This is a genomic window from Bradyrhizobium sp. USDA 4516 (genome assembly GCF_054055915.1).
The window spans coordinates 7,567,373-7,680,397 of the sequence record NZ_JBSRXT010000001.1 but is presented as its reverse complement, the minus strand read 5'-3'; the positions used below and the strand labels follow the sequence as shown (position 1 = coordinate 7,680,397).

The 113,025-nt window shown below is 65.2% G+C and carries 104 protein-coding genes and 3 tRNA genes (2 of these 107 only partly in view); 67 read left to right on the top strand and 40 right to left on the bottom strand.

The window, feature by feature from the left end:
* From ACVI1L_RS35335 to ACVI1L_RS35305, 7 genes are all read left to right on the top strand, one after another.
* Positions 1-469: the end of an alpha-2-macroglobulin family protein gene (locus tag ACVI1L_RS35335; protein WP_456784993.1), read on the top strand. It extends 4,739 nt beyond the left edge of the window; the window shows 469 of its 5,208 coding nt (coding positions 4,740-5,208); its start codon lies beyond the left edge, outside the window; it ends in the stop codon at positions 467-469.
* A 68-nt stretch (positions 470-537) separates the two neighbouring features.
* Positions 538-2,664: a penicillin-binding protein 1C gene (pbpC, locus tag ACVI1L_RS35330; RefSeq protein ID WP_245311369.1), complete on the top strand. Its 2,127-nt coding sequence runs from the start codon at positions 538-540 to the stop codon at positions 2,662-2,664.
* Positions 2,665-2,746: 82 nt separating this feature from the next.
* On the top strand, positions 2,747-4,492 hold the full coding sequence (locus ACVI1L_RS35325) for an ArnT family glycosyltransferase (RefSeq protein ID WP_375166482.1): 1,746 nt from the start codon (positions 2,747-2,749) through the stop codon (positions 4,490-4,492).
* A gap of 1 nt (position 4,493) precedes the next feature.
* Positions 4,494-5,339 (top strand): phosphatase PAP2 family protein, encoded by an 846-nt coding sequence (locus ACVI1L_RS35320; RefSeq protein WP_229191481.1) that lies wholly within the window; start codon positions 4,494-4,496, stop codon positions 5,337-5,339.
* An 84-nt stretch (positions 5,340-5,423) separates the two neighbouring features.
* Positions 5,424-6,197, top strand: a complete 774-nt coding sequence (locus ACVI1L_RS35315; RefSeq protein ID WP_456785649.1) for a glycosyltransferase family 2 protein — start codon at positions 5,424-5,426, stop codon at positions 6,195-6,197.
* Positions 6,197-6,535 carry a lipid-A-disaccharide synthase N-terminal domain-containing protein gene (locus ACVI1L_RS35310; protein ID WP_016845896.1) on the top strand — a complete coding sequence of 113 codons (339 nt, stop codon included), beginning with the start codon at positions 6,197-6,199 and terminating at the stop codon, positions 6,533-6,535. Before ACVI1L_RS35315 ends, ACVI1L_RS35310 begins: the two co-directional genes overlap by 1 nt.
* Positions 6,536-6,733: 198 nt before the next feature.
* Positions 6,734-8,533, top strand: a complete 1,800-nt coding sequence (locus tag ACVI1L_RS35305; RefSeq protein ID WP_456784992.1) for a M23 family metallopeptidase — start codon at positions 6,734-6,736, stop codon at positions 8,531-8,533.
* Positions 8,534-8,582: 49 nt separating this feature from the next.
* On the opposite strand, the gene ACVI1L_RS35300 is transcribed toward ACVI1L_RS35305, so the two are convergent.
* A complete protein-coding gene (locus ACVI1L_RS35300; protein ID WP_456784991.1) occupies positions 8,583-10,283 on the bottom strand; it encodes a Na/Pi cotransporter family protein in 1,701 nt (566 codons plus the stop codon).
* A gap of 337 nt (positions 10,284-10,620) precedes the next feature.
* On the opposite strand from ACVI1L_RS35300, the gene ACVI1L_RS35295 reads away from it, so the two are divergent.
* Positions 10,621-10,866, top strand: coding sequence for a PilZ domain-containing protein (locus tag ACVI1L_RS35295; RefSeq protein WP_026192789.1), 246 nt, complete (start codon positions 10,621-10,623; stop codon positions 10,864-10,866).
* 150 nt (positions 10,867-11,016) lie between these two features.
* Complete coding sequence (locus tag ACVI1L_RS35290; protein WP_076828747.1) at positions 11,017-11,841, top strand: tetratricopeptide repeat protein; 825 nt, start codon at positions 11,017-11,019, stop codon at positions 11,839-11,841.
* A 19-nt stretch (positions 11,842-11,860) separates the two neighbouring features.
* On the opposite strand, the gene ACVI1L_RS35285 is transcribed toward ACVI1L_RS35290, so the two are convergent.
* From ACVI1L_RS35285 to metC, 5 genes are all read right to left on the bottom strand, one after another.
* A complete protein-coding gene (locus ACVI1L_RS35285; RefSeq protein WP_168858549.1) occupies positions 11,861-13,129 on the bottom strand; it encodes an AAA family ATPase in 1,269 nt (422 codons plus the stop codon).
* Positions 13,126-13,866, bottom strand: coding sequence for a CpaD family pilus assembly protein (locus ACVI1L_RS35280; protein WP_456784990.1), 741 nt, complete (start codon positions 13,864-13,866; stop codon positions 13,126-13,128). The genes ACVI1L_RS35285 and ACVI1L_RS35280 overlap by 4 nt, the downstream gene beginning before the upstream one ends.
* A gap of 33 nt (positions 13,867-13,899) precedes the next feature.
* Entirely contained in the window at positions 13,900-15,348 is a 1,449-nt protein-coding gene (locus tag ACVI1L_RS35275; RefSeq protein ID WP_057016554.1) for a type II and III secretion system protein family protein, read from the bottom strand.
* A gap of 34 nt (positions 15,349-15,382) precedes the next feature.
* Positions 15,383-16,183, bottom strand: coding sequence for a Flp pilus assembly protein CpaB (gene cpaB, locus ACVI1L_RS35270; RefSeq protein ID WP_456784989.1), 801 nt, complete (start codon positions 16,181-16,183; stop codon positions 15,383-15,385).
* 281 nt (positions 16,184-16,464) lie between these two features.
* Positions 16,465-17,661, bottom strand: a complete 1,197-nt coding sequence (metC, locus tag ACVI1L_RS35265) for a cystathionine beta-lyase (RefSeq protein WP_057016556.1) — start codon at positions 17,659-17,661, stop codon at positions 16,465-16,467.
* Between the two features lie 328 nt (positions 17,662-17,989).
* Between metC and ACVI1L_RS35260 the strand changes: the two genes are divergently transcribed.
* From ACVI1L_RS35260 to ACVI1L_RS35245, 4 genes are read left to right on the top strand one after another with little or no spacing between them, the layout of a single operon-like run.
* Positions 17,990-19,006, top strand: coding sequence for an amino acid ABC transporter substrate-binding protein (locus ACVI1L_RS35260; RefSeq protein WP_028339759.1), 1,017 nt, complete (start codon positions 17,990-17,992; stop codon positions 19,004-19,006).
* A gap of 23 nt (positions 19,007-19,029) precedes the next feature.
* The gene (locus ACVI1L_RS35255; RefSeq protein ID WP_253639788.1) at positions 19,030-20,235 is read left to right on the top strand and encodes an amino acid ABC transporter permease; all 1,206 of its coding nucleotides are present in this window, start codon (positions 19,030-19,032) and stop codon (positions 20,233-20,235) included.
* Positions 20,232-21,752 carry an amino acid ABC transporter permease gene (locus tag ACVI1L_RS35250; protein ID WP_456784988.1) on the top strand — a complete coding sequence of 507 codons (1,521 nt, stop codon included), beginning with the start codon at positions 20,232-20,234 and terminating at the stop codon, positions 21,750-21,752. Before ACVI1L_RS35255 ends, ACVI1L_RS35250 begins: the two co-directional genes overlap by 4 nt.
* A gap of 11 nt (positions 21,753-21,763) precedes the next feature.
* Positions 21,764-22,504: an amino acid ABC transporter ATP-binding protein gene (locus ACVI1L_RS35245; RefSeq protein ID WP_028331915.1), complete on the top strand. Its 741-nt coding sequence runs from the start codon at positions 21,764-21,766 to the stop codon at positions 22,502-22,504.
* A gap of 149 nt (positions 22,505-22,653) precedes the next feature.
* Here ACVI1L_RS35245 and ACVI1L_RS35240 read toward each other — a convergent pair whose 3' ends face one another.
* Positions 22,654-23,688: a cysteine synthase A gene (locus ACVI1L_RS35240; RefSeq protein WP_076828754.1), complete on the bottom strand. Its 1,035-nt coding sequence runs from the start codon at positions 23,686-23,688 to the stop codon at positions 22,654-22,656.
* Between the two features lie 614 nt (positions 23,689-24,302).
* Between ACVI1L_RS35240 and ACVI1L_RS35235 the strand changes: the two genes are divergently transcribed.
* The 6 genes from ACVI1L_RS35235 (at position 24,303) to ACVI1L_RS35210 (ending at position 34,444) form a co-directional block, all read left to right on the top strand.
* The gene (locus tag ACVI1L_RS35235) at positions 24,303-25,772 is read left to right on the top strand and encodes an efflux transporter outer membrane subunit (RefSeq protein WP_456785648.1); all 1,470 of its coding nucleotides are present in this window, start codon (positions 24,303-24,305) and stop codon (positions 25,770-25,772) included.
* Positions 25,762-27,210 (top strand): efflux RND transporter periplasmic adaptor subunit, encoded by a 1,449-nt coding sequence (locus tag ACVI1L_RS35230; RefSeq protein WP_456784987.1) that lies wholly within the window; start codon positions 25,762-25,764, stop codon positions 27,208-27,210. Before ACVI1L_RS35235 ends, ACVI1L_RS35230 begins: the two co-directional genes overlap by 11 nt.
* 48 nt (positions 27,211-27,258) lie before the next feature.
* Entirely contained in the window at positions 27,259-30,387 is a 3,129-nt protein-coding gene (locus tag ACVI1L_RS35225) for an efflux RND transporter permease subunit (RefSeq protein WP_456784986.1), read from the top strand.
* Entirely contained in the window at positions 30,384-33,488 is a 3,105-nt protein-coding gene (locus ACVI1L_RS35220) for an efflux RND transporter permease subunit (protein ID WP_456784985.1), read from the top strand. The genes ACVI1L_RS35225 and ACVI1L_RS35220 overlap by 4 nt, the downstream gene beginning before the upstream one ends.
* Before the next feature lie 35 nt (positions 33,489-33,523).
* Positions 33,524-34,249, top strand: a complete 726-nt coding sequence (locus tag ACVI1L_RS35215) for a tRNA-uridine aminocarboxypropyltransferase (protein ID WP_057016563.1) — start codon at positions 33,524-33,526, stop codon at positions 34,247-34,249.
* 121 nt (positions 34,250-34,370) lie between these two features.
* Positions 34,371-34,444 (top strand) — tRNA-Cys (locus tag ACVI1L_RS35210).
* A gap of 43 nt (positions 34,445-34,487) precedes the next feature.
* Here the strand turns inward: ACVI1L_RS35210 and ACVI1L_RS35205 are convergent.
* Both ACVI1L_RS35205 and ACVI1L_RS35200 read right to left on the bottom strand, forming a co-directional pair.
* Entirely contained in the window at positions 34,488-34,670 is a 183-nt protein-coding gene (locus tag ACVI1L_RS35205) for a hypothetical protein (RefSeq protein WP_024584196.1), read from the bottom strand.
* A gap of 396 nt (positions 34,671-35,066) precedes the next feature.
* Positions 35,067-35,711, bottom strand: coding sequence for a TetR family transcriptional regulator (locus ACVI1L_RS35200; protein ID WP_057016564.1), 645 nt, complete (start codon positions 35,709-35,711; stop codon positions 35,067-35,069).
* 94 nt (positions 35,712-35,805) lie between these two features.
* Here ACVI1L_RS35200 and ACVI1L_RS35195 point away from each other — a divergent pair, with 94 nt between their 5' ends.
* The 7 genes from ACVI1L_RS35195 (at position 35,806) to ACVI1L_RS35165 (ending at position 43,484) form a co-directional block, all read left to right on the top strand.
* A complete protein-coding gene (locus ACVI1L_RS35195) occupies positions 35,806-36,291 on the top strand; it encodes an anthrone oxygenase family protein (protein ID WP_057016565.1) in 486 nt (161 codons plus the stop codon).
* Between the two features lie 273 nt (positions 36,292-36,564).
* Positions 36,565-36,639: transfer RNA gene (locus tag ACVI1L_RS35190), tRNA-Asn, on the top strand.
* A 135-nt stretch (positions 36,640-36,774) separates the two neighbouring features.
* Positions 36,775-36,954: a hypothetical protein gene (locus tag ACVI1L_RS35185; protein ID WP_050404540.1), complete on the top strand. Its 180-nt coding sequence runs from the start codon at positions 36,775-36,777 to the stop codon at positions 36,952-36,954.
* 136 nt (positions 36,955-37,090) lie between these two features.
* The gene (locus ACVI1L_RS35180; protein ID WP_057016566.1) at positions 37,091-37,756 is read left to right on the top strand and encodes a protein-L-isoaspartate O-methyltransferase family protein; all 666 of its coding nucleotides are present in this window, start codon (positions 37,091-37,093) and stop codon (positions 37,754-37,756) included.
* Positions 37,757-37,971: 215 nt separating this feature from the next.
* Entirely contained in the window at positions 37,972-39,375 is a 1,404-nt protein-coding gene (locus ACVI1L_RS35175) for a TolC family outer membrane protein (protein ID WP_057016567.1), read from the top strand.
* A gap of 334 nt (positions 39,376-39,709) precedes the next feature.
* Complete coding sequence (locus ACVI1L_RS35170) at positions 39,710-40,444, top strand: PopZ family protein (protein WP_057016568.1); 735 nt, start codon at positions 39,710-39,712, stop codon at positions 40,442-40,444.
* Between the two features lie 172 nt (positions 40,445-40,616).
* Entirely contained in the window at positions 40,617-43,484 is a 2,868-nt protein-coding gene (locus tag ACVI1L_RS35165) for a valine--tRNA ligase (protein WP_456784984.1), read from the top strand.
* Between the two features lie 18 nt (positions 43,485-43,502).
* Here ACVI1L_RS35165 and ACVI1L_RS35160 read toward each other — a convergent pair whose 3' ends face one another.
* Positions 43,503-44,108 (bottom strand): DNA-3-methyladenine glycosylase, encoded by a 606-nt coding sequence (locus tag ACVI1L_RS35160; RefSeq protein ID WP_057016570.1) that lies wholly within the window; start codon positions 44,106-44,108, stop codon positions 43,503-43,505.
* A gap of 165 nt (positions 44,109-44,273) precedes the next feature.
* Between ACVI1L_RS35160 and lipA the strand changes: the two genes are divergently transcribed.
* The 3 genes from lipA (at position 44,274) to ACVI1L_RS35145 (ending at position 46,330) form a co-directional block, all read left to right on the top strand.
* Complete coding sequence (gene lipA, locus ACVI1L_RS35155; protein WP_456784983.1) at positions 44,274-45,233, top strand: lipoyl synthase; 960 nt, start codon at positions 44,274-44,276, stop codon at positions 45,231-45,233.
* Positions 45,234-45,323: 90 nt separating this feature from the next.
* Complete coding sequence (locus tag ACVI1L_RS35150) at positions 45,324-45,863, top strand: DNA topology modulation protein (protein ID WP_456784982.1); 540 nt, start codon at positions 45,324-45,326, stop codon at positions 45,861-45,863.
* Positions 45,863-46,330, top strand: a complete 468-nt coding sequence (locus tag ACVI1L_RS35145) for a type II toxin-antitoxin system RatA family toxin (RefSeq protein ID WP_456784981.1) — start codon at positions 45,863-45,865, stop codon at positions 46,328-46,330. Before ACVI1L_RS35150 ends, ACVI1L_RS35145 begins: the two co-directional genes overlap by 1 nt.
* An 86-nt stretch (positions 46,331-46,416) precedes the next feature.
* On the opposite strand, the gene ACVI1L_RS35140 is transcribed toward ACVI1L_RS35145, so the two are convergent.
* From ACVI1L_RS35140 to ACVI1L_RS35130, 3 genes are all read right to left on the bottom strand, one after another.
* Positions 46,417-46,812 (bottom strand): BA14K family protein, encoded by a 396-nt coding sequence (locus ACVI1L_RS35140; RefSeq protein ID WP_057016574.1) that lies wholly within the window; start codon positions 46,810-46,812, stop codon positions 46,417-46,419.
* 173 nt (positions 46,813-46,985) lie between these two features.
* A complete protein-coding gene (locus ACVI1L_RS35135; protein WP_038386736.1) occupies positions 46,986-47,585 on the bottom strand; it encodes a CinA family protein in 600 nt (199 codons plus the stop codon).
* Between the two features lies 1 nt (position 47,586).
* Entirely contained in the window at positions 47,587-48,798 is a 1,212-nt protein-coding gene (locus ACVI1L_RS35130; RefSeq protein WP_253590211.1) for a bifunctional 2-C-methyl-D-erythritol 4-phosphate cytidylyltransferase/2-C-methyl-D-erythritol 2,4-cyclodiphosphate synthase, read from the bottom strand.
* Positions 48,799-49,083: 285 nt separating this feature from the next.
* Between ACVI1L_RS35130 and dusB the strand changes: the two genes are divergently transcribed.
* The 8 genes from dusB (at position 49,084) to mgtE (ending at position 60,312) form a co-directional block, all read left to right on the top strand.
* Positions 49,084-50,085, top strand: coding sequence for a tRNA dihydrouridine synthase DusB (gene dusB, locus ACVI1L_RS35125; protein WP_456785647.1), 1,002 nt, complete (start codon positions 49,084-49,086; stop codon positions 50,083-50,085).
* The gene (locus tag ACVI1L_RS35120; protein ID WP_026192783.1) at positions 50,082-51,257 is read left to right on the top strand and encodes a two-component system sensor histidine kinase NtrB; all 1,176 of its coding nucleotides are present in this window, start codon (positions 50,082-50,084) and stop codon (positions 51,255-51,257) included. Before dusB ends, ACVI1L_RS35120 begins: the two co-directional genes overlap by 4 nt.
* Positions 51,258-51,266: 9 nt before the next feature.
* Positions 51,267-52,709, top strand: a complete 1,443-nt coding sequence (gene ntrC / locus ACVI1L_RS35115; protein WP_050419700.1) for a nitrogen regulation protein NR(I) — start codon at positions 51,267-51,269, stop codon at positions 52,707-52,709.
* A gap of 189 nt (positions 52,710-52,898) precedes the next feature.
* Entirely contained in the window at positions 52,899-55,382 is a 2,484-nt protein-coding gene (locus tag ACVI1L_RS35110) for an ATP-binding protein (protein WP_253590212.1), read from the top strand.
* 17 nt (positions 55,383-55,399) lie between these two features.
* Positions 55,400-56,770: a nitrogen assimilation response regulator NtrX gene (gene ntrX / locus ACVI1L_RS35105; protein ID WP_028331957.1), complete on the top strand. Its 1,371-nt coding sequence runs from the start codon at positions 55,400-55,402 to the stop codon at positions 56,768-56,770.
* A gap of 374 nt (positions 56,771-57,144) precedes the next feature.
* Entirely contained in the window at positions 57,145-57,393 is a 249-nt protein-coding gene (gene hfq / locus ACVI1L_RS35100) for an RNA chaperone Hfq (RefSeq protein WP_006020546.1), read from the top strand.
* An 11-nt stretch (positions 57,394-57,404) separates the two neighbouring features.
* Positions 57,405-58,787, top strand: a complete 1,383-nt coding sequence (gene hflX, locus ACVI1L_RS35095; protein WP_456784980.1) for a GTPase HflX — start codon at positions 57,405-57,407, stop codon at positions 58,785-58,787.
* Between the two features lie 154 nt (positions 58,788-58,941).
* On the top strand, positions 58,942-60,312 hold the full coding sequence (gene mgtE, locus ACVI1L_RS35090; protein ID WP_057016580.1) for a magnesium transporter: 1,371 nt from the start codon (positions 58,942-58,944) through the stop codon (positions 60,310-60,312).
* A 157-nt stretch (positions 60,313-60,469) separates the two neighbouring features.
* Here the strand turns inward: mgtE and mazG are convergent, their stop codons facing one another.
* On the bottom strand, positions 60,470-61,315 hold the full coding sequence (gene mazG / locus ACVI1L_RS35085; protein WP_057016581.1) for a nucleoside triphosphate pyrophosphohydrolase: 846 nt from the start codon (positions 61,313-61,315) through the stop codon (positions 60,470-60,472).
* Positions 61,316-61,443: 128 nt separating this feature from the next.
* Between mazG and queC the strand changes: the two genes are divergently transcribed.
* Positions 61,444-62,163 (top strand): 7-cyano-7-deazaguanine synthase QueC, encoded by a 720-nt coding sequence (queC, locus tag ACVI1L_RS35080; protein WP_168856406.1) that lies wholly within the window; start codon positions 61,444-61,446, stop codon positions 62,161-62,163.
* 449 nt (positions 62,164-62,612) lie between these two features.
* On the opposite strand, the gene ACVI1L_RS35075 is transcribed toward queC, so the two are convergent.
* From ACVI1L_RS35075 to nthA, 3 genes are read right to left on the bottom strand one after another with little or no spacing between them, the layout of a single operon-like run.
* A complete protein-coding gene (locus tag ACVI1L_RS35075; RefSeq protein ID WP_229192093.1) occupies positions 62,613-62,990 on the bottom strand; it encodes a nitrile hydratase accessory protein in 378 nt (125 codons plus the stop codon).
* Positions 62,990-63,649 carry a nitrile hydratase subunit beta gene (gene nthB / locus ACVI1L_RS35070; protein WP_456784979.1) on the bottom strand — a complete coding sequence of 220 codons (660 nt, stop codon included), beginning with the start codon at positions 63,647-63,649 and terminating at the stop codon, positions 62,990-62,992. The genes ACVI1L_RS35075 and nthB overlap by 1 nt, the downstream gene beginning before the upstream one ends.
* Positions 63,646-64,275: a nitrile hydratase subunit alpha gene (nthA, locus tag ACVI1L_RS35065; protein WP_456784978.1), complete on the bottom strand. Its 630-nt coding sequence runs from the start codon at positions 64,273-64,275 to the stop codon at positions 63,646-63,648. Before nthA ends, nthB begins: the two co-directional genes overlap by 4 nt.
* A 74-nt stretch (positions 64,276-64,349) precedes the next feature.
* Here nthA and ACVI1L_RS35060 point away from each other — a divergent pair, with 74 nt between their 5' ends.
* Positions 64,350-65,156, top strand: coding sequence for an enoyl-CoA hydratase/isomerase family protein (locus tag ACVI1L_RS35060; RefSeq protein WP_253608579.1), 807 nt, complete (start codon positions 64,350-64,352; stop codon positions 65,154-65,156).
* A gap of 227 nt (positions 65,157-65,383) precedes the next feature.
* Here the strand turns inward: ACVI1L_RS35060 and ACVI1L_RS35055 are convergent, their stop codons facing one another.
* Both ACVI1L_RS35055 and ACVI1L_RS35050 read right to left on the bottom strand, forming a co-directional pair.
* Positions 65,384-66,568: an acetate/propionate family kinase gene (locus tag ACVI1L_RS35055; RefSeq protein WP_456784977.1), complete on the bottom strand. Its 1,185-nt coding sequence runs from the start codon at positions 66,566-66,568 to the stop codon at positions 65,384-65,386.
* A gap of 3 nt (positions 66,569-66,571) precedes the next feature.
* The gene (locus tag ACVI1L_RS35050; RefSeq protein WP_456784976.1) at positions 66,572-68,983 is read right to left on the bottom strand and encodes a phosphoketolase family protein; all 2,412 of its coding nucleotides are present in this window, start codon (positions 68,981-68,983) and stop codon (positions 66,572-66,574) included.
* 661 nt (positions 68,984-69,644) lie between these two features.
* Between ACVI1L_RS35050 and ACVI1L_RS35045 the strand changes: the two genes are divergently transcribed.
* The 3 genes from ACVI1L_RS35045 to ACVI1L_RS35035 all read left to right on the top strand — a co-directional run bounded on the left by ACVI1L_RS35045 (position 69,645) and on the right by ACVI1L_RS35035 (position 70,861).
* The gene (locus tag ACVI1L_RS35045; RefSeq protein WP_057018642.1) at positions 69,645-69,992 is read left to right on the top strand and encodes a response regulator; all 348 of its coding nucleotides are present in this window, start codon (positions 69,645-69,647) and stop codon (positions 69,990-69,992) included.
* 274 nt (positions 69,993-70,266) lie between these two features.
* On the top strand, positions 70,267-70,464 hold the full coding sequence (locus tag ACVI1L_RS35040; protein ID WP_057018643.1) for a hypothetical protein: 198 nt from the start codon (positions 70,267-70,269) through the stop codon (positions 70,462-70,464).
* 217 nt (positions 70,465-70,681) lie between these two features.
* On the top strand, positions 70,682-70,861 hold the full coding sequence (locus tag ACVI1L_RS35035) for a hypothetical protein (RefSeq protein WP_057018644.1): 180 nt from the start codon (positions 70,682-70,684) through the stop codon (positions 70,859-70,861).
* A gap of 330 nt (positions 70,862-71,191) precedes the next feature.
* Here the strand turns inward: ACVI1L_RS35035 and ACVI1L_RS35030 are convergent, their stop codons facing one another.
* Both ACVI1L_RS35030 and ACVI1L_RS35025 read right to left on the bottom strand, forming a co-directional pair.
* Complete coding sequence (locus ACVI1L_RS35030; RefSeq protein ID WP_229192086.1) at positions 71,192-71,371, bottom strand: hypothetical protein; 180 nt, start codon at positions 71,369-71,371, stop codon at positions 71,192-71,194.
* 86 nt (positions 71,372-71,457) lie between these two features.
* A complete protein-coding gene (locus ACVI1L_RS35025; protein WP_309143529.1) occupies positions 71,458-71,997 on the bottom strand; it encodes a response regulator in 540 nt (179 codons plus the stop codon).
* Between ACVI1L_RS35025 and ACVI1L_RS35020 the strand changes: the two genes are divergently transcribed.
* The 13 genes from ACVI1L_RS35020 (at position 71,972) to ACVI1L_RS34960 (ending at position 82,762) form a co-directional block, all read left to right on the top strand.
* Complete coding sequence (locus tag ACVI1L_RS35020; protein WP_057018645.1) at positions 71,972-72,982, top strand: chemotaxis protein CheB; 1,011 nt, start codon at positions 71,972-71,974, stop codon at positions 72,980-72,982. The two genes, ACVI1L_RS35025 and ACVI1L_RS35020, sit on opposite strands and share 26 nt — an antisense overlap.
* Positions 72,982-73,251, top strand: coding sequence for a hypothetical protein (locus ACVI1L_RS35015; protein ID WP_057018646.1), 270 nt, complete (start codon positions 72,982-72,984; stop codon positions 73,249-73,251). Before ACVI1L_RS35020 ends, ACVI1L_RS35015 begins: the two co-directional genes overlap by 1 nt.
* 364 nt (positions 73,252-73,615) lie before the next feature.
* Positions 73,616-76,786 carry a CheR family methyltransferase gene (locus ACVI1L_RS35010; RefSeq protein ID WP_456784975.1) on the top strand — a complete coding sequence of 1,057 codons (3,171 nt, stop codon included), beginning with the start codon at positions 73,616-73,618 and terminating at the stop codon, positions 76,784-76,786.
* Positions 76,787-77,533, top strand: a complete 747-nt coding sequence (locus tag ACVI1L_RS35005) for a Crp/Fnr family transcriptional regulator (RefSeq protein ID WP_456784974.1) — start codon at positions 76,787-76,789, stop codon at positions 77,531-77,533. It abuts the gene before it with no gap.
* An 89-nt stretch (positions 77,534-77,622) separates the two neighbouring features.
* Positions 77,623-78,042 carry a hypothetical protein gene (locus ACVI1L_RS35000; protein WP_456784973.1) on the top strand — a complete coding sequence of 140 codons (420 nt, stop codon included), beginning with the start codon at positions 77,623-77,625 and terminating at the stop codon, positions 78,040-78,042.
* A gap of 357 nt (positions 78,043-78,399) precedes the next feature.
* Positions 78,400-78,654, top strand: a complete 255-nt coding sequence (locus ACVI1L_RS34995; RefSeq protein WP_028331979.1) for a hypothetical protein — start codon at positions 78,400-78,402, stop codon at positions 78,652-78,654.
* A 245-nt stretch (positions 78,655-78,899) separates the two neighbouring features.
* Positions 78,900-79,745 carry a hypothetical protein gene (locus ACVI1L_RS34990; protein ID WP_253623873.1) on the top strand — a complete coding sequence of 282 codons (846 nt, stop codon included), beginning with the start codon at positions 78,900-78,902 and terminating at the stop codon, positions 79,743-79,745.
* 33 nt (positions 79,746-79,778) lie between these two features.
* On the top strand, positions 79,779-80,000 hold the full coding sequence (locus ACVI1L_RS34985) for a hypothetical protein (protein WP_050385371.1): 222 nt from the start codon (positions 79,779-79,781) through the stop codon (positions 79,998-80,000).
* 4 nt (positions 80,001-80,004) lie between these two features.
* Positions 80,005-80,448: a hypothetical protein gene (locus ACVI1L_RS34980; RefSeq protein ID WP_456784972.1), complete on the top strand. Its 444-nt coding sequence runs from the start codon at positions 80,005-80,007 to the stop codon at positions 80,446-80,448.
* 96 nt (positions 80,449-80,544) lie between these two features.
* Positions 80,545-81,057, top strand: a complete 513-nt coding sequence (locus tag ACVI1L_RS34975) for a hypothetical protein (RefSeq protein ID WP_456784971.1) — start codon at positions 80,545-80,547, stop codon at positions 81,055-81,057.
* 2 nt (positions 81,058-81,059) lie between these two features.
* The gene (locus ACVI1L_RS34970; protein WP_456784970.1) at positions 81,060-82,145 is read left to right on the top strand and encodes a YihY/virulence factor BrkB family protein; all 1,086 of its coding nucleotides are present in this window, start codon (positions 81,060-81,062) and stop codon (positions 82,143-82,145) included.
* A 53-nt stretch (positions 82,146-82,198) separates the two neighbouring features.
* A complete protein-coding gene (locus ACVI1L_RS34965; RefSeq protein ID WP_028331984.1) occupies positions 82,199-82,423 on the top strand; it encodes a hypothetical protein in 225 nt (74 codons plus the stop codon).
* A 9-nt stretch (positions 82,424-82,432) separates the two neighbouring features.
* The gene (locus tag ACVI1L_RS34960; RefSeq protein ID WP_028331985.1) at positions 82,433-82,762 is read left to right on the top strand and encodes a four-helix bundle copper-binding protein; all 330 of its coding nucleotides are present in this window, start codon (positions 82,433-82,435) and stop codon (positions 82,760-82,762) included.
* 192 nt (positions 82,763-82,954) lie between these two features.
* Here ACVI1L_RS34960 and ACVI1L_RS34955 read toward each other — a convergent pair whose 3' ends face one another.
* The 5 genes from ACVI1L_RS34955 to ACVI1L_RS34935 all read right to left on the bottom strand — a co-directional run bounded on the left by ACVI1L_RS34955 (position 82,955) and on the right by ACVI1L_RS34935 (position 86,348).
* A complete protein-coding gene (locus tag ACVI1L_RS34955) occupies positions 82,955-83,368 on the bottom strand; it encodes a CBS domain-containing protein (RefSeq protein ID WP_456784969.1) in 414 nt (137 codons plus the stop codon).
* A 128-nt stretch (positions 83,369-83,496) separates the two neighbouring features.
* The gene (locus tag ACVI1L_RS34950) at positions 83,497-83,688 is read right to left on the bottom strand and encodes a hypothetical protein (protein WP_456784968.1); all 192 of its coding nucleotides are present in this window, start codon (positions 83,686-83,688) and stop codon (positions 83,497-83,499) included.
* A 50-nt stretch (positions 83,689-83,738) separates the two neighbouring features.
* Positions 83,739-84,491: a DUF72 domain-containing protein gene (locus ACVI1L_RS34945; protein WP_456784967.1), complete on the bottom strand. Its 753-nt coding sequence runs from the start codon at positions 84,489-84,491 to the stop codon at positions 83,739-83,741.
* A gap of 33 nt (positions 84,492-84,524) precedes the next feature.
* Positions 84,525-85,772: a DUF763 domain-containing protein gene (locus tag ACVI1L_RS34940; protein WP_456784966.1), complete on the bottom strand. Its 1,248-nt coding sequence runs from the start codon at positions 85,770-85,772 to the stop codon at positions 84,525-84,527.
* A gap of 87 nt (positions 85,773-85,859) precedes the next feature.
* On the bottom strand, positions 85,860-86,348 hold the full coding sequence (locus ACVI1L_RS34935; RefSeq protein ID WP_456784965.1) for a YciE/YciF ferroxidase family protein: 489 nt from the start codon (positions 86,346-86,348) through the stop codon (positions 85,860-85,862).
* Positions 86,349-86,586: 238 nt separating this feature from the next.
* On the opposite strand from ACVI1L_RS34935, the gene ACVI1L_RS34930 reads away from it, so the two are divergent.
* From ACVI1L_RS34930 to ACVI1L_RS34910, 5 genes are all read left to right on the top strand, one after another.
* Positions 86,587-86,790 carry a CsbD family protein gene (locus tag ACVI1L_RS34930; RefSeq protein WP_028331989.1) on the top strand — a complete coding sequence of 68 codons (204 nt, stop codon included), beginning with the start codon at positions 86,587-86,589 and terminating at the stop codon, positions 86,788-86,790.
* A gap of 101 nt (positions 86,791-86,891) precedes the next feature.
* A complete protein-coding gene (locus ACVI1L_RS34925) occupies positions 86,892-87,500 on the top strand; it encodes a cysteine hydrolase family protein (RefSeq protein WP_456784964.1) in 609 nt (202 codons plus the stop codon).
* Between the two features lie 570 nt (positions 87,501-88,070).
* Positions 88,071-89,090 carry a TRAP transporter substrate-binding protein gene (locus ACVI1L_RS34920; RefSeq protein ID WP_456784963.1) on the top strand — a complete coding sequence of 340 codons (1,020 nt, stop codon included), beginning with the start codon at positions 88,071-88,073 and terminating at the stop codon, positions 89,088-89,090.
* Between the two features lie 27 nt (positions 89,091-89,117).
* Positions 89,118-91,004 carry a TRAP transporter large permease gene (locus ACVI1L_RS34915; RefSeq protein WP_156436347.1) on the top strand — a complete coding sequence of 629 codons (1,887 nt, stop codon included), beginning with the start codon at positions 89,118-89,120 and terminating at the stop codon, positions 91,002-91,004.
* Positions 91,005-91,029: 25 nt separating this feature from the next.
* Positions 91,030-92,679, top strand: a complete 1,650-nt coding sequence (locus ACVI1L_RS34910; RefSeq protein WP_456784962.1) for an acyl-CoA synthetase — start codon at positions 91,030-91,032, stop codon at positions 92,677-92,679.
* A gap of 4 nt (positions 92,680-92,683) precedes the next feature.
* On the opposite strand, the gene ACVI1L_RS34905 is transcribed toward ACVI1L_RS34910, so the two are convergent.
* From ACVI1L_RS34905 to ACVI1L_RS34880, 6 genes are all read right to left on the bottom strand, one after another.
* The gene (locus tag ACVI1L_RS34905; protein ID WP_057018661.1) at positions 92,684-93,490 is read right to left on the bottom strand and encodes an MBL fold metallo-hydrolase; all 807 of its coding nucleotides are present in this window, start codon (positions 93,488-93,490) and stop codon (positions 92,684-92,686) included.
* Complete coding sequence (locus ACVI1L_RS34900) at positions 93,487-94,278, bottom strand: TatD family hydrolase (protein WP_057018720.1); 792 nt, start codon at positions 94,276-94,278, stop codon at positions 93,487-93,489. The genes ACVI1L_RS34905 and ACVI1L_RS34900 overlap by 4 nt, the downstream gene beginning before the upstream one ends.
* A gap of 14 nt (positions 94,279-94,292) precedes the next feature.
* The gene (gene metG, locus ACVI1L_RS34895; RefSeq protein WP_456784961.1) at positions 94,293-96,281 is read right to left on the bottom strand and encodes a methionine--tRNA ligase; all 1,989 of its coding nucleotides are present in this window, start codon (positions 96,279-96,281) and stop codon (positions 94,293-94,295) included.
* 87 nt (positions 96,282-96,368) lie between these two features.
* On the bottom strand, positions 96,369-97,409 hold the full coding sequence (locus ACVI1L_RS34890; protein WP_076828832.1) for a DNA polymerase III subunit delta': 1,041 nt from the start codon (positions 97,407-97,409) through the stop codon (positions 96,369-96,371).
* Positions 97,406-98,092 carry a dTMP kinase gene (gene tmk / locus ACVI1L_RS34885; protein ID WP_253608602.1) on the bottom strand — a complete coding sequence of 229 codons (687 nt, stop codon included), beginning with the start codon at positions 98,090-98,092 and terminating at the stop codon, positions 97,406-97,408. The genes ACVI1L_RS34890 and tmk overlap by 4 nt, the downstream gene beginning before the upstream one ends.
* A gap of 1 nt (position 98,093) precedes the next feature.
* Positions 98,094-99,353: a D-alanyl-D-alanine carboxypeptidase family protein gene (locus ACVI1L_RS34880; RefSeq protein WP_456784960.1), complete on the bottom strand. Its 1,260-nt coding sequence runs from the start codon at positions 99,351-99,353 to the stop codon at positions 98,094-98,096.
* A 162-nt stretch (positions 99,354-99,515) separates the two neighbouring features.
* On the opposite strand from ACVI1L_RS34880, the gene ACVI1L_RS34875 reads away from it, so the two are divergent.
* Positions 99,516-100,451, top strand: a complete 936-nt coding sequence (locus ACVI1L_RS34875; protein ID WP_076828838.1) for an alpha/beta fold hydrolase — start codon at positions 99,516-99,518, stop codon at positions 100,449-100,451.
* Positions 100,452-100,484: 33 nt separating this feature from the next.
* Here ACVI1L_RS34875 and ACVI1L_RS34870 read toward each other — a convergent pair whose 3' ends face one another.
* Positions 100,485-101,417, bottom strand: a complete 933-nt coding sequence (locus tag ACVI1L_RS34870) for a septal ring lytic transglycosylase RlpA family protein (RefSeq protein ID WP_082653899.1) — start codon at positions 101,415-101,417, stop codon at positions 100,485-100,487.
* A 787-nt stretch (positions 101,418-102,204) separates the two neighbouring features.
* Between ACVI1L_RS34870 and ACVI1L_RS34865 the strand changes: the two genes are divergently transcribed.
* Positions 102,205-102,639 carry an NUDIX domain-containing protein gene (locus ACVI1L_RS34865; protein WP_076828839.1) on the top strand — a complete coding sequence of 145 codons (435 nt, stop codon included), beginning with the start codon at positions 102,205-102,207 and terminating at the stop codon, positions 102,637-102,639.
* On the opposite strand, the gene ACVI1L_RS34860 is transcribed toward ACVI1L_RS34865, so the two are convergent.
* Positions 102,593-103,072 carry an arsenate-mycothiol transferase ArsC gene (locus tag ACVI1L_RS34860; protein WP_456785646.1) on the bottom strand — a complete coding sequence of 160 codons (480 nt, stop codon included), beginning with the start codon at positions 103,070-103,072 and terminating at the stop codon, positions 102,593-102,595. The genes ACVI1L_RS34865 and ACVI1L_RS34860 overlap by 47 nt on opposite strands.
* A 149-nt stretch (positions 103,073-103,221) precedes the next feature.
* Between ACVI1L_RS34860 and ACVI1L_RS34855 the strand changes: the two genes are divergently transcribed.
* Positions 103,222-103,311 (top strand) — tRNA-Ser (locus tag ACVI1L_RS34855).
* Positions 103,312-103,609: 298 nt separating this feature from the next.
* Positions 103,610-104,164, top strand: a complete 555-nt coding sequence (locus ACVI1L_RS34850; protein ID WP_456784959.1) for an SGNH/GDSL hydrolase family protein — start codon at positions 103,610-103,612, stop codon at positions 104,162-104,164.
* A 7-nt stretch (positions 104,165-104,171) separates the two neighbouring features.
* On the opposite strand, the gene ACVI1L_RS34845 is transcribed toward ACVI1L_RS34850, so the two are convergent.
* Positions 104,172-105,092, bottom strand: a complete 921-nt coding sequence (locus ACVI1L_RS34845) for an alpha/beta fold hydrolase (protein ID WP_456784958.1) — start codon at positions 105,090-105,092, stop codon at positions 104,172-104,174.
* Positions 105,093-105,242: 150 nt separating this feature from the next.
* On the opposite strand from ACVI1L_RS34845, the gene ACVI1L_RS34840 reads away from it, so the two are divergent.
* Both ACVI1L_RS34840 and ACVI1L_RS34835 read left to right on the top strand, forming a co-directional pair.
* A complete protein-coding gene (locus ACVI1L_RS34840) occupies positions 105,243-105,701 on the top strand; it encodes a winged helix-turn-helix transcriptional regulator (RefSeq protein ID WP_082653901.1) in 459 nt (152 codons plus the stop codon).
* 86 nt (positions 105,702-105,787) lie between these two features.
* On the top strand, positions 105,788-105,955 hold the full coding sequence (locus tag ACVI1L_RS34835) for a hypothetical protein (protein ID WP_016847764.1): 168 nt from the start codon (positions 105,788-105,790) through the stop codon (positions 105,953-105,955).
* A gap of 12 nt (positions 105,956-105,967) precedes the next feature.
* Here the strand turns inward: ACVI1L_RS34835 and ACVI1L_RS34830 are convergent, their stop codons facing one another.
* Positions 105,968-106,786 (bottom strand): aminoglycoside phosphotransferase family protein, encoded by an 819-nt coding sequence (locus ACVI1L_RS34830; RefSeq protein ID WP_057018670.1) that lies wholly within the window; start codon positions 106,784-106,786, stop codon positions 105,968-105,970.
* A 201-nt stretch (positions 106,787-106,987) separates the two neighbouring features.
* Between ACVI1L_RS34830 and ACVI1L_RS34825 the strand changes: the two genes are divergently transcribed.
* Positions 106,988-107,245: a hypothetical protein gene (locus ACVI1L_RS34825; RefSeq protein WP_028340659.1), complete on the top strand. Its 258-nt coding sequence runs from the start codon at positions 106,988-106,990 to the stop codon at positions 107,243-107,245.
* A gap of 18 nt (positions 107,246-107,263) precedes the next feature.
* Here the strand turns inward: ACVI1L_RS34825 and ACVI1L_RS34820 are convergent, their stop codons facing one another.
* The 4 genes from ACVI1L_RS34820 to ACVI1L_RS34805 form a co-directional block, all read right to left on the bottom strand.
* Entirely contained in the window at positions 107,264-108,607 is a 1,344-nt protein-coding gene (locus ACVI1L_RS34820; protein WP_057018723.1) for a PQQ-dependent sugar dehydrogenase, read from the bottom strand.
* A gap of 80 nt (positions 108,608-108,687) precedes the next feature.
* The gene (locus tag ACVI1L_RS34815) at positions 108,688-110,301 is read right to left on the bottom strand and encodes a DHA2 family efflux MFS transporter permease subunit (protein WP_456784957.1); all 1,614 of its coding nucleotides are present in this window, start codon (positions 110,299-110,301) and stop codon (positions 108,688-108,690) included.
* Positions 110,298-111,455 (bottom strand): HlyD family secretion protein, encoded by a 1,158-nt coding sequence (locus tag ACVI1L_RS34810; protein WP_253623888.1) that lies wholly within the window; start codon positions 111,453-111,455, stop codon positions 110,298-110,300. The genes ACVI1L_RS34815 and ACVI1L_RS34810 overlap by 4 nt, the downstream gene beginning before the upstream one ends.
* Positions 111,456-111,538: 83 nt before the next feature.
* Positions 111,539-113,025, bottom strand: the 3' portion of a protein-coding gene (locus ACVI1L_RS34805; protein ID WP_057018673.1) for a sensor histidine kinase. It continues 10 nt past the right edge of the window; only the last 1,487 of its 1,497 coding nucleotides appear in the window; its start codon lies beyond the right edge, outside the window — the gene reads right to left on this strand; the stop codon is at positions 111,539-111,541.

The window sequence follows — 113,025 nt, the reverse complement described above, 5'->3', positions numbered from 1 at the left end:
GGTCACGCCGGAGCCGGCGGCCTCCAACGGCTTCAAGATCGAGCGCAGCTATTTCACGCTCGACGGCAAGCCGGCCGATGTCACCAAGGCGAAACAGAATGACCGCTTCGCGGTTGTCCTGAAGGTGACGGAAGCCAAACCGGAGTTCGGTCACATCATGGTGGCCGACTATCTGCCGGCCGGGCTCGAGATCGACAACCCGAACTTGGTGTCATCGGGGGATTCCGGCACGCTCGCGTGGATCGAGGACGGCGTCGAGCCGAAGAACACCGAGTTCCGCGATGACCGCTTCACGGCGGCGATCGATCGGGGCGCCAACGACAAAGCGGTGTTTACGGTCGCCTATGTCGTGCGCGCGGTGTCGCCGGGCAAATATGTGCTGCCGCAGGCCTATGTCGAGGACATGTACAATCCCTCGCGCTATGGCCGCAGCGGAACCGGTGCGGTTGAGGTGAAGCCGGCGAAATGAACAAGGACGCGCGGCGCAAACTCTTCTCGTCATGGCCGGGCTTGACCCGGCCATTCATAGGCGCGTCCATGCGAACGAAGGATGTGGATGCCCGGGTCAAGCCCGGGCATGACAAGCGCAGCGGGCGGCTGGCGCTCCGCGTCGCGGCCGCAATGGCCGTCGTCCTTATTGCGATCACCGGCGCCTTCGCCGCCTGGATCGTTTCGCTCGGGCCGTTGCCGCTCGACAAGGCGCAGCAGGTCTCGACCACGGTGATCGATCGCAACGGCAAGCTGCTCCGCGCCTATGCGATGACGGACGGGCGCTGGCGGCTGCCGGTCGATGCGAAGACGTCAGTCGATCCCACCTATCTGAAGCTCTTGTTCGCCTATGAGGACAAGCGCTTCTATGAGCATCACGGCATCGATCCGCTGGCGCTGTCGCGCGCCGCATTCCAGCTTCTCACCAGCGGTCATATCGTCTCGGGCGGTTCGACGATCACGATGCAGCTGGCGCGGCTGATCGAGCCGCGCCACCAGCGCTCGGTTTACGCAAAGCTGCGGCAGATGGTGCGGGCGGTCGAACTGGAGCGGCAGCTCTCGAAGGACCAGATCCTCGATCTCTATCTTGCGCTGGCGCCGTTCGGCGGCAATCTCGAGGGCATCCGTGCCGCCTCGATCGCCTATTTCGGCAAGGAGCCGAAGCGGCTGTCGCTCGCCGAAGCCGCGCTGCTGGTGGCGCTGCCGCAATCGCCGGAGCGGCGGCGGCTCGATCGTTACCCGGACGCCGCCCACGCTGCCCGCGACCGCGTGCTCGAGCGCATGGTCGAGGATGGCGTGGTGTCGAAGGACGATGCCGCGCAGGCCACTGCGACGGCGGTGCCGAAGATGCGCAAGCAGATTCCGATCCTGGCGCCGCATTCGTCCGATCAGGCGATCGCGACGATGAAGGATGCGCCCGTCATCAAGCTGACGCTCGACGCCGCGCTACAACGGAACCTGGAGGCGCTGGCGCGCGACCGCGCCATCGCGCAGGGGCCTGACGTCTCGGTTGCGATCGTCGTGGTCGACAATGAGACGGGCGACGTGCTCGCGCGCGTCGGCTCGGCGGATTATTTCGATGAGCGGCGGGCCGGGCAGGTCGACATGACGCGCGCGGTGCGCTCGCCGGGCTCGACCTTGAAGCCGTTCATCTATGGCCTTGCCTTCGAGGATGGCTTTGTCCATCCCGACAGCCTGATCGAGGACCGGCCGATCCGCTTCGGCACCTACGCGCCGGAAAATTTCGACATGACGTTCCAGGGCACGGTGCCGATCCGCAAGGCGCTGCAATTGTCGCTCAACGTGCCGGCGATCGCGCTGCTCGACCGGGTCGGTGCCAGCCGGCTGTCGTCGCGGCTGAAGCAGGCCGGCACCAGTCTCGTGCTGCCGAAGGACGAGGCGCCGGGCCTTGCGATGGGTCTCGGCGGTGTCGGCATCACGTTGCAGGATCTCGCTCAGCTCTATTCCGGCCTGGCACGGCTCGGCGCGACTAAACCGTTGCGCGAGATCATGCAGGAGAATGACAGCCGCGACACGATGCGGCTGATGGATCAGGCTGCGGCCTGGCAGGTCGGCAACGTCCTGCTCGGCACGCCGCCGCCGGAGAACGGCGTGCACAACCGGATCGCGTTCAAGACCGGCACCAGCTATGGCTATCGCGATGCCTGGTCGGTCGGCTTCGACGGCCGCGTCACGATCGGCGTCTGGGTCGGCCGTCCCGACGGCGCGCCGGTGCCGGGTCTGGTGGGCCGCACCGCCGCGGCGCCGATCCTGTTCGACGCCTTTGCACGCACCGGCAAAATCCCGGCGGCATTGCCGAAGCCGCCACGCGGCGTGCTGGTCGCATCCAACGCGAAACTGCCGCCGCCGCTGCGCCGCTTCCGGCCGCTCGGCGAACTGGTCCGTAGCGGCAACGACCAGGCTCCGCACATCCAGTTTCCGCTGAACGGCTCGCGCATCGATGTCGATCAATCCGAGGGCGGCCGCAATGCCGCGCTGCCGGTCAAGGTCGCCGGCGGGGTGCTGCCGCTGACGGTCCTTGTGAATGGTGTCTCAGCCGGGGACATCGACAGCCGGCGCCAGCGCCTGATCGAGCCGCCCGGGCCGGGCTTCGCGCGGCTCACCGTGATCGACGCCACGGGGGCCGCGGATACCGTTGTGATCCGCGTGCAATGATCGCACGGGAAAGCGAAGCGGCACGGTCGGAAAGCGGAACAGCACAGTTGTTTGCGCTGCGGTTTCATCGTATGCGAAACCCATGGTGGATGGCCTCCAACCCCGGCGCTTCGGAGCAGGGCAACAGTCTGTAAAACCTGCGCATTCGAGCCGCAGGCTGTTCATGGCGTTCGAGTTCGCAACGGCCAGCCAATGGCGTTCGATCCTGTTCCTGACGCTGACCTGCCTGGTGCTGTTCCTGCCGGGCTTCTTCACCATCCCGCCGATCGACCGTGACGAGGTCCGCTTTGCCCAGGCGACCAAGCAGATGGTCGAGAGTGGCGATTTCGTCGACATCCGCTTCCAGGACGACGTCCGTTACAAGAAACCGGTTGGCATCTACTGGATGCAGGCGGCTGCGCTGAAGACCGTCTCCGCGCTCGGGGTGCCGCGCGCCCAGGTCCGCATCTGGGTGTACCGCCTGCCGTCCCTGATCGGCGCCATCGGCGCCGTTTTGCTGACCTATTGGACGGCGCTGGCCTTCGTGACGCGGCAGGGGGCGGTGCTGGCCGCCCTGATGATGGCAAGCTGCGTGCTGCTCGGGGTCGAAGCGCGGCTCGCCAAGACCGACGCGATGCTGCTGCTGACCGTCACCGCGGCGATGGGCGCGATGGCGCGAGTCTATCTGTCGTGGCAGCGCGGCGAGGATCCCGCACACCCTTCATGGGGTCCGCCCGCGGTCTTCTGGACGGCACTGGCGGTCGGCATCCTGCTCAAGGGGCCGCTGATCCTGATGTTCGTCGGCCTTGCGATGGCGGGGCTTGCGATTCTCGATCGATCGGCGGCCTGGTTCTGGCGCATGCGCCCGGTCTGGGGGCTGATGTGGACCCTCGTGCTGGTGCTGCCGTGGTTCGTGCTGATCTTCCTGCGCGCCGGCGAGACCTTCTTTGCCGACTCGGTCGGCGGCGACATGCTGAGCAAGCTCGGTGCGCAGGAATCCCATGGCGCGCCGCCTGGACTCTATCTGCTGCTGTTCTGGATCACGTTCTGGCCCGGTGCGCCGCTCGCCGGCATGGCGGCGCCTGCGGTTTGGCGGGCGCGGCGCGAGCCCGGTGCGCAGTTCCTGCTGGCCTGGCTGATCCCGTCCTGGATCGTGTTCGAGGCCGTGCTGACCAAGCTGCCGCATTACGTGCTGCCGCTCTATCCGGCGATCGCGATCCTGACCGTCGGCGCGCTGGAGCGGCGCGTGCTGTCGCGCTCGCCGTGGCTGTTGCGGGGCGCCGCCTGGTGGTTCGCGATCCCCGCCTTCGGCGCGGTGCTGGTGATCGTCGGCGCCATCAAGGCGATCCATCAGCCGGTGTTTCCGGCCTGGCCGTTGTTCGCCGTTGCGATGGTGTTCGGCCTGATCGCGTGGTGGTTGTTCGAGGACAGCCGCGCCGAGCGCTCGCTGCTCAATGCGGTGATTGCCGCGGCGCTGATGGCAGCCGGCACCTATGGTGTGGTGCTGCCGCGGCTTACCACCGTATTTCCGAGCCAGGAGGTCGCACGCGCCTTGCGCAACGTGACCTGCGTCGGCCCGAAGGCGGCAGCCGCCGGCTTCCACGAGCCGAGCCTCGTGTTCATGACCGATACCTCGACGCTGCTCACCGACGGATCGGGCGCCGCGGATTTCCTCGGGCAGGGCTCCTGCCGCTTCGCGCTGGTCGAACAGCGCTCGGAGCGCGCCTTCGTGCAGCGCGCCGAGGCGATCGGCCTGCGCTACAACGCGCCGGTGCGCGTCGAGGGCTACAACATCTCGCAGGGCAAGGCGGTCTCGATCGCGATCTTCCGTTCCGAAGGGACGGAATGACATGCCGGCGCTTCCAGCCACCCCGGAATCCGCCAACTATTTCGGACGATTGCTGACATTGGTTTGGCTGTCCTTTGCCCAGCTCGTGCGGGCACCGTCGCATTCGCGCCGTGCCGAGGCGGCTCGCCGCTCCGCGCGCCACGGACTTTTGCTCGTCGTCATCGTCGGCGCCGTGATCATCACGCTGATGTATGCGTTCGATGTCACCGAGATCAGTCTGATGCCGCCACGCGGCACGCCGGGTCTCTGGTGGGTGAAGACGCTCACCGATTTCGGCAAGGACGAGTATGTGCTGTGCGCGCTTGGCCTGCTGCTGATCGTGGTCGCGCTGGCGGCGCCTGCGCTGCGCGGCGTGCCGCGCGCCACCTTGCTTGGCTTCGGGACAAGGCTGCAATACCTGTTTCTGTCGGTCGTGCTCTCGGTCGCTGTCGGCGAATTGATCAAGTGGATCGTCGGCCGCGGGCGGCCCTTTGTCGGCGGCAAGGCCAATGCCTTCAACTTCCAGCATTTCGCCGGTACCGAGGCCTATTCGAGCTTTCCGTCGGGACATTCGATCACGGCGTTCGCGCTTGCCTTTGCGGTGTCCGCGGTGTGGCCGGGCGCGCGGTTCGCGATGCTGGTCTACGCGCTGGTCATCGCCGCGACCCGGCTCGTGCTGCTGGCGCATCATCCGAGCGACGTGGTGGCCGGCGCGCTGGTCGGGGTGATCGGCGCAATGGTCGTGCGCTACTGGTTCGCCGCCCGCCGCCTTGGTTTTGCCATTCATCGCGACGGCACTGTGGTGGCGCTGTCAGGACCGTCGGACGGGCGTCTCAAAAGGGTTGCGAGGAGCGCCTTCGCCCCATAAAAGCGGTCGCCCGACGGCCGGATCGGGCTGGTTCCATCGCCGACAACACCAACCACGAGTGCCGATTTGCCTGCTCCCGACCAGATGCCGGTCGCCGTTTCCATCGTCGTGCCCGTGCGCAACGAGGCGGACAATATCGCGCCGTTGATCGCCGAGATCGCGGCCGCGCTCGACGGACGCTGGGCCTACGAGATCGTCTACGTCAATGACGGCTCGACGGATGCCACCGGCGAGCGGCTGAGCGCGGTCATGGCCGGGCGGCCCAATCTCCGGCAGCTCCGCCACGCGGTCTCGTCGGGCCAGTCGGCGGCCGTGCGCAGCGGCGTGCGCGCCGCGCGCGGCGCGATCGTGGCCACGCTCGACGGTGACGGGCAGAACAATCCCGCCTTCCTGCCGGACCTGATCGCGGCGGTCGAGAGCGGCAACGGCCGCGTCGGCCTCGCCGCGGGCCAGCGCGTCGGGCGCAAGGACACCGGCTTCAAGAAGCTGCAATCGCGCATCGCCAACACGGTGCGCGGCATCATCCTGCGCGACGGCACCCGCGACACCGGATGCGGCCTGAAGGCGTTTCCGCGCGAGGTGTTTCTGGCGATGCCTTACTTCGACGGGCTGCATCGTTTTCTTCCGGCACTGGTCCGCCGCGAGGGGCTGGCGATTGCCTATGTCGACGTCGTCGACCGGCCGCGCCATTCCGGCGTGTCGAACTATGGATTTTTCGACCGGCTCTGGATCGGGATCATGGATCTCGCCGGCGTGTGGTGGCTGATCCGCCGCAAGAAGCCGACGCCGGTCGTCACTGAAGTGGTCGCTGAAGTGCCCGATGTCGCTGGCGTGCCAGGCGTGACCGAGGTGAAGTGATGCTGATTCAGTACGGTCAGGCGCTGAGCGCCTATCTCTACGACGTGTTCATCGCCAAGTTCGACTTCTGGCTGGCGTTCGGCCTGATCGCGCAACTGTTCTTCACCGCGCGCTTCCTCGTGCAGTGGATTTCCAGCGAACGCGCCGGCCAGAGCGTGGTGCCGATGGCGTTCTGGTTCTTTTCGATGGGTGGCGGCCTGATGACGCTGATCTACGGGCTTGCCAAGCGTGAGCCCGTCATCATCATCGGGCAGGGGCTGGCCACGCTGATCTACATCCGCAACATCATGCTGATCGTGAAGAACCGCGGCCGCGGGTCGAAGACGCTCGATAGCTGATTGCCGTCATCGTCGGAGCGGCGAGCGGTAGGCCTTGTTCGGGAATCTCGATAGATTCCAGCATCGGGCTCAGCCCGGGATCAATTGCGACCGAATCTGAACCAAGGTCAAACATTCGCCCCAAGCGGCATGGCATCTACGGCTTGCCGTGGGCGTGGCGGCATCTCGAGACCGTGCCCCAGGGGATGAGGGGCGTTGATGACCAGCCGTGACGAAGCGACGAAAGCGGGTGGTTATCTATCGAGCGTCCGCGATATTCCGTCGCTTGACGAGCCACCGCTGACCGGCGAGCGCAAATTGCCTGACCGGCGCGCCGTCAGCCTCCGCTGGATGGCGGGGACGATTCTGATCGGATCCGCCGCCGTCGCTCTTCTTGCCGGCGCGCTTCGCGGGGCGTTTGGCGATCACGCGCGATTCGCAGCCGCGCCGGTCGTGTCACTTCCGCGCTTCGCAGGGCAGGTAGTTGACGAGGCGCGACGCGGCGATCGTCTCGACCGGAGGCTCGGCCCGCAGGGCAATTCCGCTGCGCTCAAGATTGAGCAGCTGAGCGATGCCGGCGCGGTCCGTCGATTTACCCGCGTGTCAGCGCGGCTCGCGGAGATCGATCTCGAGCCACACCAGGAAGCGCGGGGAGACGAAAAGGACGACGCGCGAGCGGGCTCGCAACGCGACCTGCTGTCGGAGCTGCCAGCCATCATACGGACAGGTCCAGCGCGGCGCCCACTGCCGGGCGGCACCAGCGCCTATGCTGACGGTGAAGACGTGCCGCGTCCGCCGGCTCCGATCGGCGAGGCTGTCAACGTCACCAACCTTCCGAAGTCGCCTACGTCGTCGCGTCACCGCCGACATGTCATTATCGCGAGAAGCGGCGACACGCTGGCCGCCATTCTGCGGGCGCTGGCGGCGGCCGCGGAGGACGCGCCGGCGATCCTGGCCGCTTTCCCGTCGCCTGGCGCTCTGGAGACGCTGTCCGGTGGCGAGAAAATCACGGTCATCGAACAAGGCGAAGACGCCGGTTCGCCGCGCGGCCATGTCGCGAAGGTGTCGATCGAACGCGCCGGCTCCGATGTGTCCGCCGTCGGTCGCACCGATGGCGGCCAATACCAGCCGATCGCGCCCGAACAGCCCGACATCGCCGCGCGCAGCGAGAGCCCGCTGCGTGAGTCGATCGATACGCATTCCGTTCCGGGCGAAACACTGCGTGACGGCCTTGACGCGCTTGCGCGCTCCAACCACGTCGACCAGGGGATCGTTGCTGAACTGATGCGGCTCTGTGGCCGCGATTTCGATCTCGACGAGCCGCTCGGCGACGCCGATGTGGCCGAGATCATCTACGCGCCGAACGACATCGGTCAGCCGGAGTTGGTCTTCATCGGTTTGACGGCGGGCGGACAGTCCCGCCGGTACTATCGCTTCACGGCGCCGGACGATGGCAGCTCCGATTTCTATGATGAGACCGGCCAGTCCATCACCAAATTCCTGTTGCGCAAGCCGGTCGTGACCGGCCGCCTTGGCGACGGCTTTGGTTGGCGGATTCATCCGATCCTTGGCGACCGCCGTTTCCATGAGGGCGTCGATTATGCGGCGCCCTATGGGTCGCCCATCGCGGCCGCGGGCGCCGGCGTCGTCGAGACCGAAGGGTACGAACGCGGGTACGGGAAATATATCCGCGTGCGGCACGACCGCGGTTATGAGACGACCTATGCCCACGTCGCAAGCTTCCCGCCCGGCCTGAAGATCGGAGACCGCGTTCGTCAGGGCGAGACGATCGCCTTTGTCGGATCGACCGGGCTCTCGACCGGACCGCACCTCTATTACGAGGTACGGATCAACGGCCGCAACGTCGATCCGCTTCGGATGAAGCTGTCGGGCGGCCGGCTGCTGCAAGGCGATCTGCTCGGGGCTTTCGATCGCCAGCGTGACAGCATCGACCAACTCGCTGCCATCTCCGCGCTTCCGCCGCGGCGTTTCGGCTCCGAACATCGGCCGCCGACATAGCGAGCGCAGATCGCATCACGCCATGCCGGCGCGGCGGGCCTTGCCGGGGTCAGAAGCCCGGAGAGCTCGAAGGCACGGGCGCCGCAACGTCGGTCGCTTCCATGGTGGTGCTCTCGCGATCGGCGGCGGTCTCGCCGGCGGCGTCGAGCACGGGATAGGCGACCGAGCAGATGTGCGAATGGATGCGGCGAAGGTCGCGCAGCACGTCGAGATGCAGCGAAGTGGTCTCGATGGTTTCGGGCCGGCCTTCGCGCAGGCGCTCCAGATGGCGCTCGACGGCGGCCAATTCGGCCGCGCGCAGCGCCGCCTTCTCGGTGAGCAGCTTGCGCGCCTCGTTGGCATCGCCCGACATGAACACGCCGAACGCGATCCGCAGCGAGTCGATCGTGCGCTTGTGGAACGCCGACAATTCCTCCGCGCCTTCGGTGGAGAATTGCAGGCGATGCTTGATCTTCTTGGTCGCGAGCTCGCTCAGGTTCTTGTCGATGATGTCGCCGATATGCTCGAGATTGATCGCGAACGCGACGATCTCCATCGCGCGCTGGCCCTCGCGCTCGTCCAGGCTGCCGCGGGTGAGTTTCGTGACGTAAAGCTTGATCGCCTCGTTCAGCCGGTCGACGGTGTTGTCCATCTTCGACACCTGGTCAACCAGGGCGCGATCGTTGGTCAGCATCGCCGCCATCACCTTGCGCAGCATGGCCTCGGTGTGATCGCCCATATGCAGCACCTCGCGGGCCGCATCGGCCAGCGCCAGTGAAGGCGTCTCCAGCGCACTCTCGTCGAGATAGCGCGGCCGTGATGGATCGGTCTCCTGCGCTCGCTTCGGCAGCAGACGCTCGAGCAGCCGCGCCATGTGGTCGAGCACGCCGATGAACAGCAGCGCGGTCGCAACGTTGAAGGCGATGTGGAACAGCGCAGTCGCCTTGGCGAGATCGGGTTGCCAGGCGTAGATGATCTCGGTGATCGGGCGCAGGAACGGCGCCACCAGCAGGATGCCGACGACGCGGTTGACGAGATTGCCGACCGGCAGCCGGTAGCTCGCCGGATTGTCGCGCCGCGCGCCCTCCAGTAGCGGATTGATGGCACTGCCGAGGTTGGCGCCGAGCACCAGCGCAAATGCGGCATAGGGCGAGATGAACTGGGAAAAGGCCAGCGACATCACCAGCAGCACGCTGGCGACACTGGAATGGACCAGCCAGGTGACGACGGCGCCGATCAGGATGCAGAGCACGGGATCGCCGGTGATCGCGCCGAGGAACACGCGCACGCCCGGAGCATTCTCGGCGGGCGCCATCGTATCGAGCAGGATGTGCAGCGCCAGCAGCATCAGGCCGAGGCCGATCGAGACGCGGCCGAGATCCTTGATCCGGGAGCGCGGCCCGCTGCGGAACGCAACGAGGCCGACGATGAACAGGACCGGCGCGATGGCGGCGACGTTGAACGACAGCACCTGCACGATCAGTGTGGTGCCGATATTGGCACCGAGCATGATCGCGAGCGCCGGCACCAGGCTGACGATCTCTTCGGCGGCGAAGGAACTGGTGATCAGGGCAGTCGCGGTCGAACTCTGGAGCAGGGCGGTCAGGCCGAGGCCGGCGCCAAGGGCGGTAAAGCGATTGCGCAGCGCCCGGGCGAGCAGCAGCCGCAAATCCGGTCCGAAGGCGCGCAGAATCCCGCTATGGACCATGTGCAGGCCCCACAGCAGGAGCGCCACGCCCCCCATCAGATCGAGCAGAACAATGCTTCCCATGCTTCCTGGCATCCCGGCGAATTCGAGTCGAATGAACATAGGTATCGTCTATCGACTGGCGATCAACCCCTTTTTGTTCTCATGCGACCACGGCGGGAGCGACGCACGCTATCGAGTGAGGCGGCCTATCGGGTAGACGTCATTCGACCTGCAGCACATATCATTCAACTATTCAATCGTTGATTGATCAAAGCTCGTGTCTCCCGGCGAGGGCGCCCCCGGTAAACGAATCTCGAACGCGACCGCTCAATTGCGATGGGTTCCGCTAGGCAGTTTCCAATCTTTCCCAGCTATGACGATAGGCTAGGAAGTTGCCCAGAAAGGCTTGGGGATCAGAATGTTTATGAATCGCCGCAAGAGCGAACGCCGCCCGTGCCGGAGCGTCGCCAAAATTCAGCTGGGCACAGGGTCGCTGCCACGCGACTGCATGATCACCGATATTTCAGCCGGCGGCGTCAAGGTGATCGCCGAATATCTGGAGATCCCGCCGGAATTCACCATCATCCTGTCGACCGGCAGTCCGCGTCAGTGCCGGCTGGCCTGGCAAATCGGGCACGAGTTCGGCGCCCAGTTCGTCGACTGAAGTCGACTGAAGCTGCCATTTGGCTGCTTTCTCGCCAGGCGTCCGGCACCGCATCTGGGCCGGATGACGGCGACATGATGGCATCCTTAACCGGACCTTAGGGTTAAGCTGTGAGCATCCCGGAACCTTCGCCGTTCCGAGTCTCGCTTTATGTTTGAGAAATTCCCCCGACCCTCAGGCCGCGTGCGCCGTCTCGCGGGCACGGTATCTGCCGCGATCCTGCTGATCGGGTTGTCTGCCTGTCAAACCTCCGGCCCGTCTGACATCACCGGCTCATTGGGAGACACGGCGGAGGCCACGCCGGCCCCGGCCGATCCGCGGCGCGACATCGCGACCTACCACGAGCGCGTCCGCGCCAACCCGAAAGACACCGACGCCGCGCTGAAATACGCCCGGGCGCTGCGCGCCACCGGCCAGCGGGCCCAGGCGGTCGCCGTCATGGAGCAGGCGGTGCTGGCGCAGCCCAGCAACAAGGCGCTGCTCGCGGGTTACGGACGGGCGCTCGCCGACAACGGCAATTTCCAGCAGGCATTCGACGTGCTCGGGCGCGCGCATACCCCGGAAGATCCGGACTGGCGCATCCTGTCGGCGCAGGGCGCCGTGCTCGACCAACTCGATCGCCACGACGAGGCGCGGCAGTATTATGCGAGTGCGCTGAAGATCGTGCCTGACGATCCGTCAGTGCTCTCCAATATCGGGCTGTCCTATCTGCTGTCGAAGGACCTGCCGAAGGCCGAGGAGACGCTGCGCCGCGCGCGGGAGCGCGCCCCCGGCGACATGCGGGTGCGAACCAATCTCGCCGTCGTGGTTGGCTTGCAGGGCCGCCAGTCCGAGGCGGAAACCATCATGAAGGCCGATTTGCCGGCGGAGCAGGGCTCAGCCAACGTCGCCGCGCTGAAGCGACTGTTGGCGCGCAGGGATGCGAGCCGCGCCGACGCCGAGAAGATCCCGGTCGCAGCCAGTCGCCGCGACTAGGGCGCTTTCAGGCGGAACGCTAGCCGGCGACCCGGCGCCCGTCGGTTCGGCGCGACTGCAGCTTCTTGAGGATGGGCGACAGGAACGACTCGCGGGCTTCGGCGAGATCGGGACGGCCGGTGAGGCGCTGCGCGATCTGCAGGAAAGTCCTTGTGGTGCGGTGACGCGCGGAGACTTCCGCGATCATCTGGCCGTTGTTGGCGGCTTCACCGAACAGCCTGCAGTCGAACGGGATCGCCGCGATCGGCTGGCTCTCGATCGTCTTGGCGAAATCCTTGACCTCGATCTCGGGTCGCTTCGACATGCCGACCTGATTCAGGCAGTAGAGCGGCGGGCGGTCGTTCGGACGCGCGGTCCTCAACAGGTTCATCATGTTCTTGGTGTTGCGCATGTTGGCGAGGTCGGGCTCGGCCACGATCAGGATATCGTCGGCACCGACCAGCACGCGTTTGGTCCAGGCGGTCCATTGATGCGGCACGTCGAGCACGATGCAGGACGTCGTCATGCGCATCGTATCGAAGATGGCATCGAACGCCTCGGCGCCGAAATCGTAGACCTGGTCGAGGGTGGCCGGCGCCGCCAGCAGGCTGAGATGATCGCCGCACTTTGCGAGCAGGCGTTCCATGAAGGCAGAGTCCGGACGCTCGGGCGAGAACACGGCGTTGGCGATGCCCTGCACCGGGTCCTGATTGTAGTCCAGGCCGGCGGTACCGAAGGCGAGGTCGAGATCGACGACGACCGAATCCAGCCCGAGGTCGCGTGCGATGGTCCAGGCGACATTGTGGGCAATGGTCGAGGCGCCGACGCCGCCCTTGGCGCCCGCGACCGCGATCAGGCGGCCGACCGAGACCGCTTCGGAGGCCGAGAACAGGCTGCAGATCGAGCGCACGATGTCGAGCACCTTGACCGGCCCGATGACGTAGTCGTTGACGCCGCGCCGGACCAATTCGCGATACGGCGCAGTCTCGCCGGCCGTGCCGAGCACCACGACGCGGGTGCCGGGATCGCAGACCGTGGCGAGCTCGTCGAGACCGGCGAGGAAATCATGATCCGGCTCGGTCTCGAGCATGATGACGTTGGGCGTCGGCGCCTTGTGGTAGGCGTCGATCGCCGCGGCGATGCCGCCCATATGGACCGAGAGATGAGCCTTGGCGAGCCGGCGGTCGTCGGCAGCCGCGCGTGCGTTCGCGGCGGTCGCGACGCTTGCGCAGAACGCCTGCACGGAAATCCGCGGCGCCGGCGCGATGTAATCGTTGGCGTGCTGCGGCTCGTCTTGTTGTTCGGTCATTTCGCGGCGTCGCTCAGCTTGGCTTTCTCGGCTTCGGGGTAGGCGGTCGCGGTCGACTCACCCTTGCGGTATTTATCGAACGCGATCGTACGGCGCGGCGTATAGGCTGCGGTCTCGGTTCGCGGCTGTTCGAGGTCGGACGGATTGGCGACCATCGCGGCAAGGTTACGCTGCGTGGCGCAGCCGAAATTGTCGTACTGCTTGTTCTGGTTGTAGTTCGGATTGTAGATCGAGGGACCGAGGTCGCTCGGCCACACTCCGCAGGGACCGGCGACGGCGGCCATCTTCGGATAGCTCAGCCGAATGGTCGCAAGCGCGCGCGGATCATCGAGATGGTAGGAGCGCTTGGTGATGGCATGGGCGGGTACGCCCATCGACGCCAGCAGGCCGCGGATCTCCTGATACACCGCCTGTGCCGAGCGCGAGTTCGAGCTGTCGGCCGGCACGTCGATCGCAATCGCGCCGGTGCCTTCGCGGCGCCAGGTGCGCGCCAGCCCCATGACGTCGTCGCGCTGCGCTTCGGTGAGGTTGCCGCGGGCGCGGCCGACGAAGACGACGATCGACTGTTCGCCCTCGGTCACCGCGATCGGATGCCGCTGCCGGTAGTCGTCGCCCACGGTGCCGGTGGCAAGATTGTCGCCCGTCAGATTGCAGCCGCCGAGCGCGATCGCGCTGACGACGACGGCGCCCAACAGCGACAGCGTCCTGGCACGACCGGCTTGTGTGTTGCGTGTCATCATAGGATCCCCCAACCCCTTCAGGTCCGCGCCTCAGTCGATGATGAAGCCGAAATTGACCGGCGTGGCGCCGATCGGCTCGCTGCGGGCGGCGACGCCGTAGATGCGATTGACGCGCGCCAGCAGTGCCGACTGCGCGTCGGAAGCCGGGGCAAATCCGTCGTCGGGACGGGACAGCTCCTTCTGCGCAACGGCGCGCACCACGTAGGGCGTCACGATGACCATGAGCTCGGTCTCGTTGTTGACGAAGTCCTGGCTCCGGAAGAGCTGGCCGAGGATCGGGATCTGATCGACGCCGGGCATGCCGTTGATGGCCTGCTTGGTCTGCTCCTGGATCAACCCGGCCATCGCGATCGAGCCGCCGGAGGGTACTTCCAGCGTGGTGTCGGCGCGGCGGGTCTTGATCGAGGGAATGGTCGTGCCGTTCTGGCCGCCGGTCAGGGCGTTCTCCATCGAGACTTCGGAGACCTCGGTCATCACCTTCAGGCTGATCCGTCCCTCGGTCAGCACCACCGGCGTGAAGTTGAGCGAGATGCCGAACTTCTTGAAGCTGACGGTCTGCACGCAATTGCCGATCGTGCCCGACGTCGTCGTCTGGCAGGTGACGCCGGTCGGAATCGGAAACTCGCCGCCCGAGATGAAGGTCGCCGACTCGCCGGAGATCGCGGTGAGGTTGGGCTCGGCCAGCGTCTTGACCACGCCCGCGCTCTCCATCGCGCGCAGCGTCGCCGTGACGGTCGGCACGCCGAGCTTGTTCAGGGCTGCGCCCGTCAGCCCGTTGTTGGGGGCGAGCGCACCGTTATTGGCGGTGAAGGCGTTGGCGTTGTTGAAGACCACCGCGGCGGTGCCGTAGTTCATGTTGGCGCTGAGGTCGACGCCGAGCTGCTTGACGACGTCCCGGCGGACTTCGGCGACGGTGACTTTCAGCATCACTTGGTCGCGGCCGCGGACCACGATGGAATTGACGACCTTGTCGGCGCTGCCGACCAGTTTGGCGGCGATGTCGCCGGCCTGCTGGGCCTCGACCGGGCTTGCCACCGTGCCGGTCAGGACGACGCTGTCGCCGACGCCCTCGATCTGGACGCCGGGCAGCATCTGCTTCAGCGCGGCGCGCATTCCGTTAAGGTCGCGCTTGATCGCGATGTCGTAGGAGGCGACCTGGTTGCCGTCGGCGTCGAAGAACACCACGTTGGTCTGGCCGACTGCCGCGCCGATGATATAGGCGCGCTGCGCCGAGCGGATCACGGCGTTGGCGATCTTGGGATCGGCGACCAGAACGTCCTTGGCCTCGCGCGGCAGATCGACCACGACCGACTTGCCAACGCCGAGCGAGACGGAGCGCGTCTTGGCGGCGATGCTGCTCGTCACCGCGACATCCGCGTTCTTGTCGGGATCGGCCGCGCTGGCAAGGGCAGGGATCAGCATCAGCGCGGTGATCGCCGACAATGACAGCGCGCGGACCAGCGTGGTCGACGTCGCCATTTGTTTCGCACCCGTCGTCATATCGAAGCCCCCATCACTTCTGTGTCGTCAGAGAGCTCGGGATGCCGAAGCGCACCACCTTGATGCTCTCGCCCCGCTTCGGGGCATGGTCGCTGGTCTCGTCGGTCTGCTCGTTGACGTCGGCGATGCTGCGCAGCGCCAGCGCCAGCGTTCCGCTCTGCCGGGCGCGCGCCAGCGTCTCGGCCTGTTCGGGCTTGAGCTCGAGGGTCACGGTCTTGCCGACGAGGGAGTTGTTGCCGTCCTTCTCCTTCGGCGCCTGGTCGATCGCCAGAACGCGGACGTTGGACAGCAGGATTTCAGTGGTGACGATATCGCGGCCGCCTTGCTGATCGGGATTCTTGTCGCGACGCGACAGGATCACATCGACGCGGTCGTTCGGCAGAATGAAGCCGCCGGCGCCCGTCTCCGGCGAGATTTCGGTGGAAATCGCGCGCATGCCGGAGGGCAGGATCGCGGCCATGAAGCCGCTTCCGTTGGCCTTGACCAGCTTTTGCTCGCGGATCGGTTCGCCGACGATGAAGGGCGCGCGTGCGATCGAACCGATGATGTCGTTCATGGCATTGGCGTTGGCGTCGTGACGGATGAACGCGCTGCTTGCAGTTTCGGCCGGCCAGCGCTGCCACTGGATGTCTTCGGCCTTGACCGATTGACCGAGCCCGATGTCGGACTTTGCGACCAGCACTTCGACGGTCGGCAGTTGCGCGACGGGCGGCGCGACCGGCGCCGGTTTGCGATCGCCAACGCTCGCGAGATACATGGCCGCGAGGCCTGCGACGCCGGCGATGCCGAGGACCACGATGCGTGCCGTTTTCATGCGATTGTCTGAATGCCCTTCACACAGGGCAATCGCGTCCTTGCGACACTGACAGCCCTTCCCGAGGCATCACTACGGCCGCAAAAGTATAAGGGAACTTGATGGAAGGTCCGGACAATTAAGGGATTGGTGGGGATGGTGAACGGCGAGTTATCGGCGCCGTTGCATCTCCGCAGAATCCCGGAGATCGCGCGTGCTTAAGGCGTACGACGTTGGTCGCAACGCGGCGTCAGCGCCGGTGGAGCGTGGTTAATGTCGTCTAACGTGGCAGGGCGCGAGGATCAGAGCGCGGCCTTCAACGCCGCAAATCCACGGTCGAGATCGGCCTTGAGGTCGTCGAGATTCTCGAGCCCGATATGCAGCCGCAGCGTCGGCCCGCCCGGCGACCATTTGGTCGCGGTGCGATAGTCGCTGCAGTCGAACGGGATGGCGAGGCTTTCGAAGCCGCCCCAGGAAAAGCCCATGCCGAACAAAGTGAGCGCGTTCAGCATTGCATCGACCGCGGTCTGTGGCACCGGCTTCAGCACGATGCTGAACAGCCCGGAGGCGCCGGTGAAGTCGCGTTTCCAGATCGCGTGCCCGGGATCGGTGTCGAGGGCAGGGTGCAGCACGCGATCGACCTCGGGCCGCGCGCCGAGCCAGCGCGCGATCTCGAGTCCGGAGCGGTGGTGCTGCGCAAGCCGCACCGATAGCGTGCGAACCCCGCGCAGCGCGAGATAGACGTCGTCGGGGCCGGCGCAGACGCCGAGCAGGCGGATCGCCTCCTGGATCAGCGGCCAGGCTTTCGCATTGGCTGCGATGGTGCCGAACATGATGTCGGAGTGGCCGCCGATATATTTGGTGCCGGCCTGCATGCTGATGTCGACGCCCTGTTCGAGCGAGCGGTGATAGAGCGGCGTCGCCCAGGTGTTGTCGTCGATCATGAGCGCGCCGCGAGCGTGCGCCACGGCCGATATCGCCCGCACGTCCGGCATCTCGAACGTCTGCGAGCCGGGCGCTTCGATCAGCACCGCGCGGGTGTTCGGCTTGAACAGCGTCTCGATGCCGGCGCCGATCAGCGGATCGAAATAGCTGGTCTCGATGCCGTAGCGCTTGAGCATGTTGTCGCAGAAATTGCGGGTCGGCCGATAGGCATTGTCGCACACCAGGAGGTGATCGCCGGTCTTGAGTACGGCGAGCAGCGTGGTGCTGATCGCCGCCAGTCCCGACGGGGCAAGGCCGACGCCAGCGCATTGCGGGCCTTCCAGCGCCATCAGCACGTCCTGCAGCGCCCGCGTGGTCGGGCTGCCGTGGCGGCCATAGGTAAATTCGGCGCGATGGGCGTGGAGGTCCTCCGCGGTCGGATAGAGCACGGTCGAGCCGTGAAACACCGGCGGATTGACAAAGCCCTTCTGGGCCTTGGTGTCGCGGCCGGCCGTGACCAGGCGGGTGGCGGCCTGTTGCGGGTGGGAGGGCGTGGAGCCGTCGGAGGAGGTCATGGAGCGCTGCCGTTAAACTTTAGACTTTTTGCCGCAGCCGTACCGCGTCGGGAAGACGGGGCCGGGCCGGGAGGTGTTACTAACAAGAGGTAGAAGACATGCGTCAACCCCTTGACCCGGCTCGTCAGTCGCTATGTGATGCGGCGCAACTACCAGTCGCCGCACGTTGAGGGGCCTGCCGCGACCTACGATCCGTTGCCTGACCGGTTTGCAGGTCAAACTGCCGGTCAAATCGGCATTTTTGCTGCAAGGGATCATTGGGATGGCCCGTGAACGCGAGGCGATCACAATGCAAACGTCCACCGGACGACCCTGAAAGGCCCCGCCCATGAAACGCGTATCCCTGGCTGTCACCCTCGCCGCTGCCGCCGCCCTGTCGGTCCAGGCCGCCTCGGCGCAAACCCTCAAGACGGTCAAGGACCGAGGCCAGCTGTCCTGCGGCGTCAGCGGCGGCCTGCCGGGCTTCTCGTCGCCGGACGACAAGGGGAACTGGACCGGCATCGACGTCGACATCTGCCGTGGCATCGCGGCGGCGATCTTCGACGATCCGTCCAAGGTCAAGTTCGTGCCACTGTCGGCCAAGGACCGCTTCACCGCGCTGCAGTCGGGCGAGATCGACGTGCTGTCGCGCAATACCACCTGGACGCTGTCGCGCGATACCTCGCTCGGCGCCAACTTCACCGGCGTGACCTATTATGACGGGCAGGGCTTTCTGGTGAAGAAGTCGCTGAAGGTGAACTCGGCGCTGGAGCTGAACAGCGCGTCGGTCTGCGTGCAGACCGGCACCACGACCGAGCAGAACCTCGCCGACTACTTCAAGGGCAACAACATGAAGTACGAGGTGATCGCGTTCGCCGGCGCCGACGAGACCGTGAAGGCCTACGAGACCGGCCGCTGCGACGTGTTCACCTCCGACGTGTCCCAGCTCTATGCGCAGCGACTGAAGCTCGCCAACCCGGCCGACCACGTCGTGCTTCCCGAGATCATCTCCAAGGAGCCGCTCGGCCCGATGGTTCGCCATGGCGACGACCAGTGGTTCGACATCGTGAAGTGGGCGCTGTTCGCCCAGATCAATGCCGAGGAACTCGGTGTCACCCAGAAGAACGTCGACGAGATGGCCAAGTCGGACAAGCCCGACCTCAAGCGCGCCTTCGGCACCGACGGCAATCTCGGTGAGCAGCTCGGCCTGACCAAGGACTGGTTCTCCCGCATCATCAAGGCCGTCGGCAATTACGGCGAGATGTACGATCGCAACGTCGGCGTCGGATCGAAGCTGCAGATCGCACGCGGGCTCAATAATCTCTGGAACAAGGGCGGCATCCAGTACGCGCCTCCGATCCGCTGATCGGCGACGAGGCGGCTGCGGCGATGACGACCGAGCCCCGAAAACCACCGCCTCAGTTCATCTTCCGCCTGAAGCGCGTGCTCGGCGGCCAGTCCGGCTGGACTGGCCTTGCCGTGCAGATCGTATTCGCGGCGGTGTTGGCCTGGGTCGCCTATGAGATCGTGGCCAATGCCCGCGCCAACCTGGAGACGCAGCGCATTGCCTCCGGGTTCGGGTTTCTCAAAAACAATGCGGGCTTTGATGTCAGCCTGAACCTGATCCCGTATTCGGGGTCGGACACCTATACGCGGGTGTTCTTCGTCGGCCTGCTCAACACGCTGCTGGTTGCGGGCATTGGCATCGTCTTCGCCACCATCATCGGCTTCATCATTGCGCTGTGCCGGCTGTCGCCGAACTGGCTGTTGGCGCGGCTCGGCGAGATCTATGTCGAGATCGTCCGCAATCTGCCACTGCTGTTCCAGCTGTTATTCTGGTACCTCGCGGTGCTGGCGGCGCTGCCGGGGCCGCGCCAGAGCATCTCGCTGTTCAACGCCTTCTTCCTCTCCAATCGCGGGCTGGTGATCCCGCGGCCGATCGGCGAGCCCGGGCTCGATCCGCTTCTGATCGCGCTCGCGATTGGCGTCGCAGGCGCGCTGGCGCTGCGCGGCTATGCGAGGCGGGCGCTGTTTCAACGCGGGCAGGCGATCCGGATCTGGCCCTATGTACTCGGCCTGCTGGCTGGCTTGCCACTGGTGACGATGCTGGTGTTCGGGCTGCCGGTGACCTTCGAGCTGCCGCAACTCAAGGGCTTCAACTTCGCCGGCGGCGCGCGGGTGATTCCGGAGCTGGTTGCGCTGGCGGTTGCGCTGTCGACCTATACGGCGGCGTTCATCGCCGAGATCGTTCGCGCCGGTATTCTGTCGGTCCATAGGGGACAGATGGAAGCCGGCTCGTCGCTCGGCCTGTCGCGCGGCACCACCTTGCGGCTGATCGTCGTGCCGCAGGCGATGCGCGTCATCGTTCCGCCGCTGACCAACCAGTACCTCAACCTGACCAAGAATTCGTCGCTGGCGGTCGCGATCGGCTATCCCGACCTGGTCTCGGTATTTGCCGGAACGACGCTGAGCCAGACCGGCCAGGCGATCGAGATCATCGCCATCACCATGGGCGTGTACCTGCTGATCTCGCTGGTCACCAGCGCGATCATGAGCGTCTATGGCTGGCGCATCAACCGGAGCCTTGGGGCATGACCGACGCCACCGCGTCATCCTTCGTCCGGCAGGATCTGGTGCCCGAACGCCGGGCGCCGGTGAAGACCACCGGCCTCGTCGGTTTCATCCGCACGCGGCTCTTGAATTCGCCGACCAACATCCTGCTGACGATCCTGGCGCTGGGGCTGCTCTGGTACACGATCGTTCCCGCGTTCAAGTTCCTGCTGGTCGATGCGGTCTGGAGCGGCAAGGACCGCAATGCTTGTCTCGCCGAGACCGCCGGCCGTCAGGTCGGCGCCTGCTGGCCCTACATCCAGGCCAAGCTCACCCAGCTGATCTACGGCTTCTATCCGGAAGCCGAACGCTGGCGCGTCAACCTGACCTTCGTCCTTGCGGCCGTCCTGTTGCTGCCACTCCTTATTCCGCGCCTGCCGGCGAAGGGCCTGAATGCGGGTCTGTTCTTCTTCGCGTTCCCGGCGGTCGCCTTCTTCCTGCTGCGCGGCGGCGGACTAGCCGGCTTCGGCGTCAGTTGGGTCGCGAGCCTGTTGCAGCTGTTCGACGACAGCATCGTCAATGCCGGTCGGGCGCTGGTCAATCTCAGCCGGAGTTCGGCGATCGGGCCGCTGCTGTGGGCCGTCGGCAATATCATCGTGCTCGTCGGCAGCCTGATCGGCTGGCTGATCTTTCCGCTGACCTGGCTGCGCGAGCAGCTCCAGATGTCGATCCAGCCGCTGTGGTTCGACTTCCTGCTGACCACGGCGATCGTCTCGCTGATCCTGTTTTTCCTCGGCGGCGGCATGCGAACCGGACAACGGGCGCTGCTCGGGAGCCTGGCGAGCTTCGCCGGCATCGCGATCGTGATCAAGCTGATGGGGCTCGACCGCGGCGGACTGCCCATCGTCGACACCAGGCTGTGGGGCGGCCTCCTGGTGACGCTGGTGGTGTCGGTCACCGGCATCGTCACCTCGATGCCGATCGGGATCGCGCTGGCGCTGGGTCGCCGCTCGACCATTCCGCTGATCCGGATCTTCTCGATCGCCTTCATCGAGTTCTGGCGCGGCGTGCCGCTGATCACGGTGCTGTTCTTCGCAACCTACATGCTGCCGCTGTTCCTGCCGGGCAACTTCAACGTCGACGGGCTGGTCCGCGCGCTGATCGGCATTGCGCTGTTTGCCGGCGCCTATCAGGCCGAGGTGGTGCGCGGCGGCCTTGCCGCAATCCCGCGCGGGCAGGGCGAGGCGGCGAGCGCGCTCGGCCTGTCCTGGTGGAAGACCACGTCGCTGATCGTGATGCCGCAGGCGCTGCGCCACGTCATTCCGGGTCTCGTCAACAGCTTCATCGCCCTGTTCAAGGACACCTCGCTGGTTTCGATCGTCGCACTGTTCGACCTCTTGGGATCGTTGCACGCGACGTTCTCCGATCCGACCTGGTCGACGCCGACCACGGCCTTTACCGGCTTCGCCTTCGCTGGAATGATCTACTTCGTGTTCTGCTTTGGAATGTCGCGCTACTCGCTGTTCGTCGAAAACCGGCTCAACGCTCACCGCCGCCACTGAACAAGGTCATCATGTCCACAACCCCGATCGTCAACATTTCCGCTCTCAACAAATGGTACGGCGACTTCCACGTGCTGCGCGACATCAACCTGGAGGTCGGCAAGGGCGAGCGCATCGTGATCTGCGGCCCATCCGGTTCGGGCAAGTCGACCCTGATCCGCTGCATCAACGCGCTGGAGGAATTCCAGGAGGGCGAGATCGTGGTCGACGGCATCGACCTCGGCCCGAACCTTCGCCGTGTCGACGAAGTCCGCCGCGAGGTCGGCATGGTTTTCCAGAGCTTCAACCTGTTCCCGCATCTCACCGTGCTCGACAATTGCACGCTGGCGCCGATCTGGGTGCGCAACATCCCGAAGAAGGATGCCGAGGCCACCGCGATGAAGTTCCTCGAGCGGGTCAAGATCCCGCATCAGGCCAACAAGTTTCCCGGCCAGATGTCGGGCGGTCAGCAGCAGCGCGTTGCGATCGCCCGTGCGCTGACCATGAACCCGAAGGTGATGCTGTTCGACGAGCCGACCTCGGCGCTCGACCCGGAGATGGTCAAGGAAGTGCTCGACACCATGGTCGATCTTGCCAAGGAGGGCATGACCATGCTGGTCGTGACCCACGAAATGGGCTTTGCCCGCGAGGTCGCCAACCGCGTCGTCTTCATGGACGCGGGCCAGATCATCGAATCGAACACGCCGCAGGAATTCTTCGCCAACCCGCAGCATGCGCGGTCGAAGCTGTTCCTGAGCCAGATTCTGCGGTGATTTCTGCCGTCATTGCGAGCCACCCGGTCGGCGCAAAGCGCCGCCGGATGACAGGCTCCGCGAAGCAATCCAATCCTCCGCATCGGAAGCATGGATTGCTTCGTCGCAATAGCTCCTCGCAATGACGTCTGCGGGGACGCATTCGCTCCCTAGACCAGCGGCAGCTCGATCTTGCTGCGCTTTTCCAGCCATTCCGGGACCGGCAGGTTCTTCGAGCGCATGAAGGCCGGGTTGAACAGCTTGGACTGATAGCGGTTGCCGGAGTCGCAGAGGATGGTGACGATGGTCTTGCCGGGGCCGAGCTGCTTGGCGAGCTGGATCGCGCCCGCGATGTTGACGCCGGTCGAGCCGCCGAGGCACAGGCCTTCGTGCTCCAAAAGCTCATAGATGATGGTCACCGCTTCCTCGTCGGAGATCAGGAACGCAGTGTCGACCTTCGCCGTCTCGACGACAGGCGTGACGCGTCCGAGCCCGATGCCTTCTGTGATCGAATCGCCCGGAGTCGATTTGACCTGCCCATTCTTGAACAGTTCGTACATCCCGAAGCCGTGCGGATCGGCGCAGGCGGTGACGATGGCCGGGTTCTTTTCCTTCAGGTAGCGGCTGATGCCGGCGAGCGTGCCGCCGGTGCCGACCGAGCAGATGAAGCCGTCGACCTTGCCGTCGGTCTGCTGCCAGATTTCCGGTCCGGTCGAGTCGTAATGCGCCTTGGGATTGTCGAGGTTGTTCCACTGGTCGGCAAACAGCACGCCGTTCGGTTCGGTCTTGCGCAGCTGCTCCGCGAGACGCCTGCCGAGATGCTGATAGTTGTTCGGATTGGCGAAAGGCAGCGCCGGCGCCTCAACCAGCTCGGCACCGCACAGCCGCAGCATGTCCTTCTTTTCCTGGCTCTGCGTCTCCGGAATGACGATCAGGGTGCGGTAGCCGCGCGCACTCGCCACGACAGCAAGCCCGATCCCGGTATTGCCCGCGGTCGACTCGACCACGAGGCCGCCGGGCTTCAGCGTGCCGCGCCTCTCGGCCTCCAGGATCATCCATTTGCCGGCACGATCCTTCACCGACTGGCCCGGGTTCATGAATTCGGCCTTGCCGAGAATGGTGCAGCCGGTCAGTTCGGACGCGCGTTTCAGCTTGATGAGCGGGGTGTTGCCAATCGCTTCGATGACGTCTTTGTTGAATATCATGTCGGGGAATTTCTTTGCCGGGCTGGGTCTTGCTTGGCGAACCTAGTGTGCTGATCGAAAAAGGGAAGGGCTTTTGCACTGCGGCAAAAGACGGGTTCAACACGCTTGACCTCGCACGCGCGGATGTCTCGAGCTTGGGGAGAACGCCGTTTTGCGGCGGTCGGGTCGGCCAGCAGAATCATCCTGTGGTCAGCGGTTTTGCATGAGTTGCGCGCTCTCGGCCAATCAAAACCTGACGGCGCGGTGCGCAGTGGCGCGAGTCTGGCGCCGCGCCGGCACATCTTGCGGATTCAATGCAACAGGAGCCGAGAAATCCCCATGAAATCTTTGTAAGAATCGTGACTTCCGGCACCGGGCCGAAAAGCGCGGAAATGCCGTAAAAAATAGGGAAAAGTCGGCATTCAAGGTAGCCACGAATCGCTTGTGATGCGACGCCGCGCAATTGTGACGGGGCTGTCCGCCCCATTGTCCCAAGGGTAGGATGGGACAGGCAGGTTCCATTTGAAGCATACCCCCGTGAACGTCACCCAGACCATCGCTGAACGCGTCATTCGTGCGCCACGGGCGAAGTTTGGCTTCGGCGGAGAACGGGTGTGACCCAGCCCGTGTCCGTGATGGTGCCTGGAGGCCGGTTCGGCCTCGCCGTCCGCGCGCGCCGGCTCGCGGCACGCTCGCTTGTTGCGCTCGGCCTGGCCGCCGGCTGCGCCGGCTGCATTCTGACCCAGGACATCCCGGATCCTGCGCTCGACGTGCCGCAGGGCTACAAGGCCGCGCGTCTCGGCCGCCCGGGCGACGCGCTTCCGACGCTCGATTGGTGGCGGGGCTTCCGCTCCAAGGAGCTGACGCAGCTGATGGAGGAGGCGCAGACCGTCAACCTCGACATCGCCGCTGCGGTTGCGCGCTTCCGCCAGGCCGACGCGCTGGCGCGGCAGGCCGGCGCGGCGCTGCTGCCGACCCTCAATCTCAACGGATCGGAAACCTACTCGCGCACCTCCGGCTCCAGCGCCAGCGGCCTCACCAATGGCGGGCGCGAGGTGGTGAACTACAACGCCTCGCTGAGCGCCAGCTATCAGCTCGACTTCTGGGGCCAGAACCGCGACGCCGCGCAGGCGGCGGAGGAGACCGCCGTTGCCAACCGGTTCGACCGCGAGGTGGTGGCGCTGACCACGCTGGCGAGCGTCGCCAATGCTTATTTCAGCGTGCTCGCGACGCAGGACCGGCTGCGCACCGCGCAGCGCAACATCGCCAGCGCCGAGCGCATCCTCAATGCGATCAAGGAGCGCTTCAAGGCCGGCACCGGCTCCGATCTCGACGTCGCGCAGCAGGAGACCGTGCTCGCCAACCAGCGCGCGCTGGTGCCGCCGCTGCGGCAGACGCTCGACCAGAGCATCAATGCGCTCGCGGTGCTGGTGTCGCGACCGCCGGAAAGCGTGCGCGTCTCCGGCGGCTCGCTCAACGCCGTTGCGATCCCGCGCGTTACGCCGGGCCTGCCGTCTGAATTGCTGACCCAGCGTCCCGACATCCGCCGGCAGGAGGCGCAGCTTGCATCCGCCACCGCCAATGTCGGCAGCGCGCGGGCGCAGTTCTTCCCGAGCATCCAGCTGACCGGAACGGGTGGCTACCAGAGCCAGGCGCTGGTCTCGCTATTCCAGCCGCATGCCGCCTTCTTCAACCTGGTCGGCAGCATGACCCAGCCGATCTTCGACGGCGGCCGGATCCTCGGCAATTTCGAGTACACCAAGGCCAAGCAGGACGAGTTGCTGCAGACCTACCGCAAGACGGTGGTGCAGTCGTTCACCGACGTCGACAATGCGCTGGTCGCGATCCGCGAGACCACGCGCCGGCTGCAGCTGCAGCGCGACGTGCTGTCGTCGTCGCGGCGCGCCTTCGACCTCGCCGAGCAGCAGCTCAAGGCCGGCACCGCCGATATCGTAACTGTGCTAAACACGCAGCTGACCCTGTTCCAGGCGGAAGATGCCTATTCGCAGGCCCAACTGGCCCGGCTATTGGCGATCGTGAGCCTATATCAAGCATTAGGGGGCGGCTGGGAACCGAAGATGGAAAGACCGGTCGATGCTCTTTAAGCCCGACTCGACGGACGACGAGAAACGCACGGCGCCGCGCAAGCGGAGCCTTCTCTCGCGCGTGCTGGGGCGCATGGTGTCCTTGCTCATCACGCTCGTGATCCTCGGCGGGCTCGGCTATCTCGGCTGGCTCGCCTTCCAGCCCAAGCAAAATGGCGGCGGCGGGCGCGGCGCGGGCGGGCGGCCTGACCTGCCGGTGCCGGTGCTGGCGGCCACGCCGCAGGTGCATGACGTGCCGGTCTATCTCGACGGCGTCGGTTCGGTGAGGGCGCTGAATACCGTGACCGTGCGCTCGCAGGTCGACGGCAAGCTGCTCAAGGTGAATTTCGTCGAGGGCCAGGACGTCAAGAAGGACGACGTTCTGGGCGAGATCGATCCGGCGATCTATCAGGCGCAATACGACCAGGCGGTGGCCACGAAGGCCAAGGACGAAGCGCTGCTCGCCAATCAGAAGATCGATCTTGCCCGCTATGAGCAGCTCGCTGCCACCAACGCGGGCTCGAAGCAGCAGGCCGATACGCAGCGAGCGCTGGTCGCGCAGCAGCAGGCCATCATCAAGGCCGACCAGGCCCAGATCGACAATGCGCGCGCCACGCTCGGCTATACCAAGATCGTCGCGCCGATCGCGGGGCGCGCCGGCCTTCGCCAGGTCGACCAGGGCAACATCATCCACGCCGCCGATACCACGGGGCTCGTCATCCTGACCCAGCTGCAGCCGATCGCAGTATGGTTCAGCCTGCCGCAGCAGCAGATCATGCGGGTCAACGCCGCGGCCGCGAAGGGCCAACTCGCGGTCGACGTGTTCGGCAATGACGGCGTCACCGTGATCGATACCGGCAAGCTGACCGGCATCGACAACCAGGTCGATCCGACCACCGGCACGCTGAAGCTGAAGGCGGAATTCCCCAATGCCAGCTACCAGCTCTGGCCCGGCCAGTTCGTCAATGTGCGGCTCAAGGTCGAGACGCTGCCGCAGGCGATCGTGGTGCCGACCTCGGCGGTGCAGCGCGGTCCGGCCGGCACCTTCAGCTACGTGATCGGCGAGGGCGACGTCGTCACCGCCAAGCCGGTCACGGTCACCCAGCAGAACGAGCATGAGGCCGTCATCGCCAGCGGCCTGACCACGTCGGACCGCGTCGTGACGACCGGCTTTGCCAATCTCGCCGATGGCGCGAAGGTCGTGGTCGGCAAGGACGACGGGCCGCCGGCCGCCGATCTCGCGCCGCGCAAGCGCAGCCGCAATCCCGACGGCAAGCGCGGGGCTGGCCAAGGCGAAGGGCAGGGCAAGGACGGCAAGAAAGACTGGCAGGGCAAGGACGGCGAGCATCGCGGCCGGCACGAGCATAGCGAAGGCGATCAGAAGGGGCAGACCGGACCGGCGCCCGCGCCGGCAGCAGGGGGCGAACAGCCGGGCGGCGCGCCGAAGGCGCAGCCATGACTGGCATCCTGACTTCGTAATGGCCGATCTTACAGCGAGCACGCAGCCATGAGCGTCTCCGAACCGTTCATCCGCCGGCCGATCGCCACCTCGCTGCTCGGCATCGCCCTGATGATCGGCGGTGCGCTCGGCTATTGGGCGCTGCCGGTCTCGGCGCTGCCGCAGGTCGACTTCCCGACCGTGCAGGTGACGACGCAACTGCCCGGCGCCAGCCCCGACGTGGTGGCCTCGCTGATCACGGCGCCGCTGGAGCGGCAGCTCGGGCAGATCCCGTCGCTGTCGTCGATGAACTCGACGAGCTCGTTCGGCGTCAGCCAGATCTCGTTGCAGTTCGACCTCAACCGCGACATCGACGGCGCCACGCAGGATGTGCAGGCCGCGATCAATGCGGCCGCCGGCATATTGCCGAAGACGCTGCCGTATCCGCCTGTCTACGCCAAGGTGAACCCGGCGGACGCGCCGGTGATGACGCTGGCGCTGACCTCGGAGACGATCTCGCTGCGGGCGATGAGCGATCTCGCCGACACCATCCTGGGTCAACGGCTGAGCCAGATTTCCGGCGTCGGCCGGGTCTCGATCCTCGGCGGATTGAAGCCGGCGGTGCGCGTGCAGGCCGATCTGGCCCGGCTCGCGGCCTATGGCATCGCGATGGAGGACCTGCGCAGCGCGATCGCCGGTGCCAACGTGTCGGGGCCGAAGGGTTCGCTCGACGGCGCCCAGCAATCCTACACCATCGCCGCCAACGACCAGATCGCCGCCGCCGACGCCTACCGGCCGATCATCATCGCCTATCGCAATGGCTCGCCGGTCACGATCGGCGACGTCGCCCAGATCGTCGATGGGCTGGAGAACGACCGCACCGGCGGCTGGTACCAGGGCACGCCGGCCGTCATCATCGACATCCAGCGCCAGCCGGGCGCCAATGTCATCGACGTCGTCAAGCAGATCCGCGGCGAAATCCCGCGGCTGCAACGCGCGGTCCCGGCCGGCGTCAAGCTGACCATTGTCTCCGATCGTACCGTGACGATCCGCGCCTCGGTGCGCGATGTGCAGTTCACGCTGATCCTGAGCGTCGTGCTGGTGACACTGGTGGTGCTCCTGTTCCTGCGGTCGCTGCGCGCGACCCTGATCGCCGGCGTTGCGCTGCCGCTGTCGCTGATCACGAGCTTCGGCATCATGTATTTCGCGGGCTTCAGCCTCGACAATCTGTCGCTGATGGCGCTGACCATCGGAACCGGGTTTGTGGTCGACGACGCCATCGTCATGATCGAGAACATCGTCCGCCACATGGAAGACGGCGAAACGGTGATGGAGGCCTCGCTGAAGGGGGCCAGCGAGATCGGCTTCACCGTGATCTCGCTGACGGTGTCGCTGATCGCGGTGTTCATCCCGCTGCTGTTCATGTCCGGCCTGGTTGGCCGCATGTTCCGCGAATTCGCGCTCACCTTGACGATCGCGGTCGTGACCTCGGCGATCGTCTCGCTGACATTGACGCCGATGATGTGCTCGCGGCTGCTCAAGAACATCCATGAGGAGATGGCGGTCCCGGGCCTTGCCGCGGTCAGCCGTTTCATCGACCGCATGGTGGAGTTCTACCATCGGACGCTGCTCTGGGTGCTGCGGCGCCAGCGCGCGACGCTGCTGGTGACGTTCGCGACCATCGCGCTGACGCTGATCATGTATGTGCTGGCACCGAAGGGTTTTCTGCCGCTGCAGGACACCTCATCGATCACGGCGGTGACCGAGGCCGGACCCGACGTTTCGTTCGCCGAGATGCAGCGGCGGCAGAGCGCGGTCTCAAACATCATCAAGGCCGATCCTGATGTGGTCGGCGTTGTCTCGGTGATCGGTTCGGGCTCGGTCAATCCGACCACCAATGTCGGCCGTCTGGTGATGACGCTGAAGCCGCTCGACCAGCGGCGCGAGGGCGTCGTCAAGGTGATCGAGCGGCTGAAGGAGAAGATCGCGACGGTGCCCGGCATGACGGTCTACTTCCAGCCGGTGCAGGATGTGCAGATCTCGACCCAGTCGAGCCGCTCGCAATACCAGTACACGCTGACCGCGACCGACGCCGCCGAGGTCTCGCAATGGGCGCAAAAGCTCGTCGCCGAGATGCGGCGGGACCTGATCTTCCGCGATGTCTCCTCGGAGGCGCAGGAGGGGGGCCTGCGCGCGGCGCTCGACGTCAACCGCCAGCGTGCCGGCCAGCTCGGTGTCAGTCTGCAGGGCGTCACCGATACGCTGAACGACGCCTTCGCACAGCGGCAGATCTCGACGATCTACGGCCAGGCCAACCAGTACCGCGTCGTGCTCGAAGCGCTGCCGATGTATCAGCGCGACCCGTCGATCCTCGACAAGCTCTATCTGCCCGGAGCCAACGGCGCGCAGGTGCCGCTGTCGGCGGTGGCGACGCTGGTCCGGACAACGGCGCCGCTCGCGATCTCGCACCAGGCGCAGTTCCCGTCAGTCTCGCTCAGCTTCAACCTGGCGCCGGGCGAGGCGCTGGGCGACGCGGTCGCGGCCGTGAAGGCGATCGAGAGCAGGATCGGAATGCCCGGCAGCATCGTCGGGATCTATTCCGGCGACGCCGCCGAATTCTCGCGCTCGCTCGCCGGCCAGCCCTGGCTGATCCTGGCGGCGATCATCACGATCTACATCGTGCTCGGCGTGCTCTATGAGAGCTATATCCATCCGATCACCATCCTCTCGACGCTGCCCTCGGCCGGCGTCGGCGCCATCCTCGCCTTGATGCTGTGCGGGCAGGACCTCTCGGTGATCGGCCTGATCGGCATCATCCTGTTGATGGGTATCGTCAAGAAGAACGCGATCATGATGATCGACTTCGCGCTGGAGGCCGAGCGTCACCAGGGCATGTCGTCCTATGACGCCATCGTGCAGGCCTGCCTGCTGCGCTTCCGCCCGATCATGATGACGACGTTGGCGGCGCTGTTCGGCGCGCTGCCGCTCGCGATCGAAAGCGGCACCGGCGCGGAACTGCGCTTCCCGCTCGGTATCTCGATCATCGGCGGCCTGCTGTTGAGCCAGCTGCTGACGCTCTACACCACGCCGGTGATCTATCTGGCGCTCGACCGCCTCAACCGCCGGATCGAGCGGGCCGTGCCTGAGCCGGGTCCCAGCGGCCCGCCGATCGCGGGCGCCACCGAGGGCATGCAGTGATCTCGATCTCGGAGCCCTTCATCCGTAGGCCGGTGGGCACCACACTGCTTGCGATCGGGCTGTTCCTGGTCGGGATCGTCGCCTACCAGTTCCTGCCGGTGTCGTCGGTTCCGAATGTCGATTTCCCGACCATCCGGGTGTCGGCGTCCAGGCCAGGAGCCGATCCCTCGGTGATGGCCGCAACCGTCGCCGCACCGCTGGAGCGCAAGCTCGGCACCATTTCGGGCGTCGACCAGATCACCTCGACGAGCTCGCTCGGCACCACCAGCATCCAGGTGCAGTTCTCGATCGGCCGCAATATCGACCGCGCCGCGCGCGACGTGCAGGCCGCGATCAACGCCTCGCTCGCCGATTTGCCGAGCGACCTGCCGTCGCTGCCCAGGTTCCGCAAGGCCAACCCGGCCGCGTCGCCGGTATTCGTGCTGGCGCTGACCTCGAAGACGATCTCGACCAGCGCGATGTACGACGTCGCCGACACGGTGCTGGCGCAGCGCATCTCGCAGGTGCCGGGAGTGGGCGAGGTGACCGTCAGCGGGGCCGACCAGCCAGCGGTGCGCATCGCGCTCAACCCGGTGTCCCTGGCGAACGCCGGGATCGCGACCGACGACGTCCGGCTCGCGATCATCAATGCCAACCCGCTGGGACCGGTCGGCATCTTCAATGGCGGCCGGCTGAGCGAGACGCTCTCGATCAACAAGCAGATGCGCACCGCGACCGAATTCCGCGACATTGTCATCAAGAGCTCGAACGGCAATTACGTCCGTCTCGCCGACGTCGCCGAGGTCGAGGATTCCGTGCGCAACTCGCGCTCGATCGCCTGGTTCAACAAGCAGCCGGCGGTGCTGATCCAGATCACCAAGCAGGGCGACGCCAACGTCATCGACACCGTCGACGGCGTTCGCAGGATGCTGCCGGAATTGAGGAAATGGATTCCGGCGGGCGTCGAGACCTCCACCCTGGTCGATCGTACCGGAACGATCCGCGCCAGCGTCGAGGACATGCAGTTCACGCTGCTGGCGACCGCCATGCTTGTGATGATTGTGGTGTTCGTGTTCCTGCGCCGGGTGGTGCCGACGATCGCCGCCGGCGTGTCGGTGCCGCTGGCGCTGGCGGGCACCTGCGCCGGGATGTGGCTCGCCGGCTTCTCGATCGACAATCTGTCGCTGATGGCGCTGGCGATCTCCGTCGGCTTCGTGGTCGACGACGCCATCGTGATGATCGAGAACATGTACCGCAATCTCGAGCAGGGCATGGCGCCGTATCCGGCCGCGGTCGAAGGCGCCAAGCAGATCGGCTTCACGGTGCTGTCGATCTCGCTGTCGCTGATCGCGGCCTTCACGCCGCTGATCTTCATGGATGGCATCGTCGGGCGCCTGCTGCGCGAATTCTCGCTGACGCTGGTGTTCGCGATCGCGGTTTCGACCGTGGTGTCGCTGACCATCACGCCGATGATCTGCGCGCATTACATTAGGGAGGCGACCTCGGATCATGCCACCTGGTACGATCGCGTCATCGAGGGCACGTTGTCCCGTGTCGTGGCGTTCTACGCAGCGACGCTGCGAATCGTGCTCGGCTATCCCTTCCTGACCCTGGTGGTGTTCTTCGCCACCGTCGCGCTGACGGTGACGCTCTACATCAAGACGCCGAAGGGCTATTTTCCGACCGACGACAGCGGCTTCGTGATCGGCTCGACGCGGGCGTCGGCGGATATCTCGTTCCAGGCGATGCTTCAGCTGCAGCAGCGGCTCGCCGACATCGTGATGGCCGACCCCGCTGTCGCCGGCATCGGCTCGTCAGTCGGTTCCGGCGGCGGCCCGGGCGGCGCCACCTCCAACCGCGGCATCATGTACATCAGTCTGAAGCCGCCGGAGGAGCGGGGCGGCCTGTCGACCGCCCAGGTGATCGACCGGCTGCGCCGCAACCTGTACATGGTGCCGGGCATCCGCCTGTTCATGTTCGCCGCCCAGGATATCCGAACCGGCGGCCGGCAGAGCGATTCCGACTACCAATACACGCTCGCCTCGACCGACCTCGAGCTGTTGCAGAAATGGGCGCCGATCGTGGCCAAGCGCATGGAGACGGTGGAGGGCATCACGGACGTCTCCTCCGACCGCGATCCCGGCGGCCTGCAACTCAACCTCGTGATCGACCGCAAGACCGCCTCCAGCCTCGGCGTCCGCGTGCAGGACATCGACAACGCGCTCAACAACGCCTTCTCGCAGCGGCAGATCTCGTACATCTACACCCAGCGCAACCAGTACGTGGTGGTGCTCGAGATCGATCCGAAATTCCAGAGCGATCCGTCGAACCTCGAGCGCATCTACGTTGCCGGCGCCAACGACGTGCAGGTGCCGCTGTCGGCGCTGGTGCACTACCAGCGTGGATTATCGGCGCTCGCGGTCTATCACTCCGGCGGCTTCCCCTCGACCACGGTGTCGTTCAACCTGCTGCCGGACGTGCCGCTGGAGGTCGCGACGACGAACATCCAGCAGGCGGTCGACGAGCTGCACATGCCCGAGGGCATTCGCGGCAGCTTCGACGGCAATGCCGGCGACTTCAACAAGACCAGCGGGCGGCAGCCGCTCCTGATCCTCGGCGCGCTGGTCGCGATGTATATCGTGCTCGGCGTGCTCTATGAGAGCCTGGCGCATCCGATCACGATCATCTCGACGCTGCCGTCGGCCGGCCTCGGCGCGTTGCTCGCATTGCAGGTGACCAACACGCCGCTGACGGTGATCGCCTTCGTCGGCATCATCCTCTTGATCGGCATCGTCAAGAAGAACGGCATCATGATGGTCGACTTCGCGCTCGAGGCCGAGCGGCATCAGGGCCTGTCGTCGCGGGACGCGATCTTCGAGGCCTGCCGCGCGCGCTTCCGTCCCATCCTGATGACGACGATGGCCGCGCTGTTCGCCGGCATTCCGCTGGTCATTGCGACCGGCCCGGGCACCGAGCTGCGCCGGCCGCTCGGCATCACCATCATCGGCGGCCTGTTCGTGTCGCAGATCCTGACGCTCTACACGACGCCGGTGATCTATCTCTTGATCGACCGGCTGCGCCAGCGCCGCGAGCCGTCAGGCGTGCACGCACCCGCGGAATAGTTTGAATTGCACGATTGCAAGCGTATAGCGGAGCGATGTCCGAACCGACCGAAGCAAAAACCGATATTGTCGCCGAGATCGAGGAGTGCGCGCATTGCGGCAAGCCGTTGCCGCTGTGCATCTGCGACAGCGTCACGCCGATCGAGAGCCGCATCCAGCTCCTGATCCTGATCCATCCGCAGGAGCAGGACAGGGCGCTCGGCACCGCGCGACTGTTGGCACAGCATTTCGAAAACGCCGTGGTGCGGATCGGGCTGTCCTGGCCGAGCCTGGCCAAGGCGCTCGGCCGGCCGGTACCCGATCCGTCACGCTGGGCGGCGCTCTATCTCGGCTCCGCCAAGGTCGAAGACCTCGAGACCGATGCCGAGATCGTTGCGATCAACCGCAAGGGCGAGCTCGAGCCGCATCAGCGCGCCATCCTCTCCGACATCGAGGGCATCGTGCTGCTCGACGGCACCTGGAGCCAGGCCAAGGCGCTGTGGTGGCGCAATGCCTGGATGCTGAAGTGTCAGCGGGTGATTCTCGGGCCGAAACGGCCCTCGCTCTACGGCAGACTGCGGCGGGAACCGCGCCGCGACGGCCTGTCCACCATTGAGGCGGCCGCGATCCTGCTGGCGGGGCTGGAGAAGCGGCCGGACATTGCCGCAACGTTGTCAGGCAGTTTCGAGCGGATGCTGGCGAGGTTCCGCGAAGTGCAGGCCAAATTGCCGGAATTGGCGCCAAAACCGAAGAAGCGGGATTTCCGGAGGCGCCGGCGCTAGAAGCCTGATCCGGAAAAGCGCGAAGCGGTCTTCCGAAAGGATATTGCTCAAACAAGGGGCACCTTACCTTCCGGCTCGGTTGCCTATCGGAGAGAGGCCGTATATGAAGTCCGCCGCAAGGGGCCACGTGGCGGAGTGGTTACGCAACGGTCTGCAAAACCGTGTACACCAGTTCAATTCTGGTCGTGGCCTCCACTCATCTCATCAATGGCTTGCAGCCAGTCAATGAGAAGCCGCATTAGCTCGCGGCGTACCAACCTTCAGGAAACGGAATCAGCGGCCACGGCGCCTGGTTGTCATTGGCCGCGCGCGGTGGCGGCTGAATGCGGGGCGAGGGCTGAGCCACGAAATCCTCCTGAGCAATGGGCGCGATCGCCGTTCGCACGGCGTCCAGCAGCAGATCAAATTCGACTTCGCTCATCACGCTCTCCGAGGTTCGAGAGCGCCATGGTCGCAAAACAGTCTTCGGTCCGGATTGAGCGATTCGTTCGAATTTTATGAAAAGAACGATGGCGCCCGCTTTGGTTAATGAATCGTTGGTGATCCCTTCGGGAACCTAGGTCGGCATGGCCGCACCTCGTGTGAAACAAATCACAACTTTCTAAAAACTCTTGCCGGGATTCCCGGCGGTATTCATAGCCGTCAAATATCGCAGGAATTTTAGGGAGACGTGACAATGGAGGCAAGTATCGCACGGTGGGGACCAGTCGCATGCCGCACGATCCTCGGCTCCTGCTGACGCGAACGGCGTAAGCCGTATGCGCCCGTATCTATCGTTTCTGTACAGGGAATATTCCCAACGCTCGTGCCGGAGCCGTCATGCCAGACTGGCGAGGTCGTGCGGCAGCATGGTCTTGAACTGCGTCAGCGCTTGCCGCGCCTTCCTCGGTGGCAGCGTGATCGCGTGACGGACGGCGGCTGCGATCAGTGTCATGGTCAGGGCGGAAAAGGTGGCGAGGGCGGCAGTCGGCATGTCGGGCGCAATCCGCCTGACCGCGTCGGACAACAGGCCGGAGAGCACGGCCATGTCGTCCGCATCGAGCTTCTGCAGGGCGCGGTCGGCTTGCGTCGCCTGCCAGATGTCGCGCATGACAGGCTCGCGCATGAACATCTCGTAGTAGCTGTCGACGATCCTGCACAGCGCCGGGTGCAGGTCGCGCGCGGTCGTCACCGCGGCCAGATCGCGCCTGACGCAATCGCGCCCGACCGCGTTATGGCGTTCGGCCAGGGTGCCGATGATCGCGGCCTTGTCCGGGAAATATTGATAGAGCGAGCCGAATGCGACGCCGCTGCGCGCGACGACGTCGCTCATGCGGAAAGCCTCGCTGCCCTTTTCCGCCATGATCTCGGTCGCACAGGCGAGGATGCGCTCGAAGCGCTCGCGGCTGCGCTGCTGGGTCGGGGCAAGCCGCGCCAGCCCGGGCAGGGGGACTTCCACGGATGCGGCCTTTCGTCTCGACATCTTTCGCTTCCCTGCGATCGGGGTTGACGGCTCTAATACGAGAGTTTATCGCATTTCACAAATACGAGTATATCTCGCATTTGGAGGCGGAACGATGCGCCAGATCCTGACCTCGGGCTTGCTTTGGTTTTCCGCGCTCGGCTGCGGCCTGCTCGCCGGGCTCTATTTCGCGTTCTCGGCTTTCGTCATGACCGCGCTCGGCCGCATCGATCAGGCCGCCGGCATCTCGGCGATGAACGCGATCAATGTCGATATCGTCCGCTCGCCGTTCATGCCGGTGTTCCTCGGCACCACGCTGTCCTGCGCCGTGCTGGCCGTGCTCGGCGGGCTCGGATGGCAGGAGCCGGGCGCGGTTGCGATGATTTGCGGCGGCGGGCTCTACGTGGTCGGCATGTTCGTCGTCACCGTCGTCTTCAATGTGCCGCTGAATGATCAGCTTGCGGCCTCTGACCCGGCGGGCACGTCGGCGGCGTCGGTTTGGGCGCGCTATCTGACCGACTGGACCTTCTGGAACCACGTGCGGACCATCGCATCGCTGGCCGCGACCGCGCTGTTCATCGTTGCCATCGCCGGGCGGTAGCCAACCCCGTTTGCGAGAGGAGCTGGGCCGTGGCGCCCCTGACAGAATCGCGGGGCGCCGCGTGGCCGCCGCGCTGGCGGTGGTTTCCAGGCGCCCGCAGGAGCGCGGCGGGGCCGGCGTGCTGGGCATGTTGCACGCCGGGCAACAGGTAAGCCCTTGTATCGCAGAGGCTTACCGTGCGCGCTAAAGTTTCGCCGGAGGGGCCATTTGGTTCTTTGCAAGGCCGAAAGGCTTTGTTATACGCTGCCCGCTCGCGAACAGCTGTTCGCCTATTCCTCGGTAGCTCAGCGGTAGAGCATTCGACTGTTAATCGAATGGTCGCTGGTTCGAATCCAGCCCGGGGAGCCAGTTTGGTCTGGCCCCATCGATCCCCCAAATCGCCATCACAAGCCCGTGGTCCGCAGCGGACAGGCCGAAAACGTCGTCAAATCGACTCAATAGCCGTCGACACTTGCTCCCGCCGGGTCTTGAGAGGTGATTTTGATGGCCATTAACCTGATCGACCTGTCGATGCCGCAGCCGACGCTCGTTCCGAGCGATGCCCCCGACATCAGTGACGATGAGTGCGTCCGCCGGCTCGCGAGGGCCGTCGAGGAGCATGATTCCGAGCATCTCGATGAAGTGGCCCGCCTGATCGGCCGGCTCGCCGTCACGATCGAATAGACTGCGCCTTGGAGCGCGTTTTGGGAGCGCGTTTCGCCCGCCAGCGGCGTGTTGCGTTTTGGCGGAGCTTGTTCCAAAAGATGGCCCTGTTCTAGCTTCTCCAGCGGCAATGCCGCGACTTGCAGGGTCTCCGCCAATGACCGGTTTTTCGACCGCGCGCCAGTATATGGTCGATGGTCAGGTGCGTCCGAGCGACGTGACCGATGATCGCATTCTCGATGCCATGCTGACCGTGCCGCGCGAGGTCTTCGTGCCGGCCAGCAAGCAGGCGCTGGCCTATCTCGACCTCGACCTCGATGTCGCCGAGGGCGGTGCGACGAGGCGCTGCCTGATCACGCCGGCGCTGCTCGCCCGGATGCTCCAGGCCGCCGAGATCAAGGCCACCGACCGCGTCCTCGTGGTCGGCTGCGCGACCGGCTACGCCGCCGCCGTCGTGGCGCGCTTTGCCGCAGAGGTCAGCGCGACCGAAAGCGATCCGGCCCTTGCCGCAAAGGCGACCGCGGCGTTCGCCGAGCTCGGAATCCAGAATATCACCGTCAAAACGGCCGCGGCCGCCGACGGCGATGCCGCGGGCGCCCCGTTTGACGTCATTATCCTCAATGGTGCGACGGAGATCGTCCCGACCGGGCTGTTCGGCCAACTCAAGGAGGGGGGCCGGCTGGTCGGAGTGTTCGGCCTGTTGCCGCCGCCGCGCGCCACCCTGGTGACGCACTCCCACGGGGATTTCGGCCATCGCGAGCTGTTCGACGCCTCGGCTCCCGTTTTACCCGGATTCGAGCGAGTTCCCGCCTTCGTCTTCTGACCGCGATGGCGGCGCACCGGCTGATAAAATCCCGTTCCGAATCAGAAGTGTGGCCCGTTTGCCCCATGTGAAGAGTTTCGACCGTGTTCCGTTGCGGGGTAGTTCCGTTGGGCCTAGCTGCGGACTAAGGTGAGGCGGGACTCACTTCGACTGAAGCGACCGCCGGACTGATTTGCGTGTGGGAGACGGCGACTACAATGATTGGATTTCCGGGGATGCGTGGGGTGAAGGTTGTCACCGCGGCTGCGACTGCCGTCCTTCTGTTGGCGGAGATGGGCCCTGTGCCCGCACTCGCCGATACCATCGAGGCCGCGCTGGTGCGGTCCTACCAAAACAATCCCCAGCTGAACGCGCAACGCGCGCAGGTGCGGTCAACTGACGAGAACGTTCCGCAGGCACTGTCGGGCTACCGCCCGAAAGTCGCACTGACGGCAAGCGCGGGGTACCAATACACCGATACGCTGACGACACAGGGCGGCGACGCGAACAATCTTGTCCGCACCCAAATCCATGGCGCCAACGCGCCGCGCAGCGCAGGCCTCACGGTCAACCAATCGCTGTTCAACGCGCAGACCGCGCCCAGGGTGCGCGCGGCCGAAAGCCAGGTCTCGGCGGCGCGCGAGGGCCTGCGTGTGCTCGAGCAAACCGTGATCCTGAGCGCGGCCACGATCTACATGGACTATCTCCGCGACTCCGCCATCGTCGAAGTTCAGCGCAGCAACACGCGCGTGCTGGAACAGACGCTGAAGCAGACCCAGGACCGCTTCAATGTCGGCGAAGTGACGCGGACCGACGTCGCGCAATCCGAAGCGCAGCTCGCGGCAGGTAAAACCCAGCAGCTCACCGCCGAATCGAACCTGACGACGACGCGATCGAATTTCCGCCGCATCATCGGCAACGAGCCGCAGAATCTCGCGCCGGGCTCGCCGGTCGACCGCTTCCTGCCGACGACGCTTGCGGCCGCCGTCGATCTCAGCCTGACCCAGAATCCGAACGTCACCTCGGCGATGTACGGCGTCGACGTCAACTTCCTGCAGGTCAAGGTCAGCGAGGGTGCGCTGTTCCCGTCGGTCAACCTGCAAACGTCGGTGCAGCAGCAATACGAACAGACCCTGATCAGCCAGCGCACATTCAGCGCGGGAACGGCGGTCCAGCTGTCGGTGCCGCTCTACCAGGGTGGTGCGGAATACTCGCTGATCCGCCAGTCCAAGGAATCGCTGGCGCAGCAGCGCCTCGTGCTCGAGCAGACCCGCGATCAGGCGCGCGCCAACGTCGTCACCGCGTGGGGCCAGCTGGTCGCCGGCAAGTCGCAGGTGGCATCGGCACAGGCGCAGGTGACCGCGTCGGAGATCGCCTTGAACGGCGTGCGCGAAGAGGCCAAGGCCGGTCAGCGCACCACGCTCGACGTGCTCAACGCGCAGCAGGCGCTCGTCAACGCGCGCAACGCGCTGGTCACCGCGCAGCACGACCGCGTCGTCGCGTCCTATAACGTGCTGAGCGCGGTTGGCCGCTTGTCGCCGCAGGTGCTCGGGCTTTCGACCAACGTCTACGATCCGAGCGTGCATTACCAGCAGGTTCGTGACAACTGGGCCGGCGTACGCACGCCCGACGGCCGCTAAACACCTTCGCATCGTCATCGCTTGTCGCGTCACGTTTGTGGTTCTGAGTTAATCAGGACCACAAACAGGCGCGTTTGCTTGCATTCGATAATTGGCCTGACATACCGTTTTGTCGGGCAGCAAGGCGATTCGCGGCGCGCCGGCGTAGCGTGATGACAGGTGCGACGCCCCCTGTGATCACGCTGCATTGGGCGACACGAAGCTTGCACAAAGCCTCGGGCGGGCTTGATCTGGGGACAAGTCGGGCGGGAGCAATGAAAATCTCTGCCCGCATCATCGGAACCGGCGAATCCTCTCGGGCTTGATGTAAATTCGTTTCGATGTGGAGTCGGAGATGACGCAACCTGCGAAGGTCCAAGAGCCCTCGATGGAGGAGATCCTGGCGTCGATCCGTCGCATCATTGCCGACGACGAGGCGAAGCCGGCCGCGGCCGAGAAGCCTGCGGCCGCCGCTGCAGCCCCGGCGCCGAAGGTCGAGCCAGCACCAGCAGCCAAGCCCGCGATGAAGAGCCCGCCGTCCGCAGCGCCACCGGCCGCGAAGGCCGCCGCGCCGGCGCCGAAATCACCGCCGCCTGCGCCGGCACCGGCGGCCAGCAACAGTCAGGACGATATCGACTCGCTGCTCGCCAGCCTCGATGAGGCGACGCCCGCAGCCGAGATCAGGCCGTCGCCGCAGCCCGCGGCCCAGCCCGAAGCCGACGTGTTCGAACTCACCGACGAGATGGCGCTGCCGGACCCGGCCGCCGCGCCGTCGTTCCGCAAGGTCGAGCCGCAGGACGACCTCGAGTTCACGGAAGCGCGGAGCCGGGCGCCGGAACCGGCCCGGGAGCCGCCGGCGATCGAGACCGCGCCCATGCAGCAGATCATCTCGGGAACCACGATGCGGGCCGTCGAGTCGGCCTTCAACTCTTTGGCCAACACCGTGCTGAGCAACAATGCGCGGACGCTCGAGGATCTGGTCAAGGAGATGCTGCGGCCGATGCTGAAGTCCTGGCTGGACGACAATCTGCCCGGGCTGGTCGAGCGGATCGTCAAGGCCGAGATCGAGCGGGTATCCCGCGGGCGCTAGCTGCGCGCGGCGTTAGCAGCGCAGCCGGCGCGAGGCTGGCTCCCGCCGTTGGGCCTGGCGGCCCTCAATCAGCTCCCCAAATGCCCTAAACGTCGATTTGACGTACCGGTCCGGTTGACTTGGTGCGCTCCGGCGGCTTTCTAACGCTTTCCATGGTCCACAGCGCATTGTCATGATCGAGAAAAACTACCAGCCCGCCGATATCGAGCACCGGATGGCCCGGATCTGGGAGGAGAGCGGTGCGTTCAAGGCCGGCCGGCCTGAACGCAAGGACGCCGCGCCTTTCACCATTGTGATCCCGCCGCCGAACGTGACCGGCTCGCTGCACATGGGCCACGCGCTCAACAATACGCTGCAGGACATCCTGTGCCGCTTCGAGCGGATGCGCGGCCGCGACGTGCTGTGGCAGCCCGGCACTGATCACGCCGGCATCGCCACCCAGATGGTGGTCGAGCGTCAGCTGATGGAACGGCAGGAGCCGGGCCGGCGCGACATGGGCCGCGCCAAGTTCCTCGAGCGAGTCTGGCAGTGGAAGGCCGAGAGCGGCGGTACCATCGTCAACCAGCTCAAGCGCCTCGGCGCGTCCTGCGACTGGTCGCGCGAGCGCTTCACCATGGACGAGGGCCTGTCGCGCGCCGTCGTCAAGGTGTTCGTCGAGCTGCACCGCGATGGCCTGATCTACAAGGACAAGCGCCTGGTCAATTGGGACCCGAAGCTGCTCACCGCGATCTCCGATCTCGAAGTGCAGCAGGTCGAGGTCAGGGGCCATCTCTGGTACCTGCGCTACCCGATCGAGGGCCGCAGCTTCAGCCCCGAGGATCCGAAATCGTTCATCGTGGTCGCGACGACGCGTCCCGAAACGATGCTCGGCGACACCGCGGTCGCGGTGCATCCGGACGACGAGCGCTACGCCGATCTGGTCGGCCAGCACGTCATCCTGCCGCTGGTCGGCCGCAGGATTCCGATCGTCGCCGACGACTATTCCGATCCGGAGAAGGGCTCGGGCGCGGTCAAGGTGACGCCTGCGCACGACTTCAACGACTTCGAGATCGGCAAGCGTCACGGCCTGCCGCAGATCAGCGTGCTCGACCAGGAAGGCAGCCTCAGCCTGGTGGGCAACGAGGATTATCTGCGCGGCCTGCCTGTCGGCGCCGACGAGTTCGCCGCCGAGTTTGACAAGATCGAGCGCTTCGCGGCGCGCAAGAAGATCGTCGCAAGGCTGGAGGAGTTCGGCTTCCTCGAGCGGATCGAGCCCAACACCCACATGGTGCCGCATGGCGACCGCTCCGGTGTCGTGATCGAGCCGTATCTGACCGACCAGTGGTATGTCGACGCCAAGACGCTGGCGCAGCCGGCGATCGCGGCGGTGCGCTCCGGCGAAACCACGTTCGTGCCGAAGAACTGGGAAAAGACCTATTTCGAGTGGATGGAGAACATCCAGCCCTGGTGCATCTCGCGCCAGCTCTGGTGGGGCCATCAGATCCCGGCGTGGTACGGACCCGACGGCAAGGTGTTCGTCGCCGAGACCGAGGAAGAGGCGGTCGGCCACGCGCTCGGCTATTACGTCGAGCAGGAAGTCATCACGCCGGAGCAGGGCCACGACATGGCGGTCGACCCCGCCAAGCGCGAGGGCTTCATCACGCGTGACGAGGACGTGCTCGACACCTGGTTCTCGTCGGCCCTGTGGCCGTTCTCGACGCTGGGCTGGCCGGACGACACGCCGGAGGTCGCGCGCTACTACCCGACCAATACGCTGGTTACCGGCTTCGACATCATCTTCTTCTGGGTCGCCCGCATGATGATGATGGGCCTCCATTTCATGAAGGAGGCGCCGTTCTCGACCGTCTACATCCACCGCCTCGTCCGCGACGAGAAGGGCGCCAAGATGTCGAAGTCGAAGGGCAACGTCATCGACCCGCTCGGCGTGATCGACGAATACGGCGCCGACGCGCTGCGCTTCGCGCTGACCCGCGAGGCGGCGCAAGGCCATGACATCCGCCTGTCGCCGCATCTGGTCGAGACCAACCGCAATTTCGCGACCAAGTTCTGGAACGCCTGCCGGTTCGCCGAGATGAACGAGTGCGTCAAGCCGGACGGTTTCGATCCGAAGGGCGCAAAGGAGACGTTGAACCGCTGGATCGCGCACGAAACCTCGCGCGTCACCCGCGAGGTCACCGAGACGATCGAGGATCATCGCTTCAACGATGCCGCGGGCGCGATCTACCGCTTCGTCTGGAACGTGTTCTGCGACTGGTATCTTGAGCTCGCGAAACCCGTGCTGATGGGCGAGGAGGGCGCGGCCAAGGCCGAGACCCGCGCCATGGTCGCCTGGACCCGCGACGAGATCCTCAAGCTGCTGCATCCGTTCATGCCCTTCATCACCGAGGAGCTGTGGGCGGTGACCGCAAAGCGCGACGGCCTGTTGGTGCTGGCGTCCTGGCCGCGCAAGTCGGGCGTGACCGGCGAGCAGCTGGCCGCGATCGCGACCGCCGGTCCGGTGGTCGATCCGATCATTCCGCCGGTGATTGCCGCGCTCGACGCCGACGAGTTCAGCGATCCCGCGGCCGAGGCCGAGATCGGCTGGGTGGTCGATCTCGTCACTGCGATGCGGTCGGTGAAGGCGGAAATGAACATCCCGCCGTCGACACTGACGCCGCTGGTGATCGCGGGCGCCTCCGACGAGACGCGGGACCGCGCGCGGCGCTGGAACGACACCATCAAGCGGCTCGCACGATTGTCGGATATCTCGTTTGCCGATCACCCGCCGGAAGGCGCGGTACAGCTCCTTGTCCGCGGCGAGGCGGTCGCGCTGCCGCTGAAGGGCGTGATCGATCTCGCGGCTGAACGCACGCGGCTGGAGAAGGAGCTCGGCAAGGCCGACGCCGACATCAAGCGGGTCGATGCCAAGCTCGCCAACGACAAGTTCGTCGCCAACGCGCCGGAAGAGCTCGTCGAGGAAGAGAAGGAAAAGCGCGCGGCAGCAGCGGAGCGCCGCGCCAAGATTCTCGAGGCGATCGAGCGGTTGAAGAAGGCGTCATAGCTGATAACGCCGTGGCGATCAAAACCGCTTGCTGAGGAATTTTGATCCCTTCAGCCCGTAGCGCCAGGGCAGGTCGACGGCCTTGGTGATGCCGATCCGCACCCCGGTGATGATTTCGGGTGCTTCGGTCCGCGCATGGAGCGCGATCGGGGCGCGGTCGAGCGGCAATTCGCTGTGCGCGATGGTGATGCCGAGCGCCTCGCAGAGCTTGCCGGGCCCCGAGCACAGCGCGCGCTCGTCCTCCAGCCCGCGCCGCCGGCGCATCGCCGCGAGCCCATGGGTCGGTTCGAGCGCGCGGATCAGCACGGCGCTGGCCGAGCCCGCTTCCTCGCAGACGAAGTTGACGCACCAATGGATGCCGTAGGAGCGGTAGACGTAGGAGAAGCCCGGCGGGCCGAACATCACCTGGTTGCGCGGGGTCGGCCCGCGGTAGGAATGCGCCGCCGGGTCGGTGTGATGATAGGCCTCGACCTCGGTGATGATGCCGCCGGCGCCGCCGACCAGGAAGGTCGCGCCGATCAGGTCGGGGGCGACCTCGTGGACGCTGCGATCGAAGAAGGAGCGTTTCAGCGCCTTGCCAAGGCGCGGCGCGGTCGCGCTGATGGATCGGGGTTTTTGAGCCATTTTGAGGTAGGAATCGGCATGGAACGGGTCGCAAGACTGCCAATATATGGGCAGGTCTGCTAGGGTCGCGGGGCGGGTTGCGAGCCGCGTCAACACCGATTAGCTAAGCCCTTGGTTCGGAGCATTGATCTGCCTGGATCATGCTCCCGCGACTTGCAGGCATCCATGGTCACCATCGTCGATACCATCTCCACCACTCAGCTCCGCCCACGGCACCCCGAAAAGGTGAACCGGCCGGATGCCGTGTCGCCGCCGAAGCCGGACTGGATCCGCGTTCGTGCGCCGAACACACGCGGCTATGCAGATACGCGCCGGATCGTGAAGGAGAATGGCCTCGTCACGGTATGCGAGGAGGCGGGCTGCCCCAATATCGGTGAGTGCTGGGACAAGAAGCACGCCACCTTCATGATCATGGGCGACACCTGCACGCGCGCCTGTGCGTTCTGCAACGTCAAGACCGGCATGCCCGGCGCGCTCGAGGCGAGCGAGCCGGAATACGTCGCGGAGGCCACCGCCAAGCTCGGGCTCAGTCATGTCGTGGTCACCTCGGTCGACCGCGACGATCTCGCCGACGGCGGTGCCGAGCATTTTGCCGAGACCATCCGCGCCATCCGCGCGCGCTGCCCGAGCACCACGATCGAGATCCTGACACCGGACTTCCTGCGCAAGGACGGCGCGCTGGAGCGCGTGGTCGCGGCCAAGCCCGACGTCTTCAACCACAATCTGGAAACCGTGCCGTCGCGCTATCTGACGGTCCGTCCCGGCGCCCGTTATTTCCATTCCATCCGGCTGCTGCAGCGGGTCAAGGAGATGGATCCGACCATCTTCACCAAATCAGGCATCATGGTCGGCCTCGGCGAGGAGCGGCACGAGGTGCTGCAGGTGATGGACGACCTGCGCTCGGCCGAAGTCGATTTCCTCACCATCGGCCAGTATTTGCAGCCGACCCGCAAGCATCACGCCGTGATGCGCTACGTGACGCCGGACGAGTTCGCAGGCTACGAGCGCGTCGCCTATACCAAGGGCTTTTTGATGGTGTCGGCGAGCCCGTTGACGCGCTCGTCGCATCACGCCGGCGAGGATTTCGCCAAACTGCAGGCGGCGCGCACGGCCCGCGGCCGCTAGATTTTTGCAAACGGCGGTAGGCCGGCGCCGTCACGCGCCGTTGCTTGATCGGGCCTTGACCGAACCTTGACCGAATCTTGGACTGGACCAATGCAGCGCGTTCTGGTGATGGGATCGTCGGGATCCGGCAAGTCGACCTTTGCGCGGCGGCTGTCCGCCATGACAGGGATTCCGACCGTGTCGATCGATGCGCTGTTCTGGAAACCGGGCTGGGTCGAGTCGGGCAGGGACGAATTCGAGCGCCGCATGACCGAAGCAGCCCGCGAACCGCGCTGGATCATGGATGGGAACTACATGAGGCATGGTGCGGGGCAATTGCGCCGGGAGCTCTCCGACACGATCATCTGGTTGGACCTGCCGCGGTCGACCTGCATGCTCGGTATCTTCAGGCGGATTGCCGGGAGCTATGGCCAGATCCGCCCGGAGATGGCGGAAGGCTGCCCCGAGAAGATCGATCTCGAATTCTTCCGCTACGTCTGGACCTATCGCCGGCAGCAGCGGCCGAAGCTGATCGAGTATTTTGCCGGCTTGCGGCCCGATCAATCGCTGGTCTGTTTCACCGATCGGGCGCAGGCGGATGATTATCTGAAGCGCCTCGCACTCGGGCAAAACCGTGCGAGTGTCCACTGATGCCACGATTCTCAAGCAAGCGGCGGGTCCGCCACACCGCACCTCAAATGTTCGATCTGGTCGCCGACGTCGAGCGCTATCCCGAATTCGTGCCGCTGTGCCACTCGCTCAAGATCCGCCAGCGCACGCCCAAGGACGACGGCACCGAGGTCGTGGTGGCGGACATGACGGTGTCCTTCAAGTTGGTGCGGGAAACCTTCACCAGCAAGGTGACGCTCGATCGGCCCAATCTGAAGATCCTGGTCGAATATCTGCGCGGCCCGTTCAGCAATCTGGAGAATCGCTGGAGTTTTGAGCCGAAGTCGGAAACCGAATGCGATGTCGGCTTCTTCCTGAACTACGAATTCAAGAGCCGGATGCTGGCGATGCTGATGGGCTCGATGTTCGACGCCGCATTCTCACGCTTTGCCGCGGCGTTCGAGAAGCGCGCGGATCAGGTCTACGGCAAGCCGCAGCTGTCGACGTAGCGAAGTCGTCTCGTCTACATCTCTGGAACGCAAATGGCCGGCACGAGGCCGGGCACGACTGATGGTGCGGGAGAGCGTTCGCCGACTTACGGGCAGGATCGCCGCACGCCGCCGGATGCGATGTAGGTGCCCGAAGCGGGGTCGTAGGTACGGAAACGCTGGGAGCAATAGGCGTCGTTGTTGGCCTTGGCCTGGCTCGCCGCGATCGCGCCGCCGATGATCGCGCCGGCCGCCAGCCCGCCGATGATCGCCGCGCCGTTACTGCCGCCATCGCGATAGTAACCACCGCGGTAGCCGTATCCGCCGCGATAGCCGTAACGCGGACCACCGTGCCAGTGACGATACTGCACATGCTCGACGGAGGTAGGCTGATCCTGCAATTGCGCGGGAGCGAGTGGTGCGGCGGACGAAGGCACAACAGTCGACAGCGTCATGGCGCCAGCGCTGATGGCGGCCACGACCAAAGTTCCCAACTTCATCATTTTCTCCTTGTTGTGGGATTTTGCTGTTGGACGAACAATCGAAACAGCAGAGTTGGAACAACATAAAGCGGCGAAGCCGCGTCAAAGTTCCATTTCAGGTAAGCGTCACCGGGCCGCAGTTGACACAAGCCCGTGTAAGGCGGGCCGTGGCGCGACTTGACTTTGCGTTGGGCCTATCCGCGCGGCGGCCGGCGGCGTTTCGCAGCGTGGCTCCGCGGCGACCGGGCCACCCTTGGCCGCAACCGGCTGGCCGCCTCGCGACGCGGCTTGGCGGCCTGCGGCGGGCGCGCAAGCTCCATCAGCATGCGCAATGCTTCGACCACGGAGCGCTGCCGCACCGTGCTGCGGCCGATCGCGCCAAATCGCTGCTCACGATGAATGATGCGGCCGTCGCGCGCGGCGACGGCGAAATGCACCAGGCCGACCGGCTTGCCCGGTGTCGCGCCGCCAGGGCCCGCGATGCCGGTGATCGAGACCGCAAGGTCGACGCCGGCCTTTTCCAGCGCGCCGATCGCCATCGCAGTCGCGGTTTCCTTGCTCACCGCGCCGAACGTTTCGAGCGTGGCCGCCTTGACGCCGAGCATGACCCGCTTGGCCTCGTTGGAATAGGTCACGAAGCCGCGGTCGATCACGTCGGAAGAGCCGGGGATGTCGGTGAGCGCACCCGCGACCAGGCCGCCGGTGCAGGATTCGGCGGTCGCGATGGTCAGCTTGCGCATCCGGCACAGGTCGAGCAGCGAGCGGGAGAGGGCACGAGCGTCGCTGCCGCCCATGTCAGGCACTCCGGCCTTTATCGTCCCAGCCTTTATCGTCCCAAGGGAGACGGACCGTGGCGCTCGCGGTTGCCGCGATGCCTTCCTCGCGGCCGGTGAAGCCGAGCCGCTCGCTGGTGGTGGCCTTGACCGCCACGCGCGAGACGTGGACGCCGGAGATCTCCGCGATCTTCGCCCGCATGGTGTCGCGCAACGGCCCGATCTTCGGCCGCTCGCAGATCAGCGTCACCTCGAGATTGGCAATCCGTCCGCCACGCGCGGTGACGCGCTCGACCGCGTATTTCAGGAACTGGTCGGAGGAGGCGCCTTTCCACTTGGCCTCGCTCGGCGGGAAATGCGAGCCGATATCGCCGTCGGCCAGCGCGCCGAGGATCGCGTCGACCAGCGCATGCAGCCCGACATCGCCGTCGGAATGGGCCAGGAATCCCTTCGTGTGCGGCACGCGCACGCCGCAGATCATGACATGGTCACCGTCGCCAAAGGCATGCACGTCGTAGCCGGTGCCGGTTCTGATGTCGCCGAGCTGGCTTGCGAGCCGCGCTTCCTCGCGCACGAAGTCCTCGGGTGTGGTGAGTTTCATGTTGGCAGCATCACCTTCAAACGTCGCAACCGTCAATCCCGCCCACTCGGCAAGCGCCGCATCGTCGGTGAAATCGGAGCGGCCATCGCGCGCTGCGCGACGATGCGCCTCCAATATTACGTCGAAACGAAAAGCCTGTGGCGTCTGCGCGATCCGCAGGCGCGCGCGCTCCGGCGTCGCCTCGACGTCGCCGGCATCGCCGGTGAGCTTGATGGTGTCGGTGACGGGAATCACGGGGATCGCAGCGCCGGTCCGGCCGGCTGCGGCGATCGCGCGCGAGATCACGGCTGCAGTGACGAAGGGGCGCGCGGCATCGTGGATCAGCACGATATCCGGCTTTTCGCTTGCGAGCGCCTCGAGCCCGGCATGGACCGAGGCCTGCCGGGTCGCGCCGCCCGGCGTCGGCGGCCGATGGCGGAGGCCTGCGACTGCTTCATCGAACAGCGCGGTGTCGTCAGGATTGACCACAGGCTGCACCGCAAACACGTCCGGATGTCCGGAGAACGCCTCCATGGCGCGGTAGATCACCGTCTGTCCGCCGATCGTCCGGTATTGCTTCGGCCCGCCTGCGCCGGCGCGCAGTCCACGGCCGGCTGCGACAAGGATGGCTGCGGTACGCTCAGGCTTCGGCATTTTGAACCAGTGACAGACGAATCGGGGATGAGGGGGACGGCGAGGATCGCCGCGCACAGCCCTTAGCATGACCGCTGCGCAAAAACAGAGCGTTTGCCGATGACTGTGGGAAAAGCAGATTTTGTTGCAGTGCACCTGCACTGATGATAGGAATGTCTAAACCGTAGGCATGAGCCTTGACTGCACAAGAATTGTGCGCAGAATAGGCGACGTCAGCTGCAATGGCGTGGCTGACAGAACGACGAGACGGCTGTGACCGGCGTGCAAAGTACTCCTCGTAACCCATTGAAGATCGGCGATATTGCTGTCGCCAACCGGGTTCTCCTCGCGCCCATGTCCGGCATCACCGATGCGCCCTTCCGGCGACTCGTTGCCACTTTGGGCGCCGGCCTGGTGGTCTCCGAGATGACCGCCAGCAACGATCTGGTGAACGGCAAGCCGATGTCGAAGCTGCGTTGCGAGGCAGCCGGGGTCGGGCCGCATGTGGTCCAGCTGGCGGGCTGCGAGACCCACTGGATGGCGGAGGGCGCACGGATCGCCGAAGGCGCCGGCGCCGACGTCATCGACATCAACATGGGCTGTCCGGCCCGCCACGTGACCGGGGGCCAGTCCGGCTCGGCCCTGATGCGCGACCTCGACCACGCGGTCACGCTGATCGAGGCGACGCTGTCGGCGGTCAGGGTGCCGGTCACGCTGAAGATGCGGCTCGGCTGGGATGACCGCTCGCTCAATGCACCGGAACTGGCGCGCCGCGCCGAGGCCGCCGGCGTGCAGATGATCACCGTGCATGGCCGGACCCGCTGCCAGTTCTACAAGGGCGAGGCGAACTGGAACGCGGTGCGCGCGGTCAAGGACGCCGTCACCGTCCCGGTCGTGGTCAACGGCGATATCACCTCGTTCGACAAGGCTGTCAGTGCGCTCGAGATGTCGGGCGCCGACGCCGTCATGATCGGCCGCGGCGCGCAGGGGCAGCCCTGGCTGCCGGGACAGATCGGCCGTCGCCTCGAGACCGGGATCGCCGAGGCCGCGCCGTCGCTCGCCGAGCAGCTCAAGCACGTTCGCGCGCTCTATGACGAGGTTTGCAGCCACTATGGCCTGCGCATCGGGCTCAAGCATGCACGCAAGCATCTGGGCTGGGCGCTGGAGGCTGCTGCGGCCTATAGCTGCGCGCCGGCCGCGACCTTGAAGACCTGGCGGCAGGCGATCCTGACCGCGGAAGAGCCGTCCAGCGTGCATCGCTCGCTCGCCGACGCCTACGACGATTTTGCCTGGAGTGCTGCCGCATGACGTCAGCCATGGAATTCCGCCGGCCGGTGCCGACTGACGGGGAGGCCATCCTCAATGCGCTGCCCAATCCGGTGCTGCTGGTCGCACCCGACGGGCGGATCGTCGACGCCAATATCGCAGCCGAATCATTCTTCGAGATATCGACCCAGTTCCTGCGCCGGCAGTCGCTGAAGGAACTGGTGCCGTTCGGCAGCCCGCTGCTGGCGCTGATCGAGCAGGTGCGGACGAGCGGCTCGCCGGTCAACGAATACAAGGTCGATCTCGGCACGCCGCGGATCGGCGGCGATCGCCAGGTCGATCTGCACGTCGCGCCGCTGACCGAGCGGCCCGGGCATATCGTGGTGATGCTGCAGGAGCGTACCATCGCCGACAAGATGGATCGCCAGCTCACCCATCGCAGCGCGGCGCGCTCGGTGATCGCGCTGGCGGCGATGCTCGCCCACGAGATCAAGAACCCGCTGTCGGGCATCCGCGGCGCGGCGCAGCTTTTGGAGCAGCAGGCGTCCTCCGAGGACCGGCTGCTGACACGACTGATCTGCGACGAGGCGGACCGCATCGTGACGCTGGTCGACCGCATGGAGGTGTTCGGCGACGACCGCCCGGTGGCGCGCGGTCCGGTCAACATCCATTCCGTGCTCGATCATGTGAAGCGCCTGGCGCAGTCCGGCTTTGCCCGCAATGTCCGCTTCATCGAGGACTACGATCCGTCGTTGCCGCCGGTGCTGGCCAACCAGGACCAGCTGATCCAGGTGTTCCTCAACCTCGTGAAGAACGCGGCCGAAGCGGTGGCCGATCTCGGCACCGATGCCGAGATCCAGCTCACCACTGCGTTCCGGCCAGGCGTGCGGCTGTCGGTGCCCGGCAAGAAATCGCGGGTCTCGCTGCCGCTGGAATTCTGCGTCAAGGACAACGGCTCTGGCGTGCCGGAAGACCTGCTGCCGAACCTGTTCGATCCCTTCGTCACCACCAAGCAGACCGGCAGCGGGCTCGGCCTCGCGCTGGTCGCCAAGATCGTCGGCGATCACGGCGGCATCATCGAATGCGAGTCGCAGCCGCGCAAAACCACTTTCCGCGTGCTGATGCCGATGTACAGCGCCGCCAAGCAACTCGACCAAAGCAACCGCGATGACGTTCCGGGTACGTCCTCGCCTGCCTCTCAGGATGCACGATGAGGAACACCAATGCCTGCAGGTAGCATACTTGTCGCTGACGACGACACCGCCATCCGGACCGTCCTGAACCAGGCGCTGTCGCGCGCCGGCTATGAGGTTCGCCTCACCGGCAACGCCGCCACGCTGTGGCGCTGGGTCAGCCAAGGCGAGGGCGATCTTGTCATCACCGACGTGGTGATGCCCGACGAGAACGCATTCGATCTCTTGCCGCGGATCAAGAAGATGCGGCCGAATTTGCCGGTCATCGTGATGAGCGCGCAGAACACCTTCATGACCGCGATCCGGGCCTCCGAGCGCGGCGCCTACGAATATCTGCCGAAGCCGTTCGACCTGAAGGAGCTGATCACCATCGTCGGCCGCGCGCTGGCCGAGCCGAAGGAGCGGGTCTCCAGTCCCGCCGATGACGGCGAGTTCGACTCGATCCCGCTGGTCGGCCGTTCGCCGGCGATGCAGGAAATCTACCGCGTGCTGGCGCGGCTGATGCAGACCGACCTCACCGTGATGATCTCGGGCGAATCAGGCACCGGCAAGGAGCTGGTCGCACGTGCGCTGCACGACTACGGACGGCGCCGCAACGGCCCGTTCGTCGCGGTCAACATGGCGGCGATCCCGCGCGACCTGATCGAATCGGAGCTGTTCGGCCATGAGCGCGGCGCCTTCACCGGCGCCAACACCCGCGCCTCCGGCCGCTTCGAGCAGGCCGAGGGCGGCACGCTGTTCCTCGACGAGATCGGCGACATGCCGATGGAGGCGCAGACCCGGCTGCTCCGCGTGCTGCAGCAGGGCGAATACACCACCGTCGGCGGCCGCACCCCAATCAAGACCGATGTCCGCATCGTCGCCGCCTCCAACAAGGACCTGCGCATCCTGATCCAACAGGGGCTGTTCCGCGAGGATCTGTTCTTCCGCCTGAACGTGGTGCCGCTGCGGCTGCCGCCGCTGCGCGAGCGCATCGAGGATCTGCCCGACCTGATCCGGCACTTCTTCTCGCTCGCCGAGAAGGACGGCCTGCCGCCGAAGAAGCTCGACGCCCAGGCGCTCGAGCGGCTCAAGCAGCACCGCTGGCCGGGCAACGTCCGCGAGCTGGAAAACCTCGCCCGGCGGCTCGCCGCGCTCTATCCGCAGGACGTCATCACGTCTTCCGTCATCGACGGCGAGCTGGCGCCGCCGGCGGTCACCTCGGGCAGCACGGCGACCGTCGGCGTCGACAATCTCGGCGGCGCGGTCGAGGCCTATCTGTCCTCGCACTTCTCCGGCTTCCCGAACGGCGTGCCGCCGCCGGGCCTCTACCACCGTATCCTCAAGGAGATCGAGATCCCGCTGCTGACCGCCGCGCTGGCGGCGACTCGCGGCAACCAGATCCGGGCCGCCGACCTGCTCGGGTTGAACCGCAATACGCTGCGCAAGAAGATCCGCGACCTCGACATCCAAGTCTACCGGAGCGGCGGCTAGGGCTGCCAGGGCGGGGCGCGAGCCTCGCTTCAAGCTCGCTACCGTTATTGAGTAGTCACAAATGGTTTTGGGGACACGGCGCCGCACCAGGGGTTTGCGCCGCGGAAATGTCGCAATTCGGCAACATTGTGATATGATTGCATCAGTTCGCAATTCCCGCGGGCGATCGCTCTCAGCTCAATTGCCGGTATGACCAGCGCAGAGACCACCGCTTCAACATTACGCGCCCCGTCGGCCGAGCCCAATGCAGAGGCGCGGGGCTTCCCGCTGCGGCGCTGGCTGGCGCCGTTTGCCGTGGCCATCGCGCTGCTGTCCGCCTTCCTGACCTTCGTGGTGCTGACCGGGCTGACCCCGATCGAGCCCACGTCCGAGGTGGTCCGCTCCTTCCTGATGATCAATGCCGGCACCATCCTGCTGCTGGTCGGCATCATCGTCCGGGAAGTCTGGCAGATGGTGCAGGCGAGGCGGCGCGGCCGGGCCGCGGCGCGGCTGCATGTGCAGATTGTCGGCCTGTTCTCGGTGATCGCGGTGCTGCCCGCCGTGCTGGTGTCGATCGTCGCCAACGTCACCATCGAGCGCGGCCTCGACCGGCTGTTCTCGGGTCCCACCAAGCAGGTGATCCAGAATTCGCTGACCATCGCCAGTGCCTACATGCAGGAGCACGCCCAGCTCATCAACGGCGACACGCTGGCGATGGCCAATGACCTCGCCCATGCCCGGCCGCTCTACGACCAGGATCGCATGACGTTCCTGCAGCTGATGACGGCCGGCGCCGAGTCGCGCAATCTTCCGGTCGCGGTGCTGATGGACAAGGACGGCAAGATCGTCGCCAGCGCCGAGACCGGCGTTCGCCTGAACTACGAGGCGCCGCCGCCCGACATCCTGAAGGACATCAACGAGACCGAGCCGAAGATCTCGGTCTTTCCGGAAAACTACGTCGCCTCCGTGGTCCGCCTGCGGGCCTATGACGACATGTTCCTGTATGTGGCGCGGCTGCTCGATCCGGCGGTGGTTGCCCAGCTCAAGCAGACCCAGACCAGCGCGGCCGAATATGCCCAGCTCGAGACCCGCAGGCTCGGCATCCAGGTCGCGTTCGCGCTGATGTTCGCGGTGATCGCGCTGACCATCCTGATGGCCTCGGTGCTGATCGGACTGAACTTCGCCAACGGGCTGGTGTCGCCGATCCGCCAGCTGATGGGTGCGGCGAGCGAGGTCTCGACCGGCAATCTCAATGTCCAGGTGCCGGTCAACAAGTCGGAAAGCGACCTCGCGCTGCTCGGCGAAATCTTCAACAAGATGACCCAGGAGCTGCGCACCCAGCGCAACGAGCTGGTCGACGCCAGCGAGACCATCGACAGCCGCCGCCGTTTCATCGAAGCGGTGCTGTCGTCGGCCTCTGCCGGCATCATCGGGGTCGACGCCTCAGGCACCATCGGCGTCCTCAACCGCTCGGCGGAGAAGCTGATCGGGCACGCCGAATCGGAGACGCTCGGCCATCCGCTCTCGGACGTGTTGCCCGAGCTCGACGAGATGATGAAAACCGCGCGCGAGGGAACGCAGCGCCTAGTGCAGGGGCAGGTCACGATCCTGCGCGACGGCCATGAGCGCAATCTGTCGGTCCGCGTCTCGGCCGAGCAGACCAGCCAGTCGCGCGACAGCTACATCATCACACTCGACGACATCACCGAGCTGGTGTCGGCGCAGCGCACCTCGGCCTGGGGCGACGTCGCCCGCCGCATCGCCCACGAGATCAAGAACCCGCTGACCCCGATCCAGCTCTCCGCCGAGCGCATCCGCCGCAAGTTCGGCAAGACCATCACCGAGGAGAAGGACAAGTCGATCTTCGAGCAGTGCACCGATACCATCGTGCGCCAGGTCGACGACATCAGGCGGATGGTCGACGAGTTCTCGCGCTTTGCGCGGATGCCGAAGCCGGTGATGGAAGGGGAGGACGTCGCCGACGTGGTGCGCCAGGCGGTGTTCCTGATGAAGGTCGCGCATCCCGATCTCGACATCGAGGCCGACATCAAGCAGTCGCCGCTGCCCGCGCAGTTCGACCGCCGGCTGATCTCGCAGGCGCTGACCAACATCATCAAGAACGCCACCGAGGCGATCGAGCAGGTGCCGCGCGAGGAACTCGGCAAGGGCCGCATCGACGTCGTGGCGCAGCGCGCGAACGACGACATCCTGATCGACGTGGTCGACAACGGCATCGGCCTGCCCAAGGTCGCCCGCGCGCGCCTGCTCGAGCCCTATGTCACGACCCGGGCGAAGGGCACCGGCCTCGGCCTGGCGATCGTCGGCCGCGTTCTGGAGGACCATGGCGGCCGCATCGAGCTCAAGGATGCCTCCGATTTCCGCGACGGCCAGCGCGGTGCCTGGATGCGGCTGCGCTTTGCCGTCACGGGACACGCGGCCAAGCCGGAGAACAAGCCCGAAAGCAAGGACCAAAAACCGGACGTCAAACCGGACAAGGCCGAACCGGAAAGTGAAAAAAATCCGCCGGAGGAGCCGACCAACGGCCCGGCGCAAGCGACCAACAATGAACCAAAAATCCAAGAACCGACCCAAGAACCAATCCAAGAACCTATCCGAGATCCCGCTGATCAGGGGCCAAACAATCAAGAGCCAAATGCGCAAAAGCCAAAATTCAAAGCCGCGACGAGCGACTGACAAGGCAGGTGTAACCCATGGCAAGTGACATTCTGATTGTCGACGACGAAGCTGACATTCGCGACCTCGTTGCGGGTATTCTGGACGATGAGGGCTTTTCCACGCGCACCGCGCGCGACAGCGACTCGGCGCTCGCCGAGATCGCCAATCGCCGGCCCAATCTGGTCTTCCTCGACATCTGGCTGCAGGGCTCCAAGCTCGACGGCCTGCAGCTGCTCGAGCAGATCAAGAAGGACAATGCCGATCTGCCCGTCGTGATGATCTCGGGCCACGGCAACATCGAGACCGCGGTCGCCGCGATCAAGCGCGGTGCCTACGACTTCATCGAGAAGCCGTTCAAGTCGGACCGGCTGATCCTGGTCGCGACCCGGGCGCTGGAAACCTCGCGGCTCAAGCGCGAGGTGAAGGAGCTCAAGCAGCTGGCTCCGGCGGCGAGCGTCCTGACCGGCCGCTCGGCCTGCATGAACCAGCTGCGCCAGACCATCGACCGCGCCGCCAAGGCCAACAGCCGCATCCTGATCGTCGGTCCCTCCGGCGCCGGCAAGGAGCTTGCCGCGCGCACGCTGCACCATGCCTCCGGGCGCGCCGAGGGGCCGTTCGTGGTGATCAATGCGGCCGCGATCACGCCGGAGCGCATGGAGATCGAGCTGTTCGGCATCGAGGGATCGAACGGCGAGCAGCAGCGCAAGGCCGGCGCGCTCGAGGAGGCGCATGGCGGCACGCTGTTCATCGACGAGATCGCGGATATGCCGCGCGAGACCCAGAACAAGATTCTGCGCGTGCTGGTCGATCAGACCTTCCAGCGCCAGGGCGGCACCGGCAAGGTCCATGTCGACGTCCGCATCATCTCCTCGACCGCGCGCAATCTCGAGGAGGAGATCGCCGCAGGCCGCTTCCGCGAGGACCTCTATCATCGCCTCTCGGTGGTGCCGATCCGGGTGCCGCCGCTGTCGGAGCGACGCGAGGACATCCCCGAGCTGATCGACTATTTCATGGACCAGATCTCGGCCGCCACCGGCCTGCCGAAGCGGCAGATCGGGCAGGACGCGATGGCGGTCCTGCAGTCGCACGTCTGGCCGGGCAACGTCCGCCAGCTCCGCAACAATGTCGAGCGCGTGATGATCCTGGCCGGCGGCGGTCCGGAGGCGATCATCACCGCCGACATGCTGCCGCAGGACGTCGGCTCGATGGTGCCGGCGATGCCGACCTCCAACAATGGCGAGCACATCATGGGCCTGCCGTTGCGCGAGGCGCGCGAGGTGTTCGAGCGCGACTATCTGATCGCCCAGATCAGCCGCTTCTCCGGCAATATCTCGCGCACCGCGGAGTTCGTCGGCATGGAGCGCTCGGCGCTGCATCGCAAGCTGAAGGCGCTCGGGGTCGGCTGACCCCGGCGCGGCAGGCCGGCAGTCCGCTGGCGGCTCGAAGCGAAGCCCCGGCGGTCACCCGCCGGGGAGCCGACAGGCGGCTCTCGGGGCGGTTTGGATCGATCGGCGGGGCGAGGGCGGGGCCGGTACAACCGGGGATTTATCCACTCTCCACGAGAATATTCGTCTCCTTCCCCGCACTTTCTTAGAATTGCCACCGTGTTCCTACCGACTGCACCGCGAACTAGCTTGCCTAAAAACCGCGCGTAGCCTCTAATCCTACCGCTATGCCTGCCGGAGGGGGATCTCGTGGCAGGTGGGCAGCCGGAGGAGGCTCCGTCAGAGAGCAACAACCGGTTCAATAAAAAGAAGCACAAGCTTGCGGGACAAAAACAATGGCGGCAGACCGCGCACAAAATCTACAAGACACCTTCCTTAATCACGTTCGTAAAACCAAGACGCCACTGACGATATTTCTGGTCAACGGAGTAAAGCTGCAGGGCATTGTCACATGGTTCGACAATTTCTGCTTGCTGCTGCGGCGCGACGGTCACTCGCAGCTGGTCTACAAGCACGCGATCTCGACCATCATGCCCGGAGCTCCGATTCAGTTGTTCGAAGGTGGTGAGGACGCACCGGCTTGAGAGTGAACTGATTGGAACCCTTCAATCGTGAAGGGGGCGCCGACCGTGCCCGGTCGGCGGGGGACGGCAGCACCGGGCGGGTGATCGTCATCGGCCCGTACCTGCGCACGCGCCGTGGCGACGGCGATGCGCAAACGGATTCCTCTGTCCGCGACTATGAAGCGCGGATCGAGGAAGCCGCCGGCCTCGCCGGTGCGATCGACCTCACGGTGGTGGACTCCGTGATCGCGCCGATCAGCCAGATCCGGCCCGCGACTTACCTCGGCAAGGGCAAGGTCGAGGAGATCAACGGGCTCGTCACCAGCAACCAGGTCGAGCTCGTGGTGATGGATTGCGCGCTGTCGCCGATCCAGCAGCGCAATCTCGAGAAGGCCTGGAGCACCAAGGTGCTCGACCGCACCGGCCTGATCCTGGAAATCTTCGGCCGCCGCGCCAAGACCAAGGAAGGCGCGCTGCAGGTCGAGCTCGCCCATCTCAACTATCAGCGCAGCCGTCTGGTGCGGTCCTGGACCCATCTCGAGCGCCAGCGTGGCGGCTTCGGCTTCATGGGTGGCCCCGGCGAAACCCAGATCGAGGCCGACCGCCGCCTGATCAGCGAGCGCATCACCAAGCTCGAAGGCGAGTTGAAGAAGGTGCAGGCGACGCGGCGGCTGCATCGCGCCGGCCGCCAGCGCGTGCCGTATCGCGTGGTGGCGCTGGTCGGCTACACCAATGCCGGCAAATCGACGCTGTTCAACCGCCTGACCCGCGCCGACGTGCAGGCCGCGGACATGCTGTTTGCGACGCTCGACCCGACCCTGCGCGCGCTCAACCTGCCGCATGGCGGCAAGGCGATGCTGTCGGACACGGTCGGCTTCATCTCCAATTTGCCGACCCAGCTGGTGGCCGCGTTCCGCGCCACGCTGGAAGAGGTGCTGGAAGCCGACATCATCCTGCATGTCCGCGACATCTCCCATGAGGACGCGGAGGCGCAGGAGCGCGACGTCGAGGCGGTGTTGCGCCAGCTCGGCATCGATCCCGATGCCGACGGTGGCCAGCGCATCATCGAGGTCTGGAACAAGATCGACCGCTTCGATCCCGAGGAGCGGGACAATTTGCGCAATATCGCCGCGCGCCGTCCGCCGGAGCGGCCATGCTTCCTGGTTTCGGCCGCAACAGGCGAGGGGATCGATGCGCTGCTCGCCGCGATCGAGGATCGCCTCGCGGCCAAGCGCTCGACGCTCAATCTTTCGATCGACGCCTCCGATGGCGCCGGCATCAGCTGGCTGCACCGCAATGCCGAGGTTCTGAACAAGGAGCTGCATGGCGAGCGCTTCGACATGACGGTGCGCGTCGACGAGACCAAGCGCGACATCGTGATGAGCCGGTTCGCCGCTGTCCCCTACGAGGCGTAAGCCCTCGAATACGGGCCCTGCAATCTTCCGAAATATGACGATGCCGTGACGTTGCAGGGCGCCGATGCGCCTGCGACGCGGCGTCGCACTTTCTGTTTGAAATCCGCGCCGCCTTGGTTCATTGCGCTGCAGAACGCGAAGCCGAGGCGGATCGATGCAGGACACCAGCGAAACCATCACGAAAGAGACGCTCGCCGGCCAGAGCGGTGATCTTGCCCAGGAGCGGGCGCCCGAAATCGTCGAGGCGCTCAATGCCCGGGAGCCCGCGGATGCCGCGAAGCTGCTGCGATCGCTGCCGGCCGAGAAGGCGATCGAGGTGCTTGACCTGCCCGGACTCGACAACACCTGCGAGATCCTCGCCGAGCTGCCGAAGGATACCGCGGTCTCGCTGCTGTCGGGCGTCTCCGACGACCGTGCCGCCGATATCTTCAAGGAGCTGGTCGAGCCGCTGCGCACCACGCTGCTGAACGGGCTCAATCCGGAGACCCGCAACGTCATCTCCGGGCTGTTGGCCTATCCCGAGCGCAGCGCCGGCAGCATCATGACGACCGAGTTCGTCAGCGTGCCCTCGAGCTGGACCATCGCCGAGGTCCTGCATCACATCCGGATGGTCGAGCGCACCCGCGAGACCGTCTACTCGATCTTCGTGATCGACCCGGTCAAGAAGACCCTGATCCAGGCCGTGCCGCTGCGCCGCCTGATCTCGGGCGATCCGCACGCCAATGTGCTGACCGCGGCGCCGGCGCGGAAGCCGTTGATGATCTCGCCGGAGGCCGACCGCATGGAGGCGGCGCGGCTGATCTCGCGCTACGACCTGCTCGCCGTCGCCGTCGTCGACGGCCCCGGCCATATCCTCGGCATCGTCACGGTCGACGACGTCATCGACGCCATCGTCGAGGAATCGACCGAGGACGCCCAGAAGTTCGGCGGCATGGAAGCGATCGACGAGCCGTATTTGCGGATCGGTTTCGGCGAGATGATCAAGAAGCGCGCCGGCTGGCTGTGCGCACTGTTCCTGTCGGAAATGCTGACCGCGACCGCAATGCAGTCGTACCAGAGTGAGCTCGAGAAGGCGATCGTCCTGACGCTCTTCATCCCGTTGATCATGAGCTCGGGCGGCAATTCCGGCTCCCAGGCAACCTCGCTGTTGATCCGTTCGCTGGCACTGCACGAGGTGCGGCTGCGCGACTGGTGGCGTGTCGCCGTGCGGGAATTGCCGACAGGCATCGTGCTCGGCGCCATTCTCGGCCTGATCGGCGTCGTCAGGATCACGCTCTGGCAGACGCTCGGCCTGTTCGACTACGGCCCGCATTGGGTGCTCGTCGCAGCGACCGTCGGCACCGCACTGATCGGCATCGTCACCTTCGGATCGCTGTGCGGCTCGATGCTGCCCTTCATCCTCAAGCGCATCGGCTTCGACCCGGCCAGCGCGTCGGCACCGTTCGTCGCGACACTGGTCGACGTCACCGGTCTCGTGATCTATTTCGGCGTTGCCGCGGTGATCCTGCGCGGGACGCTGTTGTAGGCTGAGCCTGCGCCTTCAACCTCGGTGTCGTCTCTGCGAAAGCAGGGACCCATGACCACCGGCCATCGTTGTTGAGTGCAGCGGAAGTTCTGCATCTTGCTCGCCTCGCTGAATCTCTGGCGATGCGTGGGATTGATACCGTCGACTATCCGTTAGATCACGCGGTATGGGTCCCGGCGTTCGCCGGGACGACGGCGGTTTTGGCTTCATTCCACAACGCGTCCATCTCCTCCAGCGATGCCCCCTCCAGCGAACGCCCCTGCGCCGCCAGCGCCTTCTCGATATAGGCAAAGCGCCGCTCGAACTTGGCGTTGGTCGCACGCAGCGCCGCTTCCGGATCGGCGTCGACGTGGCGGGCGAGGTTGACCAGCGCGAACATCAGGTCGCCGGTTTCCTCCGCGATCTCCGCCTTGTCGTTGCGGTCGAGCGCGGCCTCGATCTCGTCGGCCTCCTCGCGGATCTTGGCGAGCACCGCGCGCGGGTCGTTCCAGTCGAAGCCGACGGTGGACGCCTTGCGCTGCAGCTCCATCGCGCGCGTCAGGGCAGGCAGGCCCGCCTTCACGCTCGCCAGCAGCGATTTGTGCGCAGTCTCTTCGGGCGGCCGCCGCGCGGCGCGCTCGGCCTTCTCCTCGGCCTTGATCCGTTCCCAGGCGCTCTTGACGCCGGCCGGCTGGATATTGCCGTCCTTGTCGGCGAAGACGTGCGGATGACGGCGGATCATCTTCCTGGTGATCGCCTCGACCACATCGCCGAACGCGAACGCGTTCTGCTCCTCGGCCATCCTGGCGTGATAGACCACCTGCAACAGCAGGTCGCCGAGCTCCTCGCGCAAATCGTCGAGATCGCCGCGCGTGATCGCATCCGCAACCTCATAGGCCTCCTCGATCGTGTAGGGCGCGATGGTCTCGAAATTCTGCACGAGGTCCCAGGGGCAGCCGGTCACCGGCGTGCGCAGCGCAGCCATGATCTCGATCAGGCGGGAAATGTCGCGGGATGGGGTCATGGGGCACCGGCATCAAAGAGGTATTGGCTTTATGCCAATACACCCCTCCCGATCCCAGTAAAACACGCCGGAATCGCGACGCTGTCCACGGATTGGCCACGGCGCCGTCAGGTGCTAAATCGCGTTCCATGACCGATCAGAATGCTTCCGACACCGCGCTGGTGCTGTTTTCCGGCGGCCAGGATTCCACCACGTGCCTTGCCTGGGCCTTGTCGCGCTTTGCCCGCGTCGAGATGCTCGGCTTCACCTACGGCCAGCGCCACGCGATCGAGCTCGATTGCCGGGACCAGCTGCTGGCCGGGATCAGGCGGGTCCGGCCGGAATGGTCTGCGAAACTCGGCGACAGCCACACGCTTGATATCCCGACGCTGTCCGAGATTTCCGACACCGCGCTGACCCGCGACGTCGCGATCGAAATGGGCGCGGACGGCTTGCCGAACACCTTCGTGCCCGGCCGCAACCTCGTGTTCCTCACCTTCGCTGGGGCGCTCGCCTATCGGCGGGGGATCCGCCACATCATCGGCGGCATGTGCGAGACCGACTATTCCGGCTACCCGGATTGCCGCGACGAGACCATCAAGGCATTGCAGTCCGCGCTCAATCTCGGCATGGCCAGGGATTTCGAGCTGCACACGCCGCTGATGTGGCTCGACAAGGCCGCGACCTGGCGGCTCGCGCACGAGCTCGGCGGAGCAGGGCTGGTCGACCTGATCCGCGAGCACTCGCACACCTGCTATCTCGGCGAACGCGGCGCGCAGCACGATTGGGGCTATGGCTGCGGCGAATGCCCGGCCTGCAGCCTGCGGGCCAAGGGCTGGCGGGAGTACGTCGCGCAGGGTGGCCCGTAACCGTGGACTGATGGCCCCGCAGGGGCGCACGGCCAAAATATCGAAAACAACCCCATGCAAAGGAGTCGGCGGCTGCCGGCGTTCGACACGGCAACTTGACACGTCGGGCAACTCAGCGGTATTCTTCTATTATCCAGAAATCGTCCCAGGCCCGGCTCGACCGGGCGATCCGGTATGCTGCGGCTTCTCGGCTCCAGCACTCCCGTCTCTGGAATCCGTGCGCGCGGTTCTCTCCCCGTCGTCGTCCCGGCGAAGGCCGGGACCCATACGCCGCGGCAGGCGTTGTGGGTGGGACTCGTCGTTCCAGCATCGCGTAACAATTTGCATTTGGGGTTATGGGTCCCGGCCTTCGCCGGGACGACGATGAGGATGAGTTCGCGATTCAAGGCGACCCACCACGCGATGACATCACCCGCGCATGCGCATGTAGGTAATCATGGCATTCGAGGCTACTCGAAATCCCCCGCCGTCAGCACGATCGGCTGGCCGTGCGGGGTGCGGTCGGCGGCGTGGTCCCAGGCGTCGCGGTAGCGGTGCAGTGTCTCATGCGTCGTGACGCCCTTGGCGGCGACGAGATGTTCGAGCGTCGCGAGCCAGTGCTGGTAATAGGTCTCGCCGGTGTCGGGATCGCCGGCCGCCTGCGCGCGCTTGATCTGGTCGGCGAGCGCGGCGGCCCATTCGGGCCAGGTGAACACGCCGCGGTCATGCAGCGTCAAGGCCATGGCGAACGCCTGCGCCTCCCACGGTGCACGGAACACCGGGCCGTCCTGGTCGCGGGGAATGCTGGACACTGCGCTGGTGGCGCGCGCGGCGGCACCTGCATCCATCACACGGCCTCCAGATACGGCTCGAACGCGTCGATCGAGACCTTGATGGTCGGATCGGAGTCCGGGCCCCACAGCTCGCGTCCGTCGAACACGACGGTGTACAGCCACTGCGGATGTTCGCCGGCGTCGTTGGCCACGGTATCGGGAAATACGTGACAGCCATGATCGCGCTCGACCACCCCGACGTGACCGCGCACGTAGCGTGGCAGCCGTGTGTGCGTCGCGGGATGGATGTTCTTCGCCCGCACCCGATCGCCGGCCTTGAATTTCGCAGGTCCCGGCGCGGCGCGGCCGAACTTGCCGCGCACCATCACGCGCTCGACATCGGCGACGGAGAACTTGCCGTGCTTGAGCGATTTCGCCGGCGCGACGGAACGTCCGGCGGCGACATCGTCGTTCGAGACGAAGCCCTTGTCGAGCAGCAGGGCCTCCAGCCCGAGCAGCCATTTCCTGTAGTAGGAGCTCGACAGATAGACCTGCGGCGGCAGGGTCTCGCGATAGAAGCGCGAGGCGTCGATGTTGAAGGCGCCGGCTGCGCCCATCGCACGGACCATGGCGAGCACCCGGGATTCCCATTCCTCATGGAACATCGGCTCGTTCGGCTCGGGCTCGACCTTGCCGAACCCGTCCATGCCGCCCATGTCGTGGACGCCGTTCATGACGGCGCCCCCGGTTTCTTGGGAAAGCCGGTGCCGATCATGGAATCGCGCGTCACCAGCTCGGCGAGCTGGTCTTCGCTCCAGCCCTCGGTGCCTTCGGGCCGCATCGGCAGCACCAGGAAACGCGTTTCCGCGGTCGAATCCCAGACCCGGATTTCCGTCTCCTTCTGCAGGCTGACGCCGAAATCGGCGAGCACGCCGCGCGGATCCTTGACCGCGCGCGAGCGATACGGCGACGCCTTGTACCAGACCGGCGGCAGCCCGAGCATTTCCCAAGGATAACAGGAGCACAATGTGCAGACGACCATGTTGTGGCGGCCGGGTGTATTCTCGATCGCGACCAGATGGTCGCCGACCCGGCTGACATGGCCGAGGGTGCCGACCGCCTTGCTGGCGTCCTCGAGCAGCGCCTTCTTGAAGGCGGGATCGGTCCAGGCCTTGGCGACGACCCGGGCGCCGTTATGCGGGCCGATCTTGGTCTCATAGGCCTGCACGATGGCGTCGAGCGCGGCAGCCTCGACATAGCCCTTCTCGGTCAGGATCGATTCCAGCGCACGGACGCGCAGTTCGGTCTCCGACAGTTCAGAATGGTCGTGATCGTGGTGGTGATGATCATGTTCGCTCATGCCCACAGAATAGGCGAAACCGTCGTGCTATGTCGAGGCAGGCAGTACACAAGAATGCGAGCGGGGAGGTATGCGTGGTTGACTATGTGACGATCGAGAAAGGCCTCGGGCCGGAGGGCCGCATCGCCGTGGTGCGGTTCGACCGCGGCGACGGTATCAACGCGCTGTCGCCGGAGGCGCTGCGGCAGCTGACCGACGCAGCGCGCAGTTTCGAGGACGATAGCGAGACCTCGGTGGTGGTGCTGACCGGCGGCGCCAAATCGTTCAGCGCCGGCTTCGACCTCAAGGACGCCGAGGGGCGTTCTCGCCAGACCATGGACATGGGCACGCTGCGCCGGCACCTGAAGCTCGGGCCGCGGCTGACGCGCGCCTGGCAGGACATGGAGCAGGTCACGATCGGCGCGATCGAGGGCTTTTGCGTCGGCGGCGGCGTGGCACTCGCGGTCGCGCTGGATTTCCGCGTCATGGCGCGCGACGCGCATATGCGGGTGCCGGAAATCGCGCTCGGCATGAACATGAGCTGGCAGAGCGTGCCGCGCATGCTGCATCTGATGGGACCGGCGCGCACCAAGCAGGCGGTGATCCTGGCCGACGACCGGATCTCGGCCGAGGAGGCCTACGAGTGGGGCCTGGTGGAGCAGGTGACCGATCCTGGAAAGTCATATGACATCGCGATGGCGCTCGCGGCCAAGGTCGCTGCCCAGCCGCCGATCTCGGTCGCGATGACCAAGCTGACGGTCAACCGGCTCGCACATGCGCTCGACGATCTCGCCAGCCACATGGACCTCGACCAGTTCGCGCTGGCGAGCCTGACCGAGGATCACAAGGAAGGCGTCGCGGCCTTCCTCGGACGGCGGAAGCCGCGCTTCAAGGGGCGCTGATGCGTGTCGTTCAAGAGCCTTTCCAGGCTTCGGAATGGCGAAGGCCCTGACGCCGGGCCGGTGCGTCAGGGCCTTTGCGGTGCGGAGACGACCCCAGCACCTTTGCGGGCCCTGGGGCCGACGCTGGGGTCATCCGCCTGCACCGTTGTCGAGACCGAGCAGGCAGCGCGCACCATGCGCCCATCACCGGCATCCGCATTTGCCTATGTGAATCGCGCCTCTCGATCCTAGGTTCCCGAGATCAAGGCTGCGCAGTGGCGAGCGATCGTTGCTTCCTCGTTTGTCGCCATGACGAGCACGTCCACTGAACTGTCCTTGCCAGCAATGTGCAGCTCTGCCGCGGCGTTGGCGCATGGATCGAGCTGGACACCCAGCCATCGCAGGCGTTCGCAGACCTGGCTGCGAACTTCGCCCGCGTGCTCGCCGATACCGCCGGTGAACACCAGGCATTCCAGTCCGCCCAGCGTGCCAGCCATCGCGACGACCTGCTGCGCGATGCGGAACGTGAAGAGATCAACCGCTTCCTTCGCGGCGGGCTCCTGGCTGGCGAGCAAGACACGCATGTCGGAGGAGATGCCCGAAACGCCGAGCAGCCCCGATTGGTGATAAAGCAGCTGCTCAAGGTCGTCGACCGACATGCCGTTCTGCTGCTGGAGGTAAAGCAGAACGCCCGGATCGATCGTGCCGCAACGGGTCCCCATGACCAGGCCGTCGAGCGGCGTCAGACCCATCGTGGTGTCGATGCTCCGGCCGTTGCGCATGGCGCACAGGCTCGCGCCATTGCCGAGATGCGCCACCACGGCGCGCTTCGAGGAAAGCTCCGGCGAGATGTCGGCAAGGCGGCCCGCGACATATTCAAAGGAGAGACCGTGAAAGCCGTAGCGCCGAATGCCGGCGCGTTCGAGATGTCTCGGGATCGCAAACCGATTGACGGGCGGCGCGAGGCCATGATGGAACGACGTGTCAAAGCATGCGACCTGCATCAGTTCCGGCCGGATCGCGCTGATTGCCCGGATTGGCGTCAGGCAGCGAGGCTGATGCAGCGGCGCCAGCGGGGTGAGGGCGTCGAGGACGGCAAGCACCGTCCGGTTGACTTCGACCGGTCGCGGAAATTCGCGGCCGCCGTGTACGACGCGATGCCCGACGGCACGCAGCCGCTCGCCGAGATGATGTTCGATCCGTGCCAGGACATCGGCGAACAGCCGATCGGGCGACGCATCTGGTTCGGCTTGCTCCAACGCGAACGACGCGCGGCCAGCCGGATCGGTGAAGACCAATCGCGAGGCGCCCTCGTGCTCATCGATCTGCGCCTTGCAGAGCAGCTTGGGATCGGCATGTGAAGCATCGAAAACGCCGAACTTGATGCTCGACGAGCCGGAGTTGACGACCAGAACCGCATTGGAGGTCGGCATGGCTCAACCGCCGGATTTGGCAGGGGTGGCGCCGCCGGTGCCGTTCGGCCAGACCCAGTCTCGAACCTCCGGCATGTCCTCGCCATGCTCGCGCACATATCGCGCATGCGCGATCAGGGCATCCCGGTATCCTTGCTTGATCTGTGCGGCCTTGGTGGCGAGCCCCGGCACGCGCTCGATCACCTCGATCGCGAGATGATAGCGGTCGAGCCCATTGAGAACGACCATGTCGAAAGGTGTGGTCGTCGTGCCTTCCTCGACAAAGCCGCGCACGTGCATGTTGTCGTGATTGGCCCGGCCATAGGTGAGCCGGTGGATGAGATACGGGTAGCCATGGTAGGCAAAGATGACGGGGCGATCGCGCGTGAACAGGCTGTCGAAGTCGCGATCGCTGAGGCCATGAGGGTGCTGTTGCATCGGCTGCAGCGTCATCAGGTCGACGACGTTGACCACGCGGATCTTGAGGTCGGGGAGGGCCTTGTGCAGCAGATCAACGGCGGCAAGCGTCTCCAGCGTCGGAACGTCACCCGCGCAAGCCATCACGACATCGGGCTCGCTTGTGGCATCCCCGGTTCCGGCCCACGTCCAGATGCCAATGCCAGCGTCGCAATGGGTGGCGGCGTCCTGCATCGAAAGCCATTGCGCGGACGGTTGTTTGCCGGCGACAATGACATTGATCCGATCGTAGGTCCGCAGGCAGTGATCGGCGACCCATAGCAGCGTGTTGGCGTCGGGCGGGAAATAGACACGGACGATGTCGGCCTTCTTGTTGGTGACCAGATCGACAAAGCCGGGATCCTGGTGGCTGAAACCGTTGTGATCCTGGCGCCAGACATGCGACGTCAGCAGGTAATTGAGCGAGGCGATCGGACGCCGCCACGCTAATTGGCGCGAGACCTTCAGCCATTTGGCGTGCTGGTTGAACATTGAATCCACGATGTGGATGAACGCTTCATAGCAGGAGAAGAAGCCATGGCGTCCGGTCAATAGATAGCCCTCCAGCCAGCCCTGGCAGAGATGCTCGCTGAGGACTTCCATGACACGGCCGTCTTGAGCGAGATGGACATCATACGGCTCGGTCGGCTCCATCCAGACCCGGTCTGTGGCTTCGAATACGGCATCCAGCCGGTTCGAGGCGGTTTCGTCAGGCCCCATGATGCGGAAATTGCCGGTATCGGCATTCAGCTTGAGGACATCGCGCAGGTATTTTCCGAGCTCGTGGGTCGCTGCGGCGACCGTCTGACCCGGATGCTTCACGTCGACGGCAAATGCGCGGTAATCCGGCAGCCGGAGCTCGCGTTTCAGAAGGCCGCCATTGGCGTGCGGATTGGCGCCCATCCGGCGGTTCGCGGTCGGGGCGAGGGCCTGGAGCTCCGGGATCAGCGCACCATCCTTGTCGAACAGTTGCTCTGGATGATAGCTGCGCATCCAGTCTTCAAGCAGCCTGAGATGCGCGGGGTTGTCGCGGACTTGCGCGATCGGCACCTGGTGCGCGCGCCAAAAGCCCTCGACTTTGAGCCCGTCGACTTCCTTCGGTCCGGTCCAACCCTTCGGACTGCGCAGCACGATCATCGGCCAGCGCGGCCGCTCCGATCGTTTGCCGCCGCGCGCCTCGGTTTGGATCTTGTGAATGGCTGCAAGCGCCTCATCCAGGGCAGCGGCCATGGCGCGATGCATCGGCATCGGATCGTCGCCCTCGACGAAAAGCGGCTCATGTCCGTAGCCGCGAAAGAGGTTGCGGATTTCCTCGTCGCCCATCCGCCCGAGCACCGTCGGATTGGCGATCTTGTAGCCGTTGAGATGCAGGATCGGCAGCACCGCGCCGTCGCGCGCGGGATTCAGGAACTTGTTCGAGTGCCAGGATGCAGCGAGCGGACCGGTTTCCGCCTCGCCATCGCCGACGACGCAGGCCACGATCAGATTGGGATTGTCGAATGCCGCGCCATAGGCGTGGACCAGCGAATAGCCGAGTTCGCCACCCTCGTGGATGGAGCCGGGCGTTTCCGGTGCGGCGTGGCTTGGAATACCGCCGGGGAAGGAAAATTGCCGGAACAGTTTGCGCAGACCGTCGATGTCGCGGCCGACATCGGGATAGATCTCGCTATAGGTGCCCTCGAGATATGTGTTCGCCACCATGCCCGGACCGCCGTGTCCCGGACCGCAAATGTAGATGACGTTGAGATCGCGCGCGCGAATGACCCGATTGAGATGGGCATAGACGAAATTCAGGCCCGGCGTGGTGCCCCAATGGCCGAGCAGGCGGGGCTTGATGTGTTCCTTGCGCAGCGGCTCGCCGAGCAGCGGATTGTCGAGAAGATAGATTTGCCCGACCGAAAGGTAATTGGCGGCGCGCCAGTAGCGGTCGAGCAGGTCGAGATTGCCGGCGGTCGTTCTTTGTTCGATGGTTGCTTTCATGGAGCCAACTCCTCCCCAAAACTATCACAACAGCTACAGGTTGATCCGCCGGTGATGATCGTGCTCGACTGATGGCGGGGCCGGGCGGGACGTCGGGCAGCGATAGCGGCGGCGGTTCTTGGCTGCGGTTCTTGGCTGATGCATTGCGTTCGCCGGCTCCAACCGCAGGCGCCGACCCTCGTTCCTTCGTTTGCCGCCTTGGAGCCGCGCACCCGCACACCCTAGCGGTGACGGCGACTGGTTTGTTCTTCGGCATCGGCAAACGAGCCATCTCCGGGCGGGATCACCGGTCTCTCATATGTAAATGCCGGAACCAGGCAGAGAGATGACAAGCGGCAGCGACTGATGTTTCGACCGCGATTCGATATCCGCCATAGTCAGCCGAAGGTGCAGTTGATGAATCTCATCGACCGCTACTTTTTCGCCGCAACGATCACTGTGACAATTGTACTCTGGCTATACCTCGGGTTGCTGGTGGCCGGTAGCTGACGGCGCGCGCCTGGAAAATCGGGACCACCCTCCGCCTTGAATTCCCGCTCTTTGAAATGGGCCATGACCGCTGTCCTAACGGTGCGCGGAACGACGCGCCTGGGAAACCCAACCGGCGGGAGAACGTTAACGCCTCGATCATCCGCGAAGATCAACTGGCAGAGGTACTGCTATGCGTACGATCTTGATCGTGGAGGACGAGTATTTCATTGCCGATGACTGTGCCACGCTGGCACGACAGGCCGGCTATCACGTCGTCGGCCCGTTCGCTTCGATCGACGAAGCCCGCCCGCACGCGTCCGGAGCGTCCGGCGCGCTGATCGACATCAACGTCAATGGAACCTCGTCCTACAAGTTGATCGACACCCTGCTTGCGATGGGAACACCGGTCACCCTGTATACCGGCTACGACCCCAGCACGCTGCCCGAGAAGTATGCGCACCTCCCCGTGGTAACCAAGCCGCGCGGGTGTGCGGAGGCTCTCGGGATCTTGTGCAAGCAGATGAGCGTCGCCGAATAGCTGGCGAGCTGAACGCAGATCGGTGCACGCGCCGCGGGCTGGCCGCGTCCGATCCGGCAGGACGCCGTAGGAACTGTTTTGCTGAATTGCCCGTCGGCGCCTGTCGCTTGGCCGAATGGCCATCTCCGGCGCCTCGGGCTTCCGGCACAGCACTTTGTTGGCAACTTTCCTGGTCGAGGCGTGTTGTCTCCTCATCACCGGCCAAAGCTTTGCCCGTAGACGTCGGTGGCTGAGAGACCGATTGTGCTCCCGCCTGCATAACAGAGAGCACGCCATGCCCATCGAGCGGCAAATCTATCGTCTTTCCAATTACCGTGATCTCGACGATACAGAGCGGATGATCCGGGTCGTCGAGCATGCGCGTAAACTCCTCGCCGAAAGCCGCGCCAGCACGTTTCTGGGCCGCAAGACGCAGGAACCCTTCCCGCAGGCGGAAAGCCAATATGGAATCCTGAACCCTGACCTGTGTTGAGCTTTCGCACCTTGCGGAGGCGGAGCCATGGGGTGATTACTGTATCAGCCCCGCCAGGGAGCAGGCCATGAAGCGGCGCATCGACGCCGGCGACGACCGCGTTCGAACAATCTTCGATGTCTCATGAGTTACGTTTGTCGCACCGCCTCGGAGCAAAGCCGCTTCGGACTTATCACATGACAGGGCGGCGGCAGCGATCGGGTGACATGTTTCGTCGATGATCGATCCCCTGTTCGCCCGCGCTCAGCTTGCCATCGAAGAAAGTCTCACGTTGCGCGCACAGAAGCGATCGCTCGCGGATCAGCGAGACGATCAGCTCGCCGAGTTGCGGCAATCGGTGCGTAATTCCGCGAGCACGCGCATGGAGATCAAAGCCCACCGCGACAACGATACGTAAGGCTTTCGCTGGTGCGGGCGGGCACCTGCAATATCCCGACCGGCCGGTGGGTCGACTAGCGGGCGTCGACTAGCGGGCCTTGATGAAGCGTTCGAGATGCATGGAGAATTCGTAGCTCAGCGCCAATCGTCGCCAGGACTTGGCCAGCAACTCGTAATCCTTGCGCGTCCTTTCGACGCCGGACGTCGAGGCCAGACGGTCGGCCTCGTCGGCCAGTTGCCGGCATTCCGCGATCCGATCCGTTGAATCGTGCAGTGTCGCTGTCCTTCCTGAAAACGATGGGAGGATGCATCACGCCGCCGGTTCGCCGGAGATCGTGGACCGAGACAATCAGACAATATGAGCGTCACCCGGCCTCAAGGTCCTGAGCTGCGCGACGACGAGGCGCAACTCGTTTGCCAATTGGGCGTTACGGATGCGGGTTTCCGTGACGGTTGAGAGGTCGGCGATCAGCGCGCTCTCTGCGGCCGTCTGCTCCAGCAGCTCGATACGTCTTTCGATCTCGGTCATTATGCACCCCCGTCCGATATCGTGACCGGGGTATCGTGAGGCCCTCTGCAGACCTCCGCACTAACATTTGCAAATGCTCCAGCGGATTATTCGTGTCCAGCAGCGTCATTGCCACGCAGGATCATGCCGGCGAGCCCGTGCGCCATGGCGCGATGATCGAACGGCTTCTCCCACAATGGAACGTCCGCGAATTCGCTGCTCAGCACGATCTTGTCGTATCCCGAGGTGAACACCATCGGCACGCCGCGCGCCTGCAGCTCGCGCGCGACCGGATAGATCATCTGCTTGCGGATGTTTACATCGAGCACCGCTCCATCGATCACGCCGCCGTCTTGAAGGATACGAAGCGCATCGTCGATGTCACCGGCCGGCCCGGCGATATCGGCACCGAGCGCACGCAGCGCGCTGCGCATGTCGTCGGCAAGGAAATATTCGTCTTCGACAATCAGGACGCGCCGTCCGGTCAGGAGAGGGCGTTCGCGCAAAGGTGCAAATTCAGACATGTCGATTCGGGCCGTACCCGGCGTGATGTCGTCGCAAAATTGGAACATAAGCCGAATGCTCGCCTTGTTGTAAACAATATTGGAAAAGGCAGGTTCCATGTCCAATCGGGACATCATCGTCATCGGCGGTTCGGCTGGGGCGACTGCACCGTTGAAGGAGATTCTGGGCCGGCTGCCGGTGGATCTGCCGGCCGCGGTCTTCATCGTATTGCACATACCGTCTCACGGCATCGGCATTCTCTCCACGGTCGCGAGCGCAGCCGGCAAGCTGCCGGTCCGGCAGGCGGAAAGCGGCATGGTCATCGAAAATGGTCACGTCTATCTGGCGGCGCCGGACCACCATCTGCTGATCCAGAACGGCCACCTGATGCTCGGCCGCGGGCCACGCGAAAATCTGGTCCGGCCGGCGATCGACGCGCTGTTTCGCTCGGCCGCACTGCACTATGGACCGCGCGTGATTGGCGTTGTGCTCAGCGGCCTGCTGTCCGACGGCGCGGCGGGCCTGAACGCGATCAAGCGCTGCGGTGGGGTCGCACTGGTTCAGGAGCCCCAGGACGCTATTTCCGATGAAATGCCGCTCAGGGCATTGGAAGCGACCACGGTTGACCTCTGTATCCCGGGTGCACGGCTTGGCGATGTGCTGTCCGATCTGGTCCGGGAGCGGCCCGGCGCGATCCTGCCGATTCCGCCGGAGATCGTGCTGGAGGTGAAAATTGCGGCGGGCGAGCGCGTCGGCAGCGATACGCTGGTCGAGATTGCCGATCCCGCGCCGCTGACCTGTCCGGGGTGCGGCGGCGTCCTTTCCGAGCTCAAGGTCGGGCACCCGCTGCGATTCCGCTGTCAGGTCGGTCACGCCTATACGGCCGACGCGCTTGCCAAGGAGCAGGAGGGCCGGGTTGACGAGGCGCTTCGGGTCGCACTCCGCATCATCGAGGAGCGCGCCGAACTGGTGCACCGGATGGCCGAGGACGGCCGCCAGAGCGGTCGCCCGGCGGTCGCGCAAATGTATGACGCGCGCGCCGCTGAATATCGCGAATACGCCGATATGATCCGGCGAGTCATGCTACAATCGCTCGATCCGAAGCGACCGGTGCGGAAGGAACCGTGATGGCCAGCGCTGAGCATGCGAACTGGGCCGAACAGCTGCGGTCCGAACGTGCGCTGCTGGTCAAGGCGGACGTCGATATCGAGGAGGGCTGGAGGCGGCTGCGCGGCCAGCAGGATCTGCTGGATTGGCTGCAACGGGCCGGTCACGACACTGTGCAAGCCGAGCGGCTGGTCGGCTTGCTCAAGCAGACCTTGATCGAGTGGGAGCGGCATCGAACCCTGATCGTGCAGCGGGTCGCATATCTCGAGGAGCGGGTGACATCGCACTAGCGCCCGGGAGGAGGATCGGGGATGCGCCTCTGCGCCCTGAACTCCGCTCCAAATTCGAACATGTGGTCAAACTGCTGCAGGACGCGCTGGCGCCAGAGGTCGTTCTCGTCGATGAGGCGATGGGCTTCTGCAGTCGCCCGTTCCGCACGCCTGATCAGGGCTGTGAGCTCTCCGGATCCATCTATCGTCGGGTCGCCTTCCATCACCTAACTATGACCCTTCCGGTTTTGGAGGGCAATCGATCCCGGAGTCGAGGTTCCCGGGAGGTTGGAGAATTCCTACCTATCCCGTTGGGATAGGACTAAACTCTGCTATCAAAAGACGCGGGCGAGACGCCAGCAGGAGAATGAGAGCCGCTGCAATCATGGATGATGTTGGCCAATCCCAGAGCGGAGACGAAGAGCGCCAGTCCAAGGCGCCGCTGATCATAGGTGTGGGCGCGTCCGCCGGCACCCTCGACAGCATCGAGCGGTTCTTCTCGAAGCTGAGGCTCAATCCGGACCAGGCCGTCGTGCTCGTGTTGCAGTACCGGGATGCCATCGAGGACACCCGGTTGCGCGAAGCGTTGCAGCGATCGGAAGGCGCCCGGCTGTCCGAGATCAGCGACGGACAGCTCGTCGAGGGTGGCACGATCCATCTGTGTCCGTCCGACATGATCACCACCGTTCATGGCGACCGTTTCGCCGTGCGGCGCGCCGAGCAGGCGCGCGCCGAGCGGGCCACCATCGACAGTTTCCTGGTGTCGCTGGCGGAGGAGCGCGCCGAGGAATCGATCGGCGTGGTGCTGGCCGGCACCGGTGGCGACGGCACGCTCGGGGTCGCGACCCTGAAGGATCATGGCGGCCTGGCGATCGCCGAGCGCATCGGGGATGGCGAACCCGATCCGCACGCGGAAGGCAATTCGGCCGTGGCGATCGCGGATTTTGTGCTGCCGCCCGAGGCCATTCCCGAGCATATCGACGTCTATGCCCGCCACCTGCGCCGGCTCGAGGAGAAGCAGGGGTTCGACGAGGTGCTGGCCGCGGCGGCAACCTCGCTTGCGCGCATTGCGGATATCCTTCGCAACAAGACCGGCAACGATTTCCACGGCTACAAGCAGAACACCTTCCTGCGCCGCGTTCAGCGCCGCATGCAGGTGGTGCAGATCGACGATATCTCCGCCTATGTCGATTTCCTGAGAAACGACAAGGACGAGGCGCAACATCTGTTCAACGACCTCCTGATCGGCGTCACGGAATTCTTCCGCGATAAGAAGGAGTTCGATGTCCTGGAAACCCAGATCATCCCGAAGATATTCGAAGGGAAGGGTGCCGGCCAGCAGGTGCGTGTCTGGGTGCTTGGCTGCGCGACCGGCGAAGAGGCCTATTCGATCGGCATCCTGCTGCGCGAGCATATGGCCGGTCTCGACTCGGTGCCGCAGGTGCAGATCTTCGCGACTGACATCGACGGGCGCGCGCTCGCCGCCGCGCGCGTCGGGCGCTATCGCACCAGCATCGAGAACGATATGACGCCGGAACGGCTGGCGCGCTGGTTCGTGCGCGAAGGCGACACCTACTGCGTCGTCAAGGAGCTGCGCGAGATGTGCATTTTCTCGCAGCACAACGTCATCAAGGACGCGCCGTTCTCCAAGCTCGATCTGATCTCGTGCCGCAACCTCCTGATCTATCTCAATGCCGAGCTGCAGAACCGCGTCATTCCGCTGTTCCATTTTGCGCTGCTGCCGGACCGGTACCTGTTTCTCGGCAATTCCGAGAACGTCACGCGGCATCCGAAGCTGTTCGCGCCGGTCGACCGGCGCGCACGCATCTTCAAGAAGCTCGAGACCGGGACGCGGCTGCCGCCGGAATTCCCGATCACGACGGCGGCCGGTCGAGCCGCGATCGACATACCACCGGTCCGCTCCATCGGTCCCGATGTCGGCCTCGAGCGCCGCGCCCAGCGCATCGCCGAGCGCTATGCGCCGGCCTATGTGATCACCGACGACCACTTTCACATCCTGCATTTCTCCGGCCGCACCGGCCGCTATATCGAGCCGACCGCAGGCACGGCGACCCTCGACCTGCTGCAACTCGTGCACCGCGACCTCAGACTTGAGCTGCGCACGGCGCTCAGCCGTGCCGCGGAAACCAACGAGGCCGCGCATGCCGAGCAGGTGCAACTCGGCGTCAACGGGCATCGCGTGCTGGTCGACATCACGGCCGAACCAATTCTCGACGGCCCTGCGGGTCACCGCAATTTCGTCGTGCTGTTCAAGGATGGGCCGATCCGCCCTGTGGATCGCGCCGAAACCAATCCCAACGTTCTGGTCAGGACCGAGCATGTCGAGCGGCTGGAGAGCGAGCTGCGCGCCACCCGTGAGCGGTTGCAGGCCACGATCGAGGAGCTCGAAAGCACCAATGAGGAACTGAAATCCTCCAACGAGGAGTATCAATCGCTCAATGAGGAGCTGCAATCCGCCAACGAGGAACTAGAGACCTCGCGCGAGGAATTGCAGTCGGTCAACGAGGAGCTGACGACCGTCAACGGCGAGCTGGCGCACCGCGTGCAGGAATTGACCCGCGCCACCAGCGACCTGAAGAACTTCCTCGAGAGCACGCAGATCGCGACCGTGTTCCTGGACAACGATCTGAAGGTGATGAACTTCACGCCGGCGATCACGCATTTGCTGCATCTGGTCGAAACCGATGTCGGCCGCCCGATCGCGCATATCAAGGCGCGTATCCCGATCGAGGAGCTCTACGACGATGTGCGGCGCGTGCTGCGGACGCTGGCCAGCGCCGAGCGCGAGCTGACCGCGCCCGACAGCGGCACGCGCTATATCGTGCGCATCCTGCCGTACCGCAGCATCGACAATTTCATCGCCGGCGTCGTGATCACCTTCATCGACGTCACCGCGATCACGCGGGCCGAGGAGCGGCAGCGGCTGCTGCTTGCCGAGCTGCAGCATCGCGTGCGCAACACGCTCGGCGTGGTCCGCTCGATCGCGCGCCGCTCGGCCGAGACCAGCGCGAACGTCGAGGACTACGCATCGCATCTCGACGGCCGGCTCAACGCCTTCGCGCGGACCCAATCGCTGGTGACCCGCGATCCGGAAGGCGGCGTCGACCTCGAATATCTCGTGGTCGAGGAATTGCTTGCGTACAACGCGAAGGAAGGCGAGCAACTGAAGGTCGCAGGTCCCAGGATCCGGCTCCAGCCCAAGGCCGCGGAGACCTTCGCGCTGGCACTCCACGAGCTCGCAACCAATGCCTTGAAGTATGGCGCGCTGAGCGATACGGCCGGGCGCATCGACGTCTCATGGCGCATCGATGATGCGGCCGATCCGCGGCAACTGCTGTTCGACTGGCGCGAGCGCAACGGGCCCGCGGTGGCGCCGCCGCGCCGCAGGGGATTTGGATCCGATCTCCTGGAGCGGACGCTGGCGTTCGAGTTCAAGGGCAAGAGCACGCTCGAGTTCAATCCGTCGGGACTGCACTGCACGATCGCCATACCGATGAACCCGCAAGCCATCCATACGCCGAGCATGGGGAGCTAGATGCATCCCCCGATCCTCGAGGGAAATCTGGCGCAGCCGGTGATCCGGCGGCTTAACGCCCTGCGGCAATTGTCCGAACGCGGGGTCGCGTTGCTGCAACAGGCGATCCAGGAAGGGCTGCATCGGGCCCGCCCGGGCGAAGACCTCGCCACCGAGGGCGATCCGGTCGAGAGCGTCAGGATCATCCTGTCGGGCTGGCTCTGCCGCTACAAGACGCTGCCGGACGGCCGCCGCCAGATCGTCAATTTCATCCTGCCGGGCGACAGCTGCGACGCCTGCGTTTATCTGCTGTCGGTGATGGATCATTCGATCGGCGCGCTGACCCCGGTCACCTATGCCGACATCAAGCGGCCGGCGTTCGAGCAACTGCTGGCGAGCGACCGTTCGCTGGAGGAGGCGCTGTGGTGCGAAACCATGGTGAACAGCGCGATCCAGCGGGAATGGACGGTCAATATCGGACGGCGCGTGGCGCTGGAGCGGGTCGCGCATCTGTTGTGCGAACTCCATGAGCGCCTGCTGCCGGTTGGAATGATCGACGGCGATTCCTGCCTGTTCCCGGTCACGCAGATGGATCTCGCCGATGCCACCGGCCTGTCGGTGGTCCACGTCAACAGGACGCTGCAGGAGCTGCGCGGCTCCGGCCTGATCGTGCTGCGCGATCGCATGCTGACGATCAACGACCTGAAGCTGCTCAAGGATACGGCGCTGTTTTCGGCCGACTATCTGCACACCAAGCGGCGCGGCTGAGACGCGGCAAGGCGGCTCTATGCTGCTCCCCCTGAAATCGCGACGGATGCCGGCGCGGCTGGTGCGCGAGGCGCCGCAGGCGTTCGCTGATGCGATCCTTGAAATGTCGCAGCGAGACTGATGCAGATGCAGGCGCGTGTCATTTTGCAGAGCGTACTGTCGATCTGAACGTGACAGTGATTTGTCACGACGAAGACAGCGCGACGGTGGCCGCGCAAGATTTGGATACGGCTGTTAACATACTTGAACTCCTCTCGCGCGGTCTCGCGCTACGATGCAGTTCGATCCACGAGGGCAGGGAGGCAATCATGCTCGATGGAGAGACGGCGGCAGTGCTTCGCGCGGTGCTCGACGAGGTCTGCGGAGGCGTGCCGCGCTCGGATACGACGAAGCGGACCAACGTCGCCTCTGGATTGCTGCGGGCCATTCGCGAGGGACGCTCGTCAATCGATGAGCTGCGCATCGCAGGCCAAGCCGCGTTGCGCACCGCCCCGAGCATGTGGCGCTAGGCGGTCTGATCGGGCAATCGCAGCGGCACGATTGTGCGTCGCACATTTGCAGACGTTAGTGCCGGAACTGACTTCGACGCGCATGCTCTCGCGAGCTGACGCGCCGACCGGCCGTCAGCGCTAACCAGGAGAACCCCGCTACGACCCCAGCTCTCCATCCCTGAGCTGGGGTCACTTGTGTCGAACAGGGAGTGGAGCCACAGCGATCGAGTAGAGCGTCGAGGGCTCCTCGATCTCGTCCTCCGGTCACGTCCAGCCGCCATGATGGTGAAGGAACGTTCAGGAAAGTTCCGATCCTGTTCCTGCAACATGCGCGGACGCCAGTCGTTATCACGGCGTACTAGAAAGGAGGATGCCATGACGAAGCTTACTTACGCTCTTGCCGCGGTTGCGGCACTCTCGATAGCGGCACCGACCGTTGCGAGCGCGCAGGGTGTGGGCATCTATGTCGGCCGCGACCACGGCTACTACGGCGATCGATATTATGGTGGTCCGCGCGTCGACGTATACCGGCATGACCGGGGCTGGCACCACGGCTGGTACAACCATCATCGCGACTACTACCGCGACCGCGGCTTCGTGATCCGTGGTCATGACTGGGACGACGACTAACGGTGTTGGTCGCACGTCGCGATCAGCAGATCGCGACGACCAATGAGGGCCTCGCATCGGCGGGGCCCTTTTTATTGGCCTGCCGCATCGCGCCGGTTCGTCCGCGTAGGAACCTTGGCTTCTCCACCAGATTGTCAGGACGGGAAGGACGGAGGAGGTTTTCATGAACCAGTTGATTTATCTGGTCGGACTGATCGTGGTCATTTTGGCGATATTGTCGTTCTTCGGGCTGCGGTAGGCGCGTCATGGATAACGAGCGAGGGCTTGCCGTGTCCGCCGCCAACAGGACCGGGCTTCGGCTGCAATGGAGTCCGGTCATCGCCGGCGCGCTGGCTGCGGCGGCGCTGTCGGTGATCCTGATCGGCTTCGGCGCGGCGGTCGGGTTGGGTGTCAGTTCAAGCTCGCCGTCATGGCGCGACGCATCAGCCGCGCTCGCGTTGCTGTCGGGGCTGTATCTGATCCTGCAGGCATTGGTGAGCTTCGGCGTCGGCGGCTACATCGCCGGCCGGGCCCAGCGCGTGATCGGCGCGACGCCATCCGACGAGATCGACAGCCGCGACGGGCTTCACGGCCTGACCGCCTGGGCGCTCGCCGTCATCCTCGGTGCTACGATCGTCGCGCTGGTTGGCCTGTCAACCGCGCGTCCGGTGGTTCAGAACCGGCCATCTGCGACGGCCGCGGAGCCGCTGCTGAGCGCCGAGCTCGACCGCCTGTACCGGTCAGTGCGGCGTCCGGCCAATCTCGATATCGGCTATGAGCGGGCAGAGGCCGGTCGCATCCTGCTGACGAGCTCCAGCCGCAGTGGCGTCAGCTCCGACGATCGCAGCTATCTGATCCAGCAGGTGGCGGCCGCGACCGGTCTGCCTGCTGCGGAGGCGGAGAAGCGCGTCGACAGCGTGATGGGCGATGCCAGGACCGCCATCCAGCGGTCGCGGCGCAGCGCGGTGATTTTGGCGTTCTCGGTTGCAGCGGCGCTGCTGTTCGGTGCGGTCGCCGCGTGGGCCGCGGCCGGCGCGGGCGGCCGTCACCGCGACGGCGCCGCGCCGGAGTGGATGGGCGGTAGGCCGACGACGGCCGTGCCGATTGTCTGATGCAGTTGTGAATGTCCTTCAAAGGAGACGATGATGGCAACGATCTTGGTGATGGATCACTCCGGCGACACGCGGCAGCAGTTCGATCCCGACAACAGTGAGCAGCTGGCCTGGGCGAATGCTCGCTTCACCCAGCTCACGTCGGATGGCTACACCGCCGCAATCCGGCAAGCGACCGGAGAGGCGAAGTTGGTCCGCGCGCTCGATCCGACCGCCGAGGAAACCCTGTTCTATCCGAGGCTGGTCGGCGGCTGACGCCATGCTCGCCCGTCTGCGCGAGATGTCCCTGCGGTCCGTGCTCCGGCGCGCCGCCAGCACGCTGGGTGCGACGCTGGCCGCGATCTGGGATCGCTGGCAGGCCTATGAGCGAATTGAGGCGCGCGGACTTGCGCTGCTGTCCGCGTGGCTGTCACCCGAGCAGCGGGCGCAGTTCGAAAAGTATAAGCGCTTCGACGTCATCGGCTCGGAGTCCGGCAAGCGATACCGGATTTGCTATGGCACCTCGACCAACGTCTATGAGATGGACAGCGGCGATCGCATCGTGCTGGGCTGGTGCTTCCGGCCCGTCGGTGCGCTGGCGGCGGGCGACGTGATGCTTGCCCAGAAGATCGCGCTCGAAACCGACGAGCGCGGGACGCTCTTGGTCGCCAAGCCATTCCCGAGCTCCATGCCACCACGCGCAAATCTCCCTCCGGTCAGTTAGCGCTCGGACCGGGCGGCCCCGATTGGCGCGAACTGTTGCGCGTTGCCGGGGGAGGAACGTCGATCTTCCCGCCGGGTTGTCGGATGCCGACTTGCAATGGACCTCGTCATGCGCGTCAACACGTCATCTTCGCTGAGCCTGATCTTCCGCTCCTACCTTGCGGACTTGCGACAATGGATGACGCGCCTCGTGACCGGCTACGCGTTTGCATGCAGCTTCATGCTGGCGGGTGCGGTCTCGCTTCTGATCGCGATCGGGATCGGCGTTGGCGCGGCTTTCCACGCCCTTGAAGTGCATTACGGCATCTGGATCGCATATGCCGTGATCGGCGGCGCCTTTGTCCTCCTCGGGATCCTGGGGCTCGTCATGGGCCGCGTGCTGCTCGCGCGTCCTGGGCCGGCCGTGCCGCGCCCGGGCCGACAGGCCGACATGCTCAAGCGCGCGATCGCAGTGCCCGTCGCCGCGCGGGTGATCGCCACCACTCGGACGGGAGCAGGGGCGAGCATAGATCCCACCACCCGCGCACTGGCCGCCGGGGCTGCAATCATGCTTGTCGGCTGGTTTGCTGCATCGCGCGCCCGGCGTCAGCGCGACGCGATCCAGGACTAGCGATGGCTACGCTGCGCAATTGGCCGAACGACCTGATGCTCGCCGGTGCAACGGCTCTGGCGACGTTGGCGATCTCTCGCCAGCTGTCCCGATCGGAGCGGCCGTCCGTTCTGGAACAGGGCGTCGAACCCATGCTAGCGGAAACGCAAGATCGTGGACGGCTCGCCGACACGCCGCTCGAGATTCCGACTGCCGGCTGGAAGGACATTCTGCTCCGCACCTATCAGCAGATCGACGAGGACCGTCTGCTGGCAACCGCGGCCGGCGTCGTGTTCTACGGCTTGCTGGCGATCTTCCCGGCGATCACCGCGCTGGTCTCGAGCTACGGCCTGTTCGCCGATCCGTCCACGATCTCATCGAACCTGCAGAGCCTGGCGCTGATGCTGCCGGAAGGCTCGTTTGCGATCGTCCAGGACCAGATCGCGCGCGTGCTCGCGAAGGGGACCTCGACGCTCGGCCTGACCTTTGCCGCCGGCCTGCTGATCGCGATCTGGAGCGCCAATGCCGGCATGAAGGCGATCTTCGATGCGCTCAACGTCGTCTATGACGAGAAGGAAAAGCGCAGCTTCGTCAAACTCAATCTGATGTCCCTCTCGTTCACGATCGCCGGGCTGATTTCCATCATGCTGATGGTCGGAGCGGTGGTCGTCGTCCCGCTTCTGCTACAGCAGGTCGGACTGGGCACGACGGCCGAGCTCGTCATCCGGTTCGGACGGTGGCCGATCCTGGTGCTCCTGCTCCTCACCGCGCTCGCGGTGCTGTACCGCTATGGTCCGAGCCGAACCAGGCCGCGCTGGCAGTGGCTCAGCGTCGGCGCCGTCGCAGCGGCCGTGCTGTGGCTGGCCGGCTCGGTGCTGCTCTCCTGGTATCTGGCGAACTTCGGCGATTACAACGCGACCTATGGCTCGCTGGGGGCTGCCATCGGTCTGATGACGTGGATGTGGATGTCCGCCATCATTGTGCTGTGCGGGGCAGAGCTGAATTCAGAGATCGAGCATCAGACCATGCTCGATTCGACCGAGGGCCGCCGCAAGCCGCTCGGAGCGCGTGGCGCAACCATGGCCGACACGGTCGGCAGGGCGTCTTAGCCGGCGCAGACCCCGCAGCAGCGCACCCGGCAATGAGCATAGGAACCAACGGCATGACCCGCGCTTATGCCAAAATGGTTGAGATCAACGTGCTGGAAAAACCGATCGAGCGGATCAAGCAAACCTGCGAGCTGATGGGCATCGCGGACAGGTTCGACCGCGCGCTTCCCGAACTCGAGACCTTCCTCGAAGCCGAGATCGCGCAGGGCGAAGTCCGCGAGTCGAAGCTGACCCTTGATGGACTCTGCTACCTGCGCCAGCTGCTGGCGCAGGCGTGAGGTATCGACATGGCATTCTCTGAGGAAATGAACCGATGCGTCGAGACCTGTCTGTCCTGCTACAGGACCTGCCTGGGCACGGCCATGAACCATTGTCTCGTCACCGGCGGCAAGCATGTCGAGCCGGCGCATTTCCGATTGATGATGGCTTGTGCGGAAATGTGCCGGACGGCGGCCCATTTCATGCTGATCAACACCCCGCACCACAAGCACACCTGCCGGGAATGCGCGGAGATCTGTGGTGAATGCGCTGAGGATTGCGAGCGCGTCGGCGGCATGGACGAATGCGTGGCGATGTGCCGTGCCTGCGCGGAATCCTGCCGCAAGATGGCGGCCTGACGGCGCGAGTTCCCCGTTCGGTCAATCGGAGCTGACGTAGTGGGCGCGCCAGAGCAGCGCCGTGACGATCAGGGCGATGACCCCGGCGGCAATCACGATCCAAGGTACATAGTCGGCCATTGGCACACCTGACGCTCCGCTTCGCGAGCCGAGCCTTTGCGAGCCAGGGCCGCGAAGCGGAGCCGTGTAAGTCTAGAGTTGCGCGTGTTGGGTGGTCGGGCGTGAGATCTGGCTGAGCGCCATGCCCGTACCATCGCTGGCCTGGATCAGGGCGATATCCCCGAGGGCGATGATTCCGACCAGGCGCTTGTCCCGGCTCAGCACCGGCAGGCGCCGAACCTGGATCGCACCCATGTTCTGCGCGATGTCGTCGAGCTCCTGATCCTCGAAACAATACTTCACCTCGGCCGTCATGACGTCGCCGACCCGCGAGTCGGGGCCGCGAAGCGCGATGTCGCGGTCCGTGATCATGCCGACCAGGCGCTCGCTATCGGTAACCGGCAGCAGGCCGACGCCAAGCGCTGCCATCGCTTCTGCAGCATCGCGGAGCGTATCGTCGGGGGTGCACAGCTGGACGTCAGGTGTCATCGCGTCGCAAACCTTCATGATAGCCTCTCCATTTGGCTGGTTGCGTCAACGGCCTAACGATGCCGCCCGGAACGGCGTTCCTAACAAGGCGAGGCGGATGGCAATGTTGGTCCAGGTCGGATGAAGCGGCATGTCCCGCTCCGTGCCTAGGCTACGCCGGGATAGGTCGCCGACTTCAGCAGGCGTGCAAGATGTGCCGCGTTGGCCGCAAGCATGGCGGTGGTCTGCACAGTCTTGTCGTAGGGCTTTTCGAGGTCCTTGTAGTCGGTCGGGGAGGGATCCTTGCCCCGCTTCAGCGTGCGGTTCAGCGCAATGGCTTTCAACGCATCGGATGGCATCGCACCGGCTCCTTTCCTTGGGAGCCAATGCAGGCTGGAACCGTTCGTTCCTATTGCGAACGCCGCCGGGGAACGGTGGCGCCGAGCAGCGCGCAAAGCCGTTTGGCATCCGCCGGCGCTGCGCTCTTCTGGTCGTTGTCGAAATAGACATAGATGTCGCATCCCTGCCGCTTCCAGCCGCGGATGCGTTTGGCCCAGTCGGAAAGCTCGGCCGGCTTGTAGTGCCCGCGATATCGGCCGCCCGGGCCGTGGCCGCGGACGTAGACGAAATCCGCGGTCCGTTTCCACGGCGCCGGGGCGTCGTGGTGATCGGAAATGCAGAGCGCGATATTGCGATCCGCCAGCAGCTTCAGGATATGCGGCGCGTACCAGCTGGGGTGGCGGAATTCGAACGCATAGCGCCGCCGCCGCTTCAACAGCTTCAGGAACGAGGCTAGCCGATCGGCATCGATCGTGAAGTTCGGCGGCAGCTGAAACAGGACCGGGCCGGCCTTGTTGCGCAGCAACGACAGACGCTCTTCCAGCAATTGGAGACTGTTGACCGAGTTCGCGGAGAGGCGCTTCCAGTGCGTGATGAATTTCGACGCCTTCCAGGCGAAGACGAAATCCGCATCGGTCGCATCGCGCCAGCCTGTCACCGCCTGTTCGGTCGGCGTGCGGTAGAAGACGCCGTTCAGCTCAGTCGTCGGAAACTGCGTCGCGTAGTAGTCGAGTTGCCGCTTGAGCGGCAAGCCCCTGGGAAAGAACGGACCGCGCCAGGACGAATAGTGCCAGCCGGAGGTGCCAATCAATACGCGCGCCATGCGATGGTCCAAGCGGTGGATCAAGCCTTCGCTTTAAGGCTTGGTGATCCCGTCGCGCTCGGCAAGGTCGGCTTCCCAGCCGAACACCGAGCGGCCGTCGAGCGCAGGAGAACGGGCCCGCTCGTTCGCGACAAACGCCTCGAAGGAGGGGCCGGTGGCGGTTCGTTCCAATCTGCGGGCCTGATCGTCGAGCCGCTTCAGGGCCTGCATCTCCTCATCGCGGCCGAGCTTTGCCTGCTGCACGGCCGACTTCAGCACGCGGATGGTCTCGTCATAGACCTTGATCGGCACCGGGAAGGGATGACGGTCCTTGCCGCCATGGGCGAGCGAGAAGCGCGCCGGATCGCGGAAGCGGTAGGGCGTCCCGTGAACGACCTCGGCGACCATCGCGAGCGACTGCACCGTGCGGGCGCCGACGCCGGGCGTCAGCAGCAGCTCGGGAAAATCCAGCGGCCCGCGATCGGCAGCCGCGGCCAAGGTGCCGTGCAGGCGGCGCACGAACACGTCGCTCGAGCGCACGTCGTGATGCGTGGGCATGATCAGGTGCAGGAGATCCGGTTGCGCGGTCGCGCTCTGCGTCAGCTCGGCATATTCGCGCGTGATGCCGTCCGGCCCAAGCGCAGCGAGCAGATCGAGCTGCGCCTGGCGTGAGCTTTCGGCGCGGTGATCGGTGAGATTGACGATCTCGCCCTGCGCCGGGCCGTCGATCGCGCTGTGCGGCTCGTCGACGAAGCTGCGCAGGCCCTCGGAGTGCCAGTGATAGCGGCGGGCCTGCCGCTTGTCGCCGTTCATGCCTTGCTGGACGACGGTCCATTTGCCGTCGTCGGTGACGAAGAAGCCATGCAGGTAGAGCTCGAATCCGTCCTGCACCGCGGCGCTGTCGACCTTGGCCACCAGCCGGCTCGCGCGGGTCAGGGCGGCACCGTCGAATCCGACGCGGTCGCCGAGGGCGGACAGTTCATCGGGCGTGCGGCGCGAATGCTTGCCGCGCCCGCCGCAGACATGGATTCCGAGCTCGCCTTGCAGCGGCGCCAGACCTCGCTTCAGCGCACCGATGACGCTGGTGGTGATGCCGGACGAGTGCCAGTCCATGCCCATCACGGCGCCGAACGACTGGAACCAGAATGGATGCGACAGTCGCTGCAAAAAGGCATCGCGGCCGTAATGGTGGACGACGGCCTGGGTGATGATGCCACCCAGCGTCGCCATACGCGCCGCCAGCCATGGCGGCACGCGGCCGCCATGGAGCGGAAGATCGGCGCTGCCGGTGCGTCGGGCCATCGGGCTCCCGGATGCTGAATCGGCGTCCAATCTACCAGCAAATGCGAGCATGTGTACAAAGCGGACGTCGCTTCATCGCGCGTCTCGTCAGGCGGCTTCGGCGTTGATGCCGCTGACGGCAAGCTTGGTGAGCGCTTCATCCGTCTTCTTTTCCTCGGCCAGGGTCTGGTCGATGAGCTTGACCGCATCCTTCATGCTGAGCCGGTTGGCCCAAGCCTTCAAGGTGCCGTAGCGGGCGATCTCGTAATGTTCGACCGCCTGGGCTGCCGAGAGCAGGCCCGCGTCGAGCGCCGGCGTGTCGGCATACTCCTCCATGATCTCCTTACCCTCGTCGATGATCCCCTCGATGGCGTCGCACTTCTTGCCGCGCGCCGGCTTGCCCATCAGGTCGAAGATCTGCTCGAGCCGCTCGATCTGTCCTTCGGTCTCGTCATGATGCTTCTCGAACGCCGCACGCAGATCGTCGGACTCGGCGGACTTGGCCATCCGCGGCAACGCCTTCAGTATCTGCTTTTCCGCGTAATAAATGTCCTTGAGGGTATCGAGGAAGAGGGCGCTGAGATCCTTGTCCGGCATTGGTCGCTCCGTGTGTTGGGTGAATAGTCCGGAGTGCCAACACGAGTGCGGAAAGCAAGTTCCTATCCTTGATCGATGCGTGGCAAAGCGCCTCGTCGGCCGTCGCACATTCGAGCGGGTCACGATGGAGCTTGGTCGGATTGCGAAGTCTGGATTGCGAAGTCTTGCCGCAACGTGCCTTCGGAACGAAGCCTCGGCCGGCCCGTTGGTCGGTCTCATCGTTCAAGGGAGAACCGCAATGGATTGGAATCGTGTCGAAGGCAACTGGAAGCAGGTCAAGGGCAAGGTCAAGGAGCAGTGGGGCAAGCTCACCGATGACGATCTCGATGTGATCGACGGCAAGCAGGACCAGCTCGAGGGCCGTCTGCAGCAGCGCTACGGCTATGCCAAGGATCAAGCCGCCAAGGAAGTGAACGACTGGTACGGCCGCCAGAAATGGTGAACGGGACCGCGTTCCGGGCCCCGCTTCGGCGGGGCCTTTCGCGGCCTCGGCGGCTGAGCTTGCGTGTGACGGCATCCGGTCGGCGCGCGCAGGAGTGAGCGATGGGACAGCTTCTGAGCCCGCCAGGTCCGCGCGCGGCGCACCTTTGCATCGATATGCAGCGGCTGTTCGAGCCCGGAGCGCCCTGGGCGACGCCCTGGATGGACCGCGTGCTGCCGCGCATCATCGAGCTGGCGCGGCATGCGCCTGAACGTACCGTGTTCACCCGCTTCATTCCGCCGCGCTCGAAGCACGACGCGCGAGGGATTTGGCGGGCTTATTACGAGAAATGGGAATGCGTGACCCGCGAGCGGCTCGATCCGGAGTTGGTCGAGCTCGTGCCGGCGCTCGCCGCCTGTGTGCCGCCGGCCGCCATCATCGACCGGCCGATCTACAACGCGTTCGGCAACGGGCGCCTGCAAGCTCATCTGGATGCGCATGGGATCGATACGGTGATCGTGTCGGGCGGTGAGACCGACGTGTGCGTGCTCGCCACTGTGCTGGCCGCGATCGATATCGGCTACCGGGTGATCGTGGCCGAGGACGCCCTGTGCAGCTCTTCCGATCAAAGCCATGACGCGCTGCTGCAGCTCTATGCCGAACGCTTCAGCATTCAGATCGAGGTGGCATCCACGGCCGATATCCTCCGGATGTGGACCCTCGACGACTGAAGCGACAACGGGCCGAAACGAGGTACCGGTATCAGGGCAATCGGAGCAGGGGTGGGCAATACCTGCTTCCTGGGGCTGAGCTGACGCTGGCGATGCGTAGCTGCGAGGCAGGCGTGCCTGGCTGATACGGCTCATCGCTCAACCGCTGGAAGGTAGGACTGGGCCGTCGATCTGTCAGACGGAGCCAAGGTTCCTGATTCTCGGCGTCACGGCGAAGGTGAGCGGAGCTATGGGATAGCTGCCGGTGATCGTAGGCACGCCCATATCCATAATTCGCATAAGGTATATTATGGAATATTTATATCTACAATTAGATCAGATATTTAGTGGGAAATCTTCGCACTGGTCCGCAAGTTGGCGCGCGTGGCGGTGTGTCCCGAACTGTCGCCTAGCCGGTGCTGGTGCCGCAGCGATGCACGCGCGCGCATCTCGTCTGAAAGCCGATATTGCCGCCGCGTACGGACGCTGCAATAAGCCCCAGCTGTGCAGAGATCGCTGGTGACCCCGCGGCATCAGGTCCGTATAGGATGGCATCTCAGAACAACAACAAGCCTCTTGAGGGAGCAACCAATGAGCTTTTCACGACGCACGCTGCTGAAGGTTTCCGCCGCTTCCGCCGCCCTCGGCGGGATCGGCGCGCCCTATGTCGCGCGCGCCCAGTCGGCCGAGTTCTCTTACAAGTTCGCCAACAACCTGCCGGAGTCGCATCCGTTCGTGGCGCGCGCCCGGGAGATGGCCGCGGCGATCAAGACCGAGACCAACGGCCGGTTTGACCTGCAGGTGTTCCCGAACAGCCAGCTCGGTTCCGATACCGACATGCTGAGCCAGGTGCGCTCCGGCGGCGTCGAGTTCTTCACGCTGTCCGGCCTGATCCTGGCAACCCTGGTGCCGGCCGCCTCGATCAACGGCATCGGCTTCGCATTCCCGGACTATCCCACGGTCTGGAAGGCCATGGACGGCGAGCTCGGCGCCTATGTGCGCGGCGAGATCAACAAGGCCGGCCTCGAGGTCATGGAGAAGATCTGGGACAACGGCTTCCGCCAGACCACATCGTCGACCAAGCCGATCACCGGTCCCGACGACCTCAAGGGCTTCAAGATCCGCGTGCCGGTGTCGCCGCTGTGGACCTCGATGTTCAAGGCGTTCGATGCATCGCCCGCCTCGATCAATTTCAGCGAGGTCTATTCGGCGCTGCAGACCAAGATCGTCGAAGGCCAGGAAAACCCGCTGGCGCTGATCTCGGCGGCGAAGCTCTACGAGGTGCAGAAATACTGCTCGATGACCAACCACATGTGGGACGGCTTCTGGTTCCTGATGAACCGCCGGGCCTGGGCGGCTCTGCCGGACGATATCAAGACCATCGTCGCCAAGAACGTCAACGCGGCGGCCGTCAAGGAGCGTGAGGACACCGAGAAGCTGAACGCCACCGTGAAGCAGGAGCTCACAGGCAAGGGGCTCGTGTTCAACCAGCCCGAGGTCGGGCCGTTCCGCGACAAGCTCCGCACCGCCGGCTTCTACGCCGAGTGGAAGGGCAAGTACGGCGAGAAGGCCTGGGATCTGCTCGAGAAGTCCGTCGGCAAACTGTCCTGATCGATCAAATCAAGCGGGAGGTTTGCCATGGCTCATGTCGAGATGACGCCGGCCGTGGCCGGCGAGGCGGCGTCGCAGCCCCCTCGCCGCCGCTCCGTCCTCGGTTCCATCGACGCGGCGCTCGGGATGCTGGTGGAAATCCCGGCGGCGATCCTTGTCGTCGCCGAGGTCGTGATCCTGTTCGCCGGCGTGGTGTCGCGCTACGTGCTCCATGCGCCGCTGATCTGGTCCGACGAACTGGCGTCGATCCTGTTCCTGTGGCTCGCGATGCTCGGCTCGGCGGTGGCGTTTCGCCGCGGCGAGCACATGCGGATGACGGCGCTGGTCGCAAGCGCGGGACCGCGGCTCTGGGCCTATCTCGACGTCGTCGCGACCTGCGCCGCGCTGGCGTTCCTGATCCTGATCGTGCGGCCGGCCTATGAATATGCCTACGAGGAGAGCTTCATCACGACGCCGGCGCTGCAGATATCCAACACCTGGCGCGCGGCGGCGCTGCCGGTCGGCACCTGCCTGATGGCGCTGTTCGCGCTGCTGCGGCTGGCGCGGGTCGGCGATTTCAGGACCTTCCTGCTGGCCGCGCTGACCGTAGCTGCGCTGATCGGGCTGTTCTGGCTGGCACAGCCGATGCTGCGGCCGCTCGGCAATCTCAACCTGATCATCTTCTTCGTCGGCGTGGTCGGCTTCTGCGTGTTCGCCGGCGTACCGATCGGCTTTGCCTTCGGCATGGCGATCTTCGGCTACCTGGCGCTGACCACGCGGACGCCGCTGATGGTGCTGGTCGGCCGGATGGACGAGGGCATGAGCCATCTGATCCTGCTGTCGGTGCCGCTGTTCGTCTTCCTCGGTCTCCTGATCGAGATGACCGGCATGGCGCGGGCCATGGTGGCGTTCCTGGCGAGCCTGCTCGGCCATGTCCGCGGCGGCCTGCATTACGTGCTGGTCGGCGCCATGTATCTGGTCTCCGGCATCTCCGGATCGAAGGCGGCCGACATGGCCGCGGTCGCGCCCGTGCTGTTCCCGGAAATGAAGCAGCGCGGCGCCAAGCCGGGTGATCTGGTCGCCCTGCTCGCCGCCACCGGCGCGCAGACCGAAACCATTCCGCCGAGCCTCGTGCTGATCACGATCGGCTCGGTGACCGGCGTCTCGATCTCGGCGCTGTTCACCGGCGGCCTGCTGCCCGGCGTGGTGCTGGCGATCACGCTGTCGGGGCTGGTGTGGTGGCGCTACCGCGGCGAAGACCGCAGCCACGTCCAGCGCGCCACCGGCAGCGAGATCGGCAAGGCGTTGGTATTCGCCCTGCCCGCATTGGCCCTGCCCTTCGTGATCCGCTACGCCGTGGTCGAAGGCATCGCCACCGCCACCGAAGTGTCGACCATCGGCATCGTCTACGCCTTCGTCATCGGCCTCTTGATCTACCGCAAGTTCAACTGGCGACGTCTGTTGCCGATGCTGATCGACACGGCATGCCTGTCGGGGGCGATCCTGTTCATCATCGGTACCGCGACCGGCATGGCCTGGGGCCTGACCCAGTCCGGCTTCTCGCGGGCGCTGGCGGCGGCGATGACCGGGCTGCCCGGCGGGTCGGCGACCTTCATTGCGGTCTCGATCCTGGCCTTCGTGATCCTCGGCAGCGTGCTCGAGGGCATCCCGGCGATCGTGCTGTTCGGGCCGCTGCTGTTTCCGATCGCGCACCAGGTCGGCGTCCACGAGGTGCACTACGCCATGATCATCATCCTGGCGATGGGCATCGGGCTGTTCGCGCCGCCGTTCGGGGTCGGCTATTATGCCGCCTGCGCCATCGGGCGCGTCGATCCGGCCGAGGGTATCCGGCCGATCTGGGGTTACATGCTGGCGCTGTTGATCGGCCTGATCATCGTCGCCATCTTCCCCTGGATATCGATCGGCTTCCTGTAAAGCACCTTGCGGATGGGATAGAGCCATGAGTGCAGCTCAGAACCAGTACTCGATCGGGTTGGACAAGACGCCGGCCAACTACGTGCCGCTCTCGCCGCTGAGCTTCCTGGCGCGCTCGGCTGCCGTGTATCCCGACCATCTCAGCGCGGTCTATGAGGGCCGCAGCTTCACCTGGAAAGAGACCTACGAGCGCTGCAGGCGCTTTGCGTCCTATCTCGCCGGCCATGGCATCGGCCATGGCGACACGGTCGCGGCGATGCTGCCGAACATCCCGGCGATGAACGAATTGCACTTCGCGGTGCCGATGACCGGCGCGGTGCTCAACGCGCTCAACATCCGCCTCGACGCGGCATCGATCGCGTTCCAGCTCGAGCATGGCGGCGCAAAGATCATTCTGGTCGATCCCGAATTCTCCGGCGTGATCGCGGAGGCCCTGACCCTGATGAAGGGCGCAAAGCCGTTCGTGATCGACGTCGATGACGCGGCCTTTGGCGGCGGCAAGCGGATCGGCGAGATCGAGTATGAGGCTGCCGTCGCGGCGGGCGATCCCGGCTTCGTGGAACGGCCGCCGGCCGACGAATGGGACGCGATCGCGCTGAGCTATACGTCGGGCACGACGGGCAATCCCAAGGGCGTCGTGACGCATCACCGCGGCGCCTATCTCAACGCCGTCAGCAACATCCTCGCCGGCAATCTCGGTCAGCATCCGGTCTATCTCTGGACGCTGCCGATGTTTCATTGCAACGGCTGGTGCTTCCCCTGGACGATCGCGGCGGCCGCCGGCGTCAATGTCTGCCTGCGCAAGGTCGACCCGGCCAAGATCTTCGAACTGATCCCGAGGCACGGCGTCACCCACATGTGCGGCGCGCCGATCGTCTACAATACGCTGATCAACGCGCCCGATGCGCCAAAGGCCGGTAAGGCAAAGCCCGTCGTCGGCCTGATCGCCGGCGCGGCGCCGCCGGTTGCGGTGCTCGAGGGTGGCGAGCGCATCGGCATCAAGCTGACCCACGTCTACGGGCTGACCGAGGTCTATGGCCCCGCCTCCGTCTGCGCCGAGCAGCCGGGCTGGGACGAGCTGTCGGCTGATGCGCGCGCGCAGCTGAAGCGGCGCCAGGGCGTGTCCTATCCGCTGCAGGAAGGCGTCACGGTGCTCGATCCCGAGACCATGCGCGAGGTGCCGCGCGACGGCGAGACCATCGGCGAGGTCATGTTCCGCGGCAACATCGTGATGAAGGGTTACCTGAAGAACGCGACGGCGACGCAGGAAGCCTTTGCCGGCGGCTGGTTTCACACCGGCGATCTCGGCGTGCTCGACGAGCACGGCTATGTCATCATCAAGGACCGCTCCAAGGACATCATCATCTCCGGCGGCGAGAACGTCTCCTCCGTCGAGGTCGAGGACATCCTCTACAAGCACCCGGCCGTGCTGTTTGCGGCAGTCGTGGCCAAGCCCGACCCGAAATGGGGTGAAGTGCCCTGCGCCTTCATCGAGCTGAAGGACGGCGCCAAGGCGACCGAGGCCGAGATCATCGCCTATTGCCGCGAGCACATGTCGGGGTTCAAGACGCCGAAATCCGTGGTGTTCGGCGTGATCCCGAAGACCTCGACCGGCAAGATCCAGAAATTCCTGCTGCGCAACCAGGTCGGATCGGCCAAGGCGATCTCGGCCTGAGCCTTCAGCCTGCCCGGTCGAGCGTCAGCCGCATGCCGTCATGGGCCGGGATGACGTCGGCCGGCAGGCTCTGCCGCAGCACCTCGTAGTCGAGGTCGGAATGCATGTTGGTGATGACCGCGCGCTTCGGCTTGAAGCGCTCGATCCACGACAGCGCGTCCGCAACGCTGAAATGGCTGGGATGCTGCGCATAGCGCAAGCCGTCGACGATCCAGAGATCGAGACCTTCGAGCGCCGGCCAGCTCTCCTGGGGGATGTCGTGCAGATCGGGCGTGTAGGCGGCGCCGCCGATGCGGTAGCCGAGCGCCGGGATCTTGCCATGATGCACCAGGAAGGCCGCGAGCTTCAGCGGACCGCCCTTCCCCTGGACCGTATGGCTCTCGCCGGCCTCGATCGAATGCCGCGTCAGGATCGGCGGATAGTCGCTGCCTTCCGGCGAGATGAAGCAATAGGAGAACCGCGCCATCATGTCCTTGGCGGTCGACTGGTTGAAGTAGACCGGGATGCGGCGGCGCTGATGCAGCACGACCGAGCGCAAATCGTCGATGCCGTGGGTCTGGTCGGCATGCTCATGCGTCAGGAACACCGCGTCGATGTGCTCGACATTGCTGTCGATCAGCTGCTCGCGCAGATCGGGCGAAGTGTCGATCACGACCCGCGTGGTGCCGTGCTCCATGGTGCGCTCGGCCATGATCGAGCAGCGGCGGCGGCGGTTCTTTGGATTGCTGGGGTCGCAGGCGCCCCAGCCGAGTGCCGGGCGCGGCACGCCGGCGGACGAGCCGCAGCCCAGAATGGTCAGTGTCAGCGTCATGCAGCAACCTTCGGCGCCGGCACCTTGGAGAACAGCCGGAAAAAGTTTTCGGTGGTCTGCCGCGAGATCTCCTCCAGGGAGACGCCGCGGGTTTCCGCGAGCACCCTGGCGACCTCGACGACATAGGACGGCTCGTTGCGCTTGCCGCGGAATTTGCCGGGCGCAAGATATGGCGCGTCGGTCTCGACCATGATGCGGTCGGCCGGCAGCTCGGCTGCCAGGGCCCGCAGCGCGTCGGACTTCTTGAAGGTCAGGATGCCCGTGAACGAGATCGACAGCCCAAGCGCGATCGCCTTCATCGCTAGTTCGCGCCCGCCGGTGTAGCAATGCAGAACCGCCTTGAACGGGCCCTTCGCGACCTCGTCCTCCAGGATGCGGCCGCAATCCTCATCGGCCTCCCTGGTATGGATGACGAGCGGCAGGCCGGTCTCGCGCGCCGCGGCGATGTGCGCGCGAAAGCCGCGCTCCTGCGCCTCGCGCGACCCGTGCTCGTAGAAATAGTCGAGCCCCGCCTCGCCGAGCGCCACGACCTTCGGATGCTTCGTCAGCTCGATCAGTTCGCTGGCCGGGATGCCGTCCTCTTCATCTGCATGATGCGGATGGGTGCCGACCGAGCAGTAGACGTCGGGAAAGCGCTCCGTGATCGCGAGCAGACCGCCGAGCCGTCTCACCCGGGTCGAGATCGTGACCATGCGGCCAATGCCGGCCGCCTCGGCGCGCCCGACGATCCCGTCGAGATCGTCGGCGAAATCAGGGAAATCGAGATGGCAATGACTGTCGACCAGCATGAATTTCGAACCGCTCACTCGGTCTTCGGTTCCACATAGCGCGGGAAGACGCCGACAGGCGCCGGCAAAACCGTACCCGGCTTGATCCGTTCGGCGACCGCGGCAAAGCTGCGCGCGTCAGCAGCGATACCGAGGCTGTCGAGCATCTTGCCGCAGGACTCCGGCATCACGGCCTGCGCCATGATCGCGATCTGGCGCACGACTTCGGCGGTGACATACAGCACCGTCTTCTGGCGCGCGGGATCAGTCTTCGCCAGCGCCCACGGCGCCTCGCCGGCAAAATAGCGGTTGGCCTCGGCGACCACGGCCCAGACCGTGTTGAGCCATTGATGGATCTGCTGCGTCGCCATCGCGGTCCGCGACGTCTCCAGCATGGCGTCGGCCTGCGCCAGAATCGCCTTGTCGTTGTCGCTGAATTCGCCGGGCTCCGGCAGCACGCCGCTGAGTTGTTTGGCGATCATCGACAGCGAGCGCTGCGCCAGATTGCCGAAATCATTGGCGAGGTCGGCGTTGATACGCGCGACGATGGCCTCGTGGTTGTAGTTGCCGTCCTGGCCGAACGGCACTTCGCGCAGAAAGAAGTAGCGCATCTGGTCGACGCCGTACTGCTCGGCGAGATTGAAGGGGTCGACCACGTTGCCGACCGACTTCGACATCTTCTCGCCCCTGTTGAACAGGAAGCCGTGTGCATAGACCCGCTTCTGCACGGGAATGCCTGCCGACATCAGGAAGGCCGGCCAGTACACGGCGTGGAAGCGGATGATGTCCTTGCCGATGATGTGCACGTCGGCCGGCCAGTAGCGCCAATGCTTGTCGTTCTCATCGGGATAGCCGACGCCGGTGATGTAGTTGGTCAGCGCGTCGACCCAAACATACATCACGTGCTCGGGATCGTCCGGGACCTTGACGCCCCAGTCGAACGTGGTGCGCGAGATCGAGAGGTCCTTGAGCCCGCCGCGCACGAAACTCATCACTTCGTTGCGGCGCGAATCCGGGCCGATGAAATCGGGCTGGCTCTCATAAAGGTGCAGCAGCTTGTCCTGGTAGGCCGACAGCTTGAAGAAATAGCTCTTCTCCTCGACCCATTCGACCGGCGTGCCCTGCGGGCCGCGGCGGACATTGTCCTCGCCGACGACGGTCTCTTCCTCGGCGTAATAGGCCTCGTCGCGCACCGAGTACCAGCCGGCATAGGTGTCGATATAGATGTCGCCATTGTCCTGCATGCGGCGCCAGATCTCTTGCACCGACTTGTGGTGCGCAGGCTCCGAGGTGCGGATGAAGCGGTCGAACGAGACGTTGAGCCGCTCGTCCATCTCTTTGAACCGCGCGGCGTTGCGGGTCGCGAGATCGAACGGCGTCATGCCCTCGCCGGCCGCGGTCTGGATCATCTTCTGTCCGTGCTCGTCGGTGCCGGTCAGGAAGAATACGTCCTTGCCGTCGAGCCGCTGGAAGCGCGCCAATGCGTCGGTCGCGATCGCCTCATAGGCGTGGCCGATATGCGGCTGCCCGTTCGGATAGGCGATCGCGGTCGTGATGTAGAAGACGTTGCCGCGGTCCGCGGCGGGCACCGGAACGGAAGCGGCCGCAGGAGCCACCGCCGCGGGTTTGGGCTGCTTCGGCGCGCGAACCTTTGCCGGTCTCGGCGCCTTCTCGGTAACGGGAGCCATCGGCAGAGCGGGCTTCTTTGCCGCCGGTGCGGCGGCGGCTGCTTTCTTCGGCGCAGCCTTGGTGGCCTTCGCAGCAGCCTTCTTGGCCGTGCTCTTGGCCGTCTGCTTCGCAGCCTTCTTGACGGCCTTTTTGACGACCTTCTTTGCCGCCGATTTCCTGGCGCCCTTGGCTCCGGTCTTGGATTTGGACTTGGCGGCCTTCTTCGCTTTCTTGGCGACGCGCCCGGCCTTCTTGGCTGCGCGCGCCTTCGCCGTTGCTTTGCTGGTCGCGCGAGCGGGCGATGCCTTCTTCGTCTTCTTGGCTTTTTTCGACGATTTCTTCTTAGCGGTCGCCACCACGGAATCCTTTGCAGATCGAAACGAGATTGTCGGGAGTGTTGTCAGACGGATGTGTTTTCAGCAGATGCGTTTAAGACGCGGTGTCTATCGGGTCGCATCCGCGAGCATCGAAAACACCGAGAAAACCAGCGGCTTGCGCTCCAGATTGTAGGCTTCGGTATCGCGCGCGGCGCGGACGATCTTTTCCCATACCTCCGCCAGCCGTGCAAGGCGCGGCAGATTGGCATTGGCATCGCCCGTGCGCATGCGCTCGCTCATCCAGCGATCGATGCCGTCGATGAAGGCGGCGAGCGCGACGCGGTCGCTGGTGCCGAGCGCTTCGCCCAGCGCATGCAGCTCACGCGGATCGACACTCGGAAGCGTCGCGAGCAGCGCGGCCGTGCGTTGCTGCAGTTTCAGCGCATCGCCGCCGAGCAGCGACAGCGCCCGCCCGACGCTGCCTTCGGATGCTGCGGCGGCTTCCGCCAGCGCGGGATCGTCGGCTTCGATATCGGTTGCAGCCGCGGCCGCGCGCACCACATCGTCCGTCTCCAGCGGCCGCAGCAGCAATTTGCGGCAGCGTGACAGAATGGTCGGCAGCACCCGTGACGGTGCGTGGCTGACCAGGAGGAACAGCGACTGCTGTGGCGGCTCCTCGAGGATTTTCAGCAGTGCGTTCGCGGCGTTGGGATTGAGCTCGTCGACGGTATCGACAATGCAGACGCGCCAGCCGTCGACCGCAGCCGTCGAGCCGAAGAACGAGATGGTCTCGCGCGTCTCGTCGACCGTGATGACGGTCCGCATCACGCCGCGATCGTTGAGGCCGCGCTCCAGCACCAGCAGCCCGCCATGAGCGCCTGCCGCGACCTGCCGCGCCACGGGGTCGGCCGGATCGACCAGCAGCGTCGGCGCCTGCTGCACCTGGGACGATTTCGGATTGCGAAACGCCAGCACGAACCGCGCCATGCGGTAGGCCAGCGTCGCCTTGCCGATGCCCTGCGCCCCGCCGATCAGCCAGGCGTGCGGAATTCGTCCGCTGCGATAGGCATCGAGCAAGGCGGTCTCCGCCTCGCGATGCCCGAATAAATCCGGCGTTTCGCGCGGATGGCGGGCGGCGCTCTCCTGTTCGACCTTGCGCGCGCTCATGCGATGCTGTCCGCCGCAAGCGTTGCGCGCAGATGTTCGCGCAGCGCGGCCCATATCCTGGCCGTGACCGTGTCCGGATCGGCCGTAGCGTCGATCAGGACGCAGCGCTCCGGATCTTCGGCCGCGATCCGGCGGTACGCGTCACGCAAATCCTGATGGAACTTGATGCCTTCGGCTTCGAAGCGATCGGCCGTAGCGGTGCCGCGGCGCGCGGCGGCGCGTTGCAGTCCGACCTCGACCGGCACATCGAGGATGAAGGTCAGATCGGGCTTGAGATCGCCGATGGTCACGCGCTGCATGGCGTTGACGAGTTCGGGCGACACCTGCCCGAGCTGGCCCTGATAGGCACGCGTGGAATCGAAGAAGCGATCGCACAGCACCCAGATGCCCTGATTGAGCGCCGGCAGGATCACGGTGCGGACATGGTCGTCGCGCGCAGCGGCAAACAGCAGCGTCTCGGCCTCCGGCCCGAGCAGCTTGCCCATCCCCGACAGCACGAGGTGACGGATGATCTCCGCCCCCGGCGAGCCGCCGGGCTCGCGGGTCACGATCGCGCGCAGCTTGGCGGCATCGAGCCGTTCGGCAAGCTTGCGGATCTGGGTCGATTTGCCCGACCCCTCGCCGCCCTCAAAGGTGATGAAGCGACCGCGCAAGCTCGGCCGTTGGACTGCTGCTTCCGCCATGTCAGAGCTTCTCGACCCCTGCGCGGAACATGCCGATGACCAACTCCTGAGCGCCGTCGAGCGCGCGACGCATCGTCGATCCGGTGCCGACCGCGTCCGCTGCGAAGACCGGAGCCTCCATCGCGACATTGGCGCCGCGCCACACCCGCACCACCCCGATCTTCTGGCCGGCGGTGATCGGCGCCTTGACCGGGCCGCTATAGATGACGCGCGCGAGCAGCTTGTCGTTGCCGTTCTTCGACACCATCACCTTGATCGGATCGGGGCTGACGAGCTTGACCGAGCGGCTCTCGCCGCCGAACACCCGCGCATAGCCGACCGGCTGATCCGCCGCGATCAGGGTCCGGGTCTCGAAGCTGCGGAACCCCCATTCCAGCATCTTCTTGGCTTCGGTCGCGCGGTCCTCGGAATCCTCGAGGCCATTGACCACGACGATCAGCCGCGTGTCGTTCTGCACCGCCGAGCCGACCATGCCGTAGCCGCCTTCCTTGGTGTAGCCGGTCTTCAGGCCGTCGGCACCGGGCAACGCGTTCAGCAGCGGATTGCGGTTCTGCTGGCGGATCTTGTTCCAGGTGAATTCCTTCTCGCCGAACAGCTTGTACCTGTCCGGGTAGGTCAGGATGATGTGCCGCGCCAGCGTTGCGAGCTCCCGCACCGTCATCTTGTTGGCCGGGTCGGGCAGCCCGTTGGAATTGCCGAAGGTCGACTTGGTCATGCCGAGCTCGCGGGCGCGCTTGGTCATGAATTCGGTCGCAAAGGTATGCTCGGTGCCGGCAATGCCTTCGGCGAGCGCGATACAGGCGTCGTTGCCGCTCGGGATGATCGCGCCATGCAGGAGATCGTCGACCGAGACCTTGCTGTTGATTGCCGCGAACATCGTCGAGGTGCCGGACGGCGCCCCGCCCCGCCGCCAGGCGTTCTCGCTGATCCGGTACTCGTCCGTGAGCTTGATGTCGCCCTTCTTGATGGCGTCGAACACCACCTCGGCCGTCATCAGCTTCATCATGCTGGATGGCGCGCGGAGCTCGTCGGCGTTCTTCTCGAACAGCACGCTGCCGCTTGAGGCCTCCACCAGGATCGCGGTCGGCGCATCGCCGTCGAACCCGCCCTCTTCCTTCTTGGCGCCCTGGACACTGTTGTTGGCGGCATAGACCACTCCGCCGCAACCGATCGCCAGCGCGACCGCGGCCGCGACCAGGCCGCGCCAGCAACGCCCGGCGCGAGCTGACAACGTGCGGGGAACTGCGGTCTGGGCTGCCATCGGCGATGTCCTGAGAGACTGCGTTCTAACAGCTGGAAGTATCGCAAACAACTGAGGTTTCTGCGCTTGTGCACGGCCGGCCGGATTGCCGGTTGCGTTGAACGTCCCTATCCTTGGAACCAGCTAACGTCAGCAGAACCGGCAAACAAGGCGGAAACGCGAATGTCATCCTCCCGCACCATCTCCGCCAACGGCATCGACATGTTCGTGCGCGAGGCCGGGCAAGGCCCGCTGGTCGTGCTCTGCCACGGCTGGCCGGAACTGTCCTATTCATGGCGGCACCAGATCGCGGCGCTGGCCGCGGCAGGCTTTCGGGTCGTCGCGCCTGACATGCGCGGCTTCGGCCGCACCGGCGCGCCGGCCGAGGTCGGCGCCTACACGATCTTCGATACGGTCGGAGACATGGTGGCGCTGGTTGCCGCGCTCGGCGAGACCCGCGCGATGATCGTCGGCCATGACTGGGGCGCGCCGGTGGCCTGGCACGCGGCCCTGTTCCGTCCCGACATCTTCACGAAAGTCGCCGGCCTCAGCGTGCCGCCGCCGTTCCGCGGCCGCGGTCGCCCGCTCGAGACCCTGCGCGACAGCGGCATCACCAATTTCTATTGGCAGTACTTCCAGCCGCCCGGCGTGGCCGAGGCCGAGTTCGAGCGCGACATCGCCCACACCATGCGCCTGGTGCTCGGGCGTGGCGTCTCCGATCCAAGCTCGATGTTCGTCGACGAGGCCAAGGGCTTCCTCGGCAAGCTGCCGGCCGGAATGCCATTGCCGGCCTGGCTGACCGAGGCCGACATTGCCGAATTCGCCGAAGGCTATCGGCACTCCGGCTTCCGCGGCGGCCTCAACTGGTACCGCAATCTCGACCGCAACTGGGAGCTGACCGCGCCCTGGCAGGACGCGCAGATCCATCAGCCGTCGCTGTTCATCGCCGGCTCGAATGATTCGGTGATCACCGGGCTGATCGGCGCCAAGCGTGTCGCGGACATGGAGCGCGTGCTGCCGAACCTCAAGCAGAAGCTGATCATCGAGGGGGCCGGCCACTGGATCCAGCAGGAGCGCCCCGACGAGGTCAACGCGGCGCTGATTGCGTTTCTGAAGTGATCAGGCCAACAGCCTGATCTGTAAGCGCATGGCTCAGTAGAGGCCGCGCCCGCTCAGGACTTCGGCCGGTCCGCGCGCGTCGATCGGGACATAGGCGGCCGCCGGGCTCGGGCTTGCGGCGTAGCGCGCGTCGCCCTCATAGGAGACTTCGCGCGGATTGCTCAGAGCGCGGCGGTGCGACCGGCTCGAGGCCGACATTTCCGAGGTGGCGCTCACCGAGGCGTAGTCGGCCTGGGTGTTGCCGAGGCTGTAGGGCCGCCCCTCCGGCAACGGAACGTCGCCACGGACCCGGCCCGAGGAGGATGACATCTCCGGCACGAACGGCCGTGCCGAGGCGACGCGGACCATCGACGGGGACGGCGCTGGAGTACCGGTGCGCAGGGTCGCCATCAGCTGGCGGTCGTCGGACCCCTCGAGCGGCGCCCGGCCGACATATTCGACGCGGACGCGAGCCACGCCATTGCCTTTGAATTCAAGCAGTTCTGCGGCTTTGTTCGAGACGTCTATGAGGCGATTGCCGTGGTACGGGCCGCGGTCATTGACCCGAACGACGAGCGATCGGCCATTACTCAGATTGGTGACGCGGGCGTAGCTCGGCATCGGCAAGGTCGGATGGGCGGCGGTGAGCGAGCCCATGTCGAACACCTCGCCATTGGCGGTCAGGCGGCCATGGAAATCGTCGCCGTACCAGGACGCCATGCCCTCGGCGCGGTAGTTCTCGTTCTCCTCCGGCACATAGGTGCGGCCGGCGACAACATACGGCTTGCCGATGCGATAGGTGCCGCCGCCTTTCGGCACGGGATCACCCAGCGCCACCACGCGCGGGCTCGACGACACCCCGTATTTGGGGTCGACCCGGTTGGCGAACTTGTTCGAGGAGGCACAATTGGCGAGGACGAGGCACGTCGCCACCGCAACGGCGCCGCGCGCCGTCCGGATCATCGAATCTGGCCGTCTAATCCCCATCTGCCCCAAGTACCATTCTGCCGGACGTGCGCCTACTCCGAGGCGTCGAAGTCGTTTGCCGTCGCTGTGCGGCCCACCTCCGCACCAGAGCGTGACGATATCGCAACCGGAACACGGCGGAAATGGGGAGAGCCGGCGGGCGGTGGCGTCTTGGTGAATGGTCTGTTGCGCCGCCTCCGTCGTTCTACTGACCTTCGCCCCTGCCAAACGCCCTCGCCTGTCCCGCGATCAGACACACTGTTGCAGCAAATCATCAGTCCGGGCGCATCTTGGATTCCAACAATTGAATCTTTTTGACTGTGCAAGCCTGCAATCGTTCTCTCCTCCGTGTGGGGCGCAAAGGAAGTTTGCGATGATCGAGACGGTTACAGCGGTGATGGGCTTGGTGAGTGCGGCGATCTTCTTGGCGCACGCCGTGGAAGGCTATCGGTACCGGGCCTGACAGTCCGTTGAAGGCGGAAAGACGCGTCACCTCTTTCCAGGAGTGAATGTTCGGAAAGCTTTAATCAATTCGGATGAGCATCGATTGAAGGCAGGTGTATCATGCGTAATCACGATTTGGTCTCCGACGGGTTTCTGACCCTGACTGCAGCAAGCCTCGTGCTGCTGTGCTCGAGCCTGCTGGCGTTCGCTTTCGGCTGAACGTTTTTGAGATTCTACCGGCGCCCGTGCGACGGGCATCGGTTACCCCTACTCATTCCCCGCCAAACGGGTTGCGGCAGACGCGCTGTCTTCTCCCCGCCCCACTCGTGACGCATCCTCGCCGTTTCCCGAAGAGGATGTACGGATGACCGGCAGTGTCAGGGAGGGAACGTCCGCCCTTCTCGTCAGCACAGATGGCCGGCTGCTGATGCAACTGCGCGACGACCTCCCGCATGTTACCGATCGCGGAAAGATCAGCCTGTTTGGCGGACGGCGGGAGGGCGCCGAGACCTTCCTCGAATGCGTCGTTCGCGAGATCCACGAGGAGATCGGCTACTACCTGCCGCCCGAGCGTTTCGAGTTGATCGGCCGCTATTCCGGTCCCGATCATGCAACCCCAAACGGCACGCTTCGCGGCGAGGTGTTCCTCGCGCGCGACGTGCCCATCGACCAATTGACGGTGATCGAAGGCCGCCTCGAGATCGTCGCCATCGACGACCTCGAGCGCATCAGCGGAAGGCTCGCGCGCCCGGCTACGTTTGCGCTGGAGATCTTCCTGAAGCGCGAACCGATGACCTGAGCGCCGAAACCAGCGCGCGGATGTGATCGTCGATCATGGCCAACGCGACTGACGGGTGAGCAAAGTCGATATCGTCCACGTGCCAGTAAGTCACCCTGTCGGCGACCTCGGGGAACCGACGCTCGATCAGCGGACGGTGCTCGGTCTCCTTGAGCGCGATCACGAGGTCGGCGTCGTCGAAATCGGCCAATGAACAGGGCTGCGGAAAGCGCGCTGCGCCCTCCGGAACGATGCCGCTCGCGCGAAGACGATCGTCGGTGAAGACTGACATCGGCCCGACATTGTCGGGCGATTCCCGCTCGGCCGCGCCTCTGGAGGAGGCGCGCCACGCCAGTTGTTCGGCTCTTGCAAGATGGTTGAACAGTTCCTCTGCGTATCGACTGCGATAGTAGTTGCCGGTGCAGAGAAAGAGGACACGCTTCATGGGCGTCATGATGGCCAAGGTGGGCCCTCGCGGTCAACGGCGTTGCGAGCATGAGCCCCAGGCCCACGGACCGGCGAATGACGGGTCGGCCCGGGTTTCGCCGCCAAGTTCGCGTTGCGTTCGGCGCCGCCCTACGCTAAGGGCCTGATCCTTGATCCGGAAGGGTGGCCGAGTGGTTTAAGGCACCGGTCTTGAAAACCGGCGTGCCCGCAAGGGTACCGTGGGTTCGAATCCCACCCCTTCCGCCACCGCTTTCAATTGGGCGCTGTCCAGCCGGGTTCGGAGCTGAGACCAAAGCGGCCGCGATAGCCAACCACCAGATGGCCGCAACGAAGGTAACGGGTTGTGCGCCGCCGTATCCAGCCACCTCCCGCAGGACGTGATCCGCAGAAAGTGATCGCTTCGGCGTTGTGCGGTTGTTTCCGAATATTGCTCGGGCTGGAGCCGCGATGATAGCTTTGAGGAGCAATGCGTCGCGCACTACCTTGGGTTTTGGCCGTTACTTTTCTGATTGGTTTTGTCGCTTCCTTTGCGGAGCTGCAGAGGATGCGCAACCGCTTCGGCGAAGTGTCTCAGCACGCCTTTCACGATCATGCGGCTGTGCGCGAATTCATGATACGCGCTGCGCTCGCCGACGCGCCGGCGCCGATCGTCGTGCTTGGCGACAGCATCACCGAAATGGCTCCGCTGCCCCGGCAGCTCTGCGGACGTCCGGTCATCAATGCCGGTGTTGGCGGTCAGACCATCGCGGAGGCAAAGCAGCTCGCCGGGCGCGTGCTGCAGGACCAGGGCGCATTCTTGCTCGTGCTCGCGGTCGGCGCCAACGACGCCGGATCGCCAACGGCGCAACGCGACTTCGCCAACCTCATCGAGACCGTCAAGTCGCTGTCGACCCGGCCATTGGTGGCCATCGCCGTCGCAGCTGACGAATCCACCAACCGGGCGATCGAAGCCGCCGCAGTTGCGCGTGGCGTTCGGTTCATCGATGCGCATCTGCCGCCCGGCGCGAAAATGGCCGACGGCATTCACTTCACCGCGGCCGCCTACAAGGCTTGGGTGCCGACACTTGAGGCTGCGATCTCGGCGGAATGCACGATGTGACGCGTAGTCACGTCTGCCGCATGAACTCCGCAATCAGGCCGGCGATTTCCCCAGGCGCATCCTCGAAGCAGTAATGCCCGACGCCGGCAAGGCGCCTGACCGGCGCCGTCGGGAAGATTGCGGAAAACAGCGGCAGGAAATGCTCCGCGCGCAGCGTGCGGTCCGCCTCGCCCCAGATCGCGAGCGCAGGCTTGCTGCGGATCAAGCGGTGGGCGGCGGGATCGGGCGTCTGGAATTGATGCGCGCCGGTCGCAAAGCCCTTGGCCCAGCCGATCGCACCGAGGCAGTCCGCCGGACGGGCGAAGTGCGCGCCGTAGGCGGCGAGCCAGGCGTCCGTGATGACGGCGTTGTTCTCGAATCCGTTGAGCTTCAGCGTGCTCAAAATGTTGAAGCCGAGCTGTCCGAGAACCGGCTCGAGGTCGCCGCTCGCATCGGCCTTTGCGATCCATTGAAACCACGGCGAGACCTGCGCGTTGGCGGCGACGCGATCGAACAGATCGCTCTGCCCGAACGGCGTTGGCCCGTTGGCGGAGACGATGCGGCGAATCCGGCCCGGATGCCGGGCCGCCAGCCCCATGCCGACCGGGCCGCCGAAATCATGCATGACCAGCGTGATGTCGGTGAGATCGAGCGCGCGGACCAGCGCTTCGAGATTGTCGACATGGTCCTGCAGCCAATAGCTGCGATGCGCCGGCGTCGCGCTCTTGCCAAAACCCATGTGATCCGGAACGACCACCCGGTGCGTCGCACTGAGGCTCGGCACGAGGTGGCGGAACAGATAGCCCCAGCTTGGTTCGCCGTGCAGGCAAAGCACCACCTCGCCGTCCCGCGGACCTTCGTCGACATAATGCATCTGAAAGCCCGGCGCCGCGCTGAAATGCGGTGCGAAAGGAAAAGTGCCGTCGAACGCGGCGTCGGCTTGGATCATGGCGCACCTCAGGAGGTTTTAATTTGCAACCATCGTGTATCGCTTGAGGTTTTACTTTGCAACCAATATATCGAACCCACGATCGGGTGGTTTTCCGGCCGCGGCTCTGAGCGCCGATCATCCCCCAGGGAATGAGTGTTGAGGATCACGATGGCCAAGCGAGTGAGCCACAGGGACTCGATGTGCGGCGTTGCCCGGCCGCTGGATGCGATCGGCGACTGGTGGTCGCTGCTGATTGTCCGCGATGCGTTCGACGGGCTGCGCCGCTTCGGCGAGTTTCAGAAGAGCCTCGGGCTTGCCAAGAACATTCTCTCGGCCCGGCTCCGCAATCTTCTGGCGCACGGCATCATGGAGACGATGCCCGCAAGCGACGGCAGCCCCTACCAGGAATATGTGCTGACCGAAAAGGGACGCGGGCTCTTCCCTCTTCTTGTCGCGCTCCGGCAGTGGGGTGAGGATTTCTTCTTTGAGCCCGATGAGGCGCATGTGCTGCTGGTCGACCGCAAGAACGGGCTGCCGGTGCGACGGCTCGAATTGCGCGCGCAAGATGGACGCGTCGTTGGCGCGGAGGACACGATGGTGCGGCTGCCGCCGGCTTCACCTGAGTGAGTGAAGCAAGCGTGTCGCGCGCGCCGTCAACGGCAACCGGATGTTAACTCTCCGTGCCGCAGCATCCGCGCGTGGAGGTTCGACCAATGCAGACATTCCGGATTTCGCTGAGCGATGGGACGCGGCAATTCCACACCGCGATTCAGGCGCCGGACCCCGCTTCCGCGCGCATCAAGGCCGCCTATTTCTTCGATATCTCGAAGTGGCGGATTTTGAGCGTGTCGCTGAGTGGAGCCAGCGCCGCGGCGGCGTAGTCGCTGCGCGCCCTACGCCATCCGGTCGAGTTCATTGGCGGCGAACTGTGCAATCGTAAGGTCGATTTCGGCGAGCGGATCGTCATCCCCCAGAAACCATGCGGCCGACAAGCCGGTCCAGGCTACGATCCATGACAGCAGGCGCCGGCGATCCAGCCGCGCGGCTTCAACGACGATGTCGAGCCGCCGCGCAAAGCGTCCGGGTTCGGTCGCGACCGGCCGTGTCGGATCCGCAAGATCCGGATTGGTGAAGATGTTGGCGAAGTCGAAGCCGCGCTCGCCGACGAGATGCTTCGGATCGATCGCAAGCCAGCCGCGCGCGCCGAAGTCGAGCACGTTGTCATGGTGCAGGTCGCCATGCAGGACCACGATCTCGCGCTGACTGCCCAGCAGAGCTTCGGCAACTTCCGCCGATCGGTTCAGAATGCCGCCATGCGCCCTCGCCGCGGGCCACAACTCACGAAACCAGTGCGTCAGCGGCGTCAGATCCGGCCGCGGCTTCGCTCGCTCGGCGTGAAGCCGATCAGCCGTTGCGCAGAGAATCCTGCAGGCCTCGTCGTCCCGGCCGGTTCGCGCCATTTCGCTGAGCGAAGCCGATCCCGTCGCCCTCTCGAGCAGAAGGGCGTCGCCGTCACGGGCAAGAACCCGCGCCGCACCTTCGCCGTCCCACCACTCCATCACGATGGCACCGAGGCGCTCGTCCGGCTCGTGCGAGAGCTTGAGCATGGCCGGCTCCCCATGCCGGCGCACCGGCAGCAACCGTGCGGCATGCGTCACGATCGGGGCGCCGTCGGGGACAAGACTCCAGGCCAAGAGATAGGGAGCGAACATTTGGGTGGACTGACCCGAGACGAAGAAGCGAGCCTCGTGGTTCTAATCATTGCTTCCGCGCGCTGCCACGCCGGTTCCCTGCGGCGCATCGTGGCAGGGCCACGCGAACCGGTTCCCCGCTGCCCTGGCCATGTTGGCTGATGACAGCCCCCACCCATCTCGCGCTACAATGTCGCAGCCGGTGCTACGGAGGGTGTGGCGATGCCGCGAAAGGGAATTACCGGACACGACGAATGGGTGGTCACGGAGGCCCTGGCCACAGCGCTGGTGGCGCTCGAACAATTGCCGTCAAAGCATCAGCCGCGCGCGCATATGGAGGATGTCCGAAAAATCCTGACCGCCAGATGTGAGGCCGGCGCCGTCACGCTGCATCTTGCGCAGGCCAAGTGCCGGTTGTTTCCCGACACCGATCCCCTGACCATCTACGAGGAGTATGGCCTCAAGGACGGGCTCGGCTAGCGCGCGCCGCCTGCAGCGCTAGTCGCGGCTGACGCGCCAGATCGTGCCGTTGCCGTCTTCGGAGACCAGCAGTGCGCCGTCGCGCGCGACCGTCACACCGACCGGACGGCCCCAGACCTCATTGTCGCCGATGACGAAGCCGGTGACGAAATCCTCGTACTCGCCGGTCGGCACGCCGTCCTTCAGCCGGATGCGGATGACCTTGTAGCCGGTGCGCTTCGACCGATTCCACGAGCCGTGTTCGGCAGCAAAAGCATCGCCGCGATATTCCGGCGGAAAACTGCTGCCGGTGTAGAAGGTCAGGCCAAGCGACGCCGAGTGGGCCTGCAATAGCACGTCAGGGACCGTCACCTTGTCCTTCAGGTCGGGCCGCGCGCCGGCATGCGCGGGGTCTTCGTTGCCGCCGATGTAGTACCAGGGCCAGCCGTAGAACGCGCCTTCGCGGACCCGCGTCACATAGTCGGGCACGAGGTTGTCGCCGCGGCCGTCGCGCTCGTTGGTCGAGCACCACGGCGTGCCGCTTCCCGGCTGGATCGCAAGCCCGACGCAATTGCGGATCCCGGTGGCAAACAGCTTCTGGTTCTTGCCATCAGGATCGAAGGCGAGCACGGCGGCGCGATCGGTCTCGTCGCCCCAGGCCGCGCCGAGCGCATGGTCGCGGCTCCAGGCCTCGATGCCCTTCGGCGGGCGACCCAGCCCCTCGCCTGCGTTGCCGGCGGAGCCGACCGACACCAGCATCCGCTTGTCGTCCGGCGTGAACACGATATCACGCGTGGAATGGCCGTAGCCGGGCGGCAGCCGGGCGACGATCGTCTCGGGCTTTCCCGACGTCTTGAGATCGCCGTTGCGGTAGGCAAAGCGCACGACGCTGTCGGTGTTGGCGACATAGAGCCATTGCGGATTGTCACCGCTCGGAAAGAACGCGATGCCGAACGGCTGGTTCAGGCCGGTTGCGTAGACTTCATTGGTCGCAGGCCTGGTGGCGCCCTCGGCGCTGCGCAGGATACGAATGCGGCCGGAGCCGGTTTCCACCACGTAGATATCGCCATTGGGCGCGGTCCGGATGATCCGCGGGCCGCTGAGCCCGCTCGCAAACAGTTCGACCTTGAACCCTGCCGGCACCTGCGGCGTGGCCGATGCAGGTCTCGGCATGACGCGCGGAAACTTGCTGCTCGACGCCGTTGCCCCGGGCTTGGGCAAGTCCTGCGGCGTGATCAGGCGCACCGTGCCCGGCTTGTCGCGTTGCCAGTCGCCGAAGGCTTCCGCGCCTTTCAGCACGGGCTCGGCGCCCGACCGCGTGATGCTGATCGCCGCGAGGAAGACGACCGACAGACCCGCACCGACAAGACTCGTCCTGGGCATATGCTCCTCGCGCGATTTCCCTTCGGCCACGCCGTTCATAGCGTGGTTCGGCCGCTCCCGCGTTCACAATGTCGTCTGCTCTAATGTCCCTTGGGTGACGCCGTCAGATCGACCGGTTTGATGATCAGCGCCAGCGGGATCATCACGAGGCCGATGATCGAGAGCATCCAGAACACGTCGATATAGGCGAGCAGGTCGACCTGCCGCTGCAAGGTCTGGCCGACCCAGGCGACCGCCTGGGACGCGGCGTCCGATGCGTTCGACCCCTGTGCCTCAAAGAAGCGCGTCATCGTGTCGATGGTCTGCTGATACCCGATGTCGGACGGCGCGGCATGTTCGACCAGCCGGCTCTGGTGGAATTGCTGGCGTTGCGCCAGCGCGGTCTGCGCGAGTGCGACGCCCATCGACCCGCCGATGTTGCGCGCGACGTTGATCAGCGCCGAGGCTTGGTTGGTCTTGTCCGGCGGCACGCCGTCATATGAGGCCGTCGTGACGGGGAGAAACAGGAACGGAAGCCCGGCGGAGAGAAAGATGCGTGAGAGCGCAGCATAGCCATAGGTGATGTCGCCGTTCAGTCCCGTCAGGTGCCACATCGAGAATGCGACGATGCAGCCGCCGATCGCGATCAGATATTTCGGCTGGACGCGGCTGACCAGATGGCCGACCACCGGCATCAAGATCAGCGTGACGACGCCGCCGGGCGACAGTGCGAGCCCGGCAAGCAGCGCAGTATAGTTCAGCTCGGTCTGCAACAGCTGCGGCAGGAGCTGCGTCGACGAGATCAGCACCGCGCCGGTGCACAGCATCACCAGGAAGCACGATCCGAACTGGCGACGTCCCAGCAGGCGGAGATCGACGATCGGGTCCTTGCGCGTCAGCTCCCAGGGGATCAGCGCGATCAGGCAAATCGCAGAGGCCAGCGCGAAGCCGACGATCATGTTGGACCCGAACCAGTCCTTGCGCTGGCCTTCGTCGAGCACGAATTCGAGCGAACCGAGCCCGATCGCGACCAGTACGAAGCCGATGTAGTCGACGCGCAGGCCGTCCTTGAGGAGCTCCTTGCGCTCCTGCTCGGCGCCGAACGGCTCCTTGACCAGCGTCCCGACCAGGAACAGCGAGAGCAAGCCCATCGGCACGTTGATCAGAAAGATCCAGTGCCAGCTATAGGTATCGGTGATCCAGCCGCCGAGCGTTGGCCCGACCACGGGAGCAACCACCACCGCGACGCCGTAGATCGCGAACGCCTGGCCACGCTTGGCCGGCGGAAAGGAGTCGGCGAGGATCGCCTGCTCGCTCGTCGCCATCCCGCCGCCGCCAAGGCCCTGGATGATCCGGAACAGAACCAGCGCCTCTAGGCTCCAGGCAAGCCCGCACAGCAGGGACGCGAACGCGAAGGTGCCGACGCAGATCATGTAGAAGCGCTTGCGGCCGATCACGGTCGAGAGCCAGCCCGAGATCGACAGCACGATCGCGTTGGCGACCAGATAGCTGGTGATCACATAGGTGCTCTCGTCGATGCCGACGGCCAGGCCGCCCGCGATATGGCGCAAGGCCACGTTCGCGATCGTGGTGTCCAGCACCTCCATGAAGGTCGCGATCGAGACGACGAAGGCAATCAGATAGGGATTATGTCCGCCGGCAGCCGAACGCTCCGGCGACCAGGCCGCGCCGCCGCCTGCCGCAACGTCGCTCATCGCACCCTGGTCCAGGGCACGACCGACATGCCCGGCCCGATCGGAACGTCATTCGGCCAATTGTCGATCACGATCTTCACGGGAACGCGCTGCACGACCTTGACGAAATTGCCGGTCGCGTTCTCCGCCGGCAGCAGGCTGAACGCGGTGCCCGAGCCCGGCTGAACCGAAGCCACGCGGCCAGTGAGCTTGCGCCCCGGATACGCATCGATCCTGATCTCGACCGGCTGGCCCGGGCGCATGTCCGTCAGCTGCGTTTCCTTGTAGTTGGCGGTGATCCAGACCTCGTCAGGAACGAACATCATGACGCTCTGGGCCGGCGCCACATAAGTGCCGACCGCGCCGCTCAGCTTGACGACGCGTCCGGATTGCGCTGCGACGATGCGGGTATATTGCAGGTTCAATTTGGCCTGATCGAGCTGGGCCTGCGCCTGCTCCAGCGATGCCTTGCTGCTCTTGAGCTGAGCCTCGAGCGTCTTGACGCCGAGCTCGGCGGCAGTCACTGCCGTTCTGGCGCGGCTGGCATTGGCCTGCTGGGCGTCGAGATCCGAGCGGGTCTGCTGCTGCCGCTGCACCGTGCCCGCGCCCTTTTCGACGAGGTTCTGGGCGCGCTCCGCCTCCTCCCGCGCGAACTTCAATTGCGCCTCGGCCTGTTGCTGCTGCGCCTTGGCTTCCTTGATCTGCTCCTGCTGACTGTCGATCTGGGCCTCGACATTGGCGATATTGGCCTCGGCGACCGCGACCTGCGCGCTGGCCTGATCGACTGATATCTTGTAGTCGCGCTCATCGATCCTCGCGAGGAGATCGCCGGCATTGACGTGCTGGTTGTCGGTGACGGGGACCTCGACGACATAGCCGCCGACCTTCGCCGCCACCGCAAAGCTGCGTGCGGCCACGAACGCGTCATCGGTCGATTCATAGTGACGCACGTTGAGCCAATAGCTCACGCCACCGATGATCGCGAGCAGGAGCAGACAGGCGCCGACTGTGGCAAGCAGCCAGTGCTCGCGCAGCCGGTCGCGCATCGATGGCTTGCGCTCGGTTTCCTGCTGTGGCGCGGATCCGCGGTCGGGGCGCGATCCTTGCTCGGGGTTGCGCTCGGGCTGCCGCGGCTTCTCCCCGGACGGCCCGCGCTCTCTGGTTTGGGCATCCAAGGCAGCACCTCAAGCCACGAATGGAGCGATCAAGCCCCGTTAACCGCAGCGTCCGGCGCTTGGTTCCTGTTCGATGGGAGGCGCTACACGGCCCTGGAACTGACCATGGGCTGGCGCTGCTCGGCCGTCGACAAATCGCGGTAGGCCGCGGGCTCTCCAGCCAGCGCCTTGAGCGGAACCGTGAGCCGGCACACCAGGCCCTCGGTGCGCCAATCGAAGTCGGCGCGGCCGCCGAGCTGGGTCTCGATGCTGGCGATGACGCTTCTCGTGCCGAAACCTCTCTGCTTCGGCTTGGTCACGGGAGGTCCGCCGGATTCCACCCAGGCCAGGATCAACGTTTCGTCGTGCAGTTCCCAGGTGATCGCAAGCCGGCCCGACAGCACCGACAGGCTACCGTATTTGGCGGAGTTGGTGACGAGCTCATGCAGCGCCAGCGCCAAGGTCTGCGCGGTCGCGGGCTGCAACTGCACCTCTTCGCCATCGATCTGGATCTGTCCGGCTTCCGAATACGGCGCGATCTCCTCGGCGACCAGCCGCCGGATTTCGGCGCCCTGCCAGCTCGACAGCGACAGCACGGTGTGAACGCGTGCCAGCGCTGTGATGCGGCCCTCGACCGCCCGCACATAGGCGGTCACGTTCTGCGCGCGCGTCAGCCGCACGATCGATTGTGCCAGCGCGAGCGCGTTCTTGGCGCGATGGTCCACCTCGCGGGTCAATAGGCTCTGCCGCTCCTCGGCCTTCTTGCGATCGGTGATGTCGACGGTGACGCCGCTCACCCGTACCACCTTGCCGTTGCGGTCGCTGGTGGCCGCGGCTGTACCGACGCACCAGCGCACTTCGCCGTCCGGCCGCATGACGCGGAATTCGGTTTCATAGGACGTCTGGCCCTTGCCGAAGCCGGTCCAGGCTTGCCGGAGGTGCTCGACATCGTCGGGATGAAACAGCGCCTGTATATTGTCGGAGGTGAGCTTGAAGGATTTCGGGTCGACGCCGAAGATCTTGTATTGCCCCTCGTCCCACATCCAGTCGCCGTTGACCCAATCCCAGTCCCACGAGCCCATCTTGCCGGCCGCAATCGCCATGCTGCGGCGTGCCTCGCTTTCGACCAGTCGCGTGGTCGACTGCTCGAGCTCGGCGGTGCGTGCGCGCACGCGGTCCTCGAGCTCCGCGTTGAGGCGTTCGAGCTGTCGTGTCTTGCGGTAGAGCTCGGCGAACACGCGGATCTTTGCCCGCAGCACCTCGGGCACGACGGGCACCGGCACGTAATCGACCGCGCCCATCTCGTAGCCGCGGAGCCGGTCGATATCGCTGACCTGGATCGCCGAGATGAAGATCATCGCGGTCTTCTGGAAGCGCGGATGGTCGCGGATCATCGCCGCGAGCTCGAAGCCGTCGAGCTCTGGCATGCAGACGTCGACCAGGATGACCGCGACTTCGTTCTTGAGCAGGAACTCCAGCGCCTCGCGGCCCGACGACGCGGCGACCAGTGTCTCGCCGAGCTCCTTCAGGATGACCTCATAGGCCAGCAGCTTCGCCGGCTGGTCATCGACCAGAAGGATGTTTACCTTTT

Coding starts and splice junctions, on each gene's coding strand:
- pbpC (WP_245311369.1), top strand. CDS start 538: ATGCGAACGAAGGATGTGGATGCCCGGGTCAAGCCCGGGCATGACAAG.
- ACVI1L_RS35325 (WP_375166482.1), top strand. CDS start 2,747: ATGGTGGATGGCCTCCAACCCCGGCGCTTCGGAGCAGGGCAACAGTCT.
- ACVI1L_RS35320 (WP_229191481.1), top strand. CDS start 4,494: ATGCCGGCGCTTCCAGCCACCCCGGAATCCGCCAACTATTTCGGACGA.
- ACVI1L_RS35315 (WP_456785649.1), top strand. CDS start 5,424: ATGCCGGTCGCCGTTTCCATCGTCGTGCCCGTGCGCAACGAGGCGGAC.
- ACVI1L_RS35310 (WP_016845896.1), top strand. CDS start 6,197: ATGCTGATTCAGTACGGTCAGGCGCTGAGCGCCTATCTCTACGACGTG.
- ACVI1L_RS35305 (WP_456784992.1), top strand. CDS start 6,734: ATGACCAGCCGTGACGAAGCGACGAAAGCGGGTGGTTATCTATCGAGC.
- ACVI1L_RS35300 (WP_456784991.1), bottom strand. CDS start 10,283: ATGGGAAGCATTGTTCTGCTCGATCTGATGGGGGGCGTGGCGCTCCTG.
- ACVI1L_RS35295 (WP_026192789.1), top strand. CDS start 10,621: ATGTTTATGAATCGCCGCAAGAGCGAACGCCGCCCGTGCCGGAGCGTC.
- ACVI1L_RS35290 (WP_076828747.1), top strand. CDS start 11,017: ATGTTTGAGAAATTCCCCCGACCCTCAGGCCGCGTGCGCCGTCTCGCG.
- ACVI1L_RS35285 (WP_168858549.1), bottom strand. CDS start 13,129: ATGACCGAACAACAAGACGAGCCGCAGCACGCCAACGATTACATCGCG.
- ACVI1L_RS35280 (WP_456784990.1), bottom strand. CDS start 13,866: ATGACACGCAACACACAAGCCGGTCGTGCCAGGACGCTGTCGCTGTTG.
- ACVI1L_RS35275 (WP_057016554.1), bottom strand. CDS start 15,348: ATGGCGACGTCGACCACGCTGGTCCGCGCGCTGTCATTGTCGGCGATC.
- cpaB (WP_456784989.1), bottom strand. CDS start 16,183: ATGAAAACGGCACGCATCGTGGTCCTCGGCATCGCCGGCGTCGCAGGC.
- metC (WP_057016556.1), bottom strand. CDS start 17,661: ATGACCTCCTCCGACGGCTCCACGCCCTCCCACCCGCAACAGGCCGCC.
- ACVI1L_RS35260 (WP_028339759.1), top strand. CDS start 17,990: ATGAAACGCGTATCCCTGGCTGTCACCCTCGCCGCTGCCGCCGCCCTG.
- ACVI1L_RS35255 (WP_253639788.1), top strand. CDS start 19,030: ATGACGACCGAGCCCCGAAAACCACCGCCTCAGTTCATCTTCCGCCTG.
- ACVI1L_RS35250 (WP_456784988.1), top strand. CDS start 20,232: ATGACCGACGCCACCGCGTCATCCTTCGTCCGGCAGGATCTGGTGCCC.
- ACVI1L_RS35245 (WP_028331915.1), top strand. CDS start 21,764: ATGTCCACAACCCCGATCGTCAACATTTCCGCTCTCAACAAATGGTAC.
- ACVI1L_RS35240 (WP_076828754.1), bottom strand. CDS start 23,688: ATGATATTCAACAAAGACGTCATCGAAGCGATTGGCAACACCCCGCTC.
- ACVI1L_RS35235 (WP_456785648.1), top strand. CDS start 24,303: ATGGTGCCTGGAGGCCGGTTCGGCCTCGCCGTCCGCGCGCGCCGGCTC.
- ACVI1L_RS35230 (WP_456784987.1), top strand. CDS start 25,762: ATGCTCTTTAAGCCCGACTCGACGGACGACGAGAAACGCACGGCGCCG.
- ACVI1L_RS35225 (WP_456784986.1), top strand. CDS start 27,259: ATGAGCGTCTCCGAACCGTTCATCCGCCGGCCGATCGCCACCTCGCTG.
- ACVI1L_RS35215 (WP_057016563.1), top strand. CDS start 33,524: ATGTCCGAACCGACCGAAGCAAAAACCGATATTGTCGCCGAGATCGAG.
- ACVI1L_RS35205 (WP_024584196.1), bottom strand. CDS start 34,670: ATGAGCGAAGTCGAATTTGATCTGCTGCTGGACGCCGTGCGAACGGCG.
- ACVI1L_RS35200 (WP_057016564.1), bottom strand. CDS start 35,711: ATGTCGAGACGAAAGGCCGCATCCGTGGAAGTCCCCCTGCCCGGGCTG.
- ACVI1L_RS35195 (WP_057016565.1), top strand. CDS start 35,806: ATGCGCCAGATCCTGACCTCGGGCTTGCTTTGGTTTTCCGCGCTCGGC.
- ACVI1L_RS35185 (WP_050404540.1), top strand. CDS start 36,775: ATGGCCATTAACCTGATCGACCTGTCGATGCCGCAGCCGACGCTCGTT.
- ACVI1L_RS35180 (WP_057016566.1), top strand. CDS start 37,091: ATGACCGGTTTTTCGACCGCGCGCCAGTATATGGTCGATGGTCAGGTG.
- ACVI1L_RS35175 (WP_057016567.1), top strand. CDS start 37,972: ATGCGTGGGGTGAAGGTTGTCACCGCGGCTGCGACTGCCGTCCTTCTG.
- ACVI1L_RS35170 (WP_057016568.1), top strand. CDS start 39,710: ATGACGCAACCTGCGAAGGTCCAAGAGCCCTCGATGGAGGAGATCCTG.
- ACVI1L_RS35165 (WP_456784984.1), top strand. CDS start 40,617: ATGATCGAGAAAAACTACCAGCCCGCCGATATCGAGCACCGGATGGCC.
- ACVI1L_RS35160 (WP_057016570.1), bottom strand. CDS start 44,108: ATGGCTCAAAAACCCCGATCCATCAGCGCGACCGCGCCGCGCCTTGGC.
- lipA (WP_456784983.1), top strand. CDS start 44,274: ATGGTCACCATCGTCGATACCATCTCCACCACTCAGCTCCGCCCACGG.
- ACVI1L_RS35150 (WP_456784982.1), top strand. CDS start 45,324: ATGCAGCGCGTTCTGGTGATGGGATCGTCGGGATCCGGCAAGTCGACC.
- ACVI1L_RS35145 (WP_456784981.1), top strand. CDS start 45,863: ATGCCACGATTCTCAAGCAAGCGGCGGGTCCGCCACACCGCACCTCAA.
- ACVI1L_RS35140 (WP_057016574.1), bottom strand. CDS start 46,812: ATGATGAAGTTGGGAACTTTGGTCGTGGCCGCCATCAGCGCTGGCGCC.
- ACVI1L_RS35135 (WP_038386736.1), bottom strand. CDS start 47,585: ATGGGCGGCAGCGACGCTCGTGCCCTCTCCCGCTCGCTGCTCGACCTG.
- ACVI1L_RS35130 (WP_253590211.1), bottom strand. CDS start 48,798: ATGCCGAAGCCTGAGCGTACCGCAGCCATCCTTGTCGCAGCCGGCCGT.
- ACVI1L_RS35120 (WP_026192783.1), top strand. CDS start 50,082: ATGACGTCAGCCATGGAATTCCGCCGGCCGGTGCCGACTGACGGGGAG.
- ntrC (WP_050419700.1), top strand. CDS start 51,267: ATGCCTGCAGGTAGCATACTTGTCGCTGACGACGACACCGCCATCCGG.
- ACVI1L_RS35110 (WP_253590212.1), top strand. CDS start 52,899: ATGACCAGCGCAGAGACCACCGCTTCAACATTACGCGCCCCGTCGGCC.
- ntrX (WP_028331957.1), top strand. CDS start 55,400: ATGGCAAGTGACATTCTGATTGTCGACGACGAAGCTGACATTCGCGAC.
- hfq (WP_006020546.1), top strand. CDS start 57,145: ATGGCGGCAGACCGCGCACAAAATCTACAAGACACCTTCCTTAATCAC.
- mgtE (WP_057016580.1), top strand. CDS start 58,942: ATGCAGGACACCAGCGAAACCATCACGAAAGAGACGCTCGCCGGCCAG.
- mazG (WP_057016581.1), bottom strand. CDS start 61,315: ATGACCCCATCCCGCGACATTTCCCGCCTGATCGAGATCATGGCTGCG.
- queC (WP_168856406.1), top strand. CDS start 61,444: ATGACCGATCAGAATGCTTCCGACACCGCGCTGGTGCTGTTTTCCGGC.
- ACVI1L_RS35075 (WP_229192093.1), bottom strand. CDS start 62,990: ATGGATGCAGGTGCCGCCGCGCGCGCCACCAGCGCAGTGTCCAGCATT.
- nthB (WP_456784979.1), bottom strand. CDS start 63,649: ATGAACGGCGTCCACGACATGGGCGGCATGGACGGGTTCGGCAAGGTC.
- nthA (WP_456784978.1), bottom strand. CDS start 64,275: ATGAGCGAACATGATCATCACCACCACGATCACGACCATTCTGAACTG.
- ACVI1L_RS35055 (WP_456784977.1), bottom strand. CDS start 66,568: ATGCCGACCTCCAATGCGGTTCTGGTCGTCAACTCCGGCTCGTCGAGC.
- ACVI1L_RS35050 (WP_456784976.1), bottom strand. CDS start 68,983: ATGAAAGCAACCATCGAACAAAGAACGACCGCCGGCAATCTCGACCTG.
- ACVI1L_RS35045 (WP_057018642.1), top strand. CDS start 69,645: ATGCGTACGATCTTGATCGTGGAGGACGAGTATTTCATTGCCGATGAC.
- ACVI1L_RS35040 (WP_057018643.1), top strand. CDS start 70,267: ATGCCCATCGAGCGGCAAATCTATCGTCTTTCCAATTACCGTGATCTC.
- ACVI1L_RS35035 (WP_057018644.1), top strand. CDS start 70,682: ATGATCGATCCCCTGTTCGCCCGCGCTCAGCTTGCCATCGAAGAAAGT.
- ACVI1L_RS35030 (WP_229192086.1), bottom strand. CDS start 71,371: ATGACCGAGATCGAAAGACGTATCGAGCTGCTGGAGCAGACGGCCGCA.
- ACVI1L_RS35020 (WP_057018645.1), top strand. CDS start 71,972: ATGTCCAATCGGGACATCATCGTCATCGGCGGTTCGGCTGGGGCGACT.
- ACVI1L_RS35025 (WP_309143529.1), bottom strand. CDS start 71,997: ATGACGATGATGTCCCGATTGGACATGGAACCTGCCTTTTCCAATATT.
- ACVI1L_RS35015 (WP_057018646.1), top strand. CDS start 72,982: ATGGCCAGCGCTGAGCATGCGAACTGGGCCGAACAGCTGCGGTCCGAA.
- ACVI1L_RS35010 (WP_456784975.1), top strand. CDS start 73,616: ATGGATGATGTTGGCCAATCCCAGAGCGGAGACGAAGAGCGCCAGTCC.
- ACVI1L_RS35005 (WP_456784974.1), top strand. CDS start 76,787: ATGCATCCCCCGATCCTCGAGGGAAATCTGGCGCAGCCGGTGATCCGG.
- ACVI1L_RS35000 (WP_456784973.1), top strand. CDS start 77,623: ATGCGATCCTTGAAATGTCGCAGCGAGACTGATGCAGATGCAGGCGCG.
- ACVI1L_RS34995 (WP_028331979.1), top strand. CDS start 78,400: ATGACGAAGCTTACTTACGCTCTTGCCGCGGTTGCGGCACTCTCGATA.
- ACVI1L_RS34990 (WP_253623873.1), top strand. CDS start 78,900: ATGGATAACGAGCGAGGGCTTGCCGTGTCCGCCGCCAACAGGACCGGG.
- ACVI1L_RS34985 (WP_050385371.1), top strand. CDS start 79,779: ATGGCAACGATCTTGGTGATGGATCACTCCGGCGACACGCGGCAGCAG.
- ACVI1L_RS34980 (WP_456784972.1), top strand. CDS start 80,005: ATGCTCGCCCGTCTGCGCGAGATGTCCCTGCGGTCCGTGCTCCGGCGC.
- ACVI1L_RS34975 (WP_456784971.1), top strand. CDS start 80,545: ATGGACCTCGTCATGCGCGTCAACACGTCATCTTCGCTGAGCCTGATC.
- ACVI1L_RS34970 (WP_456784970.1), top strand. CDS start 81,060: ATGGCTACGCTGCGCAATTGGCCGAACGACCTGATGCTCGCCGGTGCA.
- ACVI1L_RS34965 (WP_028331984.1), top strand. CDS start 82,199: ATGACCCGCGCTTATGCCAAAATGGTTGAGATCAACGTGCTGGAAAAA.
- ACVI1L_RS34960 (WP_028331985.1), top strand. CDS start 82,433: ATGGCATTCTCTGAGGAAATGAACCGATGCGTCGAGACCTGTCTGTCC.
- ACVI1L_RS34955 (WP_456784969.1), bottom strand. CDS start 83,368: ATGAAGGTTTGCGACGCGATGACACCTGACGTCCAGCTGTGCACCCCC.
- ACVI1L_RS34950 (WP_456784968.1), bottom strand. CDS start 83,688: ATGCCATCCGATGCGTTGAAAGCCATTGCGCTGAACCGCACGCTGAAG.
- ACVI1L_RS34945 (WP_456784967.1), bottom strand. CDS start 84,491: ATGGCGCGCGTATTGATTGGCACCTCCGGCTGGCACTATTCGTCCTGG.
- ACVI1L_RS34940 (WP_456784966.1), bottom strand. CDS start 85,772: ATGGCCCGACGCACCGGCAGCGCCGATCTTCCGCTCCATGGCGGCCGC.
- ACVI1L_RS34935 (WP_456784965.1), bottom strand. CDS start 86,348: ATGCCGGACAAGGATCTCAGCGCCCTCTTCCTCGATACCCTCAAGGAC.
- ACVI1L_RS34930 (WP_028331989.1), top strand. CDS start 86,587: ATGGATTGGAATCGTGTCGAAGGCAACTGGAAGCAGGTCAAGGGCAAG.
- ACVI1L_RS34925 (WP_456784964.1), top strand. CDS start 86,892: ATGGGACAGCTTCTGAGCCCGCCAGGTCCGCGCGCGGCGCACCTTTGC.
- ACVI1L_RS34920 (WP_456784963.1), top strand. CDS start 88,071: ATGAGCTTTTCACGACGCACGCTGCTGAAGGTTTCCGCCGCTTCCGCC.
- ACVI1L_RS34915 (WP_156436347.1), top strand. CDS start 89,118: ATGGCTCATGTCGAGATGACGCCGGCCGTGGCCGGCGAGGCGGCGTCG.
- ACVI1L_RS34910 (WP_456784962.1), top strand. CDS start 91,030: ATGAGTGCAGCTCAGAACCAGTACTCGATCGGGTTGGACAAGACGCCG.
- ACVI1L_RS34905 (WP_057018661.1), bottom strand. CDS start 93,490: ATGACGCTGACACTGACCATTCTGGGCTGCGGCTCGTCCGCCGGCGTG.
- ACVI1L_RS34900 (WP_057018720.1), bottom strand. CDS start 94,278: ATGCTGGTCGACAGTCATTGCCATCTCGATTTCCCTGATTTCGCCGAC.
- ACVI1L_RS34890 (WP_076828832.1), bottom strand. CDS start 97,409: ATGAGCGCGCGCAAGGTCGAACAGGAGAGCGCCGCCCGCCATCCGCGC.
- tmk (WP_253608602.1), bottom strand. CDS start 98,092: ATGGCGGAAGCAGCAGTCCAACGGCCGAGCTTGCGCGGTCGCTTCATC.
- ACVI1L_RS34880 (WP_456784960.1), bottom strand. CDS start 99,353: ATGGCAGCCCAGACCGCAGTTCCCCGCACGTTGTCAGCTCGCGCCGGG.
- ACVI1L_RS34875 (WP_076828838.1), top strand. CDS start 99,516: ATGTCATCCTCCCGCACCATCTCCGCCAACGGCATCGACATGTTCGTG.
- ACVI1L_RS34870 (WP_082653899.1), bottom strand. CDS start 101,417: ATGGGGATTAGACGGCCAGATTCGATGATCCGGACGGCGCGCGGCGCC.
- ACVI1L_RS34865 (WP_076828839.1), top strand. CDS start 102,205: ATGACCGGCAGTGTCAGGGAGGGAACGTCCGCCCTTCTCGTCAGCACA.
- ACVI1L_RS34860 (WP_456785646.1), bottom strand. CDS start 103,072: ATGACGCCCATGAAGCGTGTCCTCTTTCTCTGCACCGGCAACTACTAT.
- ACVI1L_RS34850 (WP_456784959.1), top strand. CDS start 103,610: ATGCGCAACCGCTTCGGCGAAGTGTCTCAGCACGCCTTTCACGATCAT.
- ACVI1L_RS34845 (WP_456784958.1), bottom strand. CDS start 105,092: ATGATCCAAGCCGACGCCGCGTTCGACGGCACTTTTCCTTTCGCACCG.
- ACVI1L_RS34840 (WP_082653901.1), top strand. CDS start 105,243: ATGGCCAAGCGAGTGAGCCACAGGGACTCGATGTGCGGCGTTGCCCGG.
- ACVI1L_RS34835 (WP_016847764.1), top strand. CDS start 105,788: ATGCAGACATTCCGGATTTCGCTGAGCGATGGGACGCGGCAATTCCAC.
- ACVI1L_RS34830 (WP_057018670.1), bottom strand. CDS start 106,786: ATGTTCGCTCCCTATCTCTTGGCCTGGAGTCTTGTCCCCGACGGCGCC.
- ACVI1L_RS34825 (WP_028340659.1), top strand. CDS start 106,988: ATGCCGCGAAAGGGAATTACCGGACACGACGAATGGGTGGTCACGGAG.
- ACVI1L_RS34820 (WP_057018723.1), bottom strand. CDS start 108,607: ATGCCCAGGACGAGTCTTGTCGGTGCGGGTCTGTCGGTCGTCTTCCTC.
- ACVI1L_RS34815 (WP_456784957.1), bottom strand. CDS start 110,301: ATGAGCGACGTTGCGGCAGGCGGCGGCGCGGCCTGGTCGCCGGAGCGT.